Annotated in this window: 95 protein-coding genes; 90 read left to right on the top strand and 5 right to left on the bottom strand. The window is 53.6% G+C overall.

Annotation, left to right across the window (positions count from 1 at the left end):
- Nucleotides 1-243: 243 nt before the first annotated feature.
- Both AC27IT_RS15905 and AC27IT_RS15910 read right to left on the bottom strand, forming a co-directional pair.
- Nucleotides 244-888, bottom strand: coding sequence for a hypothetical protein (locus AC27IT_RS15905; RefSeq protein ID WP_238500701.1), 645 nt, complete (start codon nt 886-888; stop codon nt 244-246).
- Between the two features lie 95 nt (nt 889-983).
- Complete coding sequence (locus AC27IT_RS15910; RefSeq protein WP_005830290.1) at nt 984-2,222, bottom strand: MDR family MFS transporter; 1,239 nt, start codon at nt 2,220-2,222, stop codon at nt 984-986.
- 700 nt (nt 2,223-2,922) lie between these two features.
- Between AC27IT_RS15910 and AC27IT_RS15915 the strand changes: the two genes are divergently transcribed.
- From AC27IT_RS15915 to AC27IT_RS15990, 16 genes are all read left to right on the top strand, one after another.
- On the top strand, nt 2,923-4,035 hold the full coding sequence (locus AC27IT_RS15915) for an aminopeptidase (protein WP_005830287.1): 1,113 nt from the start codon (nt 2,923-2,925) through the stop codon (nt 4,033-4,035).
- 195 nt (nt 4,036-4,230) lie between these two features.
- Nucleotides 4,231-5,166, top strand: coding sequence for an RluA family pseudouridine synthase (locus tag AC27IT_RS15920; protein WP_005830285.1), 936 nt, complete (start codon nt 4,231-4,233; stop codon nt 5,164-5,166).
- A gap of 221 nt (nt 5,167-5,387) precedes the next feature.
- On the top strand, nt 5,388-6,011 hold the full coding sequence (locus tag AC27IT_RS15925; protein WP_007786144.1) for a YhbD family protein: 624 nt from the start codon (nt 5,388-5,390) through the stop codon (nt 6,009-6,011).
- 18 nt (nt 6,012-6,029) lie between these two features.
- Nucleotides 6,030-6,755 carry a polymer-forming cytoskeletal protein gene (locus AC27IT_RS15930; RefSeq protein WP_235694598.1) on the top strand — a complete coding sequence of 242 codons (726 nt, stop codon included), beginning with the start codon at nt 6,030-6,032 and terminating at the stop codon, nt 6,753-6,755.
- A 329-nt stretch (nt 6,756-7,084) separates the two neighbouring features.
- Entirely contained in the window at nt 7,085-7,711 is a 627-nt protein-coding gene (locus AC27IT_RS15935) for a TetR/AcrR family transcriptional regulator (RefSeq protein ID WP_005830281.1), read from the top strand.
- A gap of 42 nt (nt 7,712-7,753) precedes the next feature.
- Complete coding sequence (locus AC27IT_RS15940) at nt 7,754-8,986, top strand: efflux RND transporter periplasmic adaptor subunit (RefSeq protein WP_197187350.1); 1,233 nt, start codon at nt 7,754-7,756, stop codon at nt 8,984-8,986.
- Complete coding sequence (locus AC27IT_RS15945; protein ID WP_221843069.1) at nt 8,983-12,093, top strand: efflux RND transporter permease subunit; 3,111 nt, start codon at nt 8,983-8,985, stop codon at nt 12,091-12,093. Before AC27IT_RS15940 ends, AC27IT_RS15945 begins: the two co-directional genes overlap by 4 nt.
- A gap of 589 nt (nt 12,094-12,682) precedes the next feature.
- Nucleotides 12,683-13,978 carry an HD domain-containing protein gene (locus AC27IT_RS15950; protein ID WP_005830276.1) on the top strand — a complete coding sequence of 432 codons (1,296 nt, stop codon included), beginning with the start codon at nt 12,683-12,685 and terminating at the stop codon, nt 13,976-13,978.
- The gene (locus AC27IT_RS15955) at nt 13,971-14,495 is read left to right on the top strand and encodes a YwgA family protein (RefSeq protein WP_005830274.1); all 525 of its coding nucleotides are present in this window, start codon (nt 13,971-13,973) and stop codon (nt 14,493-14,495) included. Before AC27IT_RS15950 ends, AC27IT_RS15955 begins: the two co-directional genes overlap by 8 nt.
- Nucleotides 14,496-14,720: 225 nt before the next feature.
- Nucleotides 14,721-15,104, top strand: coding sequence for a thioredoxin family protein (locus tag AC27IT_RS15960; protein ID WP_122953089.1), 384 nt, complete (start codon nt 14,721-14,723; stop codon nt 15,102-15,104).
- A 40-nt stretch (nt 15,105-15,144) separates the two neighbouring features.
- On the top strand, nt 15,145-16,068 hold the full coding sequence (locus AC27IT_RS15965) for an S-layer homology domain-containing protein (RefSeq protein WP_327944234.1): 924 nt from the start codon (nt 15,145-15,147) through the stop codon (nt 16,066-16,068).
- On the top strand, nt 16,068-20,051 hold the full coding sequence (locus AC27IT_RS15970; protein ID WP_487091906.1) for an ABC transporter permease: 3,984 nt from the start codon (nt 16,068-16,070) through the stop codon (nt 20,049-20,051). The genes AC27IT_RS15965 and AC27IT_RS15970 overlap by 1 nt, the downstream gene beginning before the upstream one ends.
- A gap of 70 nt (nt 20,052-20,121) precedes the next feature.
- Nucleotides 20,122-22,947: a lipase/acyltransferase domain-containing protein gene (locus tag AC27IT_RS15975; RefSeq protein ID WP_283858390.1), complete on the top strand. Its 2,826-nt coding sequence runs from the start codon at nt 20,122-20,124 to the stop codon at nt 22,945-22,947.
- Between the two features lie 242 nt (nt 22,948-23,189).
- Nucleotides 23,190-23,522 carry a hypothetical protein gene (locus AC27IT_RS15980; protein WP_005830265.1) on the top strand — a complete coding sequence of 111 codons (333 nt, stop codon included), beginning with the start codon at nt 23,190-23,192 and terminating at the stop codon, nt 23,520-23,522.
- A gap of 92 nt (nt 23,523-23,614) precedes the next feature.
- Complete coding sequence (locus AC27IT_RS15985; RefSeq protein WP_005830262.1) at nt 23,615-24,112, top strand: YwhD family protein; 498 nt, start codon at nt 23,615-23,617, stop codon at nt 24,110-24,112.
- Between the two features lie 311 nt (nt 24,113-24,423).
- Nucleotides 24,424-24,681: a hypothetical protein gene (locus AC27IT_RS15990; protein ID WP_005830260.1), complete on the top strand. Its 258-nt coding sequence runs from the start codon at nt 24,424-24,426 to the stop codon at nt 24,679-24,681.
- A 52-nt stretch (nt 24,682-24,733) separates the two neighbouring features.
- On the opposite strand, the gene AC27IT_RS15995 is transcribed toward AC27IT_RS15990, so the two are convergent.
- The gene (locus AC27IT_RS15995; RefSeq protein WP_283858389.1) at nt 24,734-26,788 is read right to left on the bottom strand and encodes a transglycosylase domain-containing protein; all 2,055 of its coding nucleotides are present in this window, start codon (nt 26,786-26,788) and stop codon (nt 24,734-24,736) included.
- 324 nt (nt 26,789-27,112) lie between these two features.
- Between AC27IT_RS15995 and speE the strand changes: the two genes are divergently transcribed.
- The 18 genes from speE to pyrG all read left to right on the top strand — a co-directional run bounded on the left by speE (nt 27,113) and on the right by pyrG (nt 50,543).
- Nucleotides 27,113-27,946, top strand: a complete 834-nt coding sequence (gene speE / locus AC27IT_RS16000; RefSeq protein WP_005830256.1) for a polyamine aminopropyltransferase — start codon at nt 27,113-27,115, stop codon at nt 27,944-27,946.
- Nucleotides 27,947-27,965: 19 nt separating this feature from the next.
- On the top strand, nt 27,966-28,835 hold the full coding sequence (gene speB, locus AC27IT_RS16005; RefSeq protein ID WP_005830254.1) for an agmatinase: 870 nt from the start codon (nt 27,966-27,968) through the stop codon (nt 28,833-28,835).
- 201 nt (nt 28,836-29,036) lie between these two features.
- Nucleotides 29,037-30,278 (top strand): MFS transporter, encoded by a 1,242-nt coding sequence (locus tag AC27IT_RS16010; protein ID WP_005830252.1) that lies wholly within the window; start codon nt 29,037-29,039, stop codon nt 30,276-30,278.
- A gap of 61 nt (nt 30,279-30,339) precedes the next feature.
- Nucleotides 30,340-30,753, top strand: coding sequence for a YwiB family protein (locus AC27IT_RS16015; protein WP_005830251.1), 414 nt, complete (start codon nt 30,340-30,342; stop codon nt 30,751-30,753).
- A 76-nt stretch (nt 30,754-30,829) separates the two neighbouring features.
- Entirely contained in the window at nt 30,830-31,222 is a 393-nt protein-coding gene (locus AC27IT_RS16020; RefSeq protein WP_005830249.1) for a hypothetical protein, read from the top strand.
- Nucleotides 31,223-31,297: 75 nt separating this feature from the next.
- Nucleotides 31,298-32,728, top strand: coding sequence for a sigma-54 interaction domain-containing protein (locus AC27IT_RS16025; protein WP_007786118.1), 1,431 nt, complete (start codon nt 31,298-31,300; stop codon nt 32,726-32,728).
- A gap of 172 nt (nt 32,729-32,900) precedes the next feature.
- Nucleotides 32,901-34,259 (top strand): lysine 2,3-aminomutase, encoded by a 1,359-nt coding sequence (gene kamA, locus AC27IT_RS16030; RefSeq protein ID WP_005827844.1) that lies wholly within the window; start codon nt 32,901-32,903, stop codon nt 34,257-34,259.
- A gap of 401 nt (nt 34,260-34,660) precedes the next feature.
- Nucleotides 34,661-36,736: a (Fe-S)-binding protein gene (locus AC27IT_RS16035; protein ID WP_487091907.1), complete on the top strand. Its 2,076-nt coding sequence runs from the start codon at nt 34,661-34,663 to the stop codon at nt 36,734-36,736.
- A gap of 187 nt (nt 36,737-36,923) precedes the next feature.
- Complete coding sequence (locus tag AC27IT_RS16040; RefSeq protein WP_487091908.1) at nt 36,924-38,102, top strand: acetyl-CoA C-acetyltransferase; 1,179 nt, start codon at nt 36,924-36,926, stop codon at nt 38,100-38,102.
- A gap of 13 nt (nt 38,103-38,115) precedes the next feature.
- Complete coding sequence (locus AC27IT_RS16045) at nt 38,116-38,967, top strand: 3-hydroxybutyryl-CoA dehydrogenase (protein ID WP_122953087.1); 852 nt, start codon at nt 38,116-38,118, stop codon at nt 38,965-38,967.
- A 30-nt stretch (nt 38,968-38,997) separates the two neighbouring features.
- Nucleotides 38,998-40,140: an acyl-CoA dehydrogenase gene (locus AC27IT_RS16050; protein WP_007786110.1), complete on the top strand. Its 1,143-nt coding sequence runs from the start codon at nt 38,998-39,000 to the stop codon at nt 40,138-40,140.
- A 73-nt stretch (nt 40,141-40,213) separates the two neighbouring features.
- On the top strand, nt 40,214-41,356 hold the full coding sequence (locus tag AC27IT_RS16055; protein WP_005827839.1) for an acyl-CoA dehydrogenase: 1,143 nt from the start codon (nt 40,214-40,216) through the stop codon (nt 41,354-41,356).
- Nucleotides 41,357-41,563: 207 nt separating this feature from the next.
- Nucleotides 41,564-42,196, top strand: a complete 633-nt coding sequence (locus AC27IT_RS16060; protein WP_005827837.1) for a TetR/AcrR family transcriptional regulator — start codon at nt 41,564-41,566, stop codon at nt 42,194-42,196.
- Between the two features lie 35 nt (nt 42,197-42,231).
- On the top strand, nt 42,232-45,483 hold the full coding sequence (gene icmF / locus AC27IT_RS16065; RefSeq protein ID WP_005827834.1) for a fused isobutyryl-CoA mutase/GTPase IcmF: 3,252 nt from the start codon (nt 42,232-42,234) through the stop codon (nt 45,481-45,483).
- A 275-nt stretch (nt 45,484-45,758) separates the two neighbouring features.
- A complete protein-coding gene (gene ahpC / locus AC27IT_RS16070) occupies nt 45,759-46,322 on the top strand; it encodes an alkyl hydroperoxide reductase subunit C (RefSeq protein ID WP_005827833.1) in 564 nt (187 codons plus the stop codon).
- Nucleotides 46,323-46,334: 12 nt separating this feature from the next.
- Nucleotides 46,335-47,864: an alkyl hydroperoxide reductase subunit F gene (gene ahpF, locus AC27IT_RS16075; RefSeq protein WP_005827831.1), complete on the top strand. Its 1,530-nt coding sequence runs from the start codon at nt 46,335-46,337 to the stop codon at nt 47,862-47,864.
- A 314-nt stretch (nt 47,865-48,178) separates the two neighbouring features.
- Entirely contained in the window at nt 48,179-48,733 is a 555-nt protein-coding gene (gene rpoE / locus AC27IT_RS16080) for a DNA-directed RNA polymerase subunit delta (protein ID WP_005827829.1), read from the top strand.
- Between the two features lie 208 nt (nt 48,734-48,941).
- Entirely contained in the window at nt 48,942-50,543 is a 1,602-nt protein-coding gene (gene pyrG, locus AC27IT_RS16085; RefSeq protein ID WP_005827826.1) for a CTP synthase, read from the top strand.
- A gap of 66 nt (nt 50,544-50,609) precedes the next feature.
- On the opposite strand, the gene AC27IT_RS16090 is transcribed toward pyrG, so the two are convergent.
- Entirely contained in the window at nt 50,610-51,404 is a 795-nt protein-coding gene (locus AC27IT_RS16090) for a lipid II flippase Amj family protein (protein ID WP_005827824.1), read from the bottom strand.
- Nucleotides 51,405-51,571: 167 nt separating this feature from the next.
- Here AC27IT_RS16090 and AC27IT_RS16095 point away from each other — a divergent pair, with 167 nt between their 5' ends.
- The 15 genes from AC27IT_RS16095 to spoIIR all read left to right on the top strand — a co-directional run bounded on the left by AC27IT_RS16095 (nt 51,572) and on the right by spoIIR (nt 64,716).
- Nucleotides 51,572-51,946: a response regulator gene (locus AC27IT_RS16095; RefSeq protein ID WP_005827822.1), complete on the top strand. Its 375-nt coding sequence runs from the start codon at nt 51,572-51,574 to the stop codon at nt 51,944-51,946.
- Nucleotides 51,947-52,050: 104 nt separating this feature from the next.
- Nucleotides 52,051-52,905, top strand: a complete 855-nt coding sequence (gene fba / locus AC27IT_RS16100) for a class II fructose-1,6-bisphosphate aldolase (RefSeq protein ID WP_005827820.1) — start codon at nt 52,051-52,053, stop codon at nt 52,903-52,905.
- A 14-nt stretch (nt 52,906-52,919) separates the two neighbouring features.
- On the top strand, nt 52,920-53,564 hold the full coding sequence (fsa, locus tag AC27IT_RS16105) for a fructose-6-phosphate aldolase (RefSeq protein ID WP_005827818.1): 645 nt from the start codon (nt 52,920-52,922) through the stop codon (nt 53,562-53,564).
- A 79-nt stretch (nt 53,565-53,643) separates the two neighbouring features.
- A complete protein-coding gene (gene murA / locus AC27IT_RS16110) occupies nt 53,644-54,927 on the top strand; it encodes a UDP-N-acetylglucosamine 1-carboxyvinyltransferase (protein WP_005827816.1) in 1,284 nt (427 codons plus the stop codon).
- 28 nt (nt 54,928-54,955) lie between these two features.
- Nucleotides 54,956-55,918, top strand: a complete 963-nt coding sequence (gene glpX / locus AC27IT_RS16115) for a class II fructose-bisphosphatase (protein WP_005827814.1) — start codon at nt 54,956-54,958, stop codon at nt 55,916-55,918.
- A gap of 61 nt (nt 55,919-55,979) precedes the next feature.
- Entirely contained in the window at nt 55,980-57,260 is a 1,281-nt protein-coding gene (gene rho / locus AC27IT_RS16120) for a transcription termination factor Rho (RefSeq protein ID WP_005827812.1), read from the top strand.
- Nucleotides 57,261-57,329: 69 nt separating this feature from the next.
- Nucleotides 57,330-58,232 carry a peptidoglycan DD-metalloendopeptidase family protein gene (locus tag AC27IT_RS16125; protein WP_005827809.1) on the top strand — a complete coding sequence of 301 codons (903 nt, stop codon included), beginning with the start codon at nt 57,330-57,332 and terminating at the stop codon, nt 58,230-58,232.
- A 70-nt stretch (nt 58,233-58,302) separates the two neighbouring features.
- Nucleotides 58,303-59,568, top strand: coding sequence for a radical SAM family protein (locus tag AC27IT_RS16130; RefSeq protein WP_005827807.1), 1,266 nt, complete (start codon nt 58,303-58,305; stop codon nt 59,566-59,568).
- A gap of 104 nt (nt 59,569-59,672) precedes the next feature.
- A complete protein-coding gene (rpmE, locus tag AC27IT_RS16135; RefSeq protein WP_005827805.1) occupies nt 59,673-59,873 on the top strand; it encodes a 50S ribosomal protein L31 in 201 nt (66 codons plus the stop codon).
- Nucleotides 59,874-60,068: 195 nt separating this feature from the next.
- Nucleotides 60,069-60,410: an FAD-binding domain-containing protein gene (locus AC27IT_RS16140; RefSeq protein WP_242507491.1), complete on the top strand. Its 342-nt coding sequence runs from the start codon at nt 60,069-60,071 to the stop codon at nt 60,408-60,410.
- A 29-nt stretch (nt 60,411-60,439) separates the two neighbouring features.
- Nucleotides 60,440-61,015 carry a thymidine kinase gene (locus AC27IT_RS16145; RefSeq protein WP_005827801.1) on the top strand — a complete coding sequence of 192 codons (576 nt, stop codon included), beginning with the start codon at nt 60,440-60,442 and terminating at the stop codon, nt 61,013-61,015.
- Between the two features lie 100 nt (nt 61,016-61,115).
- Nucleotides 61,116-61,607: a sporulation protein gene (locus tag AC27IT_RS16150; protein ID WP_081414718.1), complete on the top strand. Its 492-nt coding sequence runs from the start codon at nt 61,116-61,118 to the stop codon at nt 61,605-61,607.
- Nucleotides 61,608-61,778: 171 nt separating this feature from the next.
- A complete protein-coding gene (gene prfA, locus AC27IT_RS16155; RefSeq protein WP_025843659.1) occupies nt 61,779-62,855 on the top strand; it encodes a peptide chain release factor 1 in 1,077 nt (358 codons plus the stop codon).
- Nucleotides 62,839-63,729, top strand: a complete 891-nt coding sequence (gene prmC, locus AC27IT_RS16160; protein ID WP_007786089.1) for a peptide chain release factor N(5)-glutamine methyltransferase — start codon at nt 62,839-62,841, stop codon at nt 63,727-63,729. The genes prfA and prmC overlap by 17 nt, the downstream gene beginning before the upstream one ends.
- A gap of 144 nt (nt 63,730-63,873) precedes the next feature.
- Nucleotides 63,874-64,716: a stage II sporulation protein R gene (gene spoIIR / locus AC27IT_RS16165; RefSeq protein ID WP_487091909.1), complete on the top strand. Its 843-nt coding sequence runs from the start codon at nt 63,874-63,876 to the stop codon at nt 64,714-64,716.
- Between the two features lie 76 nt (nt 64,717-64,792).
- Here spoIIR and AC27IT_RS16170 read toward each other — a convergent pair whose 3' ends face one another.
- Nucleotides 64,793-65,587, bottom strand: coding sequence for a DUF3298 and DUF4163 domain-containing protein (locus tag AC27IT_RS16170; RefSeq protein ID WP_487091910.1), 795 nt, complete (start codon nt 65,585-65,587; stop codon nt 64,793-64,795).
- A gap of 231 nt (nt 65,588-65,818) precedes the next feature.
- Between AC27IT_RS16170 and AC27IT_RS16175 the strand changes: the two genes are divergently transcribed.
- The 41 genes from AC27IT_RS16175 to murA (AC27IT_RS16375) all read left to right on the top strand — a co-directional run bounded on the left by AC27IT_RS16175 (nt 65,819) and on the right by murA (AC27IT_RS16375) (nt 105,221).
- Nucleotides 65,819-66,898 (top strand): L-threonylcarbamoyladenylate synthase, encoded by a 1,080-nt coding sequence (locus AC27IT_RS16175; protein WP_005827790.1) that lies wholly within the window; start codon nt 65,819-65,821, stop codon nt 66,896-66,898.
- Between the two features lie 55 nt (nt 66,899-66,953).
- Entirely contained in the window at nt 66,954-67,514 is a 561-nt protein-coding gene (locus AC27IT_RS16180; RefSeq protein ID WP_005827789.1) for a manganese efflux pump MntP, read from the top strand.
- A 33-nt stretch (nt 67,515-67,547) separates the two neighbouring features.
- Complete coding sequence (locus AC27IT_RS16185) at nt 67,548-68,006, top strand: low molecular weight protein arginine phosphatase (protein WP_005827788.1); 459 nt, start codon at nt 67,548-67,550, stop codon at nt 68,004-68,006.
- Between the two features lie 151 nt (nt 68,007-68,157).
- Nucleotides 68,158-68,613 (top strand): ribose 5-phosphate isomerase B, encoded by a 456-nt coding sequence (gene rpiB / locus AC27IT_RS16190; RefSeq protein ID WP_005827786.1) that lies wholly within the window; start codon nt 68,158-68,160, stop codon nt 68,611-68,613.
- A complete protein-coding gene (locus AC27IT_RS16195; RefSeq protein WP_007786072.1) occupies nt 68,614-69,183 on the top strand; it encodes a TIGR01440 family protein in 570 nt (189 codons plus the stop codon). It begins immediately after the preceding gene.
- Between the two features lie 43 nt (nt 69,184-69,226).
- Complete coding sequence (locus tag AC27IT_RS16200) at nt 69,227-70,477, top strand: serine hydroxymethyltransferase (protein WP_005827782.1); 1,251 nt, start codon at nt 69,227-69,229, stop codon at nt 70,475-70,477.
- A gap of 416 nt (nt 70,478-70,893) precedes the next feature.
- Entirely contained in the window at nt 70,894-71,523 is a 630-nt protein-coding gene (gene upp, locus AC27IT_RS16205; RefSeq protein ID WP_283858384.1) for a uracil phosphoribosyltransferase, read from the top strand.
- Between the two features lie 18 nt (nt 71,524-71,541).
- The gene (gene wecB, locus AC27IT_RS16210; protein ID WP_005827778.1) at nt 71,542-72,690 is read left to right on the top strand and encodes a non-hydrolyzing UDP-N-acetylglucosamine 2-epimerase; all 1,149 of its coding nucleotides are present in this window, start codon (nt 71,542-71,544) and stop codon (nt 72,688-72,690) included.
- Between the two features lie 219 nt (nt 72,691-72,909).
- A complete protein-coding gene (locus AC27IT_RS16215) occupies nt 72,910-76,074 on the top strand; it encodes a phosphodiester glycosidase family protein (protein ID WP_327944241.1) in 3,165 nt (1,054 codons plus the stop codon).
- 150 nt (nt 76,075-76,224) lie between these two features.
- Nucleotides 76,225-77,598 (top strand): adenosylmethionine--8-amino-7-oxononanoate transaminase, encoded by a 1,374-nt coding sequence (gene bioA, locus AC27IT_RS16220; RefSeq protein ID WP_327944242.1) that lies wholly within the window; start codon nt 76,225-76,227, stop codon nt 77,596-77,598.
- Complete coding sequence (bioD, locus tag AC27IT_RS16225) at nt 77,595-78,338, top strand: dethiobiotin synthase (protein WP_007786062.1); 744 nt, start codon at nt 77,595-77,597, stop codon at nt 78,336-78,338. Before bioA ends, bioD begins: the two co-directional genes overlap by 4 nt.
- The gene (gene bioB, locus AC27IT_RS16230) at nt 78,335-79,330 is read left to right on the top strand and encodes a biotin synthase BioB (RefSeq protein WP_005827772.1); all 996 of its coding nucleotides are present in this window, start codon (nt 78,335-78,337) and stop codon (nt 79,328-79,330) included. The genes bioD and bioB overlap by 4 nt, the downstream gene beginning before the upstream one ends.
- 17 nt (nt 79,331-79,347) lie before the next feature.
- Nucleotides 79,348-80,544 carry an 8-amino-7-oxononanoate synthase gene (bioF, locus tag AC27IT_RS16235; protein ID WP_005827770.1) on the top strand — a complete coding sequence of 399 codons (1,197 nt, stop codon included), beginning with the start codon at nt 79,348-79,350 and terminating at the stop codon, nt 80,542-80,544.
- Nucleotides 80,541-81,281, top strand: a complete 741-nt coding sequence (locus AC27IT_RS16240) for an alpha/beta fold hydrolase (protein ID WP_025843654.1) — start codon at nt 80,541-80,543, stop codon at nt 81,279-81,281. The genes bioF and AC27IT_RS16240 overlap by 4 nt, the downstream gene beginning before the upstream one ends.
- Nucleotides 81,247-82,071, top strand: coding sequence for a malonyl-ACP O-methyltransferase BioC (bioC, locus tag AC27IT_RS16245; RefSeq protein WP_005827765.1), 825 nt, complete (start codon nt 81,247-81,249; stop codon nt 82,069-82,071). The genes AC27IT_RS16240 and bioC overlap by 35 nt, the downstream gene beginning before the upstream one ends.
- 265 nt (nt 82,072-82,336) lie before the next feature.
- Nucleotides 82,337-83,527 (top strand): acetyl-CoA C-acetyltransferase, encoded by a 1,191-nt coding sequence (locus AC27IT_RS16250; RefSeq protein ID WP_005827763.1) that lies wholly within the window; start codon nt 82,337-82,339, stop codon nt 83,525-83,527.
- 137 nt (nt 83,528-83,664) lie between these two features.
- Nucleotides 83,665-83,874, top strand: a complete 210-nt coding sequence (locus AC27IT_RS16255) for an AtpZ/AtpI family protein (RefSeq protein WP_005827760.1) — start codon at nt 83,665-83,667, stop codon at nt 83,872-83,874.
- A gap of 11 nt (nt 83,875-83,885) precedes the next feature.
- The gene (locus AC27IT_RS16260) at nt 83,886-84,254 is read left to right on the top strand and encodes an ATP synthase subunit I (protein ID WP_007786055.1); all 369 of its coding nucleotides are present in this window, start codon (nt 83,886-83,888) and stop codon (nt 84,252-84,254) included.
- Nucleotides 84,255-84,321: 67 nt separating this feature from the next.
- Complete coding sequence (atpB, locus tag AC27IT_RS16265) at nt 84,322-85,137, top strand: F0F1 ATP synthase subunit A (RefSeq protein ID WP_007786053.1); 816 nt, start codon at nt 84,322-84,324, stop codon at nt 85,135-85,137.
- 57 nt (nt 85,138-85,194) lie between these two features.
- Nucleotides 85,195-85,416: a F0F1 ATP synthase subunit C gene (atpE, locus tag AC27IT_RS16270; RefSeq protein ID WP_005831752.1), complete on the top strand. Its 222-nt coding sequence runs from the start codon at nt 85,195-85,197 to the stop codon at nt 85,414-85,416.
- A gap of 187 nt (nt 85,417-85,603) precedes the next feature.
- A complete protein-coding gene (gene atpF / locus AC27IT_RS16275; protein WP_005831754.1) occupies nt 85,604-86,107 on the top strand; it encodes a F0F1 ATP synthase subunit B in 504 nt (167 codons plus the stop codon).
- Nucleotides 86,104-86,631 (top strand): F0F1 ATP synthase subunit delta, encoded by a 528-nt coding sequence (locus tag AC27IT_RS16280; protein WP_005831756.1) that lies wholly within the window; start codon nt 86,104-86,106, stop codon nt 86,629-86,631. Before atpF ends, AC27IT_RS16280 begins: the two co-directional genes overlap by 4 nt.
- A 41-nt stretch (nt 86,632-86,672) precedes the next feature.
- Nucleotides 86,673-88,184, top strand: coding sequence for a F0F1 ATP synthase subunit alpha (gene atpA / locus AC27IT_RS16285; RefSeq protein ID WP_005831758.1), 1,512 nt, complete (start codon nt 86,673-86,675; stop codon nt 88,182-88,184).
- Between the two features lie 74 nt (nt 88,185-88,258).
- Nucleotides 88,259-89,122 (top strand): ATP synthase F1 subunit gamma, encoded by an 864-nt coding sequence (atpG, locus tag AC27IT_RS16290; RefSeq protein ID WP_005831760.1) that lies wholly within the window; start codon nt 88,259-88,261, stop codon nt 89,120-89,122.
- Nucleotides 89,123-89,171: 49 nt separating this feature from the next.
- Nucleotides 89,172-90,581, top strand: coding sequence for a F0F1 ATP synthase subunit beta (atpD, locus tag AC27IT_RS16295; RefSeq protein WP_005831762.1), 1,410 nt, complete (start codon nt 89,172-89,174; stop codon nt 90,579-90,581).
- A 27-nt stretch (nt 90,582-90,608) separates the two neighbouring features.
- Nucleotides 90,609-91,007 (top strand): F0F1 ATP synthase subunit epsilon, encoded by a 399-nt coding sequence (locus AC27IT_RS16300; RefSeq protein ID WP_007786048.1) that lies wholly within the window; start codon nt 90,609-90,611, stop codon nt 91,005-91,007.
- A 216-nt stretch (nt 91,008-91,223) separates the two neighbouring features.
- Complete coding sequence (locus AC27IT_RS16305; RefSeq protein WP_005831767.1) at nt 91,224-91,964, top strand: DUF6042 family protein; 741 nt, start codon at nt 91,224-91,226, stop codon at nt 91,962-91,964.
- A 303-nt stretch (nt 91,965-92,267) separates the two neighbouring features.
- Nucleotides 92,268-92,639 (top strand): NADH-quinone oxidoreductase subunit A, encoded by a 372-nt coding sequence (locus tag AC27IT_RS16310; protein ID WP_005831769.1) that lies wholly within the window; start codon nt 92,268-92,270, stop codon nt 92,637-92,639.
- The gene (locus tag AC27IT_RS16315; RefSeq protein ID WP_005831771.1) at nt 92,630-93,148 is read left to right on the top strand and encodes a NuoB/complex I 20 kDa subunit family protein; all 519 of its coding nucleotides are present in this window, start codon (nt 92,630-92,632) and stop codon (nt 93,146-93,148) included. The genes AC27IT_RS16310 and AC27IT_RS16315 overlap by 10 nt, the downstream gene beginning before the upstream one ends.
- A complete protein-coding gene (locus AC27IT_RS16320) occupies nt 93,145-94,188 on the top strand; it encodes an NADH-quinone oxidoreductase subunit C (RefSeq protein WP_238500674.1) in 1,044 nt (347 codons plus the stop codon). The genes AC27IT_RS16315 and AC27IT_RS16320 overlap by 4 nt, the downstream gene beginning before the upstream one ends.
- Nucleotides 94,189-94,191: 3 nt before the next feature.
- Entirely contained in the window at nt 94,192-95,340 is a 1,149-nt protein-coding gene (locus AC27IT_RS16325) for an NADH-quinone oxidoreductase subunit D (RefSeq protein ID WP_005831775.1), read from the top strand.
- Nucleotides 95,337-96,347 carry an NADH-quinone oxidoreductase subunit NuoH gene (gene nuoH / locus AC27IT_RS16330; protein WP_174435197.1) on the top strand — a complete coding sequence of 337 codons (1,011 nt, stop codon included), beginning with the start codon at nt 95,337-95,339 and terminating at the stop codon, nt 96,345-96,347. The genes AC27IT_RS16325 and nuoH overlap by 4 nt, the downstream gene beginning before the upstream one ends.
- Before the next feature lie 110 nt (nt 96,348-96,457).
- The gene (nuoI, locus tag AC27IT_RS16335; protein WP_005831780.1) at nt 96,458-96,871 is read left to right on the top strand and encodes an NADH-quinone oxidoreductase subunit NuoI; all 414 of its coding nucleotides are present in this window, start codon (nt 96,458-96,460) and stop codon (nt 96,869-96,871) included.
- A 1-nt stretch (nt 96,872) separates the two neighbouring features.
- On the top strand, nt 96,873-97,382 hold the full coding sequence (locus tag AC27IT_RS16340) for an NADH-quinone oxidoreductase subunit J (RefSeq protein WP_007778448.1): 510 nt from the start codon (nt 96,873-96,875) through the stop codon (nt 97,380-97,382).
- On the top strand, nt 97,379-97,690 hold the full coding sequence (gene nuoK / locus AC27IT_RS16345; protein ID WP_487091911.1) for an NADH-quinone oxidoreductase subunit NuoK: 312 nt from the start codon (nt 97,379-97,381) through the stop codon (nt 97,688-97,690). Before AC27IT_RS16340 ends, nuoK begins: the two co-directional genes overlap by 4 nt.
- A gap of 26 nt (nt 97,691-97,716) precedes the next feature.
- On the top strand, nt 97,717-99,639 hold the full coding sequence (nuoL, locus tag AC27IT_RS16350; RefSeq protein ID WP_005831785.1) for an NADH-quinone oxidoreductase subunit L: 1,923 nt from the start codon (nt 97,717-97,719) through the stop codon (nt 99,637-99,639).
- Nucleotides 99,623-101,164 carry a complex I subunit 4 family protein gene (locus AC27IT_RS16355; RefSeq protein ID WP_487091912.1) on the top strand — a complete coding sequence of 514 codons (1,542 nt, stop codon included), beginning with the start codon at nt 99,623-99,625 and terminating at the stop codon, nt 101,162-101,164. Before nuoL ends, AC27IT_RS16355 begins: the two co-directional genes overlap by 17 nt.
- Nucleotides 101,165-101,167: 3 nt before the next feature.
- Nucleotides 101,168-102,694: an NADH-quinone oxidoreductase subunit NuoN gene (gene nuoN, locus AC27IT_RS16360; RefSeq protein WP_487091913.1), complete on the top strand. Its 1,527-nt coding sequence runs from the start codon at nt 101,168-101,170 to the stop codon at nt 102,692-102,694.
- 105 nt (nt 102,695-102,799) lie between these two features.
- Entirely contained in the window at nt 102,800-103,030 is a 231-nt protein-coding gene (locus AC27IT_RS16365; protein WP_005831793.1) for a DUF1146 family protein, read from the top strand.
- Nucleotides 103,031-103,130: 100 nt separating this feature from the next.
- The gene (locus AC27IT_RS16370; RefSeq protein WP_005831795.1) at nt 103,131-103,877 is read left to right on the top strand and encodes a YwmB family TATA-box binding protein; all 747 of its coding nucleotides are present in this window, start codon (nt 103,131-103,133) and stop codon (nt 103,875-103,877) included.
- Between the two features lie 18 nt (nt 103,878-103,895).
- Nucleotides 103,896-105,221, top strand: coding sequence for a UDP-N-acetylglucosamine 1-carboxyvinyltransferase (gene murA / locus AC27IT_RS16375; RefSeq protein WP_283858376.1), 1,326 nt, complete (start codon nt 103,896-103,898; stop codon nt 105,219-105,221).
- The last annotated feature ends 169 nt before the right edge of the window (nt 105,222-105,390 follow it).

Genomic DNA, 105,390 nt, shown 5'->3' on the forward strand with positions numbered 1-105,390 from the left:
GAATTCTACAATACAGAACGGTTCCAGAAAAAACTCGGCGACCTCTCCCCAGTCCAATACCGGGAATCGATCGCCGCTTAAGATAGCGTCTTTTTTTAGTGTCTACTTGACGGGGCTATGACCAGTGGGAGACAGGCTCTTTTTTGGTGCGTGGGCGGATTAGAGGTCAGGGCGGACTTCGCTCGTGTAGCATCGGACAGAGTCAGGCCCCTTCAAGCTTGCTTGCAGCAGCAGCGCTGTTCGCTACACGGGAGAAGACGGCATTTTTCCGAGCGTCTGCCCACGGATCGCTACCAGATCGCGCAAGATCGCCGCTCGCATCGAAACGAGCCGCGGACACGGGTGATAGTAGTCTTGGCCGTTGGAGCATTTTTTGCCGAAAACAGGGACACCGGACAAGGCAATTTGCTTTTTCCACAAGCTTTTCAGCGCAGAAAAGTGCCGCCATGACCTTCGTTGCAAGCACCCCCAGCCGAGCAAAAGCCACGGATGTTGTCGCAGCTCCTCCACAGAGGCGAGCTGCGCTTCCAGCGTCGTTTCTTTCTTTTCTACCAGTTGCTCAAAGCAGGCAATCGCGTCAGAAGAGGAAGGATTTTGCAAGGAAAACAGATTGTACACGTGCAAACGCCCTTTCAGGGGACGTTCCGGGTAAATCGCTTCCGTAAACCGAATCAACTGCTCCATCGTCGGATCGGGCTTGACCTGTCCCATGATCGCGTGACCAGCCGCCGGCCTTGTTTGAAAGAGAGCTGCCGACCCGGGGTTGAGCAGCAGGCAACTGCCCAGTGAGCGGGACTCTGAGACGTCTCCCCATTGGATGTAAGTCGACGTGCGGTATTGGTGCCCGCGCTGCTCCCGGAATGTGGCAAAAGCTTTCGGGTCATTCATGCTTGCTCCCTCCTCGCAAAGCGATTCTCTTAACCACTTTATGCGAAGCGGGAGCTTTTATTACGTACAGGCTGCCACTCGTCCCTGACCTGTGCCTAGTCTGCCTGTTTGGCCGGGATCATGCGGAACAAGACGATATACAGATAGGCGCTGAGCAAGGTAATCCCGAGAATCACGCTGAACACTCCCAGCGGAGAGAGCCATTGGGACAGCCCGATCGTCAGCGGGGCAATGAAGCGTCCGATGGAAAACTGCAGCGAAGAAGCCCCCATATACTGCCCGCGCGCGTCTTCTGGCGAGTATTTGCTGATGAAGCTTTGCGCGACCGGCGTGCGGATCAGCTCGCCCAAGGTCAGTACGCCCATACAGGCGAACAGCAGCCAAATATTTGTGGTAAAGGCCATGAAAAACATGCCGAATCCGTACAGGACAGACGAAATCACGAGGCTGTTGCGGTCGTTCCAGCTTTCAAACCAGCGCGTGACAGGCAGGGTGAACAGGACGACGAGCAGGCCGTTTAGTCCCATCAGCCAGCCGAATGCGCTCGTGCCCCCCACAGACAGCTTCCAGTCGCCCCAGGACAGTAGCGTCTGGTCAAAGACGTGCTCTTTGATGTACAAAGCCATGTACATATCGAGCTGCATGAAGGCGAAAGCGATCAGGATGCCCGCGACGATGTAGAGGGCGAAAGCCTTGTCGCGGAAAATAATCGCGTAGCTTTTGAATTGCTGGGTCAGGGAAAAACGTTCCTTGGCCTTTTCCTGGCGAATGTGATCGGGCAGCGTCTCTTTTATCAGGAAAAAGAGGGCGAGCGCAAACAAAAACTCGATGATTGTACAGACGAGCAACAGCTCTGAGCGGTAGTGGACGAAAAAGAACGAGCCGAGAACAGGGCCAGCCACGACCCCGATGTTCATCGCGGTGTAAAACGTGGCGAAGACGATCCGGCGGTCTTCCTCCGTCGTCAGGTCGGCGACCATGGCAGAGCTGGCAGGCCAGTAAAGCGCCCCGCCAATCCCGATCCCGATAAACGCGATATAGTCAATCCACGGCGATGGGGAGAAAGCAAACAGGGCAAACATCGCCGTCGACGTACAGAGCGAGAGCAGCATCGTAAATCGCCGCCCTACCCGGTCAGCCAAATAGCCCCCGAACAGATTGAACAGCATGCCGAGCAGCGGCGGCACCATCAGGAGCAGCCCGGCTACGTCCTTGCCAAACGTATCGCTGAAGTAAAGCGCCATAAACGGAAAGTACATCCAGAAAAAAGTATGGGTAATCAGTTCGCCAAAAAGACGCACCTTTAAGTTCAAATCCCACGAACGCCATTGCATGACACAAATTCCTCCATTTCTTTTTACGTTCAAATAATCAGCAGGTGCCGTGACCGCGCTTTTTTCCGAAAGAGGACAAGGCGGCTGCTCTTTTTGGGCCAAACATCTCGATGCACGGCTCTTCGCGGGTTTTTCCACAACAAAAAGCGCAAACGGCTGGAGAGACAATGCTCTTTTCCGCTTGCGCTTGATCGGACGATACAAGGGTGGCAGGAAAATCCGAAAAATCGGGGAGCAAAGAAGGCTTTGTGCCCACGAAAAAAGGGTACAAAAAGCCAACTGCTCACACCGCGTATCGGCACCCACCAGTCATATCGGGAAAAAGACGGAAGCGGTTCAGGCATCCTGCAGTATCAAACGATAGATAGGGTTGGTAAGAGGCGGGGCCTCTCAGCAAAAGGCCCTACCTAAGCAGTGATAACTACAGAAAACACCATGAACTCAGCACTCCCGTCTTTCAAAATATTTGAACAGGTAAACTCTTGTTGATTAGAATACTCTACGGAAATGATTTTAGGCAAGAGAAATTTTCGCTTTTTTTGGAATTGTACCAAGCGCTGTCAGCTTCCGCCCCGTTGCGCGCTCGCAGGTGGTATGATAGTCAGGACGAGGCGGACAGAGTCGGAGCCTGATTGAAAAAGCGCCGCCCATTCGGTAAAATATTTTTTATTAAGTTCATGATGAAAACGGGGGAGATTGAATGTTGGACACTCGAATTGTCAAGCTGGCAGAAAATCTGCTCAGTCATTCCGTGCGGTTGCAGGAAAAGGAAACGCTGTTGATTGAAGTGCGCGGGGAAGGCCACGCGCTGGCAAAAGAGCTGGTCAAGCAAGCGTACGCCAAGGGAGCCTATCCGTTTGTGCGGGTTCTGGACATGCAAATCCAGCGGGAGCTGATGATGGGAACAAGCGCAGAGCGGGCGACCCATCTGGCCAAGTGGGAAGAGCCGATGTTCAAGGATCTCGATACGTATATCGTTATCAACGGCCCGTCCAATGACAGCGAAATGTCAGATGTGCCGGTAGACCGTCGCCGCGCCCACCAGAGCGTGATGCAAGAGCTGAACGATTACCTCGTATCGAATGTGCGCTGGACGCTGCTCAACTACCCGACAACGGCGATGGCCCAGAGTGCCAACATGTCTACAGAGGCGTTCGAAGACTTTTACTTCGATGTCTGCTCCCTGGACTACAAAAAGATGCACGAGGCATTCCTCCCGTTGAAACAATTGATGGACCGCACAGACAAAGTGCGTCTGGTCGGGCCGGGAACCGACCTGCGCTTCTCGATCAAGGACATCCCGAACGTCATCTGCTCCGGACTGCGCAATATCCCGGACGGCGAAATCTTCACCGCACCTGTGCGCGATTCGGTGAACGGCAAGATTACGTTCAACACAGCGACCAGCTATATGGGCACCCGGTTTGAAAATGTCAGCCTGACGTTTGAAAACGGCAAAATCGTAGAAGCGACCGCCAACAACACCGAGAAGCTCAACCAAATTTTCGACACGGACGAAGGCGCGCGGTACATCGGCGAGTTTGCGATCGGCGTGCACCCGTACATTTTGCATCCGATGAACGACATCCTGTTCGACGAGAAGATTGCGGGCAGCTTCCACTTCACGCCAGGCCGCGCGTATGAAAACGCAGACAACGGCAACCGCAGCCAGATCCACTGGGACATGGTGAATATCCAGCGCCCTGAGTACGGCGGCGGCGAAATCTGGTTTGACGACGTCCTGATTCGCAAGGACGGCCTGTTTGTCCTGCCTGAGCTGCAAGGGCTGAACCCGGAAAACCTGAAAGGGTAACCACGAGAAAAACAAGCCATCATGCTACGAGCATGGTGGTTTTTTTGGCAACGATAGTTTCCGCCAAAGGCTTGGCGCAGCCGAGATTGCTGTGGCCTGCAGGCAGCTTGCGGGAGCGCGGGCAATTTGGGAGGCGGGCATGTCAGGCGTCCTTTTGCTACAATAGGGAAAAAGCATGGAACAGAGGGATCAGACGTGAGCCGCAAAGACTGGATGGAATACACCGTCAAGGAAGAAGACACCGGAATGAACGTGGAACAAATTGTCCGGCAAAAGCTGAGCGTATCCGGGCGCATGATGCAGCGGCTGACGAGAAGCAAAGGGATTTTGCTCAACCGCAAGCCGCCTTTTTTGCAGCGGCAGGTGAAGGCGGGAGATGTGATCGCTGTGCGCGTAGCCGATCGGCAGGAGCAGCTTCAACCGCCGCCGCAGCTTGCTGCCCAACCGTTGACCACGGACAGCAAGGTTGTTCCGGTGGACATTTTGTATGAGGACGATCATTTGCTGGTCGCAAACAAACCGGCAGGCTTGATGGTGCATCCCGTCAAGCAGGAGCATAATGAAACATTGTTGCACTCGTTGGCTGATCTGTTCGCCAAAAGGGGAGAGAGCGTCAGCATCCATCCCGTGCATCGACTCGATAAAGACACCTCCGGGGCCATCCTCGTGGCAAAGAGCAGCTACGGCCATCAGTTGGCTGACCGGGTCCTGCGCGAAGGAGGCCTGCACCGCGAATATTTGGCCGTAGTCAGCGGACGGCTGGCAGATGGCACGGGGACGATTGAAGCGCCCATCGGCAAAGACCCGCGCCATCCGACGAAAAGGCGGGTGACAGACGGCGGAGATCACGCTGTCACGCACTACGAGGTGAAACAGACTTCGGAAGGGATGTCTCTCGTCCGCGTCTGGCTGGAGACGGGGCGAACGCACCAAATACGCGTACACTTCGCCCATATCGGCCACCCGCTCGCAGGAGACACGCTGTACGGCGGAGCGAGAGGGCTGTTGCGCAGGCAGGCATTGCATGCCGCCAGCTTGCGCTTTGTGCATCCGCTGCTCGAAAAGGAGCTGGCGGTAGAAGCTCCGGTGCCAGCAGACATGAGGCGGTTGCTGCAGGCTGAATTTGCATAGGTGTGAGGAAAAGAAAAGGACTTTGCCAGAAGTCCTTTTTTTCGTATAGAGCCGATGTTTATCCGGCATGCGTGCAAGATGGCGAGACTGGGGACGAAGGGAGAAGCAAGACTCAAGGCCGCGTCAATGGCCTGGCTCAGCCAAATTTTCTAATGGGCAAAACGAAAGGGAGTTGAATAACGTAACAGTGTTATGTTACATTGTTTTTGGAGGTGCTTTACATGGACCCTAACCTGATCTCAAAAAAGGAGTTGCTGGAGCTGACGGGGATATCGTACGGCCAACTGTACCGCTGGAAGCGCAAAAACCTGATTCCAGAGGACTGGTTTATTCGGCGGGCGACTTTTACCGGACAGGAAACCTTTTTCCCGCGAGAACAGATCATGAACAGGATCGAAAAGATCGTTCACATGAAAGACGACTTGTCTCTCGATGAGCTGGCCGACATGTTTTCCCCCAATTTGGCTAGTACGCAACTGACCTCCGACGAGCTGCTTGCGCGAAACATTGTTTCTGTGCATTCCCTGGAGCTGTTTGCAAAGTACTACGGCAAGCCGGAGGTGTACTCGTTCGAGCAGATGCTGTACGTCTACGTCCTGGATCGGCTGTTGAAAACGGGGGAAATGAGCGTCGACGAGAGCGGCGGGCTGTTGCAGGTGCTGGTCGATCACTATCCGAGCTTTGAGGGCAAGGCTTGCGAACTGATTTTTGTGCGGAAAATGGGGATTTCCACGTTTGCGCTGGTGCAAGGCTCCGCTGATCTGCATTTTGACAGCGGGACGAAATGGGTGGTTCGGCTGAACTTGGCCGCATGCATAGAAGAGTTGAAAGCAAAAATCTTGTAGGCATAGGAGATGAAGGCGATGAGCGAAAACAAGCCAGACCTCGTCATTCACGGCTCGGTGAATGCTTCGGGAGGCACGTATAACAAAGTAGATGTGCAGGGCTTTGGCAAAATCAAAGGGGATGTGGAGTGCGAGACGCTGCATTGCGCGGGCCATCTCGGCATCGCCGGGAATGTGCGGGGAGCATCGGCAAAGGTGGAGGGAAATTCGTCCATCAGCGGCAACGCCGAGCTGGAAACGATCGAGGTGTACGGCCAGCTCGATGTGGATGGTGACTTGTCTTTTACCAAAATGAGAGTAGACGGCAACACGAAGGTGCGCGGCAGCCTGACAGGCGAAGAAGTGAAGGTGCGCGGCATGCTGAAGACGACAGGGGATTGCGAAGCAGAAGTGTTCTCTGCAAAAGGCGCGTTTACCGTTGGCGGCCTGCTGAATGCAGGGCGGATCGAAGTCTATCTGCACGCCGGCTGCGAGGCAAAGGAAATGGGCGGAGAGTACATCGAGGTCCGCAAAGGAGGCAGCAGCACTCTCAACAAGCTGTTGAAGCACATTTTTAACAACGCCTTCATCCTCTCGGTAGACACGATTGAAGGCGATGACATTTATTTGGAATATACACACGCCAAGGTCGTTCGCGGCAAAAACGTCGAGATTGGACCGGGCTGCGAGATTGAGCTGGTCGAGTCTTCGGAAGAGTTTCGTCTCGATCCCGACTCCCAGGTCAAGCAGCATGTAAAGCGGTGAGGCCGACAGGTTGAAACCTTCGGCTTGGCATTTGGATATCCGGCTGCCATATGCCGTGGTGTACATCTCTGGGAAAAGAGCAGTTGCAAAAAAAGCATGCGAAAACTCATTCTGGCAAAGCAACAAACGGCCTAGAGTAGCGGGTGGTTGCTATGCAGCCGGACAAAAAACAAGCTGAGGGAGAGCTTGTTTTTTTGTTAGGGGAGATGAAGTGAATTTTTTCGTTTGCGAACGCATGCAAGTATTTACATGCATGTATCGCCGGGATATAATGTGCGTGGAAATTTATGAAAATGAAAGCAATTGCTTGCATGGTTCGGAGGTGCATTATGGATCACCCACATATAGATCAGGCTTCTGGAGGGAGGGGAGAGGAGCAGGAGACGCGGGAGAAAATTTTGTCTGCGGCCCGCCAGTTGATGGCGCAAAAAGGCTACAAGGGAGCGACGACCCGCAAAATTTCCGAACTGGCCGGAGTTAATGAGGTGACGATTTTTCGCCATTTCAAAACGAAGGTGGCAATTCTCGAAGAGCTGCTCAAAGACGTTCTCGACGTGCGGGAGCAGTTGGAGCAAGGGCTGCAGGGCGAGTTCGCCAACGTCAAAGAGATGCTTATTACGTATGCGAGGACGTATTACCACTTGCTGGTGGAGCGCAAAGAAATTTTGATGATTTGCATTGTCGAGGCAGACAATTACCCGGAGGTCGTCAAGCTGTTCAGCAGTTTGCCGATGACCGCCGTAGACGTGCTGAGCGCAAAGCTCGCCGAATTTCAGGAGCAGGGACACCTGCCCAAATCTGATCCTTGCACAGCGGCTTTGATGTTCATTTCGACGTTCTTTTATGCGTTCATGGCCAAGTACCGCGTCAGCCTTGATGCCCCGATCATCAATGACGAGGAACAACTGTATGAGCATGCGTCAGAAATTTTGCTGGAAGGAATCAAACGGGCGTAAAAAAACAAAATCGTGTGATGGTACATAGGAGCGGGGGAAGTCATGAAGAGAAAATGGCTTGTGTCTGTAATGATGATGGGATTGTTGACAACAACGGCATGCAGTGAGCAGCAGCCTGCCGCAGCCCCGGAAAAGGAAGTCAAGCAGGTCGTCGTGGCCGCAGTCAAAAAGGAACAGGCGGAAACGGTGTCAGAGCTGTCTGGAACGCTGGAGCCGCTGGAAGAGGCTGTCGTCTCTTTTGAAGTGGGCGGCCAGCTCGTGGAGATGGCGAAAAACGAGGGCGACAAGGTCAAGGCGGGGGATGTGCTGGCTCGGCTCAACGCGCAGGACTATTCGCTGCAGGTCGCTTCCTCGGACGCAGCGGTTCAACAGAGCGCTGCCAATCTGAGCAAGGTCAACAACGGAGCGCGGGAGCAGGAGATCGCCCAGGCGCGGCTGCTGGTCGAAAAGGCAACGGTTGCTCTGCAAAAAATGCAGGATGATTTCAAACGGATTGAACAGCTTTATCAGCAAAAGGCGATTTCGCAAAGCGAGTTCGAGACGGCGCAGAACGGGCTGACGCTTGCGCAAAAAGATTTGCAAAATGCACAACAGGCGTACTCGCTGGTGACCCAGGGGGCGCGTGCAGAAGACAAGGAGCTGAGCCGGGCCACCTACAACCAGGCTGTGATCGCAAAACAAGTGGCGGCAAGCACCCTGGCAAAAACACAGCTCCGCTCTCCCATCAATGGCACCATCATCGCCAAGCTCACATCTGCGGGCAATCTGGTCGGATCCGGGACTCCTGTGTACAAGGTCGGCAATATCGACACGCTAAAAGTCGTGCTGCCAGTACCTGACCGCGAGATTTCCGTCTGGAAGGAAGGCGAGACGATTTCGCTCGATCTGTACGGCCAGAAGCGCGACGGCAAGGTCACCAAAATATACCCGGCGACCAACCAGAGCACAGGGACGATCGGTGTGGAAGTGCAGGTGGCCAACTCCGCGCACGACTGGTTTGCCGGGCAAGTCGTCAAGGCGACCAAGACGATCAAAGGGCAGGCCGGCGTCTATGTTCCGGTTGAGGCCGTTATCAGCCGAGGAAAAGACGACGCCCATGTGTTTCTCAATGCGGGCGGCAAGGCTGTAAAAACAAAGGTAGAGATCGGACAGATTTCCAATGACAAACTGGAAATCAAAAGCGGGCTGAAAGAGGGGGACCAACTGATCGTCAAAGGTGTCGACCGTTTGTTTGACGGCGACCCGATTGAGGCGGCAGGAGGGAACCAGCCGTGATTACGTACATCGTCAAGAAACGCAAGATCACACTGCTGTTTTTTGTCATGGTCGTGCTGGTCGGCTTCCTCAGCTTTTTCCAGCTTCCGAAGCAGGAGTCGCCTGACATCATCGTCAACCTGGCGACCGTGACGACCATTTACCCGGGAGCTTCGCCAGAGAAGGTCGAGCAGACGGTGACGAAGAAGCTGGAGGAAAAAATCAACGAGTTGCAAGGACTGAGCTATATTTCCTCCACCTCTTCGCTAGGCGTCTCCTCGATCATCGTGGAAGCGAAAAGCGACGTGGACCCGAAGCAAAAATGGGATGAGCTGCGCAAAAAGGTAAAAGACGCAGAGGCCGAGCTTCCGGCAGATGCAAAGCAGCCGATCATCAACGACGACCTGAACCGCACGTTTGTCCAGACGTTTGCGGTGACGGCAGATTCGCGGGAGCAACTGTACAGCATGCGCGACATGCTGAAGTCGTGGAAAGAGCAACTGCGCACGATTCCCAATGTGGCGGACGTCCAGGTAGAAGGCTTGCCGAAGCAGGAAGTTCACATCGAGGTGGATACGCAAAAGCTGAGCCAATACGGCATAACGTGGAGCCAGGTAATGATGGCGGTCAAACGGGAAAATGAAAAAATCCCGCTGGGCGATTTGACGACCGACAAACGCACTTATCAATTGAAGCTGGCGGAAAACGTGAATGTGGAAGAGCTGAACAACGTATTGATCTCCCGCACACAAGCGGGCTTTCCGATCTATTTGAAGGACATCGGGCAGGCGAAGCTGACGACGGAGACAGTCAAATCGGTCTCTTATTACAACGGCAAGCCTTCGATCTCGGTCAGCATCAATGCGGAGACAGGAAGCGACGTGCCATCGCTGCAAAAGCGCGTGGACGAAATGATGCTGACGCTGGACAAATCGCTGCCAGTCTGGGCGGAAAGACATTCGATCTACAGCCAAAACGAGCGCGTGGATGAGCTGTTCAGCGATCTTACCCGGGAAATGATTATTGCCGTCATCGCGGTTTTGCTCGTTTGCACGCTGGGCTTGAACCTGATTACTTCGTTTGTCGTGGCTTTGGCGATCCCGATTTCGCTTGCGGTGGGGCTCTTATTCTTGCCGTCGCTTGGCATCACGATGAACATGATTTCGATTGTCTCGCTCATTATCGTGCTGGGAATTTTGGTCGATGACGCCGTGGTAGTGAACGACAACATTGAGCGGCGCTTGTCCGTGCTGGGCGAAAAGCCGCTGGCGGCAGCAGTCAACGGCGCCAGGGAAGTGTCCATTTCGATTGTGACCGCGACATTGGCGACGATTGCCTCGTTTGCCCCGCTGATGTTTTTGAACGGAAACGCAGGCCAGTTCATTCGCCCCGTCCCGGCGATCATTTCGTTGACGATGCTGGCGTCCATGATTATGTCGCTGACGATCATTCCGATTTTCCGGCAATGGTATGAAGAGCGGCGCAAAGCAGGCGCGGAAGGGTACCGCAAGCCTGCGGGGCTGCTGGGCAAACAACTGACGCAGTTGACGAACTGGTACGCAGGCAAGCTGATGCCGAAAATTCTCAAGCGTCCGCTGTTGGCCGGGATGATTGGCGTTTTGATCGGGACGGCCGCATACGGCTTGATTCCGCTCACTCCCGTGCAGTTGTTCCCGAACGATGACCGCCCGCAGTTTCTCGTAGATATTCGCGTGCCAGTAGGGAGCAGTCTGGAGGAGACAGATCGGGTCGTGCGGGGCGTATCCGACTGGATCATGAAGCAGCATGGAATCGAATCGGTCGCCTCCTACGCCGGGGGCAGCGCTCCGAAAATGTTTGGCGGCGACACAGAGGCGGGAAGCGGCATCACCGTCGGGCAGCTCGTCGTGCGTTTTAATGAAAAGGAAACGAAGATCGAAAACATGCTGGAGCCTTGGACGGAAGAGTTCAAGAAAATGTACCCGGAAGCGACTGTTTTGCCTAAGCAGTTGGAGGCGGGACCGCCTGTCGGCAAGCCGGTTGTCATCCGCGTGTACGGGGAAGACATCGAGACGCTCCGCTCGCTTGCGGCGCAAATCAAAGACAAGGTGGCGGGGATTGCAGGCACCTACGACGTGCAGGATAATTTCGGCGTAGAGCGCTACACGCTTGAATTTGTCGTCAACAAAGAGCTGATGGAGCAAAAGCTGGTCAACTACACGGACCTGTCGACAACGCTCAGGCTGGTCAGCGAAGGGATCAGCGTCAGCGAGTTCGACACCGGCGACGAATTGATCGACATGAAGCTGTTCCTGCAAAAAGGCGAAGAAGACCCTGCTCTGTTGTTTCAGCGTCTGAGCATCGCCAACGCCCGTGGCGAGCTGATTCCGCTGTCGCAACTGGCGGAAGTAAAGCCGACTTTCAGCACGCAGGCGATTCCGCATCGCGATTTGTCGCGGAGCGTAACGGTATCGGCTGATGTCAAAAACCGCACGGCAACAGAAGTGATGACGGAAATTCAGCCGATGCTCGACAGCATGTCTTTGCCCGAAGGCTATCGCATTGACATCGGCGGGGAAACGTCAGAGCAGACGGATATTTTTATCGACATGGGCAAACTGTCCATTCTCGTCGTGTTCCTGATCTTGATTTTGATTGCGATGCAATTTTACTCGCTGTCCATCCCGGTGCTGGTCATGAGCACCGTCTACTTGGCGGTAGCGGGCAGTCTGATCGGATTGTTCGTGACCCAGACCCCGCTTGGCTTCATGACGATGATGGGAGTCATCTCGCTGTCGGGAATCGTCGTGCGCAACGGAATTGTGTTCATCGAGTTCATCGAAGAGGCGCGGCATGCAGGGGCAGAGCTGAAGCAGGCTGTCATTTCGGCAGGCGAGGCGCGCTTGCGGCCGATTTTGCTGACCTCGTTTACTGCGGTGGCGGGTCTCATGCCGCTCGCGATTTCCGGCGACGTCCTGTTCAAGCCGCTCGCCGTCACGATCATTTCCGGCCTGCTGTTCTCGACGCTGTTGACGTTGATAGTCGTGCCGTCCTTCTACACGGTGCTGACCCAGCGCAAGCTGAAAAAGCAGGCGAAAAAAGCGGCAAAGCGTCCGGACTTGTACGGGCCGGAGGCAGAGATGATGTAAGGAAAATACAGCAGCGGCAGTCTCTCGCGCAATTTGCGACAGGGACGCCGCTGTTTCGTTTTGTTTGCTGGCTGTGAAGGGGGAGGCGAGCACGAGCGGCAGCAGGACATTGCTTACCGATTGGGCATGTGCCATTTTCGCCCTGCGCCACCCGATGAACTACAGCAAGGGAAGCGAGACGACCAGCAAGAGCGGGCTGCCCACGAAAAAAACAGCTTCTGCCACAAAAGGTTGTGCCAGAGCGCGACAGGGACGTTTTTTTCCAGAAGCTGGACGCGATGAATTGTCCCTAGGAGACAATCAGCGGCAGCAGGAGCATTGCCATTAACAAGCTGTCCGGAAATGCAGGTGGACATAAAGTGGAGTGATTCTCTGTGACTAGGTATTATTTCGTGATTTTTCGAGGTTTTTTTCCTTTTTTCCTCCTATTTATACGACTATTGATCTATACTAAAGGTACATTTTTCAAATTTTTGCAAGAGTTTGCTTGCCGCAAGAAACACACCCAGACGTGTGTTATGATAGAATCAACGATACTGTACTCATAGAAAATAGAGAGAGAACGCAAAACAGGAAGGGAGTGTCCAGGATGCAACAGCCCCAGCTTCTACATGAAGAAAAGGTATTCAAAGACCCCGTTCACCGCTACGTCCACGTGCGGGACAAATTCATTTGGGACTTAATCAACTCGCCAGAATTTCAACGTCTGCGCCGGGTCAAGCAACTGGGCACCAGCTTTTTTACCTTTCACGGTGGAGAGCACAGCCGTTTTAACCATTCGCTTGGCGTGTACGAGCTGATGCGGAGAATTTTGGAGACATTTGAAGGCCGGATTCAATTGACGTATGAGGAAAAGTTGCTGTGTCTGTGCGCAGCCCTGCTCCACGATGTCGGGCATGGGCCGTTTTCCCATTCGTTTGAAAAGGTGTTCAAATACCATCACGAGGATTGGACGCGTGCGATCTTGCTGGGAGACACGCAGATCAACCGGATTTTGCGCCGTTTGGATGAAGAGTTCCCGAAGAAGCTGGCGGAAGTCATCAACAAAACATACGACAACAAGTTGATTGTCAGCTTGATCTCCAGTCAGTTGGACGCGGATCGGATGGATTACTTGCTGCGGGATGCCTACTACACAGGCGTCAACTACGGCAATTTCGAGATCGAGCGCATTTTGCGCGTCATGCGGCCGCAGGAGGACGGGATCGTCTTCAAGTTCAGCGGAATGCATGCGGTCGAGGACTACATCATGTCGCGCTACCAAATGTACTGGCAAGTTTATTTCCACCCGGTGACGCGCAGCGCGGAAGTCGTGCTTTGCAAAATTTTTCAGCGGGCCAAGTGGCTGTTTGCGAACGGCTACGCGTTTTCCCAGGAGCCGGTCATGCTGCTGCCGTTTTTGCAGGAAAAAGTGGAGCTGGCCGATTATTTGGCGTTGGACGAGTCGGTCATTTTGTTTTACATGCAGCTTTGGCGCAAGGAAGACGACCCGATTTTGAAAGATTTATGCGCCCGTTTTCTGGACAGGAATCTCTTCAAATACGTCGAATATAATCCAAGAGATTTCCGCTTGCTGGCAGAACTGAAAAAGCAGTTCCAACAGGCGGGCATCGACCCGATGTATTATTTGGAGGTAGACACGACCTCCGATCTTCCGTATGATTTTTACCGTGCCGGAGAAGAAGAGGAGCGGATTCCGATTATGCTCCAGATGCCTTCCGGCGAGCTGGTAGAACTGTCGCAGAAGTCTGAGATTGTACAGGCCATTAGCGGAAAGCGGCGATTTGACTACAAATTGTACTTTCCATTGGATAAAGTCATGGCTTTGCCGGGGGAGCTCTCCCGGAAGATTCGAGAACGTCTGGGAGTGATGGAGGATGCTTAATCGTCACGCCAAGATCATTCGTCTGATCGAAATTGTCGGCGAAGTGAGCGGGCGAAAAAAATTGCAGAAAATGGTGTACATAGGAAAACATCTGGAGATGGATTTCGATGAGCGCTACGAGTTTCACATGTATGGCCCGTATTCGGAGGAGCTGACGCTCAGGGTGGACGAGCTGTGCAACATGGGGCTTTTGGACGAGCAGGTGGAGAGCAAGGGCGCCATTCACATGTACCGCTATTCTCTGAACGAAACGGGACGCGACTTCCTCCGTTTTCACGAAGTCGACTTCGGGCTGGGAGAGCGGGCCATTTTGCGAATGAACGAGGAAAACTCCCGCTTTCTTGAACTGGTATCCACCATCCTGTACTTCAGCCATTTGCCCTACGAAGAAATGAAGGGCAAAATTTTTACTTTTAAGAGCAAGCAGCGCTACACCGAGGAGGAAATCCAGAAGGGTCAGGCGTTTATTGAGGAATTGCGCTCATTGGTGCAAGGAGACGGCACGAAACCGATGTAGCCGATTATGCATAGACCGACCAGCACGGCGTACGAACTTACTACAGTTGTGGTACGTCATTTTTTTGTCTTTTTTCAACAGAATCCGTTTTTTCTTGCAGTCGACCACATCGCGGGTCGGCTTTTTTTGTCTCAGGGCGGCGCTGCATAATACGAGCATCGTTCTTTGACAAAAGCATAGCGATCATTTTTGTGCTGATTCAGTAGTATCTAGGGAGGGAAGATGATGAAAGGAAGCAAGCAATTGTGGCGGTGGAGCCTGTTTTGCGGCGTTTTTGTGCTTGTCGCGCTGGCCTGGCTGGCCGTTGCCAGCGCGCGGGAGGCGAGGATCGTTTACGTTTTTAGCGAAAACTGCGGGTATTGCACGGCGTTTACACCCACCTTTGAGCAGGTGACAAAAGATTATCCGCAGCATCTGGTCGAGCGCCTGGATATCCACAACGAACAGGAGCTGAACGAGGCTATCCGTTTGGGAGCGCAGGCGACTCCGACCGTTTTCATCGTGGAGGGCGGGCGAGTGAAGGACAAGCTGGAAGGAGCTGTGCCGGAGGAGCTGCTGCAAAGCTTTTTGCAAAGAAACTTGACGCAGCCTCTTTCTAAAAATGGATAAAATTAGATAAAATACCAAGTAATAAGAGGGGGGATCAGCCGTGAAGCTGTCGGGAAAAGCATTGTGGACAAGCCTGTTGCTACTGGGGATAACGGTGGGTCAAAGCGGGGGAAGCGCAGGGGTGCTGGTACATAAAGTGGAAGCGGCGGGTGCCATTAAGCCCGCAGCCGCCTCCGACTACGCCAGTCATCCAGCCAAAGAAGCCATCGCGTTTGGCTTGCAAAAAGGGTACGTTTGGACGTATCCAGACGGGAAATTTCACCCGGAGCAAACGGTGACCCAGTCGCAATTCGTAGCCAGCCTGGTAGCGATCCGCCAAGTGAGCGAAAAGGCCCCCGTGCCAGAGCTTGCGGCGGGCCATTGGGCGAAAGACATCTACGAGCGAGCGCAGAAGGCGGGAATTTTGGCGAATGTAAAGATTGATCCGAACAAGCCGTTGACAAAGGAAGAGGCGGCCGCGTTGGTGTTTAATGCGTGGAGGCCGTTTCGGGGGGAGAAGAATCCGAATTTAACGAATACTGGGGCACTGATTACCTGGGGGTGGATGAAAGCTGCTCCTAGTGGGCAACCGAAGTTCCGTGAGGATTTACCTGTAACTCGTGGGGATGCGGCGGAAATTTTACGGTATCTTTGGACTGACAAGTGGCAACTGGAGCAAGGGGCAAAATATGCGGCAGAGTTTCATAAGAGCTTGAAAATTGTAAATGGAAAGATCATTGGTAAGGTACCAATTGGTGACAAAAACTTCAAGATCGTGGCAATGTTCGTAACAAAACCAAATGGATTAGAAGGCTTCGGAAATAATCAATCGTTTAGTGTTCCGTTGAACAATGTAGAAAGTATCGCATTTTATGTAATTAACGCTAATGATTCAACCGATGCAGGTACTTTCAGATACTCCAAGCTGCCCAGCCTGGAAAGAACCGATATAAGTCAGAGATTTCATACACCGCGAGGCGAATAATGATGCGACTATACTTTATGAAGCACAGAAAATTAATTTTTTCTGTGCTTATTTTATTCCTTCTATGTGGGGCAATTATCCCCCATCCAAATTATGCTGAAGCTGCTCCTAACCTTCATGGTATTGTGGTTGCAACCGTCGATTCTCAAAAGGAACTAGCTCCCAAAAATAAGTTTCATATTATTCGAATCGAAGAGATTGTGGGTCAATTAGGGGCTACTATTTCGCAAATTGAAGTGGACGGGAGAATTGATGAAACTGGGGTTCTGGGATTTGCTGATATAGATGCTAAAGCAGATAGAGGATGGTACTTTGTAGATAATACTGAGGCTGCCTATTGGATCAGTAGGTTTGGAGGAAACCCTAACTTTATTATGGGGGGAGCTGCCAACGTATATAGTAAGACCGTTACCAATACGACCGTTCCGAATAGCTACCAAGCCTACAATCTCGCAGAACTAGCATCCGCATCAGGCGGTGCCGGCTACACAAAAGGCGATAACTTGGTTCCAAATGGTTCAGGCGGGTACATTTCAGTCGGCCACTTCCGGACAACGCCGCAGCCGACAGGCGCGGTAACGACCGACAAAACAAAATACAACGTCAACGAAACAGTGACGATCAGTGCAAATGCCACGGACTATTCTTACTATGACCGCGGCATTTTTGTTTGGTCGTTAAGCGTAATCAATAAAACGACAGGCCGTGGCTATAAAAGCTTCCTGTCCAACAAAGATTTCCGCGATCCAAGCGGCACCGTTCCTACTGTAAGTGAAACGAGCAATCCGCCTGGATACACTTGGACCTACAGAAACACCGAGTATAAGCCGACGGAGCCAGGAGTGTACGAAGTATCTTTGACGATTACCGATTTGCACCAGCGGAGCCGTCAAGGTTCGAGTAGTATAAGCATTTCTACTCCATATATAGCTCAATTTACCGTTGGGGAAGTAACACCCGGCCCGGAAGAACCTGATCCAGAAGAGCCAGATCCAAATCCATCCTGCTCCATAGAAACAACGAAAACAAAAATGGATATTCAGGTAGTTGGCGACAAAGACATAAAAAATCATACGGCTGTTTCCAGCGGTGGATCGGATATCGTGGTAGAGAAAAATGCAGAGATCACTGTTTTTGCGAAGAAAAACGGCACATTCACGATGAATGGTTCACCAATGGCTACTGGTTCCGGAGGGAACAAAAAGGTCGGAACAGGCAGTATAGGCTCATCTGGACGAGTAAAGGTAGTTTACAGAAGCGACGACGGGACCGAGTGTTGGGAAAAATACTTTCGCGTAGAAGCCAAAGACGGCGAAGATAAATGCCCCATCATCACCCTAAACAATTCTGTTATTCGTAACGGGCATACGATTGAAATATTGCCGATAGACACTCTGTATTTCAAGGCCAATTATACAGATAAGAACGGTGAAACGGGGCCGGCAGAAATCATGTGGGACGTTACGAAACCAAATGGCAGCGTCGTCACTTTGCCCGGCCAGTACGACGATAAAGACAGGTGGCGTCCGTACAACGCTGAAAAACTAAATCTGCCATATCCTCCTGAAGTCGTGTTTGAAAAAGGAAAAACATACAAACTCAGGTTAAACTACTCCGCATCGCAATGGAATGGTAAACCTGAATGCGACTTCGAAATAACGATCGTTGTAAAAGATGCATCCTGCTCTATAGCTGATCTTCGAAAAGTCGTGTTTTTTGTCCATGGACAATACCCGAATCCTTTTTCACCCGAAGGAGACGCGCTGGATAGTTCTCCTAACAGTCCAAGCACACTCACTGAACCTGTCTATATGAGGTACTTCACTGATGCAGGAGATCACTACGAGACAAACATGGGCTTCTCCACGAAGCTGTCGGGAAAATGGTACTTGAAACGGGATGGACAAAAGATACCTTTGACCGATGGTGTAGTACCTGCCAATCAAAAGTTCGATCTCAGACTACCAAGCGATGTTGACGTTGGTGATACCATTCTCATCTCGTTTGAATCCGAGAATGGATGTGTCGGTGAATTGACGTTTACCATTGTATCGGACCGTAAATGCCCGGATATTCTTGTTTCTGTTGAAACCAAATTAAACTCCGAAAAATGGAGTAAGAATATAAAACGTGGAGAAACCATCGAGCTGGCAGCAAATGAACTCCAAGGGGAATACTGGTTCAGGATGTTTTTGAGCCAGGACAGCTCGTACATGGTAAAGTGGTTTGATCCGAACACAGGAATGTGGGAAAGAAAAAGGGATGGCAAATCTTTGTACAGTTCAGGTAGTCCAGGTGAAGACCACTGGATTCTCTTTCCAACAGGTAATGGAGGTCTACTTTTGGACGGACTCTACAAAGTAGAAATAAGTTCATATGAAGACGAGAATTGTCACGGCTTCTTTTTCGTGAAAATTGGTGAAGGCAGTCCAGGTCCAGATCCCGATGGAGAGAACCTTTTGATCGTCAAGAGCAGCTTCGACATTGATCCAGGCGATCCGCAAGCGCCAGGAACGGAAGCGACGATTACTTTCAGCGTGAAAAACGCTGGTAAGTTGACACACGATACAAAATTGGCGATCAGATGGGAAAGTTCAACAAAAGAAACAATTCTCGATGTAAATGACTTTAAAGCAGGCGAGGTTCGCAAAATCACTGTACCAACCAAGTATCCGCAAAAAACAGAGGATTTCATTGCGAATATCAATCCGTCCAAGAACAAACCGGATAACGAAACGATCTGGCCAGATAACCGCGCCCAATGGCCTGTGAAGATCGTCGGCGGAAATATCCCGCAGCCTCCCGGGGGAGGGGAGAATTACGATGGCGGCGAAATCGGGCTGGAGATATACGACAGCGAGAATCGCCAGTTACAAAAGCTGCCGGTACAAGCAGATGGCGTATGGGAACGCGAGCCAGCCAAAATTCGCGTAGTGATCGATCAGGCGAAAATCAACGAAGGCTTTCAAAAGACGCAGCAGCAGATCAATCAAAAAATTACGGAATACAAGCTGCAACTGGAGCAGGCGGTCAGCGGGGAGGACGTCAAAAACATTGCCGTTACGGCCAGCCCCGGCTGGATCACAGACGCCAAAAGCCTTGCTGTCTACACGCCCGCTCTGCTGGATTTACAAGTGACAGGTCCGGGAATCCCGCAGCAATGGCAGGTAGCCAGTACGTCCATGGGGGGAGACTTTTTGTACACGGGCACGCATGTCCCCACCCAAACGACGTGGAGACAAGTGCTGCAAAATCAGCCATACAAAGCGCAAATCAACGGCTTTGTCATTGCCATGGATTACAAAATTGATTTTACGCTGACCTACGATGTGTGTTCCACAAACGAGGAGGACGAGGAAACGTGCGAAGCGCAAACTGCCGTCCGCTCGATGACGGGTCGCTACACGATTACGGTAAAAGGGGGAGAGCGCAGCTTTGAGGTGTTTGAGCCGAATGCGACAAGCTTCATTCAGCATACGCCGGAATGGTCAGAATACCATGCGCGCGACCGTTATAAGGACAGTGCGCCCAACGATTTTTATGCGGGCGAGCGGATTTTGGCGCGCGTGGAACTGCAGGAGCGTCACCGCCATCCGGTCAGCGGCCAGTTTCCGCTGATTGTTTCGGCAAAAGCATGGATATCCGAGACGGGACGGAGGCAGACGCCATTGCAGTCTTTGCTTTCGTTGCAAGCATTTTCAAACCAGCGCTGGGACGGACAGTCCTTTTCAGCGTCCAAGCTGGGGACGCGCGAGGTGGGCGTAGATACACCGTTGATGGGAGACAAGCAGCACGGCTTTGCAAAGGGCGGCTCCTATGCGGTTTACTATCAGGTGCAGTTTCGGTTTGGCGTTGACAAAGGCTTTCCTTATTTGAACAAAACGGCCGGGCAAGGCCATGAGCAGGCGGATTACCGGGTGCCTTTCCGGATTATCGCCAATGCCTGGGAGCGGCAAGGAATCCGCAACCACACGACGCAGTAAATATATTTGCACCCCTTATCTGTCTTTTTTTACTGTTTTAGGTAGATGGAGGATGAGGGGGAGTGTTACGATGAAAACGGCCAAGCGCCTGTCTTATTTCCTTTTTTTGTTGGTGATGTGCTGGACGAATGCTGTCGGGACCGGATGGGCCAGAGAGCGTGAGCTTTTCGTCGAAGCGGCGTGGGCTTGGGTGGAAAAGGGCGAGGTGCGCATTCAGGCGCAATTGTCAACAAGTCCTGAGCGGATCGAGCTGGAAATTGCCCAGGATGGCGAAAACAAGAGCCGCACCTTTCGCAACGATTCACGTATATCCGCCGCTGTACAGCCTACAGGAGACAGCCCTTTACTGATAAGCCTGCGCGAGCCGGATGAGGACGAGCCATTGGTAAGCTGGCAGCTTGATCTGGCTGGTAGAGACATGACTTACGCGGAAAAGCTGACGGTGAAGAAGGCGTCCTGGGGCAGACGTGCAGAGGTGAATGCGGAGTTGCTAGCGTTAACCACGCTTTTCGAGCAGAGGCAAGGGCAAACGACAAGCCAGGCAGACGAGGTTGAAGCAGTCAGCCACAACGAGGATGAGTCCGGCATAGACGAGTCTGACTCCAACGATGCCGACCAGACGCTGGACGAGTTGGCGCAAGAGTTTTACGCCGACTTTGCAGCCAGCGGCAAGCCGGAAGAAATCGAGCTGCGCAGCAGAGAGGTTATTTTTGAACTGGAGCCTAACGATACGTTTGGAAAAGCCGACTGGCTGTTTGACGGAAAGGATGCCAGAGGGAAGATCGGGGCGGCAGGCGACGTGGATTATTGGAAGATCAAAGGGACGAAGCACGGGCGGATGAATGTTTCCTTGCGCGAGATTCCATACGGTCAAGACTATCAACTGTACGTATTTGATGCAGAGCAAAACGAGCTTGGCCGTTCCGAACGCCCAGAAGAGAGCGACGAGTCCGTCGAAGGCATCGGACTGGAAAAAGACCAATGGTATTACATCGCAGTAAAAGGGCAGCGGGAATCCCACCATAAAGATTTCTACTACCGTCTGCGGGCTGATTTTCTGGCTGACCAGTCGGATGCAAAAGCCGATGGGTACGAGCCTAACAACACGCTGCAGGAGGCGCATGAGCTGCCCGCCGATTTTTCCGCGTCGCTCACCGGGAATCTGCATGCGAACACAGACGTCGATTACTACCGCTATTCCTTTTCGCTGACATCGACTTTCATGGTCGATCTAAAAGACATTCCCGCGGGGATGGACATGGACCTGTATGTGCAGGATGAACAAGGCAAAGTACTGGCGAAATCAGAAAAACCGAGAAACGCCAACGAGCAAATCATCATGAACGTCAATCCCGGAAGCTACATCATCAAAGTAATGGCCAGCAAGCGATCCGGCTTCACGCCCAATTCCTACAAGCTTAACGTGGCTGCGAAGACGATTCCGGTCATCTTGATCCCGGGGATAGGTGGCTCCCGTCTGGTTGCAGAGGAAAACGGCAAAGCCTCAGAAATATGGCTTGGCCTTGGCGACAGTCTGCTTGGAATCAATGACCCTAAGCATCGGCGCCTGCTCTCCCTGGAGCCGACGAGGCCGAACAGTGTCGAGGTGCGGCCGAGGGAAACGGGCGTCACTATTTACCCGGAACGTGACGATGAAGGATTCAGCGCCATTGAGTATCTTTCCTATTCTCCGCTGGACCCTGTCCGCAATATGACGGAGCAGTATTACAGCATGGTAAAGGAACTGGAGAGGATGGGCTACAAAAAGCACCGCACCATTTTCGCCATGCCGTATGACTGGCGATACAGCAGTACGAAAAATGCGACCGAGCTGAAGAAAAAAATCGATCTCGCCCTGGAGCGGTCAGGGGCACGGCAGGTTCATTTGGTCGCGCACAGCATGGGCGGCTTGCTGACGAGAGAGACGCTGCTTGCAAACGTTTCGTATCAGCCAAAAATCAATCGCATCGTCTACATGGGTACGCCGTTTCTCGGTTCCCCGCGAGCTTATCAGGCGATCAAGTACGGGTACAATTTCTCGATTCCGTGGATGGATGAGGAGACAGGAAAAATCATTTCGGAATACGCTCCGGCTGTGTACGAACTGCTGCCGTCCAAAAAGTACTTTGAAACGGCTGGTTTCCTGAGAAAAAACCGTAACGATACTTACAGCTACACAGAATTTTTGCAGGACAAAAAAATTCGCCTGGATTACGCTCCACTGGTCAAGCAAGGCGGATCGCTCCATGAGAAATGGGACAAAAAGACGATCAATGTGCCGCAGTATTCCATTGTCGGCACAGGTCAAACGACTTTTTTAGGCTACTTCTTCGACGCGTACCACAACGAATGGGTGCCTTATTACGACCAGGGACTGGGAGACGGAACCGTCCCCTATATCAGCGCCAACTACGCCCAAAAAGACATAAAGAAAAGGTATTATGTGACAGGAGAGCATGCCAAGCTGCCGACCATTCCGGAAGTCATGAAGCAAGTGACCCAACTGCTGAAAGGAATCGAGGAAACACAGCCTGGGCTGCGCAATCAAGTCCCGGGGAAAAGCGCCAAGTATTTGTACTACATTATTTCCAAAGAGGACGGAACGTTTCCTGAGCTGACGTTCCACAAAAATGGCAGTATCATCACCCTTGCTGCCGACGAAAAGGAAGTGCGGGACGATCTCGCTATCGAGTACCACGGCAACATTGTCGTCATCCATGTGCTCGACCAAGAGGAGCTGGAGTTTGAAACGCCTCCACCGCAACAGGATGAAAACTCGCCGAAGTTTATCATCAAACGTTTTTCGTCAGAAGATTCGCGAGACGATGAGGAACACGGCAAGCGCTACCGCCTGGACGAGCATGGCCTGTCGCAAGAAAAGCACTCAGTAGACTAATCGCATTCCATAGAACGAAGCGGAGAACCACTCATACACAACAAACGAAGCTAATACAACGAACACAGAGAACCATTCGCAAGCAACAAATGGTGCCCAGTAAAATAACGCAAACAGCTACAATCCGCAACCGCAATAAGCAACAACATTGCGCCGGGAGCGGACGACAGGATCGTCCACCAGTATCAGGCGACAGCCAAAAAGTAAAGCCAAAAAGTAAAAGTTTAGAAAGGACCTGAAAAATGGACAACTTATTTGTCTGGCTATTTCTCGGCCCGTTTATGTATTCCATTGAATTGGGAGGACCGATCATCGGGCTGATTGTGACAGGCTACATGTGGGCGGTGTTTGGGTTTCGCGGCTGGCCGACGTTTGGCGCGGCGTTTCTCACCAGTTTTTTGTACTACATGATAGCCGTTCCTTCCAATACGATGCTGGGCTCGCTGCTGATTATCAAAGCCGCGATGGCGGTTCATTCTGCTCTGCTTCTTACCTTGATAATGTGGCTATTCGACAAGGTCATGAAGCGATACCGAAGAAAGCAGGCGGCGGGCAACGAACCGCTCGAAAAATGAACGGGAAATAACCGGGCACATGGGCAAATTGCGTCGCTGTTGGTTTCCGAGTAGAATAAAGAAAGGAGAATCTGTGTCTGGAGGGCGTGTAAATGGATATTTTTGATAACAAAAAAGGCGGCTTTACGATCATGAGCGGCAAAACCGATGTTCATGGCGGGTTTGGTCAAGGTGTACTCGACTTGAATGCGGTATCGTCGGTCATCATCGACGGCGACGAGGCGTACATCGACATGGGCGCTTTGCATGCGAAAAGCTCGGTTGAAAAAGGGATCAAATGGACGACGAACAAAGAAGAAGTGCCGAACGGAAAGCCTTATTGGCTCGTTTGGGTAACCGTTGACCGCAACGAAAATGGCCCGTACTATGCTGGTGCGACTGCGTGCTATATGGAAATTGATCGGGAAGCGCGCCGCGGATACAAAATTTTGGCGGATCATGTGAATCGGATGGACTACTCCATGAAGCGCCGTATCATGCTCGAAGAACTGGGCGAAAAGGAAAAAGCGGCGCTGAAAAAATTGTTGATCGACAACAATGCGGCCATGTTTGAAAATTCTTCAGAGGAATTAAAGCGAAGTTTGTCCTAATGCTGGAAATCGTGAACGGTCTGTGAACAAATTGTGAAATCAATTGTTACCAGAATTGAAGTCAGGTAAACTTATTTCTATATCTGTGTACATGTACACTGGGTCAACAAACAGGGAAAGAGCCGTCACTCTTTCCCTGTTTGTGTTCATGCTGCCGTTGTGATTCAAGCCAATGGCGCAAGCATGTTCCCCTCAGCAAATACACATTGGAGTAAATACACATCAGGCTTTTTTTACAGGTCATGCTTTGTGGCGAACGCGGAACACTAATGAGGCTCGAACCAAACTGTCTGACGGAAGGGGCGGTACGAATGAGTGAAAATCCGCGTGAGCAGGAGCAGTCCCATGACCATTTTGTGAAGCACGGCGGCGTCCATTTCCGCACGCATGTGTCACCTGTTGAAATCAACAACTTCGTCCGGAAGCTCCCGGCGGGCAAACGGGAAAGCTTGTTTGAAGTATTGGAGCAACTCGATCAGGCCGGGTTGATTACGGTCGTCAACGACCACGTCTTCGCAGATGGAGACGGCGTTGTAGGCGGCGGAGACAACAACCAGTCGTTTTCGTGAATGAAAAAAAGGACGCAACTCCTCGCGAGTGCGTCCTTTTCCTTTTGCCCCCTTATTGCTCAGGCTTCCACCAACTGCCCATCCGCTGCCAAAACGTCGACGAATCAGGTGGAGTGAGCGGTGTAGGCGCCTGGTGGTCGGCCGGAATGTGATCGGTGCAGTAATCGTGCGGTTCTGTTCCGCTGGCGAAATAAAACAACTGGGGGTTCGGGCAATGCTCGGTCGCCAATTTCCCGGATGCCGGATCAATGTAGACGGACACGACGCCTGCCGGCATGTCAAAAAGGGCGGGTGGTTGTCCTTTTAGCGCGCTTTCCATGAAGCTGGCCCAAATTTTTTTGGACATATAGCCTTCTTTTACATCGTCCACTTTTTGATTTTTGTCGTATCCTACCCAGACCGTCGCTACCAGTTGAGGCGTGAAGCCGCTCAGCCAGGCATCATAATCGGTAGAGCCTGTCTTTCCGGCCACGGGCCGATTCAACTCGTTTGCGACTCGATACCCGGTTCCGCCGCGCTCAAATACGCTTTGCATCATATTGACCAAGAGCGCTGAGGCGACTGGATCGGCTACACGGGTTTTTTCCGTCTTTTCTTCGAGCAAAATGTTGCCTTCGCTGTCCTCAATCGAGGTGATTGCGATTGGTTGAACAGCTTCTCCCTTGTTGACGATGGCCGCATAAGCCGCATTCAGCTCCAGCGGGGAGACGGGAGACGTTCCCAGCGCCAGAGAAGGTACGGCTTGCATCGGGCTGGTAATGCCCAAGCTTTTGGCTTGCTCGACGACTTTTTGCGGACTGAGAAAATCAATGGTTTTCACTGCGTAAATGTTGTCGGAAGTTTTGATGGCTTCGCGCATGTTAATCATCGCGTTTGCATACCGTCCGCCGAAATTGCTCGGAATGTACTGCTTGTTATTGTCGTAGGTGAACACGGTCGGCTCGCTTTTCATCATCGTCAGCGGCGTGTAGCCGTTTTGCAGGGCTGCCAGGTACATGATCGGCTTGAAGGAAGAGCCCGGCTGTCTTTTGCCGAGTACGCGATTGTACTGGCTCGTTTTGTAATCCCGTCCCCCGACCATTGCTTTGACATGACCGGTAGCAGGGTCCATGGCAACCAATGCGGCTTGCAGGTTCGGATTGTCCTTTGGCAGCGTCGAAGCGATGATTTCCTCCGCCTTTTTTTGCATGACCGGGTCGAGCGTCGTATGGATTTTCAAGCCGCCGTGGATGAATTTTTCCTCGTCAATGCCGTACTTGTTTTTCACCAGATTCGCGATGTAATCACGGAAATACGGGGCCTGCTCGGCGATATTTTCCGCGGTGCGCTGTTTCAGCTTGATCGGCTCCGCATAAGCTTGCTCGGCTTCTTTGGCCGTGAGCATCCCGTCGCGTTCCATCGCTTCGAGAATGAGCTTTTGCCGCGATTTTGCCCGCTCAAAATCAACGAAAGGAGAGTAGTAAGTAGGGCCTTTCGGAATGCCTGCCAGCATCGCGCTTTCGGCTACGGTCAAGTTTTTGGCGTCCTTGCCGAAATACGTTTGGGCGGCCGCCTGGACTCCATAGGCAGAGTGACCGTAATAAATTTGGTTCATGTACATTTCCAAAATTTCATCTTTGCTATAATTTAGCTCCAACTGAATAGCGAGCAGCGCTTCCTTGATCTTTCTTTCCCATGTCTTGTCCAACGTCAAATACAGATTGCGCGCCAACTGCTGGGTAATCGTGCTGGCTCCCTGGCGCATGTCCATGTTGATGACGTCGACGTAGGCGGCCATGGCCAGCCGTTTCCAGTCGAAGCCGTAATGCTCCCGAAACGAACGGTCTTCGATGGCGATTGTCGCGTTGATGAGCGCAGGCGATATTTCCTGGATCGGGACAGAAATGCGGTTTTCTCCCCGATGCATCGTGTCCAGCACTTCTCCATTAGAGGCGTAAATCGTTGTCGTCTGCTTCACGAATGTCTCGGGAAGCGGTTGGGAACGCAAGTACAAAATCAACAGCAAAATGGCAAAAGATAAGCATAATAGGCTGAGTATGGAAAATTTTACAAATTTCTTGACCCAGCGTAAATAACGGAGCAGGGAGGGCTCGCGCATGACTTCCATTTTGCCTCTCCTCCTTTCTATCGTTTGAATGAGCAAAACGGTGATGGTCGTTTTGCTGACTGACTGGCGGTCCCATCTCCTTTTTTTGAAAAAACAGCGAGACGTTTTTCGCCCAAAAGAGGACATACTAAAGGACGCATGATACTTCTAGTATGGGTAAGCCGTGTGCTGGATAAACTTGCCTGTCGCCTGAAAAACGGCAGGGAGAGCAGCTTTTTCGGCCGCACAGAAAAAAAACTTGCTTTTTGATTGGCAGCTACTATAATTTTCTTGTTATATTGTATTTTCATGCGGTTAATTGAAGGAGGTTACATAACCATGAATATGGAATTGTGGTACACCGAAAAACAAACGGAAAATCACGGGATAACAACGAAAATTACTGATACCCTATACAGTGAGAAATCCGAGTTTCAACAAATCGACGTCATTACTACGAAGCAGTTTGGTCGCATGTTAGTACTTGATGGCATGGTTATGACCACCGATGTCGATGAGTTTGTTTACCACGAGATGATTTCTCACATCGCTCTCAATACGCATCCAAACCCGAAAAAGGTTCTGGTTGTCGGTGGCGGCGACGGCGGTGCAATCCGTGAAATCGTGAAGCATGCGGCTGTGGAAAAAGCAGTTCTGGCCGAAATCGACGGTGGCGTAATTGAATCCTGCAAAAAATACTTCCCTGAAATTGCAAGCGCACTGACTGGTAATCCAAAGGTCGACGTGCAAGTAATTGACGGGATCAAGCATATCCATGACCACAAAGGCGAGTACGATGTGATTATGGTTGACTCGACAGAGCCAGTGGGACCAGCGGTAGGTCTGTTCGAAAAAGGCTTCTACCAAGGCATTCACGATGCGCTGAAACCGGACGGCATCATGGTGGCGCAAACAGAATCTCCATGGTTCAACCGCGATCTCATCAAACGCGTATTCAAAGACCTGAAATCCATCTTCCCGGTTACTCGTCTGTACACTTGCAGCATCCCTACTTATCCATCCGGTCTGTGGAGCTTCACCATCGCTTCCAAGCAGTACGATCCGTTGGAAGTAGATCCGGCGAAAATCAAAGACCTGGGTACCAAATACTACAATGCGGAAGTTCACCACGCTGCTTTCAAACTGCCAAACTTTGTGGCTGAGCTGACCCGCGACTAATCGGAGGAGGACAACCCTGATGCGTTTTGACGAAGCATACTCCGGCAATGTCTTCATCCGCAGCCACAGCAGCTATGAAGAAAGCCAAGCAGTGATTTACGGCATGCCGATGGACTGGACAGTCAGCTTCCGTCCGGGGTCCCGTTTCGGCCCTGCCCGTATCCGCGAAGTGTCGATCGGTCTGGAAGAGTACAGCCCGTACTTGGACAGGCTGCTCGAAGACATCAAATACTTTGACGCAGGCGACATTCCGCTTCCTTTTGGAAACGTCGAAGGCAGCCTGGATGCAATCCGCACGTTCGTGGCAAAAGTGCTGGAAGACGGCAAGTTCCCACTCGGACTGGGCGGCGAGCATCTCGTGTCTTGGCCGGTATTCCAGGCCGTTTATGAAAAGTACAAGGACATGGTAGTCTTCCACTTTGACGCGCATACTGACCTGCGCGACAACTATGAAGGATACCAGTATTCCCACTCCACACCAATCAAAAAGGTGTGCAACCTGATCGGCGGCAAAAATGTGTATTCTTTCGGCATCCGCAGCGGCATGAAGGAAGAGTTCGACTGGGCGAAGGAAAACATGCACCTGTACAAATACGATGTGCTGGAGCCAGTGAAGCAAGTGCTGCCGACGATCGGCAACCGTCCGATCTATCTGACCATCGACATTGATGTTCTGGACCCGGCGCACGCACCTGGCACGGGCACAACCGAAGCAGGCGGCATTACTTCCCGCGAGCTGTTGGACACCATCCACTACATGGCGAAAAACGGCGCCAATGTCATCGGCTGCGACCTGGTGGAAGTGGCTCCTGTGTACGATCACAGCGAGATGACGCAAATCGTGGCATCGAAAATCGTGCGCGAGCTGCTGCTCAGCTTTGTAAAATAACAATACGAACAACAGACAAGCCTCCGGTTTTCGCAAAAAGCCGGGGGCTTTTTTCATGCTGTCCCGCCTGGAGGTAACTGGAGGCAGTCCTATCATTCAGCCACTTAAACAACATTTTTATTTACAAAGTATATAAAAATAGATAAAATTGCCATACAGAGTAAAAAGCTGCCGAAGCTTTTTTCAAGGGAGTTGTTTCGTATGAGAGAGGTTTTTGCTCACGTCCAGTTTCGCAAGCTGTTTTTCTCCAATCTTTTTTCCGGCTTCGGTCAGGGCATGACGATGATCGGGATTGCCTGGTATTTGGTGGAGACGACAGGCTCTGCACAGCTTTTGGGTTCTACCATGTTCAGCTCTGCGGTCCTGATGTTTTTCATCGGGCCGTACATCGGGACGCTGATTGACCGTTTTTCCCGCAAAAAAATGCTGCTCGTGGAAAACCTGATCGGCTTCGGCGTGCTCGGGATATTGGCTGCCTGGGGATTTTTCGGAGAGTACTACGAGTGGATGCTGATTACGATTTACCTGGTGACGACCTTCATGTACCAGATTCACTATCCGGCACAGTCTGCGCTTGTCCAGGAAACGTTTGAGCCAAGGCACTACAGCGATATCAATAGCCTGCTGGAGATCGAGGGGCAGACGGCGTCTGTACTGGCAGGGGCTTTTTCCGGCATTTTGCTCGGCCACTATGGCTTGCACATTGTCATTTTGTTCAATGCGCTGACGTATCTGTTTGCCTTCTGTCTGCTCTCTACGATGAAATACACGTTCACGCTGGAGGGCGAGGCGAAGCTGAGCCAGGGCGTATCCTGGGTCAGCCAGTTCGGCCAAAGCTGGCGCTACATAAAGGAGAAAAAAGGCTTTCTCGTCTTCGGGATTTGTGCGCTGATGCCGTTTATCGCCGTCATGGCGAGCAATCTGCTGAAGCCTGTCTACGTCAGCCAAACGTTGAAGGCGGATGTCTCGGTGTATTCCTTCGGGGAGATGGCGTATGCGCTGGGAGCGGTCGCAGCCGGCATCCTGGTGTCGGTCGTTGTGCGCAAAATGGGACAGCTTGCGGCCATGGTCGGAAATACGCTGCTGTTTGCCGTAGTGATTGTGGCGATGGTGGCTTTGCCCTACGGCTGGGCTTTGATCGCTGCCTACACGTTTTACGGCTGGAGCAACGCCTCTGTCCGCCTCATCCGGCAGTCGCTCTACATGACCGTCGTGCCGAAGCAGTTTATGGGGCGAGTGATGAGCTTTTTCAACTCGCTTGGCATGATGATGCGCCTTGTGCTCATCGGCGTCTTTACCGTCATGATCGACTACACGGGAGCAGGTGCAGGCTACCTCGTTCTCGCGGGATTGCTCTTGCTGGCGGCGATCGGTGTCGCGGCGACGATGCGCTTCCTTTTGGCTGACGCAAAAGAACAGGCGGTTGCAACCCACGAGGGATGATCGTAAAATGAATGGATGATTTGCGGACAGAAAGTAGAAATCATGGAGTGTGGAAGTCGTCATGCAAGAAGTACAGATGAAGCTGTCAGCCAGACATCGCGTCAACGGCGAATGGGATGAATCGACGCATCAGTACGAAGGGAAGCTCGTGCAAAAAGCCAGCGCCTGGTATTTGACGTACAAAGAACAGTTGGAAGGCGTGGGGGAAGTCAGTACGACGCTCAAGCTGACGGACAGAGCCGTTACACTCGTGCGCCAGGGAGGCGTGTCGACCAGACAGCATTTTGAAAAAGGGGCCAGCACGCACGGTACCTACCAAAGCCCGTACGGCCCGTTTGCGATGGAGACGCACACGAGCAAGCTGCGCATCCGCTATGCGGAGGAAGCGCCGGTGCAGGTGGAAATTTTTTACCAGACCTGGATGAACGAGCAGTACGCGGGCGAGCACGAACTGAAAATCGAACTTGGAAAATAAGCCGCTCTTTGCAAGGGCGTTTTTTTGCACGTACAATAGAAGGACTCGCGGCAGGATATGGAAGGAGGGCACAGGCGTGTTCGTACTCGTAAATGGCCTCATTGCCGGGCTTGGTTTGGCTGCCTTTTTGGCGCTGGGGGACGGTTTGTTCGAAACCAGTACGTTTCCTGTGCTGATCGATGTCAGCTACGTCCCGGGCATGGAAAATTTGCCGTCGATTGCAGAGCTGTTGATTCACCTTTTCATCAGTGTCATCATCGCCTTTTTTCTCATGTATTTTTACCCGCGGGATAATCGCGGCAAAACCATCCGCTATTTGCTGTGCTGGATGCTTGCGTTCGCGGTCGCCTTTTTGCCTTTTAGCCTGCTGAGCAAGGTGCAAATGACGTGGACCGCGTTTTTTATATGGGTTTTGGGACATTTGCTGTACACGATGATGCTCTCGATTCAGGTCGCGCGAAATCGGTAGGCTGATGCGCATTTGCCGAATTTTCGGCATAGTGATGGTTTTTTGGCAGCAAGGTTGAAAGGAGTGGAGGCCAGCATGCCGTTGTCTGATACGGTGGAAATGTTGCAGGCGATACTGGGGGCAATTGATGAGGGGATTCACGTAGTCGATGCGGATGGAATCACGATTTTCTATAACCACGTCGCGGCCAGGCTTGACGGGCTTACGCCAGAGGAAGTGCTCGGAAAGCCGCTTCTGGAGGTGTTTCCGTCGCTTGATCGGCATTCGAGCACGCTGCTGCGCGTAATCGAGAGCGGGGACGCGATCTACAATCAGACACAGACGTATAAAAACTGGAAAGGGATGCGGGTCGAGACGGTCAACACGACGCTTCCGGTACGCGTCGGCAAAAGGCTGGTCGGCGCAGTCGAGGTCGCCAAAGATATCGGCAAGCTGAAAGAGCTGTCGGAGCGCCTCGTCGACTTGCAGGCGAAGATCAGCAAGCCGAAGCGCGCCAAGCGGGGAGCGGAGGAGCTTGCCTTTCACTTCGACGACATTTTGACGAAGAGCGAAAAGATGAAACGGCTGAAGGAACGGGCGAAAAAAGCGGCGCGAACGACTTCGCCCGTGCTGATTTACGGCGAGACGGGGACGGGGAAGGAGCTGTTTGTCCAGTCCATCCACCAGGCGTCTTCGCGCAGCGGCAAGCCGTTTATCGCGCAAAACTGTGCGGCGCTTCCCGCGTCTCTCCTGGAGAGCCTGTTGTTCGGCACGGTGAAGGGAAGCTTTACGGGAGCGGACGATCGCCCCGGGCTGTTTGAACTGGCAGACGGCGGCACGTTGTTTTTGGATGAGTTGAACAGCATGCCGCTCGATTTGCAGGCAAAGCTGCTGCGCGTGCTGCAGGATGGGCAGATTCGGCGAATCGGCGGAAGCCAGTCGACCAAAGTCGACGTCCGCGTCATTGCGGCCGTCAATGAAGCTCCGCAATCGCTTGTGGAGCGCGGCCTGATGCGAACCGACCTGTACTATCGGATCAATGTCGTTTCCTTTGAATTGCCGCCGTTGCGCGAGCGCAGAGAAGATGTGGAACTGCTGGTGGAGCACTTTTTGAGCAAATTCAACCGCGAGTTCGCCATGAATGTGCGCGGAGTCAGCCAGGAGGTGGCCCAACTGTTTGCGCGCTACGACTGGCCGGGTAACGTCCGGGAGCTGGAGCACGTCGTCGAGGCTGCGATGAACATGGTCGAGGGCGACATGTTGCTGCTGGAGCATCTGCCCGCTCATATGCTGGAGCGTGCGCTGCCGGAAACGCCTCTGCACACACTCTCGTCAGACCCGGTTTCCTTGCTCGCGGAAAAGGAAGGCTGTACACTGCCCGAGCTTCTGCGCGAGCTGGAGGAGCGGATCATCGGGGACGCACTGAAAAAGACTGATGGCAACGTACTGCGCGCGGCGAAGCTTTTGGGAATCCCCAGGCAAACGCTGCAATACAAGCTTTCGCAACGGATGATCCCGCCCTGTTGAATGCCGAAAATTCGGCAGCCCAAACAGACGGACTAGACGAGCGAAACGCTCACAAAACGCTCTATTTCTTATTTTCTAAATCTTTAGATTTGATTGGCACGACCCTTGCATCTTTACTTGGTCGAGTGAAACGCATGAGGGTTCACTACAGACGAGAGGAGATGTGAAGCAGATGACAGTAGCGACAAGACGTGACTGGCGTTCCATTGAGCTTTGGAAGGACGTGCCGGAAGAAAAGTGGAATGACTGGATGTGGCAGTTGACCCACACCATCAAGACCGTAGATGATTTGAAGCAGGTCATCAACCTGACGCCGGAAGAGGAAGAGGGCGTGCGCATTTCGACGCAAACCATTCCTTTGAATATTACGCCGTACTACGCTTCCCTGATGGACGTGGACGATCCGAAAGATCCGGTGCGCATGCAATCCGTACCGCTGTCTTCGGAAATGGTGCGCACGAAGTACGACATGGAAGACCCTCTGCACGAGGACACCGATTCTCCGGTTCCCGGCCTGACGCACCGCTATCCGGACCGCGTGCTTTTCCTTGTCACGAACCAATGCTCGATGTACTGCCGCTATTGCACGCGCCGCCGCTTCTCCGGCCAGATCGGGATGGGCGTGCCAAAGAAACAGCTCGACGCCTGTATTGAATACATCCGCAGCAGACCGGAAGTGCGTGACGTGCTTCTCTCTGGCGGAGACGGACTGTTAATCAACGACCGCGTGCTGGAATACATCATCAGCAGCCTGCGCGCGATCCCGCATGTGGAGATCATCCGCATCGGTACCCGTGCGCCTGTTGTATTCCCGCAGCGGATTACGGAAAACTTGTGCAACATCCTGAAAAAATACCATCCTGTATGGCTCAATACACACTTCAACCATCCTAAGGAAATTACGCCGGAAGCGAAGCAGGCTTGCGAAATGCTGGCAAACGCGGGCGTGCCTCTGGGCAACCAGGCCGTCATTCTCGCCGGAATCAACGACTGCCCCAACACGATGAAAAAGCTGGTGCAGGATCTGGTAAAAATTCGCGTCCGTCCGTACTACATCTATCAATGCGACCTGTCTGAAGGGATCGGCCACTTCCGCGCTCCCGTCAGCAAAGGAATCGAAATCATCGAGCACCTGCGCGGCCATACTTCCGGCTACGCCGTACCGACCTTCGTGGTGGATGCTCCGCACGGCGGCGGGAAAATTCCGGTCAGCCCGAACTACATTATTTCCCAGGCGTCCGACAAAGTGGTGCTGCGCAACTTCGAAGGCGTAATCACTTCGTATCCGGAGCCGAAGCAGTACCATGAGCACGACGAGGAAAACTGCGAATACTGCATCGCGGCAAAAGGCAAGGCAGTTGGTATCGCTGCGCTCATGCAGGATGAAGCAGACAACCTGGAGCCGGCCGACCTGCCGCGCAACAAGCGCATCAAGGCGACAAAAGTCAAGTCGCTGGCCGATGTGCGCATGGAGCAAAAGGCGAAAAAGGAACAAAGCGCAGTAGAAACAAAAGAAGCGTCCGGCAAATAAAGAGAGCAAAAAGGAACGTAAAGCGGCTGCCTGCTACGAACAGGCGGCCGCTTGTTTTTTGTACATCCGAAAAAAAGGGCAGCATAGCGAGAGCGAGACTTCCGAACTCCGAACTCCACACTCCGCATGAAGTGAGACAGCAATGCCGGTACGAAGGCTGCGCTAAACAGCCTGGCGCCGCCCACTTTTCTAATGAGAATATTTCCAACTTTATTTGGAGGATGGTTGATTTGCCACTTATGTGATAAGATCAGATTACAGCAATATGAGCGAACGTTCAGTCGGTTTTATTTCATTCTTTTAAAAAATCAAACTCACCGACTGAATAGTCATTCATTTTTCTTTTTGATTCTGATAAGATAGAAAGTAAAGACAACTCGTGAAAGTGGGGGAGTAGAAACATGCTGGCACTTATCAATCTGATCGCGTTTTTCCTGGTGCTCGCTTACGGGCTGTATCTGGCCGGACATGTTGTGTACAGCAGATATTTGTTCATCAAGCTGGGCAAAAAGCCAGATGTGAAAGATGACTTTGGCGCACGTATCAACCTGATGCTGGACAACGTCATTTTCCACAAGAAGCTGTTGAAGGACAAAAAGAGCGGGATCATGCACGTCGTGATGTTTTACGGCTTCATTATCCTCCAGTTCGGCGCGATTGAGCTGGTTATCAAGGGGCTGTCCAAAGGCTTCGAGCTTCCGTTTGGCAGCGCTCACAAATATTTTTCGCTCATGCAGGAGATTACTACGTTTCTCATCCTGGCCGCCGTCGGGTACGCCTTTTACCGCCGCTATATCGAGAAGCTGAAGCGGTTGAAGCGCGGCTTCAAGTCAGGGATCGTCCTGCTTCTGATCTCTTCCCTGATGGCGACCGTGCTGCTTTCCCTCGCCTTCGAGCAAATCTGGCTCGGCCATGAAGCATCCGGCTTTGCGCCGATTTCCTCCGTGATCTCGATGGCGTTTTCCGCGATTGGCGTAGGGACGACAGGTGGAGCGGTTCTGTTTTACGTATTCTGGTGGGCGCATCTGATTATTTTGCTGGGCTTCGCCGTCTACGTGCCGCAGTCCAAGCACGCGCACTTGCTGTTTGCTCCGGTAAACGTCTGGTTCAAAAAGCTCGACCCGCCCGGCAAGCTGTCCAGCATCAACTTCGAGGACGAGACGCAGGAAGTGTTCGGCGTAGGCAAGATCGAGGACTTTACGCAAACGCAGTTGATCGACCTGTACGCCTGTGTCGAGTGCGGACGCTGTACGAATATGTGTCCGGCATCCGGTACCGGAAAAATGCTTTCGCCGATGGACCTGATTACGAAAATGCGCGACCATTTGACGGAAAAAGGGGCGGCTGTCACCTCCCGCACGCCGTGGATGCCGAACTTCGCGTTTTCGCAAACGACGGCCAACCAGATCGCTTTGCAAGCGTCCGAAGTAGCGGCCACAGCCGAAGAGGCGACATCTGTCTACGAGAAAAACTTGATTGGCGATGTGATTACCGAGCAGGAGCTGTGGGCTTGTACGACCTGTCGCAACTGCGAGGATCAATGCCCGGTCATGAACGAGCACGTGGAAAAAATCATCGACATGCGCCGCTACCTGGTGATGACGGAAGGCAGCATGCCGGCCGAAGCGCAACGCGCCTTGAACAATATCGAGCGCCAGGGCAACCCGTGGGGAATCAACCGCAAAGACCGGATGAAGTGGATCGAAGGTCTGAACGGGCAATACGAAGTGCCGACGGTCAAACAGGTCGAGGACTTCGAGTATTTGTTCTGGGTAGGCTCGATGGGGTCGTTTGACTTGCGCAGCCAAAAAATTTCCCAGGCGTTCGTGAAGCTCATGCACGAAGCAGGCGTCAAGTTCGCCATCCTCGGCAACGAGGAAAAGAACTCGGGAGACACAGCGCGCCGCATCGGAAACGAGTTTTTGTTCCAGCAGTTGGCGCAGGAAAACATCGCGCTGTTCGAAGGCTACGAAGTCAAAAAAATCGTGACCTGCGACCCGCATGCGTACAATACGTTCAAAAACGAGTATCCGGAGTTCGGTCTGACTGCCGAAGTGTACCACCACTCCGAGCTGCTCGCCCAGTGGGTGAAGGAAGGCCGCCTGAAGCCGACCAAGGAAGTCAAGGAGCGCATTACGTATCACGACTCTTGCTATTTGGGGCGCTACAACGAGATTTACGACAAGCCGCGCGTCATTCTGGAAGCAATTCCTGGCGTGGAAGTAGTCGAGATGAAGCGCAGCGGCTGCGACAGCATGTGCTGCGGAGCGGGCGGCGGTCTGATGTGGATGGAAGAGCATGAGGGCACGCGGGTCAACGTGGCGCGCACAGAGCAAGCGTTGGAGGTCAATCCGACCGCAATCGCCAGCGCCTGCCCGTACTGCCTGACCATGATAAATGACGGCATCAAGACCAAGGAAAAGGAAGACGACGTCAAGACGCGCGATGTAGCGGAAATTTTGGCGGACGCGATCTAAAACAGAGAGGATCGGCACCGCGAAAACAGCCTGATACGAGGGAAAACTCAGGCTGTTCTTTTTTTCCTAATTCATTGACTAATCGAACAGAAGACGGCAAAATGAAGATAGCAGATAAAATGAACGAACGCTCGATCAATTTATTTTTCGTTAATAAGCTACGAAAAAGCCGAATGGAGGGCATGCGATGAAAACGGTGATTGTAGGGGCGGCACGTACCCCGTTTGGTAAGTTTGGCGGCTCTTTGAAAGCGTTGTCTGCGGTAGAACTCGGCGCTGTCGTCATCAAGGAGGCAGTGGAGCGCTCCGGCATTTCCGGCGACCAGGTCGACGAAGTCATCATGGGAATGGTCGTACAGGCAGGCGCGGGTCAGGTGCCTTCCCGCCAGGCCGCTCGCAAAGCCGGACTGCCCTGGAATGTGGCGAGCGAGACGATCAACAAAGTATGTGCCTCCGGGATGCGCGCCGTCACGATGGGCGACCAGATTATTCGCGCAGGGGACGGGGAAATCATCGTCGCAGGCGGGATGGAGAGCATGAGCAACGCGCCGTACGCTCTGCCGGATGCGCGCTATGGAATGCGGATGGGCGATGCCAGCGTGCGCGATCTGATGATGTACGATGGCCTCACATGTCCGTTTGACCAGGTGCCGATGGCGATTCACGGCAGCAACGTAGCCGAAGAGTACGGAATTACGCGGGAAGCGCAGGACGAGTGGGCGCTGCGCAGTCAGCAGCGGGCTGCCAAGGCAGTGGAATCCGGGCTTTTTGCCGAAGAGATTGTCGCCGTCTCTATTCCGCAGAAAAAAGGAGAGCCGGTGCTGGTCACAAAAGACGAGGGACCGCGCCCGGATACCACCAGGGAAGGACTCGCCAAGCTGCCTCCGGTCTACAAGAAGGACGGCACAATTACGGCAGGCAATGCGCCGGGAATCAACGACGGAGCGGCAGCGATGGTGCTGATGTCCGACGAAAAAGCGAAGCAACTGGGCATCAAGCCGCTGGCGACGATTCTCGGGCATGCGCAGGTGGGGGCCGAAGCGCCCTACATCGCGACAACACCGGGTCTTGCGATCAACAAGCTGCTTGAAAAAACAGGGGTGTCGCTCGGCGAGATTGATCTGTTCGAGGTGAACGAAGCGTTCGCGGCCGTGACGTTGACGAGCGGCAAAATCGTCGGCTGGGACGACGAAAAAGTGAATGTGAACGGGGGAGCGATCGCGCTCGGTCACCCGATTGGCGCGAGCGGAGCGCGGATTATTATGCACCTCGCTTACGAATTGAAGAGACGCGGTGGCGGATTGGGGATCGCGGCGATTTGCAGCGGTGCCGCACAGGGAGACGCTATCCTGATTAAAGTGGAATAGGGAGGCCTTTTACATGAACGTACAAACGATTATGGTCATCGGAGCAGGACAGATGGGCAGCGGGATTGCCCAGGTAGCGGCGCAGGCAGGCTTTCGCGTTTATTTGAACGACGTGCAGCAGCCGTTTGTGGAGCGCGGTCTGGCGACGATTGCGAAAAACCTGTCGCGCAACGTGGAAAAAGGCAAGCTGAGCGAGGACGACAAGCAGGCGATCTTGTCCCGTCTCGTCGTGTCGACGGACTTGGCGGACGCTGCGGAAGCGGATTTTGTCATCGAAGCTGTGACGGAAAACATGGCGGTGAAAACAGGAATTTTCTCCAAGCTGGACGAGGTATGTCCGCCGCATACGATCTTGGCGAGCAATACTTCGTCTCTGCCGATTACGGAGATTGCGGCTGTGACGAAGCGCCCGGAAAAAGTGATCGGCATGCACTTCATGAACCCGGTTCCCGTGATGAAGCTGGTCGAGATCATCCGTGGACTGCAAACCGCAGATGAGGTGTACCAACTGACAGAGGATTTGTCCAAGCAAATGGGCAAAGTGCCTGTAAGTGTCAATGATTTTCCGGGCTTTGTCTCCAACCGGGTGCTGATGCCGATGCTCAACGAAGCGATCTACTGTGTATATGAGGGTGTGGCGACGCCGGAAGCGATCGACGAAGTGATGAAGCTCGGCATGAACCATCCGATGGGCCCTCTCCAACTGGCGGACTTCATCGGTTTGGATACGTGCCTCTACATCATGGAGGTGCTGCACGAAGGCTTCGGCGATTCCAAATACCGTCCTTGCCCGTTGTTGCGCAAATATGTAAAAGCGGGCTGGCTAGGCAAAAAATCCGGTCGAGGATTCTACGTGTACAACTAACTGATGATTCGGCAGAAAGGTAGGACGGACATGGATTTCAGGTTGAATGAAGAACAGGAAATGATGCGCCGCATGGTGCGCGACTTTGCGCAGAAAGAAATTGCGCCGTTTGTTCCGATTATGGAAGAGAAGGATGAGTTTCCCCGCCAGGTCATCAAAAAGATGGGCGAAATGGGGCTGATGGGAATCCCGATCGCCGAAGAATGGGGCGGTGCCGGAGCGGATTTTGTCTCTTACATTTTGGCGATTCACGAAATTTCCAAAGTGAGCGCAACGGTAGGAGTGATCCTGTCCGTGCACACCTCTGTAGGGACCAATCCGATTTTGTACTTCGGAACGGATGAGCAGAAGCGCAAATACGTGACAAAGCTTGCCCGCGGCGAATACCTTGGCGCTTTTGCCTTGACCGAGCCGCATGCCGGATCGGATGCGAGCAGCATCAGGACGACCGCTGTGCGAAAAGGCGACGAATACATCCTGAACGGCAACAAGGTGTTTATCACGAACGGTGGCGAAGCGGATACGTACATCACGTTTGCCGTCACCGATTCCACGAAAGGCACCAAGGGCATCTCCGCCTTCATCGTGGAAAAAGATACGCCAGGTTTTACCGTCGGCAAAAAGGAAAAGAAGATGGGGCTGCACGGCTCCTACACGACCGAGCTTGTTTTCGACAACGCGCGTGTGCCTGCTGCAAACCTGCTGGGGCAGGAGGGAGAAGGCTTCTGTATCGCGATGGCCAATCTGAATACGGGACGCATCGGGATTGCCGCACAGGCGCTGGGCATCGCCGAGGCTGCGGTTCACTACGCGACAGAGTACGCCAAGGAGCGCAAGCAGTTCGGCCAGCCGATTGCCAAGCAACAAGCGATCGCCTTCAAGCTCGCGGACATGGCGACCAAGGCGGAGGCAGCCAGACTGCTCGTGTACCGCGCGGCGTCGCTGTGCAGCCAGGGAATCTCCTGCGGCATGGAAGCCTCGATGGCGAAGCGGTTTGCAACGGACACGGCGATGGAGTTGGCAACAGAAGCGGTCCAGGTGTTCGGCGGCTACGGCTACACCCGGGAATACCCGGTTGAGCGATTGTTCCGCGACGCCAAAGTAACGCAAATTTACGAAGGTACGAACGAAATTCAACGAATCGTCATCGCCAAGCATTTGCTTGCTGATTAATAGAGCCTGTTGTCCGGTCAGAGTTGTGTAGCCTGACAAGGACCGGCGCAAAGCACATGGGGGAGTGAAAAACATGAATTTCCAGCTTACCGAAGAACATGACATGATGCGCAAAATGATCCGCGACTTCGCAGAAAACCAGGTAGCTCCGACAGCAGCCGAGCGCGATGAGGAAGAGCGCTTCGACCGATCCATTTTCGAGCAAATGGCTGAGCTTGGCCTGACGGGCATCCCTTGGCCGGAAAAATACGGAGGCGCTGGCGCGGATTACTTGAGCTACGTCATTGCAGTAGAAGAGCTCTCCCGTGTGGATGCGTCAATCGGGGTAACCTTGTCCGCGCAGGTCTCGCTTGCTAGCTGGCCGATTTACAAGTTCGGAACGGAGGAGCAGAAACAAAAGTTTCTGCGCCCGTTGGCAGAGGGAAAGAAGATGGGGGCCTACTGTCTGACTGAGCCAGGCTCCGGCTCCGATTCGGCAGGAATGCGCACAACAGCGGTGCGCGACGGCGATCACTACATTTTGAACGGCAGCAAAATTTTCATCACCAATGCGGGCGAAGCGGAAATCTACATCGTTTTTGCCGTAACCCAGCCAGAGCTGAAGCACAAAGGAATCACCGCTTTTATCGTGGAAAAAGGCATGGACGGCTTTACGATGGGGAAAAAAGAGAAGAAGCTGGGCATCCGTTCCTCGCCGACGCTCGCTGTCAATTTCGAAGATGTGCGAGTGCCGGTAGAGAACAGGCTGGGCGAAGAAGGCCAAGGCTTCAAAATCGCGATGATGACCTTGGACGGCGGACGGAACGGAATCGCCGCTCAAGCGGTCGGAATTGCCCAGGGCGCCTTCGAGCACGCGCTGAACTACGCGAAGGAGCGCAACCAGTTCGGCAAGCCGATTGCCTCGTTGCAGGCGATCCAGTTCAAGCTGGCTGACATGGCGACCAAGATTGAAGCGGCGCGCCTGCTCACCTATCAGGCGGCGTGGCTGGAAGATCAGGGACTGCCTTACGGAAAAGCATCGGCCATGTCCAAAGTATTCGCGGGCGATATCGCGATGGAAGTTACGACCGAAGCGGTGCAAGTGTTTGGCGGCTACGGCTATACCCGCGAGTATCCGGTGGAGCGCTTCATGCGCGATGCGAAAATCACGCAAATTTACGAAGGCACGAATGAAATCCAGCGTGTCGTCATCAGCAACTACCTGCTGAAAGAGTAGCGAGGCGCCAACCGGCAGCCACGATCAATCCAACTAGCTGAAAGCAAAAAGATTTTTTGATAGGGCCTGCGGAAAAGAAAGGTTTGGCTTTGCGCTCTTCCTCGCGTATAATGGTGTGCGAAAAGATACGCAAGAAGAGCGTTTGCTCCTTTCTTTTCCTGAAAGTGTCTGACTAAACGCTCAGTCGGTTGGAAAGGTGGATTTGTTGTGTCCGAAAAGAGAAAAACCATACCGTCCTTGGTAAAGGACCCGAAACTGATTGAAAAACGGCGAGAGCAAATTATTGAGGCTGCCGTTCATCTCTTTATCAATAAAGGTTTTCACAAGACGACGACAAGGGAGATTGCCCGGGCTTCGGGGTTCAGTATCGGAACCTTGTACGAATATATCGAATCCAAGGAAGACGTACTCTATCTCGTTTGCGATGCGATTCATGCCGAGATGGAGACGCGCCTGCGCGAAGCGATCAATTTTAACGGCACAGGGCTGAAAATTTTAAAGCTCGCCATCCGCAGCTTCTTTCGTGTGATGGATCAGATGAGCGACCGCGTCCTGCTCATTTACCAGGAGTCGAAGTCGTTGCCAAAAGAAACGCTGCGCTACGTTCTCGGACGTGAGGAAGAAATTGCGCAAATTTTTGTCGAGATCCTGCAAAAAGGGATTGCCGACGGCTCGCTGCGCCTCGATGAGAAGCATGTCAAGCTGATGGCTGACAATATCATGGTGTTGGGCGAAATGTGGGTGTTCCGCCGCTGGGCTCTGCACAAGCACTATACGTTGGAGGAGTACACCGAGAAGCAGATTACGCTGCTGCTTCGGGAAATCAGTGTCTCCGACTGACGTCAATTAATTGAATCTCGGGGGAGAGTGGAACGATGGAAACCGAAGTGTATCGTCCGCAAAACAAGGTTCGCTTCGTGACCGCCGCCAGCTTGTACGACGGTCACGACGCCTCGATCAATATCATGCGCCGTATTTTGCAGTCTTCGGGAGTGGAAGTGATCCATCTGGGTCACAACCGCTCTGTCGATGATATCGTGACCGCCGCCATTCAGGAGGACGTGCAAGGCATTGCCATCAGCTCCTACCAGGGCGGCCATGTGGAATATTTCAAATACGTGATTGATCTTTTGCGCGAACGGGGAGCTGGGCATATCCGCGTCTTCGGAGGCGGAGGCGGTGTCATCGTTCCACGCGAGATCCGGGAGCTGGAAGAATACGGCGTCTGTAAAATTTACTCGCCGGATGACGGCAGACGCTTGGGCTTGCAAGGCATGATTAACGACATGATTCGAAACAGCGATTTTCCGACAGTCAAGCAGTTGGAAAACGAAGTCGCTGGCTTGCGCGAGCAAAACCACAAGGCGATTGCCCGCCTGATCTCTGTGGCGGAGTACGCCGTCGATCAGCCGGAGTGGAAGGAACCGCTCAAGGAGTGCGTGCGGGAAGCGCGAGACTCGATTCCGGTGCTCGGGATCACAGGCACAGGTGGGGCCGGAAAAAGCTCGCTGACAGATGAGCTTGTTCGCCGGTTTATGCGCACGTATCCGGAAAAGACTGTCGCGATTTTGTCTGTCGATCCGTCCAAGCAGAAATCGGGCGGAGCGCTTTTGGGCGACCGCATCCGTATGAATGCCAACAATACGCCGCGCGTCTACATGCGCAGTCTGGCGACGAGAAAGTCCGGCATGGAGCTGTCCGCCGCTTTGAAGGACGCGATCCAGGTTACCCGTGCGGCTCAGTTTGATCTCATCATCGTAGAGACGAGCGGGATCGGCCAGGGCGATGCACAAGTGACTGAGGTGTGCGACGTTTCCATGTACGTCATGACCAGTGAGTTTGGCGCGCCGTCCCAACTGGAAAAAATCGACATGCTTGATTTTGCCGACGTGATCGCGATCAACAAATTTGAGCGAAAAGGCTCGGAGGATGCCTTGCGCGAGGTGCGCAAGCAGTACCGCCGCAACCACCAGTTGTTCGATCTGCCTGACGAGAAGATTCCCGTCTACGGAACGATCGCCAGCCAGTTTAACGATCCGGGGACAAATGTGCTGTTTGCTGCCCTGATGCATCGGATCGTGGAAAAGACAGGCGTGGATTGGCCTGTGGAGAATCTGGATACGACTCCGGTAAAAATTCATAAAACTTCGTTGATTCCGACAGAAAGAATCAACTACTTGCAGGAAATCGCCAACACGGTCCGCCAATACCGAGCGTACACCGAGGAGCAGTCTGCCATCGCCCGCAAGCTGTATCAGTTGCACGGCGCAAAGGAGACGCTGCTCGCGGCGCAGGAAGAGGCAGCGACAGAGCTGGTTGCGGTGCTCGACAAGCAGATCAGGCTGTTTGAGGAGAAACTGCATCCCGAGTGCCGGCGGATTCTCGACAACTGGCCGAAGCTCAAGGAAGCGTACAGAAAGGACCAGTTTGTCACGAAAATCAGGGACAAGGAAATCATCACGAAACTGTTCACGGAATCGCTGTCGGGTACGCGCATTCCAAAAGTAGCGGTGCCGGACTACGAGGACTGGGGCGAGATTTTGAAATGGTCGCTGAAGGAAAATGTGCCGGGCGAGTTTCCTTACACGGCAGGCGTGTTCCCGTTCAAGCGGGAGGGCGAAGATCCGAAGCGGCAGTTTGCTGGCGAAGGCACGCCTGAGCGCACGAACCGGCGCTTCCATTTCCTTTCGCAAAACGACGAAGCGAAGCGGCTCAGTACGGCTTTTGACTCTGTGACCTTGTACGGCGAAGACCCGGATTACCGCCCGGATATTTACGGGAAAATCGGGACGAGCGGAGTGAGCGTCTGCACGCTGGACGACATGAAAAAGCTGTACGCAGGCTTCGACCTGTGCGCGCCGAGCACGTCTGTGTCGATGACGATTAACGGCCCGGCACCGATGATTTTGGCGATGTTTATGAACACGGCGATTGAGCAGCAGATCGAGAAGTTTGTCCAGCGGGAAGGCCGCCAGCCGACCGAGGAAGAAGCGGAGCAGATCAAGGCGTACACTTTGTCGACTGTTCGCGGAACCGTGCAGGCGGATATTTTGAAAGAAGACCAGGGGCAGAACACTTGTATTTTCTCGACAGAGTTTGCCCTGCGGATGATGGGCGACATTCAGCAGTATTTCATCGACCATAAAGTGCGCAACTACTACTCCGTGTCCATTTCCGGCTACCATATCGCGGAGGCGGGGGCTAACCCGATCACGCAGTTGGCGTTTACGTTGGCGAATGGCTTTACGTACGTGGAGTATTACTTGAGCAGAGGCATGCACATTGACGATTTTGCGCCGAATTTGTCGTTCTTTTTCTCCAATGGCCTCGATCCGGAATATACGGTCATCGGCCGGGTGGCGCGCCGCGTGTGGGCGACTGTGATGAAAAACCGCTACGGCGGCAACGAGCGCAGCCAAAAGCTGAAATACCACATCCAGACCTCTGGACGTTCCTTGCACGCGCAGGAAATGGATTTCAACGACATTCGGACGACGCTGCAAGCGTTGATCGCGATTTACGACAACTGCAACTCGCTGCATACCAACGCCTACGACGAGGCGATTACGACCCCGACAGAGAACTCTGTGCGCCGGGCCATGGCGATCCAGATGATTATCAACAAGGAGATGGGGCTCGCGAAAAACGAGAACCCGCTGCAAGGCGCATTCATCATCGACGAGCTGACCGATCTGGTGGAGGAAGCCGTCATGCAGGAGTTCGAGCGGATCAGCTCTCGCGGCGGCGTGCTGGGAGCGATGGAGACGCAGTACCAGCGCGGCAAAATCCAGGATGAGTCGATGTACTACGAAATGAAAAAGCACACTGGCGAGCTGCCGATCATCGGGGTCAACACCTTTATCAATCCGAACGCGTCTGAGGAAGATTACGAGATCGAGCTGGCGCGGGCGACAGAGGAAGAAAAGGAACAGCAGATCATCAACCTGCGCGCGTTCCAGGAGCGCAACCGCCACGTAGCGCCACAAGCGCTGCGCCGCTTGCAAGAGGTGGCGATGGCAGGCGAAAACATTTTTGCCGAGCTGATGGAGACAGTGAAGGTCGCTTCGCTCGGTCAGATCAGCGCCGCTTTGTACGAGGTCGGCGGCCAGTACCGGAGAAATATGTAACAGGCTAGAGCAAGGCAAAACGATACAAGGACCACTTCTTTTTGCAGAGGCAGTCCTTGTATCGTTTGTTTTTACGGGGGAGCCGCGGAAAAAGGGCCAATGTAAACGCGTATATTCTTCCGTTAAATATTCAAGACTAATGTAGGCACAAATTCTAAATTAAAGTTATTATAATAGAGGTTGACAAACGGAAAGTTTTGAATGATAATTGTTATCAAGTTAGAATTATTACATTTAATAATTCTTTAAAACAATCATGTAGGAGGATGTTCACTATGTCCCTTATCGGAAAAGAAGTACTGCCTTTCAAAGCTCAAGCTTACAAAGCAGGCAATTTTGTAGAAGTTACCGAAGCAAACTTTAAAGGTCAATGGAGCATTGTTTGCTTCTATCCAGCAGACTTCACTTTCGTTTGCCCGACTGAACTCGAAGACCTCCAAAACCAATACGAAACATTGAAATCCATGGGAGCTGAAGTTTACTCCGTTTCCACAGATACTCACTTCACTCACAAAGCATGGCACGATACTTCCGAGACAATCGGCAAAATTACTTACACCATGATTGGCGACCCAACTCACACGCTCTCCCGCAACTTCGATGTACTGATTGAAGAAGAGGGACTGGCTGATCGCGGTACTTTCATCATCGACCCAGATGGTGTTATCCAAGCAATCGAAATCAACGCAGGCGGCATCGGTCGCGATGCAAGCGCCATTGTAAGCAAACTGAAAGCAGCTCAATACGTTCGCAACAACCCAGGCGAAGTTTGCCCGGCGAAATGGCAAGAAGGTGCTGCTACCCTGAAACCAAGCCTTGATCTTGTTGGTAAGATCTAAGGAGTGGGATAAATGATACTGGACGCAGAAATTAAAGCGCAACTAGGGCAATACCTTCAGCTTATGGAAGGCGAAGTGCTGCTGAAGTACAGCGCTGGTTCCGATAGCGTATCTCGTGACATGATGCTTTTGCTGGAAGAACTGGCAACCATGTCACAGAAAATAAAGCTTGAAGAAACCTCCATGCAGCGTACACCTAGCTTTAGTGTCAATCGTATCGGTGAAGATACCGGATTAACTTTTGCGGGCGTACCATTGGGACATGAGTTCACTTCCTTGGTGTTAGCTTTGCTGCAAGTGAGCGGCAGACCTCCAAAGGTTGACCAGAAGCTCATCGATCAAGTGAAGAGTCTGAAAGGCGAATATCACTTTGAAACGTATGTCAGCTTGAGCTGCCACAATTGTCCTGATGTAGTTCAAGCACTGAACGCGATGAGTGTTCTCAATCCTGGTATTACACATACTATGATTGACGGTGCTGCGTTCAAAGAAGAAGTCGAAAGCAAAAACGTCATGGCAGTGCCGACGGTTTTCCTGAACGGGGAACCTTTTGGCAGCGGCCGGATGACGCTCGAAGAAATTCTCGCCAAGCTCGGATCTGCTCCAGATGCAGCCGAATTTGCGAACAAAGAGCCGTACGATGTGCTCGTTATCGGCGGCGGCCCGTCCGGAGCAAGTGCGGCCATCTACGCCGCACGCAAAGGCATTCGCACCGGCATTGTGGCTGAACGCTTCGGCGGCCAGATCATGGACACTTTAGGTATTGAAAACTTTATCAGTGTCAAATACACCGAAGGTCCGAAGCTCGCAGCGAGTCTGGAAGAGCACGTCAAAGAGTACAATGTCGATGTCATGAACTTGCAGCGTGCCAAACGTCTGGAGAAAAAAGACCTGATCGAGATCGAACTGGAAAACGGTGCTGTGCTCAAGAGCAAAACCGTTATCCTTTCGACGGGTGCGCGTTGGCGCAATGTGGGTGTGCCTGGCGAGGCCGAGTTCAAAAACAAAGGCGTGGCGTATTGCCCGCACTGCGACGGTCCGCTGTTCGCCGGTAAGCGCGTAGCCGTCATTGGCGGCGGCAATTCCGGCGTTGAAGCAGCGATCGATCTCGCGGGTATCGTCAAGCACGTCACGGTTCTTGAGTTTGCTGCAGAGCTGAAAGCCGACTCCGTCTTGCAAGATCGTCTGCACAGCTTGCCAAACGTAACGGTTATCACCAATGCGCAAACGACGGAAATCACCGGCACCGACAAGGTCAACGGCATTTCCTACAAGGATCGCGAGACGGAAACGGTTCATCACATTGAACTAGAAGGTGTGTTTGTCCAAATCGGTCTTGTGCCGAACACCGATTGGCTGGGAGACACAGTCGAACGCAATCGGATGGGCGAAATCGTTGTCGACAAACACGGCGCTACTTCCGTTCCGGGCGTATTTGCTGCAGGCGACTGCACGAATAGTCCATACAAGCAGATCATTATTTCGATGGGATCAGGTGCAACCGCAGCCTTGGGTGCATTTGATTATCTAATCCGAAACTAATGAACACGAGAGCCGCTTTGCTATCTGTACGGTAGCGGAGCGGCTTTCTTTTTTGTGCTGCTGTACAGAGCGGACTCGCATGGAAAACGGCCGAGAGGCAAGTGTCGAGAATAAATGGTCTTTTGCGTGTTTGAAAGCCTTGCATTTTCGTCTAAAATAAGGAATACTGTATGTTAGCCTTCGTATGTTGTACGATATACGAGTGAGGCGATCGACATCATTTATGAGTTGCCTAAGCAAAGCCTGCGTCCCCCAGCAAAGGGCGAGGTCGGTATTCAAGCCAATAGTTTTCTAATGGAAAGGACGTGCCCTGGGTGAGTCAATTGTTTGCTCATATTGATCCCGAGAAACTGAGCGAGATGGCGTTGGTTGATATTGCGTATGAAATTTTGCGTGAAACCAATCGCACTTACAACTTCCGCGAGCTGATGGATGAACTGGCTGCCGTTCGTAACATGACAAACGAACAACTCATGGCTATCATCGCGCAAGTATACACTGAGATTAATATTGACGGCCGTTTTGTGTGCCTTGGAGACAACGTGTGGGGACTGAAGCGCTGGTACCCAACTGACACGGTGGAAGAAACGCAAGAGGGCGGCGGAACGAAGAAGAAAAAAGTTATTCTCGACGACGACTTCGACGATTACGACACCGAAGACGAAATTGTCGAGGATTACGAAGACGACGACGTGGTCATTTTCGAGGACGAAGAAGAATTCGTGGATGATGATGCGGATATCGAAGACGAAGAGATTGATGCTGAAATCGACGAAGAAGAGCTCGAAGAAGAGGAAGACGAGCTGTTTGACGAGGAACTCGAAGAAGAGGAAGTTGACGAAGAGCTGGAAGATGACGAGGATAAGTGATAAGTCCTTGACTTCCGCCTGAGGGACAGATAAAATACTCCTTGGGCTTCACATGAAGAAGGATTAAATAAGGGAAACTATAAAACAAAAGTGCCCCTACCCCATTGCCAAAAGGGATAGGACTCGCTTTTGTTTTTCTTTTTTTGGGAGCCGTCTTCATACGTTTTTTACTACTACTAAAGGGTTAGGGAAAGAGGGGACGTTAACGATGACGAAGTATATTTTTGTGACAGGCGGGGTCGTATCCTCGTTGGGAAAAGGAATTACAGCGGCTTCTCTGGGCCGACTCCTGAAAAATAGGGGCTTGAAGGTAACCATCCAGAAATGTGATCCATACATCAACGTGGACCCAGGAACAATGAGTCCGTATCAGCACGGGGAAGTGTTCGTCACGGACGATGGAGCGGAAACCGACCTGGACCTGGGGCACTACGAGCGTTTTATCGACATCAACCTGAGCGCCAACTCTAACGTAACGACAGGAAAAATCTATTCGACTGTCATCGCCAAAGAACGTCGCGGCGACTATTTGGGCGGAACGGTTCAAGTAATCCCGCACATCACCAACGAGATCAAAGACCGCATTTTCCGCGCTGGCCGTGAAACCGGAGCAGACGTGGTTATCACCGAGATCGGCGGAACTGTAGGGGACATCGAGAGCTTGCCGTTCCTCGAAGCCATCCGTCAAATCAAGAGCGACATTGGCCGCGAAAACGTCATGTACATTCACGTGACACTGGTTCCTTACATCAAGGCAGCAGGCGAGATGAAAACAAAGCCGACCCAACACAGCGTGAAGGAACTGCGCAGCCTGGGCATTCAGCCAACTGTGATCGTGACTCGTACCGAACAGCCAATGACCCAGGAAATGAAGGACAAGCTGGCACTGTTCTGTGACATCGACAAAAACGCGGTTGTGGAGTGCGTGGATGCGGAAACTCTCTACGACGTGCCACTGCAACTGCAAGCGCAAGGTCTGGACGACTATGTTTGCCGCCACCTCGGCCTGACTTGCCAGGAAGCAGACATGACCGAGTGGAAGTCCTTGGTAAACAAAATCAAGAACCTGTCGAAAACGACCACGATCGCGATTGTCGGAAAATACGTGGAGCTGCACGATGCTTATTTGTCCGTAGCAGAAGCGCTGTACCATGGCGGTTATGCGAATGATTCCAAAGTGGAAATCAAATGGGTGCACGCAGAAGAAGTGACGCCGGAAAACGTAGCCGAACTGCTCGGCGATGTAAACGGCATACTGGTACCAGGCGGCTTCGGCGATCGCGGTATCGAAGGCAAAATTATCGCGACCCGCTACGCTCGCGAAAACAAAGTGCCGTTCCTGGGCATCTGCCTCGGTATGCAAATTGCCGTTATCGAATTTGCCCGTCACGTGGCAGGCATGGACGGCGCCAACAGCTCCGAGATCAACCCGGACACCGCTTATCCGGTCATCGACCTCTTGCCAGAGCAAAAAGAAATCGAAGACAAAGGCGGAACCATGCGCCTTGGCATCGGTCCTTCCAAAGTGGAAGCTGGCACGCTGACCGAAGCTGCTTACGGCAGCACACTCGTTTATGAGCGTCATCGTCATCGTTATGAAGTCAACAACGAATATCGCGAGCAGTTGGCTCAACTGGGCCTGCGCTTTGCGGGTACATCCCCGGACGGCCGTCTGGTGGAAATCGTGGAAGTGCCAGACCACCCTTGGTACGTGGCTACCCAGTTCCATCCGGAGTTCACTTCCCGTCCGAACCGTCCGCAGCCATTGTTCCGCGATTTCGTCAAAGCTTCCCTGAACCTGAATAAATAAATAGAGACAAAAAGACGCACCGGCGACTGAAACCGTCGGTGCGTCTTCTTTCGTTTGCCGCTTTTTTCAGTGAAAGAGCGGAGACAGCCAGGCAACCCAGTAGGCGGCCGGGACGAGCAGGAGCTGAGCCAGAAGCGTCCCGAAAAATCGGGAAATCATCAGCCACAAATACATGTCCCGGATCGATTCCTGCGTCGCTTTTCCCTGCATGGCTTTCTCGGTCAGGAGGGCCACCTGCGGGTCTACCAGAATCGTCATGAAAATCGTAGCGAAGCCGTTAATCATGCCGGACGACATCAGCACCGTTGCTTTGTAGTCGGGGGCCAGCAACGTCGCGTAGAGCACGGAGAGCACGCTGCTGGTGTAAATCGCCGTTCCCAGGCAGTTGAGCAGCAGCAGGCGCTTGGGAATGCCTTTGAAGCGAAAACGGGAGATGACTTGCCAGCTCGGGATTCGCACGTGGTGGCGGACGCGGCGGAGGCTGTCTACGGTGACGGCTGTGCGCAGCATTTGCGGAATCGAGCCGGCCAGCTCAAGGTGCGAGATCACTCGTCTGGAAATCTGGACGAACGTGGGAAACAGCGCGATGGCAGCCAGCGTCCCGACAGAGGAAGCCGCTATAATCATATGTAGCTGCCAACTCGGGTCGGTATGCAAAAGGGCCGCTTGATCCATCAGCCCTCCGGTAAACGGCCCTTGAATCAGGTTGGAGGTGCGGGAGAGAAGCAGCGTGATGCCGACGAGCGACATGGCGACTGCGATTCTTCCTGTCTTGACCCCTGCGAAGCGAATGGCGTAGGAAAGTGTCTCTGTCGTATGGATAATAAACGTCAACAGGCAGATCAACCAGAGCGCATCCATCTTGTTTTTTGGCTCCTTGCTTGGTGCGAAAATAGTATCCCTATTATACTCGAAATGGACATCGCGGGAAAATTTCAGCAGCAGATACGCAAAATGTGCAGGAGTTTCCTGTTTTTAGGCGAAAACCTAATTAATTAAGGAAATGGATTCGTCAGGGGGGAGTAACCGTGTTCGACAAACATGATAAAAAGGTGCTGGTTGTCGATGACCAGTATGGTATTCGCATTTTGTTGTATGAGGTACTGGGAAAAGAAGGGTACAAAACCTTCCAGGCCGCAAACGGGAAAATGGCCCTGGAGATCGTGGAAAAAGAGTCGCCAGATCTGGTCATTCTCGACATGAAGATTCCAGGCATGGACGGCATTGAGATTTTGAAGCACATCAAAAAGATCAATCAGGATATCAAGGTAATCATGATGACGGCTTACGGTGAGCTGGACATGATTAAGGAAGCGACCCAGTTGGGAGCGTTGACCCATTTTACCAAACCGTTTGATATTGACGAGCTGAGAATGGCCGTACAGCAGCAACTCGCCTGCTAGTCCTTTTGGTAACGGATGCGTGGGGACAAGCGTACCTGTTAACAAACGCCTGTCTGTGATATAATAAGCCTCGTGATTGAAGCTAGCAGAGGAGGATTTACCAAATGCCACTGGTACCTATGACCGCTTTTACCGAAGACGTCAAATTGCATAAATACGCCGTCGGACAATTTAACCTGAACAATCTGGAGTTTACTCAAGCGATTACCGAAGCTGCGATGGAAGAAAAATCGCCTGTGATTTTCGGTGTTTCCGAGGGAGCACTCAAATACATGGGACTGGACTACACGGTCGCCATTGCAAAAGTGGCGGCGGAACGCGCAGGAGTACCTGTTGCCCTGCACCTCGATCATGGCAGCAACTTTGATATCGTAATGAAGTGCATTCGCGCAGGATTCTCTTCTGTCATGTTCGATGGTTCCCATCACTCGTTTGAAGATAACCTTCGCTTGACCAAACAGGTTGTTGAGGCTGCTCACGCTGTTGGCGTTTCTGTAGAAGGTGAACTCGGTACCATCGGCGGGGTAGAGGACGACCTGTCTGTTGACGAGGAAGACGCTACGCTGGCAAACCCTGAGGAAGCGATCCGCTTCTGGGAAGAAACAAAAGTAGACTACCTGGCGATTGCAGTGGGCACAGCTCACGGCATGTACAAAGGCGTGCCAAAAATCCGCTACGACATCATCGAAAAAGTAGCGAACAACATTGGAGCGCCAATCGTTCTGCACGGCGGTTCCGGCGTACCGGACGAAGCGATTGTAGAATCGATCCGCCTGGGTGTCGGAAAAATTAACGTAAATACAGAAAGCCAAGTCGCATGCACCGAAACGGTTCGCAAAGTGCTAGCTGCGAAGCCTAACGAAATCGACCCGCGCAAATACCTGGGCCCTGCTCGCGACGCGATCAAGGAAGTTGTAAAAGGAAAAATGCGCCTGTTCGGTAGCAGCAACCGCGCGTAACTAGGAGGCTAATCATGCGTTTTTTGATTGATACAGCAAACGTTGATGAAATTCGCGAGATTCACGAATGGGGAGTCCTGGCCGGAGTAACCACGAATCCTTCGCTGGTTGCCAAGGAAGGCCGCGACTTCATCGAGACATTGAAGGAAATCATCGACATCGTAGACGGTCCGATCAGCGCCGAAGTTATCAGCACCGATGCAAAAGGCATGATCGAAGAGGGCGAGAAGCTCGCTTCCCTCTCGAAAAACATCGTCATCAAGCTGCCGATGACTGCCGAAGGTTTGAAGGCGACCAAGTATTTTGCCAAGCGCAAAATCAGAACAAACGTCACGCTGGTGTTCTCCGCAAACCAGGCGCTGCTCGCAGCTCGGGCAGGAGCGAGCTTCGTGTCTCCGTTCCTGGGACGTCTGGATGATATCGGACAAGACGGCATGCAGTTGATCGAAGACATTGCAGAGATTTTCTCTGTGCATGGCATTGATACCGAAATCATCGCGGCATCTGTTCGTCACCCTGTGCACGTGACAGAAGCTGCCCGCCGCGGTTCTCACTACGCGACCATCCCGGCGAAAGTGTTCAAGCAACTGATTGCCCATCCGCTGACTGACAGCGGCCTGGAGAAGTTCCTCGCTGATTGGGCAAGCATGCAAAAATAAGGACAAGGATCGAAAGTTCAAGCACCTTTTCCATTGGGGAAGGTGCTTCTTTCCCGATTACACCTGAGGAGAGCGATGCATGGATAAGCTGATTATCAATGGTGGAAAACCGCTCGCGGGGACGGTAACCATCAGCGGAGCCAAAAACAGCGCAGTCGCACTGATTCCAGCCGCGTTGCTGGCGGATGGACCTGTAGTTATTGAAAATCTGCCCCGTATTCAGGATGTAGATATTTACCACGGGCTTCTGAGGGAAATGGGAGCTGACGTGCTGTTTGAAGATGACTGGATGGAAATCGATGGGCGCCTGATGAAGCTGATGCTCATGCCCAATGGCAAGATCAAAAAGCTGCGCGCCTCTTACTATTTGTGGGGAGCCTTGCTCGCCAAATTCGGAGAGGCACAGGTCGGATTGCCTGGCGGCTGCGATCTGGGGCCACGACCTGTCGATTTGCACATCAAAGGCTTTGAGGCGATGGGCGCCGAGGTGGAGAACAAAAACGGCGTGATGACTATTCGGGCCAAGAACGGTCGTCTGCAAGGCGCGAGAATTTACCTCGATCTCGTCAGCGTCGGAGCGACGATTAACATCATGCTCGCTGCTTCCAAGGCAGACGGCGTGACCATTATTGAAAACGCTGCCCGCGAGCCGGAGATTGTCGATGTGGCGACACTGCTCAACAACATGGGGGCAAACATCAAAGGCGCAGGCACCGATGTCATCCGCATCCAGGGCGTGGAGCGTCTGCGCGGCTGCCGGCATACGATTATTCCGGACCGGATTGAAGCGGGGACGTACATGATTGCCGCAGCGGCGACGAACGGCAATGTACTGGTCGAAAACGTGATCCCCAAGCATCTGGAGTCGCTGACGGCGAAGCTGCGCGAAATTGGCGCGCAAGTGATGGAAATGGATGACTGCATTCAGGTGGTCGGACGGGATTCCTATCGTCCCATTGATGTGAAAACAAGTCCGTACCCTGGGTTTCCGACCGATTTGCAGCAGCCGATCACGACGCTGTTGACCCTTGCCAAAGGATCGAGCATCGTGACGGACAACATCTACAGCTCGCGTTTTCGCCATGTAGATGAGCTGCGGCGCATGGGAGCGACGCTCAAGGTAGAGGGACGTTCCGCTGTCATCGAAGGCGGAAGCAAGCTGAACGGAGCCAAGGTAGTAGCTTCTGACCTGCGGGCCGGAGCGGCGCTGTTTATCGCAGGGCTGGCTACGAGCGGCACGACAGAGCTGGAAGGTCTTGAACATATCGACCGCGGCTATGAAAACTTGGTGGGCAAGCTGCAAATGCTGGGTGCCGATGTGACGCGGGTAGGCTTGCAGCACACAGAAAGCCCGCAGCGTTAACCAATCATCAGGAGAGGAGTCTTCCAGAATGGAACGCAGTTTAACACTTGAACTGGTACGTGTAACCGAAGCGGCTGCTTTGGCTTCCGCCAGTTGGATGGGGCTTGGACGAAAAGACGAGGCCGACGACGCGGCGACGACCGCCATGCGCAAGGAATTTGAAAAAGTGCCAATGGACGGCGTAGTCGTAATCGGGGAAGGCGAAATGGATGAAGCGCCGATGCTCTATATCGGCGAGCGTCTCGGCCAAGGGGTAGCGCCAGCAGTAGACGTGGCTGTCGACCCGTTGGAAGGGACGAATATCCTGGCAAAGGGCACATGGGGCGCAATCTCTGTCATTGCGATTGCGGACCGCGGAAATTTGCTGCATGCTCCTGACATGTATATGGAAAAAATGGCAGTAGGGCCAAAAGCGGTTGGCAAGGTCGACATCAACGCGCCGATTCGCGACAACCTGAAAGCCGTTGCTGCGGCACAGGGCAAAGACATCAGCGACCTGGTGGCGATCGTGCTTGATCGTGACCGTCATTCTCGCATCATTCACGAAATTCGCGAGGCAGGTGCCCGCATTCGCCTCATTTCCGACGGGGACGTGGCGGCTGCGATCAACACGGCATTCCCGGACACGGGCGTAGACATTTTGTTCGGTTCCGGCGGAGCGCCAGAAGGTGTATTGGCTGCGGTGGCGTTGAAATGCCTCGGAGGCGAAATCCAGGGCAAGCTGTTGCCGCAAAGCGAAGAAGAAATTCAGCGTTGTGTCAAGATGGGTCTCAGCAACCCGCACCAGGTGCTGTTTATGGATGATTTGGTCAAGGGCGACGATGCCATTTTTGCGGCAACGGGCGTAACAGATGGGGAATTGCTGAAAGGGGTTCGCTTCCAGGGAACTCGCGCTACTACCCATTCTGTCGTCATGCGGGCAAAAACGGGTACGGTTCGCTTCATTGAAGGAAACCACCGCCTGGAACGCAAACCGTCACTAGGTTTGTAGGAAAACGAACAGCTTGGCTTTATATCATGCTTTCCAAGAGTAAATAAAGAGTGGTGGATGTATGTTACTTTCTGAACTCGAAGAGAAGAAACTGACCGATCTCTATAAGCTGGCCAAGGAGTACCATATCCCGTATTACTCCCAACTGAAGAAGAAGGAATTGATCTTCGCAATCCTTCGGGCACGAGCGGAGCGGGATGGCCTGATGTTTATGGAAGGGGTGCTGGAAATCTTGCCGGAGGGCTACGGCTTCCTCCGACCGATCAACTATCTCCCCAGCTCGGAAGACATCTACATCTCCCAGTCGCAGATTCGCCGTTTTGATCTGCGCATGGGGGATGTGGTGTCGGGCAAGGCTAGGCCGCCAAAAGAAAACGAGCGCTATTTTGGACTGTTGCAAGTAGAAGCAGTGAACGGAGAAGACCCGGAGACTGCTTCAGAGCGTCTTCATTTCCCCGCCTTAACACCGCTATATCCTCAAACCAAGCTAGTGCTGGAGACCGCGCCCGAGCGTGTTTCCACCCGCCTGATGGACCTTCTTGCCCCTGTTGGGCTGGGTCAGCGTGGATTGATTGTCGCTCCGCCAAAAGCGGGCAAAACCATGCTCCTGAAAGAAATCGCCAACAGTATTACGGAAAGCCGACCGGATATTCATCTGTTTGTGCTGCTCATCGACGAGCGTCCGGAAGAGGTTACGGATATGCAGCGTTCTGTCAAAGGCGAGGTGGTCGCCTCTACGTTTGACGAGTTGCCGGAGAATCACATCAAGGTGGCGGAGCTTGTATTGGAGCGGGCAAAGCGTCTGGTTGAGCACAAAAAGGATGTCGTCATCCTGCTCGATTCGATTACCCGTCTCGCTCGCGCCTACAACCTGGTGATCCCGCCGAGCGGCCGGACGTTGTCTGGCGGTATTGATCCGGCGGCGTTCCACCGTCCTAAGCGCTTTTTCGGTTCGGCGCGCAACATCGAAGAGGGCGGCAGCCTGACGATTCTCGCGACGGCTCTGGTCGAGACCGGATCGCGCATGGACGATGTGATCTACGAGGAGTTCAAGGGAACGGGCAACATGGAGCTTCATCTGGACCGCAAGCTGGCAGAGCGCCGTATCTTCCCGGCGATCGACATTCGCCGTTCGGGAACGCGCCGCGAAGAATTGCTGCTGTCCAAAGAAGAGCTGGATAAGCTGTGGATGATCCGCAAAAACATGAACGAAACGAACGAGTTTGTCGATTCGTTTATCAAAAAGCTGGCGGACACGAAAACAAACGAAGAATTTTTGCAGACCCTGGAAAGCAAGCAGCAAGGCCGGGGGAAAACGGCTGGCACGACGGTGAGTTCATGACTCGCCGTCATTTTTTTTGCCTGATTTGCATACCGTAAGGAGAGTTGGAAGAGAGGGAGGAGAGAGTCAGTGGAGTACGTGCAGGTTCCTGTGCCCATCGAGAGCCAGACGGAAGCGAAAAAGGCTGTCGTGGAGCAAGCGTTGTTTCAAGCGTTCAATCCGTACGCGAGTTTGACAAAGCAAGCGCCTGCTGCCAAAAGCAATACGATGGTGTACGCAGTGCGCCAGGGCGACACTCTTTCCGGAATTGCCGAACGCTACGGCCTTACGCTGAAAAAGCTGGTGGAGATGAACAAAATCAGCAATCCGCATCTGCTTTCTGTCGGGATGAAGCTGATTATTACCAAAGACGAAGTGACACATATGGTGAAGCGCGGAGAGACGCTCGATTACATAGCGAGAAGGTACGGAGTCAGCCGTGAGCTGCTGCTGGAACGCAACCCGCTTTTAAAATGGCTGTCGGACAACCTGTATGTGGGACAGGTTGTGTACATCCCTGTTGCCGGAGGGCCGCCGATGCAGGCAGAAGAGCTGCAGCAAAAGCGAAACACTACCCAGGCGGCAAGCAGGCAAGTGGTGGCGCGGATTCGCGGCCGAATGGATTGGCCTGTAGAGGGAGCGACGATTACAAGCGGCTTCGGAACACGCTGGGGCAAGGTGCATAAAGGCGTGGATTTGTGGAACGAGCAGGAGGCCAAAACGCCGATTTTGGCCGCGAAAGCAGGGAAGGTGGTCGAAGCGGGCGCCAACCGCTCCGGATACGGGCGGATGGTCGTACTGGACCACGGAGACGGCCTGCAAACCTTTTATGCCCATATGCGCACGATTTTGGTCACGCCCGGCCAGAGCGTAGAAGCGGGCGACGTCCTCGGATACATGGGCCAGACAGGCGATTCCACCGGGTATCACCTGCATTTTGAAGTCAGGCAGGACGATGTGCCGGTCAACCCGCTCCCGTACCTCGGCAGGTAACCCTTCACAATTTACATTGCTTTTTCAATGCGTTACAATGGGCAAAGCAAAGAAGCGAGGCGATTTTCCCATGTATTTAGTGTACGCAGATGAAAAGGGCAATGTTTACGACCACCCGGGCTTGTTCGCGGTGGCGCGCAACGGCGATATATTGACAGAAATTCTCGAGGAAGAGCTGATCCCGCTGCCGGAAGGGGCGACGCTGGTCAGCCTGCCGGATACAGTACCGATCGGAATGGACCCGGAGACGGGCGAAATGATTAAGCTGGACGGCTGTACGGCGGTCGGGGCGCTCGTTCCGCAAGGGATTACCCGACTTTTGCTCCCGGGTTATGTGAAAACAAACAGGGAGAGCAAGCTGCCGCTGTTCGGGTATTCGGCAGTCGTATGGAAAGACGACCGTTTTTGGGTAGCAGGCAGAGCGAGCGACGACATTTACAAATGGGACCCGCTGAACTTCCCGATGGATGAGTTGCGGCAGCGAGTGGAAAAGACGTTGGAGCTGTTCCCGAACAACCGGATTTTGCATCACCTGTCGCACTGTGCGCTGGAGTACGAGTGTCTGACGGCCTCCAACAACTTTTTCCACCGCTGGGAAGGCAGCCTGCCTGTTTCCTATACCTGTAATGCCGGTTGCTACGGCTGTATTTCCGAGCAACCAGACGACAGCGGCTTCCCGTCTCCGCAGACGCGGATGAATTTCAAGCCGACAGAGGACGAGCTGGTAGAGGTCATGCTGCACCATTTGCAGACGCCGGAGAGCATTATCAGCTTCGGCCAGGGCTGTGAAGGCGAGCCTTCGACCATGGCCGGGATCATCGTTCCGGCGATGCGCCGCGTGCGAGCGACGACCGACATGGGCTTTATCAACATCAATACAAACGCAGGCTTGACCGACCATATCAAAGGGATCGTCGACGCGGGGCTGGACTTGATGCGCGTCAGCATCATCAGCGCGATTGACGAGCATTACAACGCCTACTACCGCCCGCGCAACTACACGCTGGAAAACGTAGCGCGATCTGCGGAATACGCGGCCTCCAAGGGCGTGTACACCTCGATCAACTACTTGTGCTTCCCGGGTGTTTTTGACCGCGAAGAAGAAATGGAAGCGATGATTAACTTCATCCGCCGCACAGGCATCAAGCTGATTCAGATGCGCAACCTGAACATTGATCCGGAAAGCTATCTGGCGATGATTCCAAAAGCGCAGGGCGAAGTCTTCGGCATGAAGCAGGCGATTGAAATCTATCAGCAAGAGCTGCCGGATGTCGTGATCGGGTCGTTTACGCACATTCCGCCGGCAGAGCTGCGCCGCAGGAAAAACATGGCCTGAGCGGTCAACCTGTTGCATTTCGGCTGACAGCATGCTACTATCTTGTATGTGTTTATATAACTCTGTTTCGGCAAACGATTCAGGGCGGAAAGAGGTGTAGCGAGATGAAACAAGGTATTCATCCTAAGTACAATGTAGTAACCGTTACATGTGCATGCGGTAACGAATTTGAATCCGGTTCCGTGAAACAAGCGCTGAAAGTGGAGATCTGCTCCAACTGCCATCCTTTCTTCACTGGAAAACAAAAATTCGTGGATGCTGGCGGCCGTGTAGACCGTTTCAAACGCAAATACAATCTGTCCTAATCAGACGGGATTGGAGCAACCAGGTAGAGCGATCTGCCTGGTTTTGTCTTTTTCTGGAGCAAAAATCATCTCGGGCAGCAAGGGGGCAAACGATGACGGCCATCGGGGGAATCCGGCTGACGTGCTCTGCCAGCTCGCTCGCGAGACGGGCTATCCGATTGTCGATGCCGCGATGAAGCAGTTGAACGAAACGGGCTGGATGCACAATCGGTTGCGGATGATTGCGGCGGCTGGCAATGGAGCGCCTCTACCGGGACAGACCCGCAGCCGTACTTCCGCATTTTCAATCCGGTTTCGCAAGGGGAAAAATTCGATCCGGACGGAACCTTTGTCAAAAAATATCTTCCCGTTCTGCGGCAAGTCCCTCTACAATATATCCATAAGCCTTGGGAGATGCCTGAGCATGTGCAGGAAAAAGCGGGATGCAGGCTAGGAATTGACTATCCCGTTCCGCGCGTCGATCATGCGAGCAGACGGAAGCTGGCTATGTCTTTGTTTCAAGAGGCAAAAGACCGCTACGCCATGACGCGAAAATGAATCAGCTTTAGGCAAAGGGAGATAGAGACGTGGCACAATTATATTTTCGTTACGGGGCAATGAATGCCTCCAAATCTATTCAGTTGCTGACAGTCGCTCACAACTACGAGCAATCCGGCAAAAAAGTAGTGGTGTTCACGCCAGCCGTCGATGATCGGTATGGGGTGGGAAAAGTGGCTTCGCGGGTAGGCATCAGCAGAGAGGCAATTCCGATCAGCGAAGAGACGAATTTGTACGAAATAGTCGCAGCCGAGACGGTAAAGCCGCACTGCGTGCTGGTCGACGAGGCGCAGTTCATCAGCCGCCATCACGTGGATCAGCTCGTGGCGATTGTCGATCAGTTGGGCATTCCCGTCATCGTCTACGGCTTGCTGAAAAACTTCAAGAACGAGCTTTTCCCCGGCAGCGCCGCCTTGCTCTGTGAAGCGGACAAAGTCGAAGAGATCAAAACAGTGTGCGTGTACTGCAACAAAAAAGCGACGCATATTCTCAAATTCAAAAACGGACAACCTGTCTACACCGGAGAGACGATTGAAATTGCTGGCAACGACACGTACAGCAGCGTCTGTCGCAAGCATTACTACCATCCCCCGGCAAATCGCTGACGAAAATCAGCAGGAAAAAGCCACCCCTGGCTGCAGGTGTGCATGAGCCTGAAAGGCACTGCGCAGACTAAGCAAAACAGGAGGTGGCTTTTTCGTGCGAATGAAGCCTTTTGGAAAAAGCGCGCTGACAGTGCTGGGCATCCTCGTGCTTTCCTCTGCCTTGACTGTCGGGTGTGGCCGGAACGCGACTCAGGAGAAAGGGACCAATACACAGGCGATGGATGGGCAGTATCCGGCGGCGATCAGAGGCGAGCGCAGCGGGGATATTCTCCATCGTCCTGCTCCGCCTGCGGCCGATCGTGATTCGCTGATGGGGCGCAATCAAAATCCAAACGTCATCATCGGCCAATCCAATGTGCGCAATACGCAAATCGACATGAACAACATGGAGATGATGGCCAAGTCCGTAAAAGGCGTCGAGGACGCCCGCATCACACTGAATGGCGGCAATGCATATGTTACTCTTGACCTTGTGCATAACATTACGGCGAGTCAGGCGCGAGCGGTGGAGCAGGAGGTAATTGCGCTTCTCCAGCAAAAAATTCCGCGCTATGACTTCCACGTCACCTCCAATGAAGGCTTTCACCGTTGACAGGCGACGCAAGAACTGGTATGACAAGGCTCGGCATTGCCGGGCCTGTTTCGCATCGAAAAAAGAACAAATTTCCATTGAAATAATGCGCTTTGACTTATTTTCGCTTTCCTCCTATAATTTATCTGTTATAATCGTTTCTTAGTATTCTTTGCGATGGGGTGAAGTACAATGTTTGCACGCTTATCCGCAGTTGAAGAGCGTTTTGAAGAAGTAACGAATCTCCTATGTGACCCCGACGTCATCAGCGATACAAAACGCTTGCGTGAGCTGTCCAAGGAACAGGCTTCGTTGGAAGAAACAGTGACGACCTACCGTGAATATAAATCAGTTGTGAGTCAAATGGATGATGCCAAAGCCATGCTGGAAGAAAAGCTGGACGATGAAATGCGTGAAATGGTCAAGCTTGAAATCAGCGAATTGACTGGGCGCAAGGAGCAGTTGGAAGAACGCCTGAAAATTCTTCTGCTGCCAAAAGATCCAAACGACGAGAAAAACGTGATCGTGGAGGTGCGCGGTGCAGCAGGCGGCGATGAAGCGGCTCTGTTTGCGGCTGTTTTGTTCCGCATGTACACCCGTTTTGCCGAGCGTCACGGCTTTAAAATCGAAGTGCTGGAAGCAAGCCCGACAGACATCGGCGGCTACAAGGAAATCGTCTTCTCGCTGTCCGGCCGCGGCGCCTACAGCAAAATGAAGTTCGAGAGCGGTGCGCACCGCGTACAACGCATTCCGGCGACAGAATCCGGCGGACGCATCCACACGTCTACGGCTACCGTACTGGTACTGCCAGAGGCAGAAGATGTGGAAGTGGAAGTACACGAAAAAGACATTCGCATTGATACGTTCTGCTCCAGCGGCGCTGGCGGACAGAGCGTCAATACGACCAAGTCTGCCGTTCGCGTAACGCACATTCCGACAGGGATCATGGTGTCCTGTCAGGATGAGAAATCCCAGCACTCCAACAAAGACAAGGCGTTGCGCGTACTCCGCGCGCGTCTGTACGACTACTACATGCAACAACAAAACGCGGAAGCAGATGCTACGCGCAAAAGCCTGGTGGGTACCGGCGACCGCAGCGAGCGCATCCGCACGTACAACTATCCGCAAAGCCGCGTGACCGACCACCGCATCGGTCTGACCTTGCACCGTCTGGAATCGGTGCTGGAAGGCGAACTGGATGAAGTGATCGACAACCTGATTTTGCATGAACAGACGGAGCTTCTGAAAAGCCATGCACACTCAGCTTGATTGGTCTGATGTCACGACGATTCGAGAAGCCCAGGTACGGGCTTCTTCCTTTTTGCGGGAAAAAGGGGCAAAGGACCCGCTGTTCGAAGCGGAGCTGATGATTCGCCACTGCCTGGGCTGGGACCGCACGCGCTATTTGATCTCGATGGCAGAGCCGATCGCCGCCGAGACGCTGGCGAAGCTGGACGAGCTGTGCCAGCGTCGCAGCAGGCACGAGCCGCTGCAGTACATGTTTGGCGAGCAGGAGTTTTTCGGACGCGCCTTCACGGTGCGGCCCGGAGTCCTGATCCCTCGGCCGGAGACAGAAATACTCGTCGAGCAGGTGCTGGCTGCGGCAGCGGCTATTTGGCCGGAAAGCGAAGCGCTCGCCGTGGCGGATATCGGGACAGGCAGCGGGGCCATCTGCATCACGCTTGCTCTGGAGAAGCCGCACTGGCAGGTGACGACCGTCGATTTATCGCCGGATGCGACAGCGGTCGCGCGGGAAAACGCAGAGCGTCTGGGTGCCTCCGTGCGCTTTTTGCAAGGCGATCTGGTGCAGCCGTTGCTTGCAGCCGGGGAGAAGGTAGATATTCTCGTCTCCAATCCCCCGTATATTCCGAGCCGGGATGTGGACGAGCTGGACGAAGAGGTTCGCCTGCATGAACCGCGTCTGGCGCTGGACGGAGGCGACGACGGGCTGGATTGCTATCGCCGCTTGTGCGAGGCGCTGCCAGCTCTGCTCAAGGACAAAGCAGTCGTCGCTTTCGAGGTAGGCATCCATCAGGCGCAGGATGTGGCGACGTTGCTGCAGGCATCTGGCGTAATCGAGCAGGTGCAGATCGTGCCGGATTTGGCGGGAATCGAGCGGGTCGTTATCGGCGTAAGGCGGTAATGGCCCGGGCGTCTCGCCTTTTTTGCTAAAATTGTATGAATGTTTGTGCTTTGAGGTTTGGATTTTCGGCTCCTTGTCCATACTGAGGCTATAGAGAGAAGAGAAAAGGCTCGAAAGACTCAGTAGAGAGGGAGACGGTTTGATATGAAACGGATGCTGTTGATCGCGTTCAGTTTGTTTATGCTTATGATGTGCTGGGAGGGACAGCTTACTTCGGCCAATGTACTCGATAATGGGCCGATCCCTCAGGAATCAATTCGTCTGCGCATTATCGCCAACAGCGACTCTGTTCAGGACCAGTGGCTGAAGCGTGAAGTGCGCGATGCGCTGATCGCCCAGATGAACACGTGGGCGGAAGACATCAAGTCGTTTGAGGAAGCAGAGCAAATGGTCGAGTCCCAGTTGCCTGTTTTGCAAGAGGTTGTGGATAAAACGATCCGCGAACGCGGCTTTTCCTATAAAGCAGTCGTCGATTTCGGGCAAGTGCCTTTTCCGACAAAGCTGTACGGCTCTTATGTGTATCCGGCTGGCAACTACGAGGCGCTGCGGGTGCAAATCGGCGAGGCGAAAGGGCAAAACTGGTGGTGCGTACTGTTCCCCCCGCTCTGCTTTATCGACATGGCAAACGGAGATGCCGTACAGGCGGCAGAACCAACAGCGGAGACCGGGACAGAGCAGCTTCGGCCAGTGATGAATCCGGAGCCGACTTCCGCAGCTTCCGTATTGAAGCTCGACCAGGAAGTCGTAGAGCGCAAGGAATGGCAAGAATGGCGGCAAGAGCGTCTGGAAAGAGAAGACGCTGCGGACCGTAACGATCAGGCTGCGAGCGTTTCCCGGGCGGGACATGCAGTGGCCGTAGACGATGAAACAAAAGAGGAAGGAAACGAGCAGATCGAGGGGCAAGGGACGAGCGAGCCGGCAGCCCCTGCGCCGCAAGTAGAGGTGCGCTTCTACCTGTGGGAAAAGCTCGAAAGCTGGTTCTCCTGAGCCTTTAAAGTCTTTCCGTAAAAAAAACGACACCCCGCTGTCATGGCGCAGGTGTCGTTTTGGATTGAAAAACGGCTTACTTCTGAGTCAGGGCAGCGAGAATTTCCGGCTTCAGCAAGCTGTGGAAGCGATGGGCAGGGATGGTGAAGGCAGGCATTCCTGCTGCGTATGGGGCAATTTCGTACTGTCCGAAATGAATGACGAGATTGCCGTTTTCAAACGAGAAGCTCTGGTCGTCTGTAATGCTCTCAAAGCTGTACGGATTGTAGCCGTCCGCTGCTGTTTGTGCTTTGATCTGCTGGCTGATGAGCTGGTTGATAATGCTGCGGTAGTCGTAGCCGGACTGGAACAGGTCGGCGAGCTTGAGCGTTTTCGCTTTGGCCTGGTTGTCGATCGTGTAGTAGGTGACGTCGGTCATGCCGTGCGCTCCGCCAGTATAGATGTACGACTGGATGGAGAAAGACACGAGCTTGCCAGCCTGGTGTACTTCATAGGAAATATCGAGTGCGTGCGGCCGCGGCTCCCAGCAGTATTTTTTCGCTTCTGCCGCATCTTGCTTGCCTGCTTTTTGGCCTTCGGCAAGACCTGTCTGTGCTTGCTTGAGCAGGTCGGCGTTCAATTTGGCTTCAAAAGCTTTATCCTTCAACCCGCTAATGACCGGGATCGTCACCTTGCCCTCGAACTCTTTTGATTTGACGGTCAAAGTTTTCGGGGTGAACACCACTCCGGCTGCTTTCGGCTTTTGCGCTTGTACGGCAGGCACAGGCTTGGCTGTCGCGGCAGGAGAAGCTGCCAGGACGGGTGCAGTAGCGGCGGTCAGCAATACGGCTGTGCCGAGCAGGCTGGAAGTAAAGGATTTCAACAATGTCATATTCATTCACGATCCTTTCGATCTAAGGGAAAATGTTCCTCGCTTGTATGGACTTATTCTACTACATCGTTTTGACGGATGATGTTAAGAATTGGTAACAAAGACTTTTCCCAACACTTTTCCAAAAGTTATTCACAAGTTACCCACAGCCTGTTGAAAACTTCTGGATGCACATCTATACTAAAGGCACTTATTACAAAAGAAACGAGCTAGAGAAAGGATTTTTTTACGATGGAAATCAATTTAGTGACAAAGGTGTGGTCTGTGGATAACGATGTGGAAAACATCCCTAGTTGTACACAGATTGTGGATGCAGCCCGTTTGCTGCGCGCCGGGGAAGCGGTCGCTTTTCCAACAGAGACGGTGTACGGCCTGGGCGCGAATGCATTGTCTGATGCAGCAGTGGAGAAAATATTTGCAGCGAAAGGCAGACCGAGCGATAATCCGCTGATTGTGCATATCGGAGAACGGGAGCAGTTGTCCACAGTCGCAGGCACCGTCCCGGAAAAAGGCCAGAAGCTGATGGACGCATTTTGGCCGGGGCCGTTGACGATCATCCTGCCGAAAAACGATCAGGTCGCATCGCTGGTGACGGCAGGGCTGGATTCAGTCGGGGTGCGCATGCCGGACCATCCGATCGCTCTCGCACTTATCAAGGAAGCGGGCGTGCCGATCGCAGCTCCCAGTGCGAATCGCTCCGGCCGTCCGAGTCCGACCACGGCTGCACACGTGTTTGCCGATCTGGACGGACGGGTAGCGGGGATTGTGGATGGCGGAGCTACCGGAGTCGGTGTCGAGTCGACGGTAGTTGACGTGACGGTCGACCCGCCTGTCATCCTGCGGCCCGGAGGCATTACCCGCGAGCAGATGGAACGCGTGATTGGCCCAGTCGAGCTCGATCCTTCTTTTCAGGTGGGCGCGGTAGAGACGCCGCGTGCGCCAGGGATGAAATATACGCATTACGCCCCTGAGGGGGAAATGTGGCTGGTGACAGGCGACGAAGCACAGGTTCGCGCGAAAATGGCGGAGTTGCTCGCCGAAGCAAAACGGCATGGGCAAAAAACCGGGGTACTGGCGACAGAAGAGTCGGCTGCTTACTGGCAGGAACAGGCGGCGGTGGACGTCGTCTTGTCCGTAGGCTCCCGGCACGATCTGGAGAAAGTCGCCCAGCAGCTTTACGCAGTGTTGCGCGAGTTTGACCATCAGCGCGTTCAGTTCATTGTCGGGGAAACTTTTTCACGCGAAGGCTTGGGCATGGCCGTGATGAACCGTCTGGAGAAAGCGGCGGGCGGACGTATCCTGTCCGTCTAAAACAGTCTAAACTCCTCCTTGTCCGCATAAGGTGAAGAGACGGGGGGGAGGCGGCTTGGACCAGGTGTTGTTTCAGTGGGGGCAATTTTTGACGTTGCTCATTATTGCCTTTGCTTTGAGCATGGATGCCTTTTCGCTTGGGATCGGCGTAGGCATGGTTGGAATACGCTTGCGGGAAATTGTAAAAGTGAGCATTACTATTGGGCTTTTTCATATTATGATGCCTGTCGTCGGGATTGCTGTCGGCGCTTATTTGTCCGATTTGGTTGGGGATATCGCCGTTTTCATCGGCGGAGGAGTCCTGATGCTGATCGGCTTGCATATGCTGTGGAACGGACTGATTCACGGCGATCAAAAAAGCGTCTTGAAGACAAGAGGAATCGGGCTGCTGCTGTTTGCATTTAGCGTCAGTCTCGACGCGTTGACGGTCGGTTTTTCATTTGGTCTGATCGAAGTAAACAAAATTCTCGCGATCTCCCTGTTCGGCATCATGGGGGCGGCCATGTCCTATTTTGGGCTTTTGCTCGGCAGAAGCGTGGGAGGATGGTTGGGCGATTACAGCGAATTAGTAGGAGGACTTATTTTGTTTTGCTTCGGGTTGAAGTTTGTCATCTAGGAGACGGATGCTGACAGAAAGGAGGGGCGATCATTGAAACGAATCTTATTCGTCTGCACGGGAAATACTTGCCGCAGCCCGATGGCTGAGGCGATGTTTCGCGCCAAGACAGCCGGACAAGAATTTGAAGTACGCTCGGCCGGAGTGGCGGCCTACGCAGGCCAGCCTGCTTCTGCACACGCCCAGGCGGTGCTTGCGGAGCGGGGCATCTCGCATGCGCACGAGTCAAGCCAACTGGATGAGGCGCTGATCGAGTGGTCCGACCTCATTTTGACGATGACGAACAATCACAAGCACGCCATCCTGACTTTTTTTCCGGCGGCGGCAGACAAGGTGCATACGCTGCAGGAGTTTGCGGGAGTGGAAGGCTTGCGGGATATTGCCGATCCGTTTGGCGGAGCGCTGGAGGATTACCGCCGGTGCGCCGAGGAAATCGAGGAGTCGCTGGACAGGCTTTTGGAGCGGTTGATGGAAGTTCGTTTTCGTAAATAACGGGACATAGGAGGTGCTGGTTGGTAGCCAGGACCTTGTTTCTTGTGAGAGTACGAACATTTTTTAATCAATCAACCCAAATGTTCACTTTTTACTTACGGCTTTTTGATGTATAATGAGTGAGATCATGAAACAAGCGAGGGATGGCAGAATGAAAGTGGCGATTGCTGCAGATCACGGTGGATACAAGCTGAAAGAGGAAATCAAGACTCTGCTCGCCTCCATGAACATCCAGACGGAAGACTTCGGTTGCTCTTGCGAGGATTCGGTAGATTACCCTGATTACGCCTTGCCCGTAGCGGAAAAAGTGGCAGCAGGCGAGTTCGACCGGGGCATCCTGGTTTGCGGAACCGGCATCGGCATGTCGATCGCAGCCAACAAGGTTCCTGGCATTCGCTGTGCGCTGGTGCACGATACCTTTTCTGCACGTGCTACCCGCGAGCATAACAACACGAACGTTTTGGCTATGGGTGAGCGGGTGATTGGCCCTGGCCTGGCGTTGGATATCGTGAAAATTTGGCTGGAGACGGAGTTCCAGGGCGGCCGCCACGAGCGCCGTGTGGAAAAGATCACGCAAATCGAAGCGAAGCACGCGGGAGTGAAGTAAGTGGACCTATCCGCTATCGAACAAGAGGTTCGTCAGTTGGTGGAGGAAGTGGCCGGGCTGGCCGAGCTTCGGGCCGGACAAGTCATGGTGATCGGGTGCAGTACAAGTGAAGTGCTGGGCAAGCACATTGGAAAAGCTGGCAGCCGGGACGTGGCCGCCGCCATTTATCGCGGCATCCGCACTGTGCAGGAGCAGCGCGGCTTTGCTGTGGCCTTTCAATGTTGCGAACATTTGAACAGAGCGCTGGTGCTGGAGCGCGAAGTTATGGAACGCTACGGGCTGGAAGAGGTTTCGGTCGTTCCGGTGCCGACTGCTGGCGGCTCCATGGCTGCGCACGCTTTTACGCAGCTTGCCGATGCGGTTGTGGTGGAGCAGATTCGCGCCCATGCTGGCATTGATATCGGCGACACGTTGATTGGCATGCACCTGAAGCAAGTGGCCGTGCCTGTGCGCCCCTCGCAGCGGACTGTGGGAGAAGCGCACGTCACAGCCGCGCGGACTCGCCCCAAGCTGATCGGCGGCGCGCGAGCTGTCTATGAAGTTGTACCCCAAAATGAAAGCTGTACCTAAAAAGAATGTGGGACAAGCCCATTTTCAAGGAGGAGAATAAATCATGCTAGAATTTTTGCGTAAACAGGACCCGCAAGTATTGGAAGGCATTCAACTGGAGCTGGGAAGACAGCGTGACAAAATCGAGCTGATTGCATCCGAAAACTTCGTTAGCCGTGCGGTTATGGAAGCGATGGGAACGGTACTGACCAACAAATACGCAGAAGGCTATCCGGGCCGTCGCTACTACGGCGGTTGCGAATACGTCGACATCGTGGAAAACATTGCGCGCGATCGCGTAAAAGAAATCTTCGGTGCCGAGCATGCGAACGTACAGCCACACTCTGGCGCGCAAGCTAACATGGCGGTTTACTTCACCATTTTGCAGCCAGGCGACACTGTACTCGGGATGAACCTGTCCCACGGCGGCCACCTGACGCACGGAAGCCCTGTGAACTTCTCCGGTACGCTGTACAACTTCGTAGAGTATGGCGTAGATCAAGACTCCCACTTGATTAACTACGAGGATGTGCGCGCAAAAGCTCTGGAGCACAAGCCTAAGCTGATCGTAGCGGGAGCAAGTGCTTATCCGCGCACGATTGATTTTGCCAAATTCCGTGAAATCGCGGACGAAGTGGGCGCGTACTTCATGGTAGACATGGCGCACATCGCTGGTCTGGTTGCGGCTGGCCTGCATCCAAACCCGGTTCCGCACGCGCACTTCGTCACCTCCACTACGCACAAAACATTGCGCGGCCCTCGCGGCGGTCTGATCCTCTGCAAAGAAGAGTTTGCAAAAGCGATCGACAAATCTGTGTTCCCAGGCGTGCAAGGCGGTCCGTTGATGCACGTGATCGCGGCAAAAGCCGTTTCCTTTGGCGAAGCGCTGCAACCTGACTTCAAAGACTACGCAAAACGCATCGTGAACAACGCCCGCGTCTTTGCGGAAGCGCTGCAAGCAGAAGGCCTGACACTCGTCTCCGGCGGAACCGACAACCACCTCGTACTGGTTGACGTAAGCAAAATCGGCCTGACTGGTAAAGTAGCCGAGCACCTCCTGGACGAAGTGAGCATCACCACCAACAAAAACACCATCCCTTACGATACGCAAAGCCCATTCGTCACAAGCGGTATCCGCATGGGTACCCCAGCCGTCACCAGCCGCGGCTTTGACGAAGAAGCGATGAAAGAAGTAGCAGCCATCATCGCGCTGACCTTGAAAAACCCGGAAGACGCAGCCAAACACGACGAAGCCCGCCAACGCGTAGCCGCGCTGTGCCAACGCTTCCCGATGTACGAAGGCTTGACGATTTAATTTTCAAGAAAATTTCTTAAGCAGACAGACCCCGTGAGCAACCTCGCGCGGGTCTGTTTTTTGGCTTTCTTTCTGTCTTTTTCCTGACAAACAGCCACGCGGAGAAGACGGTTTCCAGGCGCCGCGACTTGCGAAGTCCGACCCAGCGGAGCGACGAAGCGCGGGAAAAAGGAACGTAACCCTAAATAAACTGCGAAGCGGCTACCACTTTTACGTTCCCCCGCGCTTCGTCGCGTAGCGGACAGTCAATCCCACAGCGGGACGTAGAATGAAGCCTAGCCTGGAAACCGTCTTCTCCCCACTACAGCCCCTCCCAGACAAAGAAAGAAAAAGTACGAAGATTAGACAAATTGACGGCGACTCTCTCCTTCGCTATGATGGAAAAGATGCATTGATAGGGAAACGGAGGAACGTACATGAGCCGTGTATATGTGTTTGACCATCCGCTGATTCAGCATAAAGTGACGTTTATTCGTGACAAGAATACAGGAACCAAAGAATTTCGCGAACTCGTAGACGAAGTAGCAACCTTGATGGGCTACGAAATCACCCGCGACATGCCGCTTGAGGAAACCACCATCGACACCCCGGTAGCCACCTGTAAGTCTAACGTGATTGCCGGCAAAAAAGTTGGACTCGTACCGATCCTCCGTGCAGGACTTGGCATGGTCGACGGACTGCTCAAGCTGATCCCGGCCGCAAAAGTCGGCCACGTGGGACTGTATCGTGACCCGGAAACCTTGCAGCCAGTAGAGTACTACGTCAAGCTGCCTTCCGATGTAGCCGAGCGCGAACTGATCGTGATTGACCCGATGCTTGCGACTGGCGGTTCTGCTGTCGCGGCGATTGCTGCGTTGAAAAAACGCGGAGCGAGAAATCTCAAGCTCATGTGCCTGATTGCTGCTCCGGAAGGCATCAAAATGGTGCAGGCCGAGCATCCGGACGTAGATATTTACGTAGCTGCCATTGACGAATATTTAAATGACCATGGATACATTGTGCCTGGCCTCGGCGATGCGGGCGACCGCTTGTACGGCACAAAGTAGGCGGAGAGGGTATTCCAGATGAAAACAGTAAAAGTAATGACGGTATTCGGGACGCGTCCGGAAGCGATCAAGATGGCCCCCCTTGTGCATGAGCTGAAAAAGTACAACGGGCAAATCGAATCGGTCGTCTGCGTGACCGCCCAACATCGCCAAATGCTCGACCAGGTGTTGGGGATTTTCGATATTTCGCCGGACATTGACTTGAACATTATGAAAGACCGCCAGACGCTCGTTGATGTGACCACGCGCGCCCTGCAAAGTCTCGATGCGGCGATCAAGGAAGTAAAGCCGGATATCGTTTTGGTGCATGGCGATACGACGACTACATTCGTTGCGAGCCTGGCCGCTTTTTACAACCAGGTAGCGATCGGCCATGTGGAAGCGGGCCTGCGCACATGGGACAAGTATTCGCCGTTCCCGGAAGAGATGAACCGCCAACTGACAGGCGTGATGGCCGACCTGCACTTCTCCCCGACAAACGGGTCTGCTGACAACCTCAGACGGGAAGCGAAGCCGGAGGAAAGCATTTACGTAACCGGAAACACCGCGATTGATGCGCTGAAAACGACAGTGCGCGAAGATTACACACACCCGGTGCTCGACCGTGTAGGCGACTACAAACTGGTGCTGATGACGGCCCACCGCCGCGAAAACCTGGGCGAGCCGATGCGCCGCATTTTCCGTGCGGTCAGAAGACTGGTGGACGAGCATCCCGAGATTGCCGTCGTGTACCCGGTCCATCTCAACCCGGCTGTGCAGGAAGTAGCGCAGGAAATTTTGGGCGATCACGAGCGCATTATACTGATCGAACCGCTTGATGCGCTCGATTTCCACAACTTCGCCCGCCGTGCTCACCTGATCCTGACCGATTCCGGCGGAGTCCAGGAAGAAGCGCCGTCCCTTGGCGTGCCTGTTCTGGTGCTCAGAGATACAACCGAGCGCCCAGAAGGGATCGAAGCCGGTACGCTCAAGCTGGCGGGTACAGACGAAGAACAAGTTTACGCGATGGCACACGAGCTGCTGACCAACCAGGCAGCCTACGATGCAATGGCGCACGCTGCGAATCCGTATGGGGACGGAGAGGCTTCCCGCCGTATCGTAGAAGCGATCCTGCATCATTTTGGATTGCGTTCCGAGCGTCCTGAGCCGTTCAAGCCGGGACAGTAATCATTTGCCCATACAGCCAAGAGTGACCCGTCCGGTATCGACTGCTATCATCCGGACGGGTTTTTCTGCTGTTTTGGCAGACTGACGATTTGGTTTGTTTTGCCAAAAGAGAATCTGCAAAATTGGCGAAACTATCCACTACTTCGGTGCGTCTAACGAATAGTTACCGACTTACATAGGGAACAGACAGAGTTTGGAAAATGGAGAGGAGTCACCAACATGAGAGCGCAAAGGATAGTGACGCTGCTCACGGCTACGACGATGGCCTGGGGAGCTTTTGTTCCGTTTGTGCCCCTTGCGACGAATGTCGCGCACGCCAGGGCGGAAACCAGTGCATTGAATATGGTGTGGCAAACCCCGATTGGCGAGGGGACCACTTTGCTCAAATATACGAAATCGTTTGCGAATCAGGTCGTGACCATCATGGTTACCAAGGTCGACCTGAACAACCCGTACGTAGAGGTCAAGCCCGTCTACGGGACCGCCGGCAAGCTGACGGAAAGACAGACCGTCACCCAGATGGCGCGCGAAACAGGGGCGGTTGCGGCGATCAACGCCGACTTTTTCAACATGTCCAAGCGGGGCGCGCCGTTTGGCATCGTAATAAAGGACGAGCAGTTGATTTCCTCGATGGGGCTGATCTCGTACTGGTATAGCCTGGGGCTGACCGGAGACAAGGTCGCGATCATCGACAAGTTCGGGTTTGGCGGAAAAGTCACCGCGCCGAACGGGGCTGTCTACTCGATTCAAGGCGTCAACAAAGAAGAGTACAATCCGAGCGACGGCCGCAAAAGCCACCAGAACCAACTGAACGTCTACACGCCTTCCTTTGGCAAAACCAGTCTCGGCGCAATTCCGGGCTACAAGGATGTCGTCGAGATTTTGTTCGTGGACAACGTCGCCAAGGAAGTGCGCGTCAACCAACCGGGAGTCTACATACCTTACAACGGATACGTCTTGTGGGGACACGGCGCGGCAGCGGCCTTCCTCAAACAAAATTTCCCGGTGGGCGCCAAAGCGACCATCGAGTACCAAACAACTCCGCAAACACTCGACCTGAAGCAAGCCGTCGGGGGCAACGTGCTGCTCGTGGATCAGGGCAAAGCTTTGACGTCGTTCCAGGCGGACAAGTCGATCACTTCTGTCAATGCACGCACGGCAGTGGGCGTGTCCCAGGATGGCAAGACGCTGTACATGGTCACCATTGATGCCAGCAAAGGCGTTTACCTGGACGAGCTGGCAAAAATCATGGCAGAGCTCGGCTCCTACCGTGCCGTGAATTTTGACGGTGGCGGCTCTACGACATTGGCTGCGCGCATGCTGGGCGAGACGCATGCCAACCTCGCCAACAAGCCGAGCGGCGGTGCCGAACGCCGCGTGCCGACCGGACTTGCTGTGTACAACACCGCTCCGCCAGGAGAATTGCGAGGATTCCAAATTGACGTGCCAGCGGACATCCTCATCGGCCAAACCGTGACGCTCAATGCCTCCAAAGGTTACGACACGCATTACCAGCCATACGCGATCAATCCGGCGAACGTCACGTGGGAAATCCCGCAAGCCGATGCAGGAACAGTAGAGGGACAACGCTTTACGCCAGCCCGCTCCGGCCAGATTACACTGACGGGTCGCCTGGGCAACGTGGCGCAAAACAAAGAGGTGCACGTCATTGCGGGCAGCGAAGTCCAACAAATCGTCGTCTCCCCGAATCCGGTCACGATCGCACCGGGACAAGCCGTGACGCTTGATGTGAAAATCAAGACGAAAAAAGGAGCGACGATTCAGGCGACGCCGCTCAGCGTCAAAGCGAGCGTAGACTCCGCAGTCGCTACCGTCAACGACAAGCTGCAGTTGATAGCAGGAAGCGAACCGGGAAATGGACACCTGACGATTACGTATGACGGTGTGTCGACAACCGTTCCGTTTGCGGTCGGTCAATTCGAACAGCCATGGCTGACGTTTGACAACCAGGTCGGCATGTACCACGCGGCCAACCCGAGCAGCATCAGCTCGGCAGGCTCGTTTGCGCTCGTTCAGGACCAGGTGTTCCGCACGAAAAAAGCGGCGAAGCTCGTCTACAACTTCTCCGGAGCGCCAGCGAACAACATGCGCATCTCTTACGGCGTGCTGGGCGCCCAGCCTGTCGCCATCCCGGGCAAGCCGCTCGGAATCGGCTTGTGGGTAAACGGGGACAACAGCAGACATTGGCTGCGCGCAGAAGTGCTCGATGCCAACGGCAAGACCGTCTACGTCGATCTGGCCAAAGAAATCGACTGGACAGGCTGGAAGCAGGTAAAAGGCTACTTCCCGAGCAATGCCGCCTATCCGTTGAAGCTGAAGAGCATCTACGTAGTCGACCAGCCGAATGACGGCATTACGCATGACAAAGGAACGCTGTACTTCGACGAGTTCTCGCTCCTTTTGCCGAACCAGACAGGCCAGCCGGGCAATGCGGTTGTCGTGCCTGAGCTGCCGGGCAGCCTGTCTCTGGGCGCGGAGCTTGACCTTGCCTACTCGTTTGAGAAAACCGCTCCGTTTTTGGACAGCGCTTTGGTGGAAATCGACTCGATCGTCAACCAGCAACTGCCCGGGTATGTCCCTGCGGACTACTCGTTCACGATCAAGCCGGGAGAGCGCAAGGCAGGCACGGACGATGCGATCTCGACTTCCCCGATCAAGCTGACGCTTGTGCCGAAGAAGTGGATTGCCGGAAAAGGAGTCGGACTGCTGTACGTCAACGAAGTCAATCAGACGCTCGACCCGCTCCTGGGCAGCATGAACGCGCAAGGGCAGTGGGTATATGAAGTGAACAGCTACGGCAAATACGTTCCGTACTACATGGACAATGCAGGACTGGGAAGCCCGGCGTTCACCGATATCGCCAACCACCCGGCCAAGAAGGAAATCATGTTTATGGCCGAGAACGGCTACGTCAAAGGATTGACGGAAACGACGTTCGGACCGGAAACTTCGCTTACCAGAGCGCAATTCGTCACCTTGTTGGCGCGCACGTTCAATTGGGAGCTGCCCGACTCGCCGAAGCTCAGCTTCAAGGACAAGGTGCCTGCCTATGCGCAGGGAGCGGTCCAGGTGGCCGTTGCCAAAGGCCTGGTAAAAGGCTACGAGGACAAAACGTTCCGTCCGGACCAACCTGTGACGAGGGCAGAAGCGGCTGTCATCCTGGACCGTCTCGTAAACAAAAAGGGAGCGGCCAAAACGGTTTCCGACAAAGGAACATGGCCGTCCTGGGCTGCCTCGTCCATCACCAACATGGTTGGGCTCGGCCTGATTGATCCGGTCAGCGGAAAATACCAGCCGAACAAGCCGACGACCCGCGCGGTATGTGTCGTGGCGCTCTATCGCATTTTGCAGCAAACCAAATAAAGCGCACAAAGCAAAGACTATGCTTCTCCAATCACGGGGGAGCGTGGTCTTTTTTTGTTTCCCGCTCCAAAGAAAAAATCGTTGTCAAAAATGGTAAACCGAATTAACATTTTAGTTAACAAATATATGTTAACCAAGGATGTGATTTAGTTGTTACATACTTATGACTATGACGAGCTGGCGCAAAAGAACAAGCAATTTTTGTGGCATCCATTTACGCAGATGAAAGACTACAACGCGCAGGAGCCTTTGATTATTGCCAGAGGCGAAGGGGTCAAGCTGATCGACGTCAATGGCAAGGCGTATTACGACGGCTTTTCTTCCGTATGGCTGAACGTTCACGGCCACAATGTCCCCGAGCTGAACCAGGCGATCATGGAGCAGCTATCGCAAATCGCGCACTCGACTCTGCTGGGAATGGCAAACGTGCCGTCCATCCTGCTGGCCGAGCAGCTTGTGCGAATCGCTCCGCCTGGACTCAGCAAAGTGTTTTACTCGGACAACGGCGCGACTGCGGTGGAAATCTCCCTGAAAATGGCGTTCCAGTATTGGCAAAACCGCGGGCAGACGGGCAAGCATTCGTTTATCACGATGAACAACGCCTACCATGGCGACACGATCGGAGCGACCAGCGTGGGCGCAATCCCGCTGTACCATCAGGTTTACAAGCCACTGTTGTTTTCTCCGCACGTCATCCCTTACCCGTATCCGTACCGGGATGGAGGCGAACAGGCGGCCATGGAAGCAACCTTGAGCCAGTTGGAGAGCTTGCTGCAGCAAAAAGCAGGCGAGATTGCCGCCATGATTGTCGAGCCTGTCGTCCAGGGAGCCAGCGGAATGATCGTCATGCCGGACGGCTGTTTGAAACGGATTGCCGAGCTTTTGCGCGCGCATGACGTGTTGCTGATTGCGGATGAGGTGGCGACAGGCTTTGGACGGACGGGAAAAATGTTCGCCTGTGAGCACGACGGCGTAGTGCCAGACATCATGGCCGTTGCCAAAGGGCTGACCGGAGGCTATTTGCCTGTAGCCGCCACGCTTGTTACCGAAAACATCTACGACGCTTTTTACGCGGACTACGAGGAACAGAAGACGTTTTTCCACGGCCACTCGTTTACCGGGAATCCGCTCGGCTGTGCCGTAGCGCTGGAAAACTTGCGGCTGATGGAGGAGCGAAGACTGGTCGAGCAGGTGGCAGAAAAAGCGGTCGGTCTAAAGCAGCTTTTGCAGCCGTTAAAGGCAGAGCCGCACGTCGGCGATATCCGGCAAAAAGGCTTGATGGCAGGAATCGAGCTGGTCCGGGACAAGCAAACGAAGGAGCCGTACCACTGGAACGAGCGCATCGGCGTCCGCGTCTGCCAGCGGGCGAGAGAAAAAGGGCTGCTGACCAGACCGCTGGGCAATGTGATCGTCTTCATCCCGCCGCTTGCCTCCAGAATGGGCGAGATTGCGGAAATGGTGCAAATTTTGGCCGAATCCATCCGCGAGGTCACGCTGGAACAAAAGGAGCAGGAAGTGCGATGACCAAGCCATTTGCAGGATTGTTCGTTGCCGGGACGGATACGGATGTGGGCAAAACTGTCGTCACCGCTGGAATCGCGGCGGCGCTGCGCGAGAGAGGCTGCGATCTCGGTGTGTGGAAGCCCGTTCAGTCCGGGGCGTTGGCGCATGAGCAGACGAGCGATGCTTTTCGCTTGCGGGCCTGGAGCGGTGTAGAGGACTTGTGCGAGGAAATTGCGCCTCTGGCTTTTTCCGCGCCGCTGACGCCCTGGCTGGCAGCACAAGCCGAGGGCAGGACGCTCGCGCTCGACGAAGTGGTTGCGGGCGGGCATTCCTTGATGGCGAAGCACGACTGGCTGCTGGTAGAGGGGGCCGGCGGGCTGGCAGTGCCTCTGACGCAAACGGAGATGATGATCGACCTCGCCGTCAGGCTGAACCTGCCGCTGTTGCTGGTCGCCCGCGCAGGGCTTGGCACGATTAACCACACGCTCTTGTCGGTCTGGTATGCGCGCTCCCGGGGGCTTGAGGTGGCCGGCGTGATTTTAAATGAAGCAGCCCCCGCAACGGCGACCGACCAGAGTATCGCCACGAATGCCGCGATGATCGAGCGTTACGGAAATGTGTCTGTCTGGGGAGTGCTGCCGTACATGGGCGGAGCGTTTACCCAACAGCAATTGGCTGAATCGGTGAGGGCGCATGTGAACGTGTCGCCTGTCGAGAGTGTGCTGAAAAAGCAAACTATTAAAGGGGAGATACAAGGATGAACAAGACGGTTGCCGTGAACTGGAACGAGTATGCAGAGAAGGCTGTGCAAAAGGAAGCGCTGACGCAGGAGGAGGCGTTGCGCGTCTTGCAAGCGCCAGACGATGAGCTGCTGCCGCTATTGCACGCCGCTTTTCAGGTCAGGAAGCACTTTTTCGGGAAAAAGGTCAAGCTGAACATGATCCTGAACGCCAAAAGCGGCCTGTGCCCGGAAGATTGCGGGTACTGCTCGCAGTCGATCGTCTCCACAGCTCCTGTAGCCAAGTACACCATGCTCGACAAAGACACGCTGCTGGCAGGAGCGCGGGAAGCGCTGAACCGGAAGGCAGGGACGTACTGTATCGTCGCTTCCGGCCGTGGTCCGACCGAAAAGGAGCTGGGCCAGGTGATCGAAGCAGTCAAAGAAATTCGCGAGACAATGCCGCTGAAAATATGCGCTTGTCTCGGCATCCTGAGCGACGAGCAGGCACAGCGGCTGAAGGAAGCGGGCGTGCATCGCTACAACCACAACCTGAACACAAGCCGCAACCATTACTCGGCGATCACGACGACCCATACATACGATCAGCGGGTGGAAACCGTCGATACGGTGAAAAAAGCCGGGATGTCACCGTGCTCTGGCGTCATCGTCGGCATGGGGGAGAGCGACGAGGAGATCGTCGAGATGGCATTTGCCTTGCGCAGTCTGGATGCGGATTCGATCCCGGTCAACTTTTTGAATGCGATTCCGGGGACTCCGCTGCAAAACCAGGGCCGCACGCCTGCGCAAAAGGCGCTGAAGGTGTTGGCGCTGTTCCGCTTCGTCTGCCCTGACAAGGAAATTCGCGTGGCAGGCGGACGCGAGGTGAATCTGCGCAGCTTGCAGCCGCTGTCGCTCTACGCGGCCAATTCGCTGTTTGTCGGCGACTATTTGACGACGCCGGGCCAGGAGATTTCCAGCGATCACAAAATGATCGAAGACCTTGGCTTCGAGATCGAGCTATGTGCGCTGTAGGTAAAGAGGTGTGGCACATGAAACGCAAGTACGAATGGCTGGAGGCGGAGTGGAGCCGGATGCGGGAGCAGTCGCTGGACAGAACGTGGCAGACGGTTGAACCGATAGCCGAAGCAGGCGGCGCATGGATTCGGGTTTGCGGGAAAAAGCTGCTGAATTTGTCCGCCAACAACTATCTGGGGCTTGCTCATGAAGAGCGAATCGTGGAAGCGGGCGAAAAGGCTGCGAGAAAATGGGGCGCAGGCGGCACTGCTTCCCGCCTCGTGCTCGGCAACTACCCGCTGTACGACGAACTGGAGCGGCGCCTGGCCGAGTGGAAGCAGCGCGAAGGAGCGCTCGTGTTTGCCAACGGCTATCAGGCGAATACGGGAGTGATCGCGGCACTGGCAGGCCGGGGCGATGTCGTTTTTAGCGATCGGCTGAACCACGCCAGCATCGTCGACGGCATCATCCTGAGCCGTGCCGAGCACGTCCGGTATCGGCACAACGATCTGGAGCATCTGGAGTTTTTGCTGCAAAAGCATCAGGGAGCGAGACGAAAATGGATCGTGACGGACAGCGTGTTTTCCATGGATGGCGACAAGGCTCCGCTGCTTGCTTTGGCCGAGCTGCGCGAGCGCTACGGCGCCCTGCTCATGGTCGACGAGGCGCATGCAGGGGGAGTGCGCGGGGAACAGGGCCAGGGCTTGTGCCACGAGCTGGGGATGGCCGATCAGGTAGATGTGCTCATGGGCACGTTCAGCAAAGCTTTTGGGGTGTACGGCGCCTACGTCTGTGCCGATCAGCCCGTGATTCGCCATCTGCGCTCGAAGGCCCGCTCGCTCATTTACTCCACCGCTCTGCCGCCTGCCGTCATCGGCTCGACGCTTGCAGCTTTGACGCAGATCGAAACGGACACGTGGAGAAGGCAAGCTCTCCGGCAAAACGCGAGTTGGTTCCGCCAGAAACTGCGCGCGAGCGGCTTTGCCGTAGCGGATGAGGACACGCAAATTATCCCGCTGGCGATAGGAGAAAACGAGCGGGCGCTGCAATTCAGCCAGAAGCTTCTGGAGCGCGGGATTGCCGCTGTCGCCATCCGTCCGCCCACCGTTCCGGACGGGACGGCGCGCATCCGCTTTACCGTGATGGCGACGCATACGCCGGATGAGCTAGCGTGGGCCGTCCAGGAGCTGGCTGCCATTCGTGATGAGCTGGACGGGAGGGAGGCGCTGTGACACCTGCGATACTTTGGCTGACGGGCTGGGGGATGCCGGATTCGTGCTGGGAGCAAGTCCGTCGACAGCTTCCTTGTGCGTTGCACCTGGCACCGGACTTTTCGCGCGTGTCCCGTCCGGAAGAGTTTTACGAGGCAGTAGAACAGACAGCTCGCTCTGTCGCCGGAAAAGAGCTGGTTGTCGTCGGATGGTCCATGGGCGGGCTGCTGGCGCTCAGGCTGGCTGCTTCGCGGCCCGTAGCAGGACTGGTTCTCGTCGGTGCGACAATGCGCTTTGTCCGCGAGTCGGCAGAGCGTGACCGTGGCTGGGGCGCAGCCGTGCTGCAACGGATGAAACGCCTTTTGCCAAAAGACCGCGAGCGGATCATGGCCCAGTTCGCGGAGCAGATGCTGACGGCAAAAGAACGCGGGCAAAACCGGGTGGATACGGGAACAGCCGGGGCGCAGTGGAGCCAGCAAGCGCTGCTCGCGGGTCTCGACTACCTGGCAAGCGAGGACTGTCGGCATAAAGCGGCGTCACTCTTCTGTCCTGCCGTCGTCATTCACGGAACAGACGACCTCATCTGTCCGCTGGCAGCGGGCGAGGAGCTGGCAGGCGCGCTGCCGGCTGCTGAGTTTGTGCGGCTGCAAGACTGCGGCCACGCGCCCCACATTTTTTACCCGGACGTGGTCGGGACAGCGGTAACGAGGATGGTGAAGCAGATTGCACAGAAACACGGTCAAGCATCGGTTCAGTAACAAGGCAGCCTCCTATGAGCAGTACGCCATCGTGCAAAAGGAGATGGCGAATCGACTGAGCGCAATGGTTCAGACGGCTATTCCCCGGGACGCGGTCGCCAGCATCCTCGAGGTCGGCTGCGGCACAGGGGGGCTGACCCGTCTGATTCGGAGCCAGTACCCCCATGCCGATTACGAGGCGATTGACCTCGCAGCAGGGATGATCGCGCAGGCACAGGCCAGTCTTGCCCGTCTCGGCCTGACAGGAAGCTTTTACCAGGCCGATGCTGAGGAATGGGTCTGGACGCAGCCGGCGGCGTGCAAAGACTTGATTGTATCAGGAGCCTGCTTCCAGTGGTTTTTTCGTCCCGAGCAGACCATCCGTGGCTTGTGCCGCTTGCTTGCGCCAAACGCTCCGCTCTATTTTTCCACCTTCGGGCCGGACACCTTTTGCGAACTGCACGATTCGTTTGCCCATGCCCACGCCAGTCTGGGCGAAAAAGGGGTACGGCACGGTCTGTCGTTTCTATCGGCGGAGCAGTGGCTGTCCATGCTGGAGGCGGCGGGAATGAGTTCCCTGCGGGCAACGACGCAAAAGGTGGTGCTGGCCTATCCGGGCGTTTCGGACTTTTTGCACGCGGTCAAGGCAGTAGGCGCCAATGCGAGCGAGGACAAGAGTGCAGGACTGGGCCGAAGGAGGCTGCTGCTGGCGATGATGGACTATTACGAGAGGACGTACGGCGGAGAGCATGGCGTGCGGGTTACCTACGATCTGCTCTACATCAGCGGGGTTCGCCAGCCGCGTCCGTAAGCGGGCCGCATCGGCACTGCCAAGGCAGTCCAATCGCCACCAAACGGGTAGCCGCCCAGATTGCCAAAGCGTGATCGTGCGTTTGAGTAGCACGATCACGAGCACGCCCGTACGCGTATAGAAAAAACGTCTTCCGCTTTTTGCAGCGTTTCCGGAGGCAAGACGCTTTTTCTGCCGTGAAAACGATTTCTTAGCAGGAATCCGTACAAAAATATGGAATTTTAAGAAGGTTGGCTATCCTGTTCATTCGAGGAGTGTATGGAAGATGGGTCAAAAGGAAATCGTTATCGCAAGCGCAGTGCGCACGGCTATCGGCAGCTTTCAGGGCACGCTTGCTGGAATCAGCGCGACAAAGCTGGGCGGAATCGTCCTCGAAGCAGCTTTGGAGCGCGCAGGTGTGTCCAAGGATGCAGTCGATGAAGTGATTATGGGGAACGTGCTGTCCGCAGGTCTGGGACAAAACCCTGCTCGTCAGGCTGCCATTCAAGCAGGCTTGGCGCACGAGGTGCCATCCTTGACGATTAACAAAGTATGCGGCTCAGGACTGAAAGCCGTTCATTTGGCTGTGCAGGCGATTTTGAGCGAAGACGCCGAGGTCGTGCTGGCAGGAGGCATGGAAAACATGAGTCAGGCCCCTTACTTGCTGGAGGGAGCGCGCTCCGGGTACCGCATGGGTGACCAGAAGGTGGTCGACACGATGATCCGCGATGGTCTTTGGTGCGCATTCAACGACTACCACATGGGAATCACGGCTGAAAATCTGTGCGCCAAATACGAGATCGGACGGGAAGAACAGGACGAGTTTGCGGCGTGGAGCCAGCAAAAAGCCCAGAAGGCTCTGGAAAGCGGCCGTTTTCAGGACGAGATCGTGCCCGTTCCGATTCCGCAGCGCAAAGGCGATCCGGTGCTGTTTTCCGTCGACGAGTTTCCGCGTGCCGGCGTGACAGCAGAGATGCTCGCCAAGCTGAAGCCAGCCTTTAAAAAGGACGGAACCGTGACAGCGGGCAACGCATCCGGCATTAATGACGGCGCGGCGGCCCTGTTGATTATGACCAGGGAAAAAGCGGAAGAACTGGGCGTCAAGCCGCTCGCGCGCATCGTGGCCAACGCCAGCGCAGGGGTCGATCCGAGCATCATGGGCTACGGGCCTGTTCCCGCGACCAAGCGCGTTTTGGAGAAGGCAGGACTGTCATTGTCCGACATGGATCTGATCGAAGCGAACGAAGCTTTTGCCGTCCAGTCGCTGTCTGTGGGCAAAGCGCTCGGCATCGACCGCGAAAAGCTGAACGTTAACGGGGGAGCGATCGCGCTAGGTCATCCAATTGGCGCAAGCGGGGCGAGAATTTTAGTGACACTTGTTCACGAATTGCAAAAGCGCGAAGGGGCAAAATATGGTTTAGCAACCTTGTGTATCGGCGGCGGACAAGGGGTTTCGACGATTGTTGAAAAAATGTAGATTTTCAATTGTGAACGCTTTGTGTACAGAACAAGACGAACGTTGACAAAGGGAATAATTCTTCGTTAATATGGATGAGGGCAAAGGGGCACTTGACACCAGCCCTCTCCTTATGTATGAAAGGAGAATGTTGTTCCGTGTCGAAAATTGATAATCCTTGGCGAGCCATCACGTTGGTCACTCTGATTGGTGTCGATATGGCCGTTTGCGTGGTTGCGGGAGTCTTTCTGGGAAAATACCTGGATGGCCTTTTCGCTACCAATCCGTTGTTTTTGATGGTTGGACTGCTCGCGGGATTAGGAATAGGCGTGTACAGCGTCTACCGCATCATTCGCGGTTACCTCTAGGGAGATGGGACATGCAAACGTTTTCTTCGGCAATGCGATACACGTTTCGCTATGCCTTTTTCTGTATGGCAATCGCCGCGATACTCTGGGCGCTGTTGCCATCCTATCGTTTCTTTTTGCAAAGCCTCCTGCTCGGGATGGCTGGCAGTCTAGTGAATGGCACGGTCCTCTTCAGCAAAACTTGGCGAATTGGCCAGATGGCTGTTGATCCAGGCGTGCGGCCCAAAGGGACAGGTATGCTGCAACGATTGGTCGTGGCAGGCTTTGCTGTCTTTTTAACTATGCGCTTCCCTCATTTGTTCGGACTGGCCGGAGTGTTGATCGGCTTGTTCCTCTTTCAGATTCTCAGCTTCCTTTTTGTGTATCGCTCCTTTAAATAGATAGTAGAATTCTTTTTACACATGCACGCTAAGCAATATACTCGCGCGGAAGAAAGGGGTGAAATACATGCATTATTCTCTGCGATTTGAATGGTTGGGCATGGTATTTGACATCTCCACTATTCTCATGATTTTGGTAACCTCTCTGGTGGTGCTTTTGCTCTGTATCGGGATGACTCGCAACCTGACCTCCGCTACTCCAAGCGGCGCGCAAAACGTGATGGAATGGATTGTAGACTTCGTAACCGGTATTACAAAAAGCTATATCTCACCGAAAAAGGCTGCGGGTTTTGTCTCGCTGGCGCTGACTTTGTTCCTCTACATCTTCCTGGGAAACCAACTGGGTCTCGTATTTAACGTAAATACAGCTCACCACAACAGTCCTGACCATCAAGTAAGCGAAAAGGTTAAAGACATGTTGACGGCTTCTACGAGCGAAGAGGCGAAGCAGCAAAAGTTGGCTAAGCTTGAGGAAGAGCTGAACTCAACCGATCCGCATTCACACGGTGTTGTCATCGGCTGGTGGAAATCGCCAACCGCAACTCCGAGCGTAACTTTCGCTCTCGCGTTCATCGTGTTGCTGTACGCTCACTACTTGGGCATCAAGAAGAGCTTCGGTGGATGGTTGAAACATACATTCCTGAATCCGATTCACATTCTGGAGGAGTTCATCATCAAGCCGCTGACGCTGCCTTTGCGTCTATTCGGTAACATCTTTGCGGGTGAGGTTTTGATCGCCTTCCTCTTGGGTGTAGGGATCTTCGGAAGCATTCCGCTGTTCCTGTGGCTGGGCTACTCCGTGTTTGTCGGCTCCGTACAGGCATTCATTTTCACTACGCTGGCGATGGTTTACCTGTCTCAGCAAGTGAATGAAGATCACTAATCAGCATTTCCCCGATTTTATATTCGCTTTTCACAACACTAAGGAGGTTTTTAAACAATGGAAGGTTTGGCTCTTGCAATTGGTATCGTATTTGGTCTCGCTGCTCTTGGCGCAGCAATCGGTAACTCCCTGGTAATCTCCCGTACAATTGAAGGTGTAGCTCGTCAACCAGAAGCACGTGGTAACCTCATGGGTCTCATGTTCCTGGGTCTCGGTCTGGTAGAGGCGGTTCCGATCATCGCTGTAGCGATCGGTTTCATTCTCTTCGGTCGTATGTAGTCAGCGAGCAATTGGTAACAATAGGCGGGCGCTTGATACCCGCCTCTATTTTTGAGCGAGTGGAGGCCTATGCTTTCATTCGACAAGAAGTTTGAAGCTTCGCCGCAAACGTGAAGCCAGTTTTTTGGCAAAGAGCGGTTCATACCGTGATGATACATCTTTCTTTTCGCAGGAAGGAGTGAAACGAATGCTCGACTTTGGAGCGGTGTCCCTGGAGTGGGGAACGCTTTTAACCCAAGCAATTGTGTTCTTGTTGTTGCTCTTGCTGGTTCGTAAACTTGCCATGGGCCCGATCGTTGGCATCATGGAAAAACGTCGTCAGCATATCGAAAATCAAATTTCATCGGCTGAGCGCAACCGTGCGGAGGCAGAGGCTCTCTTGGCAGAGCAACGCCGCGTACTGGACGAAGCTCGCGCTGAATCCAAAGCCATCATCGACCGCGCTACCAAGCAAGCGTCTGATGAAGCAAGCAAAATCGTGGCAGAAGCTCAAGCTGCATCCGAGCGTATGAAAGCGGACGCAAGCGCTGAGCTGGCACGTGAAGTAGAAAAAGCAAAACTCGAACTGCGCGAGCAAATGACAGGTCTTTCCGTTCTCTTGGCTTCCAAGATTATCGAAAAAGAACTGGACGAAGCAGCGCAAAAGTCTACTGTTGACAAATTCCTCGCTCAAGTAGGAGATCGCCTATGAGTAGCGCAGTAGGAAAACGTTATGCTCGCGCTCTCTTTGAAGTAGCGAGCGAGCGTGGCAAGATCGATCAGGTGGAAGCTGACCTTGGTGCGATCGTGCAGGCTGTGGAAGGCAACGAAGATCTGAAAAAGATCATACAGCACCCGCACATCGCGGCAGATGCAAAGGGCAAACTGGTTGAAGAGTTGTTCAAAAGCCATGTAGGGGAAGAGAGCTTCAACTTCCTGAACGTCCTGATTGACAACGGACGGGAAGTTCAACTGTCGGACATCTACAGCTCCTTTGTACAATTGGCAAACGAAGCGCGTGGCTATGCAGATGCTGTCGTCACAAGCGCAAAGCCGCTTTCTGAACAAGAACAGGCGGAGCTCGCTGACAAGTTCGGACAAACGGTAAATAAAAAGCTGCGGATGACAACGGTCGTAGACCCTTCGATTCTCGGCGGCATTATTATCAAAATCGGCGACCGTCTGTACGATGGCAGCCTGAAAACGAAGCTGGAAACCTTTGCGCAAAAAGCGTAAAGCTCGGTCTTTTAAGAAGTTGGATGAATGGGGTGAATTAAGTGAGTGCAATCAGACCAGAGGAAATTAGCTCCCTCATCAAAGAGCGGATCGCTAATTTTAAATCTGAAATCGAAGTTGTAGATGTAGGCACAGTCATCCAGGTAGGTGACGGTATTGCCCGCGTTCACGGTTTGGAAAAGGCCATGCAAGGGGAGCTCCTCGAGTTCCAAAATGGCGTAATGGGTATGGTACTCAACTTGGAAGAAGACAACGTGGGTGTCGTTATTATGGGACCTTTCCGCGACATTAAGGAAGGCGATACCGTAAAACGTACCGGCCGCGTTATGGAAGTTCCAGTAGGGGAAGCGCTGCTCGGCCGCGTAGTAAACCCGCTGGGTCAACCAATCGATGGTCAAGGCCCTATCGCAAACGACGGCTACCGCCCGATCGAGAGCCCAGCTCCTGGCGTAATGGCGCGTAAATCCGTACACGAGCCGCTGCAAACAGGTATCAAAGCGATTGACGCGATGATCCCGATTGGCCGCGGACAGCGTGAGTTGATTATTGGTGACCGCCAAACTGGTAAAACAGCAGTGGCGCTCGACACGATCATCAACCAAAAAGGCAAAGACATGATTTGTATCTACGTAGCGATCGGTCAAAAGCAATCGACCGTTGCGAACATCGTAGAAACCCTGCGTAAAGCAGGCGCTCTGGATTACACCATCGTCGTTTCCGCTACAGCTTCCGACCCAGCGCCAATGCTGTATCTGGCTCCTTATGCTGGTGTTACTATGGCTGAGTACTTCATGTACAAAGGCGGACACGTTCTGTGCGTATACGATGACCTGTCCAAACAGGCTGCTGCATACCGCGAAATGTCCCTGTTGCTCCGTCGTCCTCCAGGCCGCGAAGCGTATCCTGGTGACGTATTCTACTTGCACTCCCGCTTGCTGGAGCGCGCTGCGAAACTGTCTGATGACCTGGGCGCAGGTTCCATTACTGCTCTGCCGTTCATCGAAACCCAAGCGGGTGACATTTCCGCGTACATTCCAACCAACGTGATCTCCATCACGGACGGTCAGATCTTCCTGGAGACAGACTTGTTCAACGCAGGTCAACGTCCAGCGGTTAACACCGGTCTTTCCGTATCCCGTGTAGGTGGTTCCGCGCAAATCAAGGCGATGAAAAAGGTAGCAGGTCCGCTCAAGCTTGAGTTGGCTCAATACCGTGAGCTTGCAGCGTTTGCTCAGTTCGGTTCCGATCTGGACAAAGCTACCCAGGCTCGTCTGACCCGCGGTGAGCGCTTGATGGAAATCATGAAGCAAGGCCAGTTCGATCCAATGCCAGTTGAGAAGCAAGTTGCTTCCATCTACAGCGCGACTCGCGGCTACCTGGATGACATTCCAGTAGCAGATGTACGCCGCTTTGAGAAAGAGCTGCTGTCTTTCCTGGATTCCAACAAACCACATCTGTTGGAGCATATCCGCACTACGAAAGACCTCCCAGATGAAAAAGAACTGAACGCAGCGATCGAAGAGTTCAAAAAAGGCTTTTCGGTAACTCGCTAATCGTTAACCTGATAGACATCAGATGCATGCCGGGCCAATAGCCCGGGCATGCGTTCTCAAGGTGGTGAAAACGAGTGGCAAAAGGAATACGTGAGATTCGACGCAGTATTAAAAGTACCAAAAATACGCGCCAAATCACGAAAGCGATGAAAATGGTGGCGGCTGCGAAGCTCCGCCGCAACCAGGAGAAGGCTGAGGCAGCACGTCCTTACGCTGACAAGATCCAGGAAGTGATTGCGAGCATTGCGAGCGGAACATCTGGTTCCAAGCATCCGATGCTGCAAAAACGTCCGGTGAAAAAGACTGGTTACATTGTCATCACTTCGGACCGTGGACTTGCTGGCGGATACAACGCCAACATGCTTCGCAAAGTGGTTACCACCATCAGCGAAAAACACAAGTCCAAGGACGAGTACGGCATTTTTGTAATCGGACGCAAAGGGCGCGACTTCTTCAGCAAACGGAACTATCCGCTTTTGGAAGAAGTAACGGGTCTGCCAGCCAGCCCGGCCTTTGCTGATATCAAGAAAATTGCCGGTGCGGCCGTCCAGATGTTCGCGAACGAGCAAATCGACGAGCTGTACCTGTGCTACAACAAGTTCCAAAGTGCAATTTCGCAAATACCTACCGTAAAACAATTGCTGCCACTGGAAGCTCCCGAGAGCAACGATGTGCGCACAATCAATTACGAGTATGAGCCGTCCTCGGAAGAAGTTCTGGCTGATCTGTTGCCAAAATACGCGGAAACACTGGTGTACAGTGCGCTTCTGGAAGCGAAGGCTTCCGAAGAAGGTTCCCGTATGACTGCAATGGGCAACGCGACAGACAACGCAACAGATATGATTAACCGTTACACGTTGATCTACAACCGTGCCCGTCAGGCAGCGATTACGCAAGAGATTTCCGAGATCGTTGCAGGTGCAAACGCACAAGCGTAAGTGGCAGCGAATAGCTCCCAATTTAGCTTTACAGGAGGGAAGAAGTAAGATGGCGAATGGACGCGTGGTTCAGGTAATGGGTCCAGTTGTTGACGTCGAGTTCGACCGTGGACACCTGCCTGCCATTTACAATGCGATCAAGATTCAACATAAAGCACAAAGCGCTGGCGAGCGCGACATCGACTTGACAGTTGAGGTTGCGACTCACCTGGGTGACAACCTGGTTCGTACTGTTGCGATGTCTTCTACCGACGGTTTGGTTCGCGGTATGGAAGCCGTTGACACAGGTGCGCCTATCTCCGTTCCAGTGGGTGCGGTAACCCTTGGACGCGTATTCAACGTATTGGGAGAGCCGATTGACCTGCAAGACCTCGGCCAAGTAGATCGTCGCGACCCAATTCACCGCAAAGCTCCTGAGTTCGTAGACCAAGCAACTACTGTTGAAATCCTGGAAACAGGGATCAAAGTAATTGACCTCTTGGCTCCGTACATCAAGGGTGGTAAGATCGGTCTGTTTGGTGGTGCGGGTGTAGGTAAAACCGTTACCATTCAAGAGCTGATTAACAACATCGCGCAAGAGCACGGTGGTATTTCCGTATTCGCTGGTGTAGGGGAGCGTACCCGTGAAGGTAACGACCTGTACCACGAGATGAAAGACGCAGGCGTTCTGCCGAAAACCGCGATGGTATTCGGTCAGATGAACGAACCGCCTGGTGCGCGTCTGCGCGTAGCGTTGACTGGTCTGACAATGGCGGAGTACTTCCGTGATGAAGAAGGCCGCGACGTTCTTCTGTTTATCGACAACATCTTCCGCTTTACTCAAGCGGGTTCCGAGGTTTCCGCTCTCTTGGGCCGTATGCCATCTGCGGTAGGTTACCAGCCAACACTGGCTACCGAAATGGGTCAGTTGCAAGAGCGCATTACCTCCACCAAAAAAGGTTCTGTAACGTCCATTCAAGCGATCTACGTACCAGCGGATGACTATACTGACCCGGCTCCTGCGACTACGTTTGCTCACTTGGACGCGACTACTAACCTGGAGCGTTCCATCGCTGAGTTGGGTATCTTCCCTGCGGTTGACCCACTCGCATCCACTTCCCGTGCTCTGACTCCTGAAGTAGTTGGTCAAGAACACTACGATGTGGCTCGTGGCGTGCAAAAAATTCTGCAACGCTACAAAGAACTGCAAGATATCATCGCGATCCTTGGTATGGACGAGCTGAGCGACGAAGACAAGCAAGTCGTTGGCCGCGCACGCCGCATTCAACGCTTCCTGTCCCAGTCCTTCCACGTTGCCGAGCAATTTACTGGTAACCCAGGCCAATACGTACCATTGAAAGAAACCGTTCGCAGCTTCAAGGAAATCCTCGAAGGCAAGCACGACCATCTGCCAGAGGGCGCGTTCCTGTATGTAGGAACCATTGAAGAAGCGGTAGAAAAAGCGAAGAAAATGGCGTAAGACACCCTGGAAAGGGGAGACGAGTAAGTGAGTAAGATGACAGTTGAAGTCGTAACTCCTGAACGGGTTGTCTACAGCGGTCAGGCTGAAATGGTCATTGCTCGCGGCGTTCAAGGGGATCTCGGTATTTTGCCGAACCACATGCCGCTGGTAAGCCCGCTGAAAATAGCGCCGGTTCGGATCAAGACAGAAGGCGATAACGAAGTAAAGATGGCTGTAAGCGGCGGCTTCATGGAAGTGCGCGGCGATAAAGTAACCATCCTTGCTGAAACGGCTGAATTGCCGGGAGACATCGATGTTGAACGCGCGAAGGCAGCGAAAGCTCGTGCCGAAAAGCGTTTGGCTGAGAAATATGCCGAACTCGACGTCCAGCGCGCAGAGCGTGCGCTACAGCGTGCGATGGCACGTCTCGACGTAAAGAAGTAAGCGTAAGCTTGATATCCCCGCGCCCATGTGGCTGCGGGGATTTTTCGGTTGCACGGCATGTATGGTTATACATGCTTGCGGGGCATGATATTTCCAGTTGGTAATTGCCTATCGTTTCTGTGTATAATAGACCTAATGCCCTGCCGCCGGACGTGGTTTTGTTGCGACAGCATAAGGTGCGGCACTGGCTTTTGGAATTAAAGGAGAGTGTAACTGATGCAAACCATTCGCGATATTCGCCACAATCAGGATGGCGTAGTGATTCCTAGCGGCTTTACGGCCAACGGCTGGTCGAGCGTGCTGTCTCATGAAATGAATGTCCTGTTCCAGTCCCTGTGTTTTGTCGTCACAGAGTACGAAACAAAAGCGGAGATGGAAAAAGGACTCGATGAAATCGAAGCATTGAAAGGCACGTTTTCCGAGCCTGTGAAGGAAGCTTTTAAATCAGAAGCGGACTACGAGGGCTATGTCAACTTGCTGAACCGCTTCAAATCGTTCCTGAAACGCTCCGACTACGATTATCCGACATCCCGTGCGGAAGCGATCCAGCTTTTCGTCAAATGGGGTCTGGTCATAGACAACGAGGATGCGTGGGATATACCGATCCATCCGTTCCCAGATGCATCCCAACTGTTCAAGCTGAGCGAGGTGGAATCGCTGGCTTTGGCGCATGTGAAGCTGGAAGCGCTGGTGCACCCTATTTTCAGCCGCCTGGTCATGATGCTGCATGAACGCGAAGAAAACACGTTCAGCATCTCCAAGGCAGAAATGAAAGAAATGCTGAACACAAACGATCAAATGCTTGCTGAAGTATTGATTAAGCTGACTCCGTACATGGAAGAAGCGATTGAGAACATGCTGGAGCTGCCAGACGATGAGAAGCTGAACTTCACTATCGTATGGGAGCGCATTTACGAGGACTTCCTCGGTCAGCAGTTTTCAAGCAACGTTCAATAATCAACGGAATAAGAGAGCCAGACGGGCATATTCGTTTGGCTATTATATGATGCTGGAAAAACTTAGGGAGATTTCTCTGAGTTTTTCCCTTTATATGGCACTACAGGAAGGCTTTCGTTAGACACCTAATTGGCAATTTGATATAATGATAAAGGTATTTTTTTCTAGCAGTATCGGGCTGCGACAACGTTCATACCTTCATCTGCGATGCTGCGAGCAGTACCCCTTTGATGAAGTGATTACTTCTTCCGGAGGGCAGCGCAAGACAGATTCAAATCTTTCTTACGAGCGGAGGGAACGTGGGTGAATGAGATCTATACCAACAATTATGTTATTGTCGCGATCTTTTTGATTCTGGGTGTGTTGTTGCCCGTTGCTACGGTCAGTTTCGTTGGTCCACTACTGCGTCCAAAGAAACCGACACGGGAGAAGCAAACCACATATGAAAGCGGTAACATTCCTGTTGGTGACAGTTGGGTACGCTTCAACGTGAAGTATTACATTTTCGCCCTCATGTTTGTCATTTTTGATGTAGAAACGCTCTTTCTGTACCCGTGGGCCGTCGCTTACAAAGAGCTGGGGCTGTTCGCCCTGGTCGAGATGGTCATCTTTATATCCTTGCTGGTAGTAGGGTTGATTTACGCGTGGAGAAAGAAGGTGCTGGAATGGAACTAGATCTGACAAGCATTGCGCCTGAATTGCAAGAAGAACTCGATCGCAACGTCATGTTTACGACATTGGAAACGGTAAAAGGCTGGGTCCGCAGCAACTCGCTCTGGCCGCTGACTTTTGGTCTGGCCTGTTGCGCCATCGAAATGATGGGAACAGGTGGAGCGCGTTACGACCTGGACCGGTTCGGCGTGATCTTCCGGGCATCGCCAAGACAATCCGATGTCATGATCGTCGCTGGAACCGTCACGAAAAAAATGGCTCCGCTGCTGCGCCGTTTGTACGATCAGATGCCTGAGCCGAAATGGGTGATCGCCATGGGGTCCTGTGCGACGGCGGGAGGCCCTTACGTACGCTCGTACAGCGTGGTCAAAGGTGTCGATCAGATCGTTCCTGTCGACGTATATATTCCGGGCTGTCCGCCTAACCCAGCGGCCCTGATTTACGGAATCAACAAGCTCCAGGAAAAAATTCGCTACGAAGCGAAGACTGGGAAGCGGGTGACCAGTCAATGAGCGACGAAAAACGCAAGCCAACGCCGGAGGAAAAAGCGAAGGCCGCCGCTGAAGCCCGTGCCAAGGCTGAAGCTTTGCGAAAATTAAGAGAACAGGAAGGGCAGGCTCCACAGCCGGAACCGGAAGCCGAGGAAGCTCCCGCGCAAGCCCAAGCAGCAGAACCGAAAGCAGAGGCCGCAAAGCCCGTCTCGGAAATGACGCCAGAGGAAAAAGCCGCTGCGAAAAAAGCTGCCGCTGCTGAAGCTTTGGCGAAGGCAAAAGCTGCGAAAGAAGCCAAAGAGGCTGCCCAGCAAGGTGATGCTGCTCCGACAGCAGACGGTGCCGACGCGGATGCGAAAGCAAAAGCGGCTGCTGCCGCAAAAGCCAAGGCCGCAGCCGCGGCAGCAGCGAAGGCGAAGGCCGCCAGGGAAGCAGGCGGGCAAGCAGCAGAAGGCGGGGATGACGACGCCAAGGCAAAAGCAGCAGCCGCTGCAAAAGCCAAGGCCGCAGCCGCAGCAGCAGCAAAGGCGAAAGCTGCGCAGGGAGATGCTCCGGCTGCGGAGGAAGCGCCAAAAGCTCCTTCCAAAAATCAGCCGTATCTCGACAAGTACGTGCAGCGTATTACAGAAGTGTTTGGCAAGGAAGTACTGGAGGCCGCCTACATTAACGAGCTGGGCAAGGAAGTCCCGACGCTGGTGATCCCGGTAGAGCGCTGGCATGAAATCGCCCGGTTTCTGAAGGAAGACGAGCCGCTGGCATTCGATTACTTGTCTGATTTGCACGGTGTCGACTATGAGGACCGGATGGAGGTTTACTACCACTTCTACTCCTACAAAAACCGACAAAGTTTGGCTGTAAAAGTCAAAACAAACCGGGAACAGCCATCTGTCCCGTCTGTCATGGATATATGGCATGGCGCAAATTGGAACGAGAGAGAGACTTTTGACTTGTTGGGGATTCATTTCCCGGGACATAACGATTTGCGTCGAATTTTGCTGCCGGATGATTGGGTAGGCTATCCGCTGCGAAAAGACTATGTGCAATACGACGAGGAGGTTTAACAGATGAACCAAAACATCCTCACAACAAATGTCGATACCTCTTCTGAAACGGGCATTCGCACGGAAGAGATGCTCTTGAACGTCGGGCCACAGCATCCGAGTACACACGGCGTTTTCCGTCTGGTCGTCAAAATCGACGGGGAAACCATCAAGGAAGCGATTCCGGTGATGGGCTACCTCCACCGAGGCACAGAAAAGCTGGCGGAAAACCTGAACTACACGCAAATCATCCCTTACACAGACCGGATGGACTACGTGTCCGCCATGACCAACAACTACGTCCTTTGTCACGCAGTGGAAACTATGATGGGACTGGAAATACCAGAGCGTGCCCAGTTTTTGCGGCTGATTGCCATGGAGCTGAACCGGGTTGCCAGCCACCTGGTCTGGTGGGGAACATACCTGCTTGACATCGGCGCGATGGGCCCGTTTCTGTATGCGTTCCGCGATCGCGAAATGATTCTCGACCTGTTCAACGAGCTGTGCGGGGCGCGGATGACCTTCAACTACATGCGGATTGGCGGCGTCAAATGGGATGCGCCTCCAGGCTGGATCGACAAGGCGAAGGAATTCGTCCAATACATGAAGAAAGAACTAAACAACTACCATCAACTGGTGTCGGGAAATGAAATTTTTATCAGCAGGATCAAAGGCATCGGCACATTCGACACCAAGACGGCGCTCGACTACTCGTTGTCCGGAGTCATGCTCCGCGCCACCGGAGTCAAGTGGGACTTGCGCAAGGATGAGCCTTACTGCATCTACGACCGCTTCGATTTCGATATCCCGACCGCAACAGAAGGAGATTGCATGGCTCGCTACCAGGTGCGGATGGCGGAAATCGAACAGTCGCTGCGCATTTTGGAGCAGGCTCTGGAGCAATTCCCGAGCGAGGGCGAAGTGATCGGCAAAGTGCCGCGCGTCATCCGGCCGCCAGCAGGCGAGACTTATGTGCGCATCGAATCCCCGCGGGGAGAGATCGGCTGCTACATTGCCAGCCAGGGCAAGGATAAGCCATGGAGATTGAAATTCCGCCGTCCGTCCTTTACCAATCTGCAAATTCTGCCCAAACTGTTGCAGGGAGAAAGCCTTGCCAACATGATCGCGATCCTGGGCAGCATCGACATCGTGCTCGGGGAGGTTGACTGTTGATGAATGCGCTTCTGCAGCAAGCCCCCTCATGGGGAAACACGCTCTGGTTTATCGTGGCGGCGGTGCTCCTGCTGGCTGTCCTGCTTGGTTTCGTAACGTACGCCATTTACTTCGAGCGCAAAGTCATCGGCTGGATGCAACTGCGCATCGGACCCAATCGTGTAGGTCCGCTCGGGCTTTTGCAAACCGTCGCTGACGTGACCAAGCTTCTCCTGAAAGAAGATACGCGTCCGAAGCATGCGGACAAAGCGCTGTTTACACTGGCGCCCATTCTCGCCTATGCGCCTGCCTTCGCGGTTTTGGCCGTCATGCCGTTTACGGAAAGCATCCAGTTTGCCGACTTGGGAATCGGCCTTCTGTACTATATCGCCCTGTCGGGAATTACCGTGCTGGGCGTGATTACGGCTGGCTGGGCTTCGAACAACAAGTACTCGCTGATCGGGGGTCTCCGCTCTGCTGCGCAGATGATTAGCTATGAAGTGCCGCTAGTCATGTCCGTGGTGGGTGTCGTTCTGTTGACGGGCAGCATGAATCTCAGGGAAATTGTCGAGGCGCAGCGGGATGTCTGGAATATCGTTCCACAGTTTATCGGCTTCGCCGTCTTTATCGTGGCGGCCCAGGCCGAGCTGAACCGCACGCCGTTTGACTTGCCGGAGGCCGAGTCGGAGCTGGTGGCAGGGTACCACGTCGAATATTCCGGCTTCCGCTTTGCCATGTTCATGCTGGCGGAATACGTCTACATGTTCGGGATGGGTACGTTGATTACGATTTTGTTTTTGGGCGGCTGGCTGCCCATTGTTCCGGCTTTGGACTTTATCCCGGGCATCGTCTGGTTTGTCGTCAAGTTCTCGCTGTATATCTTCCTTCAGTTCTGGCTTCGGGCCACAATGCCGCGCTTGCGGGTCGATCAGTTGATGTCGTTTGCCTGGAAAGTTCTGCTGCCCGTGGCCTTGTTCAACATTTTGCTCACGGCCGTAGTCGTTTCCTACCAGAACGGCATGTTCTAATCTGCTCTACGCGGCAGCGAGGCAACTGCTAGGTGTCCCACGTTTATACGCGCAGGCTTCGCCATCGGCAAGGCGAAAGCCAAGTTCTCAATATCTGAGGGGTGACATACATGCTTGGACTGGCCAAAGGCCTGGGATATACATTTAAGAAGCTTACGGAGAAAAAAATAACCCATTTTTACCCGGATGTGCCCTTTCCCATGCCGCCACGTTTTCGCGGCGTCCAGCACTTTTCCCCGGAAAAATGTATCGTGTGCAACCAGTGCGCGCGCATTTGTCCGACAGAGTGCATCCAACTGACAGGGAAGCCCCATCCGGACCCGGAGAAAAAGGGGAAAATTATTGATACGTACGATATCAATTTCGAATTGTGCATCCTGTGCGACCTCTGTACAGAGGTGTGCCCGACCGAGGCGATTGTGATGACCAACAACTTCGAGTTGGCTGCCTACAGCAGAGACGAATTGTACAAAAACCTGAAATGGCTGGATGACAACAATACGAACGTCAGGGAGGAGAACTAGCATGACTGGCGAATTTGTGGCCTTTTTTATCCTGTCTCTCCTGACGATTGGCGGCGCAGTTTTCATGATTAGTTTTACGCGTGTCGTACACATGGTGATCTCGCTCGGGATTACGTTTATCAGCATCGCCGGACTGTTCGTTTTGCTCGGTGCGGAGTTCGTAGGGGTAGCACAGGTGCTGGTCTACTCTGGAGCTATTTCCATCCTGATGCTGTTCGGTATCATGCTGACTAAGCACGATGCCCAGGATGAAGGAACCGGACGGACGTGGAAAAATCGCTTTATCCTGCTCTTTGTCGTCGGCTTGTTCGGTCTGTTGTTCTGGGGTGTGCAAAACACGCCGTGGCCGGCACCGCCGCCGCCAACCGCATCGCCTGTGAGCAACGCCAAAGAAATCGGGCTTGAAGTATTCACCAAGTACGTCATTCCGTTCGAGCTGTTGTCCGTACTGCTGCTGGTCGCATTGGTCGGTGCGATCATCATGGCGAAAAAGGAGGGGGATAACGAATGACGGTAAGCATCACCTCCTATTTAATGGTCGGGCTGATTCTGTTTTGCGTCGGATTGTACGGAGCGCTTACAAAGCGCAACGCGGTTGTCGTGCTGCTCTCGATCGAGCTGATGCTGAATGCGGTCAATATCAACCTGATCGCCTTCTCCAAATACGGCTTGTATCCCGCTGTAGCCGGACAAATTTTCACGCTGTTCACCATGACGGTGGCGGCAGCCGAGGTCGCAGTGGGTCTGGCGATCCTGATCGCGCTCTACCGCAACAGAGAAACGGTCAACGTGGATGAAATGGACCAAATGAAACGATAGATGGAGACCTGATAAGGAGGACAAAGATGGATACTTTTTTGCACTACGCCTGGCTGATCCCTCTGTTTCCGCTTCTTGCTTTCATCGTGATCGTTTCATTTGGTCGCCAGTTGAAAGAAGGAGCGGCCATCGTCGGCATCGGGCTGACGGCTGTTTCTTTCGGGATCGCAGTGCTCGCCTTCTGGCAGAGATTCCGGGATGGGGGAGCAGACTACAACTACGTGGTAGAGTGGCTGCACGTCGGTGACATTGTCATCAACATGGGCTTCGAGGTAACGCCGCTCAATGCAATGATGCTGGTCATCGTGACCTTGGTCAGCCTGCTGGTTCAGATTTATTCCAAAGGCTACATGCACGGCGACGAGCGTTTTCCGGTGTTTTACCAGTACCTGGCGCTGTTCACGTTTTCCATGCTTGGTCTGGTGATTTCGCCGAACCTGCTGCAAGTGTACATTTTCTGGGAGCTGGTCGGTGTCTGCTCCTTCCTGCTCGTCGGCTACTACTACTTCAAGCCGGAAGCGAAGGCTGCGGCCAAAAAAGCGTTTATTGTCACGCGGATCGGCGACCTGGGACTGTTCATCGGGATCTGTCTGTTGTTCTGGTGGACAGGAAGCTTTGAGTACGGGGCGATTTTTGAGAGTGTGGCGCTCGGACGGCTGGAGCCGTGGATGATTACCGTTGCCGCGATTCTGATTTTTATCGGGGCGATGGGCAAATCAGGCCAGTTCCCGCTGCATACGTGGCTGCCTGACGCGATGGAAGGTCCTACGCCAGTGTCTGCCCTGATTCACGCGGCGACGATGGTTGCTGCCGGCGTGTATCTGGTGGCGGCTACTTATCCACTGTTTATCGCCTCAGAAACAGCGCTGACGGTGGTGGCTTATGTGGGCGGCATCACGGCGATTTTTGCCGCTTCCATCGGTTTGACACAGCGGGACATCAAGCGCGTGCTGGCGTATTCGACAGTCAGCCAGTTGGGCTACATGATGATGGCGCTCGGCGTCGCCGGAGCTGCCGGTTATGTGGCTGGATCGTTCCACCTGATGACACACGCCTTTTTCAAAGCGTTGCTCTTTCTCGGAGCGGGCAGCGTAATCCACGCTGTACATACGCAGGACGTTTTCGAGATGGGTGGTTTGTGGAAAAAAATGCCAGTTACGGCGTTGACCTTTTTGATCGGATGTCTGGCAATCGCGGGGATTTTTCCGTTCGCCGGATTCTGGTCGAAGGAAGCGATATTGGGCGCTGTGTATGGGGCGCATCGCTACGATCTTTTGGTCATTGCGCTCGTTGCAGCTTTCTTTACCGCATTCTATATGTTCCGATTGTTTTTCCTCACGTTCGCCGGAAAGGCCAGAGGCAAGCACGAAGCGCACGAGTCTCCAGGCGTCATGACTGGTCCGCTGCTAATTTTGGCGCTGCTTGCGGTTGTGGCTGGTTTTGTGAACACGCCATACGCTCCGCTGCTGTCTGACTGGCTCCTGTCTACGAGCACGGGAACGGCGATCACAGGCATTTTTGGAGAGGGAACAGAGCATGCGGCGTCCTGGCTGCAAATCGTGGCGCTGCTCATCTCGGTGCTCGGAGTCATTTTGGCCTACTTCATGTACGGCAAAAAGTCGATTTCCCCGGACAGCATTCCCGAAACGCTGCCGTGGCTCTATCGACTCTCTTACCGAAAATACTATGTGGATGAGTTGTATCACTATGTCGTTGTGCGGCCGCTCGGCTGGCTGGGCATTTTCCTGAACGGGTTTGACAAGTACGTGGTGGATGGCCTGGTTGGGCTGACAGCCAAGATTGCACAAGGGATCGGCTCCCTGCATGCGCGAGTGCAAAGCGGTCAGATCCAGTCTTACGGGGCGATGGTCCTGTTCGGTCTGCTGCTGTTGATTATCGCCATCAGTTTGACGGTCGAGGGAGGTGGACTCTTTGGATTCGGGCGCTAATATCCTTTTGTCGTCGCTGGTGTTTTCGCCGCTCCTGGCGATTCTTATCATCGCCTTCATCCCGAGCCGCCGATTCGGGGCAATCAAGCAGGTGGGGGTACTGGGAACCTTGCTGCCGCTGATTTTGGCCTTCTGGATGTTTGGAGCTTTCAATTACGATACGTCCAATCTTCAGTTTGTCGAGCGCCACGACTGGATTTCCATCCCGATCGGACTTGCGCAGACGGGGACGGTTTTTGCGTTTGAAATCAACTACGAGCTGGGCGTGGATGGCATCTCAATGCCGCTGATTTTGCTGACAGCGATTATCGGCACGATGGCAGCGGTCGCTTCCTGGCAGATCAAAAAGCGGCTGAAGGAATTTTTCATCCTGTTCCACCTGCTGCTGATCGGGATGCTGGGTGTGTTTGCCGCCGATAACCTGTTTTTGTTCTTCATCTTCTTCGAGCTGACGCTGGTGCCGATGTACTTCCTCGTCGGCATCTGGGGCTATGGCGAGCGGGAGCATGCGGCGAACAAGTTCCTTTTGTACAACGGAATCGGCTCTGGCATCATGCTCCTGGCTTTCATCATGATTTTCGTCGTGATGCGGACGCTGAATATCGATCAGATTTCCGCGATCCTGACGACACCGGAGCATCCGGTCACTGCCGCGCTGACGCCAGCGATCCGGTTCGGGCTGTTCCTGGCGCTATTTGTAGCCTTTGCCATCAAGCTGCCGGTATTCCCGTTCCATACGTGGATGTTGAAGGTGCACGTACAGGCTCCGCCTTCCATCGTCATGATCCACTCCGGCATTTTACTGAAGATGGGGGCTTATGGACTTTTGCGGATGGGCATCGGATTTTTCCCGGAGCAAGCCTATCAGTTCTCGACGTGGCTGGCGGTTTTGGGAATCATCAACGTTTTGTACGGAGCAGTTCTCGCTTTTGTGCAAAAAGATTTGAAGATGGTTCTGGCCTATTCCAGTATCAGCCACATGGGGATCGTACTGCTTGGCTTTGCGGCGATGAACTCGATCGGCTTTCAGGGAGCGATGTTCCAGGTCGTTTCCCACGGCTTTATTTCGGCGCTGTTGTTCTTCTTGATCGGCGTCATTTGGGACCGGACGCAGACTTCGATGATCGACGAGCTCGGCGGCTTGGCCAAATCCATGCCGTTTGTCAGCGGGATTTTCCTGGCTGGCGGGATGGCGTCGCTGGGACTGCCAGGCATGTCCGGGTTTATCAGTGAGTTTTTCGCTTTCCTCGGGCTGTTCGGCCGGATGCCAGTGTTGGCCGCGATCGGGGCTCTCGGAATCGTGCTCACATCCGTTTATTTGCTACGGGCGATCCTGCGGACGACATTTGGCCCTATGCCAAGCCGTTTTACGGGTCTTGCGGACGCACAGCCAATGGAAGTGATTCCGATGGTCGTGCTGCTCGGCTTCATTATTCTTATCGGGGTGTACCCGGCTATTTTGGGCAATCCGATGCAGCAGGCCCTGAAAACGATCGTACCGATCGTAACGGGAATAGGAGGGTAATCCATGGACGTAATAGATATTTTCTCATATGACTGGAGCTACCTTCTGCCCGAATTTATCATTCTCGGATTTGCGACGATTCTGTCGCTCCTGGACCTGTTTGCGGGCAAGCGCCTTGGCAGGCAGGTGATCGGCTGGCTGTCCCTGGTGGGGGTAGTGCTGGCGACAGTCTTTGTCTTCGTCAACGTCAATGTGCTCGACAAGCCCTACAGCTACATGGCGGACATGATCCGCATTGACGACTACGGCAACGCGTTCAAGCTGCTTTTCCTGGGCGGGACGGCATTTGCGATCCTGATCTCTCTCTCGTATTTGAAAAAGGGAGAGGTTACCCATACGGGAGAGTACTATTATTTGATGCTGACAGGTCTTTTGGGGGCCATGGTCATGGCGTCCTCTGCCGATCTGATTACGCTGTTCGTAGGTCTTGAGCTTTTGTCCCTGTCGTCCTATGTGCTCGTCGGCCTGCGGAAAAAGTCGCTGCAGTCGAACGAGTCGGCTTTCAAATACGTCGTCTCGGGCGGAATCGCCACAGCGGTTACCTTGTTCGGGATGTCGTACGTGTACGGACTGACGGGAACGACGCATATTTACGAAATCTCGTTCCGCTTGGCAGAGGCCGGAATGGCCGGCTATCAGTTCCTCGTGTACATGGCCTTTGCCTTTTTGGCGGTCGGTCTTGCCTTTAAAATATCCGCGGCTCCCAACCACATGTGGGCGCCGGATGTGTACCAGGGCGCTCCGACTCCAGTCACGGCGTTTTTGGCGGTCGTATCAAAAGCGGCAGGCTTCTCGCTGTTGTTCCGCGTCCTGCTGATCTCGTTCTTTAACGTCAACGACGGGGCAAACCGCTTCTTTTTCCAGGAAGGGAGCCTGTACCTCGGCCTGATGGCGGCAGCCTCGATGATTATCGGTAACACGATGGCGCTGCGGCAAACAAACGTCAAGCGCATGATGGCTTACTCGGGTATCGCGCAAGCGGGTTACTTGCTGGTGCCGTTCGTGCCACCGACGACGCTGTTTTTCGGCGAAGTGATTTTCTACCTGTTCGGCTATTTGCTCGTCAGCTTCGGGGCCTTCGCGGTCATCGTGGTTGTCACCCGCGAGCAAGGGACAGAGGAGATCAAAGGCTTCGCAGGCTTGTATCACCGCTCGCCGATTATGGCGATTGCGATGAGCATTTTCCTGCTGTCGCTGGCGGGCATTCCTGTCACCGCAGGATTCTTCGGGAAATTCTATCTGTTCATGGGCGCTCTGGCCCAGGAAAACTACTGGCTGGCAGCGATCATGATCGTCACAAGCGTCATTTCCTATTATTATTACTTCGGGATTATCAGACAGATGTACATGCGTCCGGGGACGAGCGAAGCGCCGCTCGCCGTGCCAAAAGGCATCTGGACTCTCGTTTTCGTCCTGGCTCTTTTGACGGTGTTTTTCGGGGCCTTCCCGGGTCTGGTTACCGATTACGTACAGATTCATTTCAATCCGTCGTTTGACTTTGGGAACATGCTTCCTCCCAACTTTCAGTGATACTCGTAACGGAACGCTACATCATGTACAATAGAAGGGATAGCTCGCTTTCGGGCTGTCCCTTTTTCTTTTTTTGGTTACTGATTTGCAAGAGGAGGAACAACCATGCCGCAAGAAGTGTACGGCGTATTGAGCATCGTCATGTCGATTGTATTCATTGCACTCGCCTGGTGGGCTCTGCAATCATTTCGCTTTGAAAAGATCGTCAAGCATCCGCAGGGGGCGCAAGCCAAGCTGCTGCAAATTCTTTTGTCGATCGTGATCGGCTACGAAGTATCGCGCTTTTTCCTGGATTATTTGGGCTGGTCCATGACTTTCGGCAACCTGTTTTCCTGATTGACCAAACTTCATTGCGTTTGCTGGTATATCTACCCAGTTTCATGTGCAAAATGAGAAGTACAAAGAGATAGCCATGAAACATGGGGAGAGGATTTAAATGGGGAAATGGTCTGGCCTGCTTGTACTTGCTCTATTGCTGGCAGTTTGTGTTGTGTACTGGATGCCTGCGCAGGCGTCGGAAGCAAAACCTGTTGCGAGCAAGCTAATGCAAACGCTCGAAGATTCAGGAGCAACGGGCGTATCCATCCAGGTACGCGCGCGTGTGGCAATGGGAGAAGTGCTGCGTCCGGAAGAAGTCAAAGAGTTGGCACGGACATGGGCAAAAAAGCTGGAGATCCCTCTTTCCCTTGACGGGGAATCGCAGAACAGCAACGTTCTTATGTATCGGACTACATACACGCAAAACGGCGTTTCGGTGCGCTACGAGGTGACAGGCGTTCCTAAAAATGGTTCGTTTGACACATATCTAGTGCTGCAATTATCCGGAAGCCGTGAATCCCTACTATATATTGAGCAGATACAAGAAACCTTCGCGAAAGCCCTGAAAAATGCCGACTTTATTCCGCAAATTAGCACTTGTATTCGCGGATTGTACAATGTTAAGATGAGTGTTGACCAACAGGGGGGTAAAATTATGTCGATTTTTGCTACCCTCCAGGCAACAGAATTGGAACGTTTACAAGATGAGACGGTTGTCAGTATTTCCGGACATACCCCTTTGTGGGAGCCATTCATCGCGTTAAACGGGCAAAAGATGAATCTGCAAGTGGCGACACACCGTGACAGTGGCAATGCTGGCACATGGGTCACTGTAGGTACGCCAATCATCACAGTGGAATATTAGCACGCGGAGGGGTACACATTGGATAAAATTATTGTCCGTGGTGGTAAGGCATTGGCCGGTAATGTGAAAGTATCTGGCGCCAAAAATGCCGTACTCCCTATTATTGCAGCATCTATCCTGGCAGAAGAAGGAACATGCGTGATCTCGGATGTACCTGCTCTCGATGACGTCAGGACGATATGCGACCTCTTGAAATCGATGGGAATCTCCCTTACATATGATCATGAAGTGCTGACAATCCATGCTTCCGAGCTCACCAGCGTGGAAGCATCCTATGAACTGGTCCGCAAAATGCGTGCATCCTTCCTGGTGATGGGGCCGCTTTTGGCAAGAAAAGGACAGGCTCGTGTCGCTCTTCCAGGTGGTTGTGCCATTGGTACCCGCCCGATCGACCAGCACCTAAAAGGGTTTGAGGCTATGGGAGCCAAAATCGAGATCGGACAAGGGTTTATTGAAGCGAAAGCAGACGGGCGATTGAAAGGGGCAAAAATCTACCTCGATATCGCAAGCGTCGGCGCAACGGAAAATATCATGATGGCGGCTGCTTTGGCCGAAGGCACGACCGTGATTGAAAACGCGGCAGAGGAGCCGGAGATTGTCGACCTGGCCAACTTCCTGAACAGAATGGGCGCAAAAATCCGCGGTGCGGGAACTGGCTCTATTCGCATTGAAGGCGTGGAAAAGCTGAAGGGCTGCACGCATTGCGTCATCCCTGACCGGATCGAGGCGGGAACGTTCATGGTAGCCGCAGCGATTACGGGTGGCGATGTCTTTGTGGAAGGCGCGATTTGCGATCACCTGAAATCCGTCACTGCCAAGCTGCGGGAAATGGGCGTAGAGGTAGACGAGCAGGAGAACGGCATTCGCGTTCGCCGGACTGGTCCGCTCAAGGCTGTCGATCTCAAGACGCTGCCGTATCCAGGCTTCCCGACTGACATGCAGTCGCAAATGATGGCGCTTTTGCTTGTTTCAGAAGGAACGAGCATCGTGACTGAAACCGTTTTTGAAAATCGTTTCATGCACGTGGAAGAGTTCCGCCGCATGAATGCCAATATCAAAATCGAAGGACGCAGTGCGATTGTGGAAGGCGGCTCCAAGCTGACCGGAAGCAAAGTAGCAGCGACTGATTTGCGCGCAGGTGCCGCATTGGTGCTGGCTGGCTTGGTGTCAGAGGGGGAGACAGAGGTTACGGCTCTCCATCATATCGACCGTGGGTACGTGAACTTTACGGAAAAACTGCTGGCGCTTGGGGCAGATGTAGAGCGCGTAGGCCCAGAGGAGAAAAAGCGCGAAGCGGTAGTATCGGATACGATCAAGGTAAGCTTCTCTCCTAATTTTGCGTAACCAATGTGTCAGCTATATGACAAAAACGAAGATTCTCTGCGAAAGTGGTATTATCCCCTCATGGTAGACAGTGAAAAAAGACCTCATGGTATGATGAGATCAACACTGTTGACCGGAGGGGATTTTCTTATGCCGCCACGTAAAGGGCAAAAACAGCAGCAATATGACG

It is taken from the genome of Brevibacillus sp. YAE8, assembly GCF_057543335.1.

What these genes read in the sequence shown, in the direction of transcription:
- AC27IT_RS15905 (WP_238500701.1), bottom strand. Translation starts at nt 888, where the DNA reads ATGAATGACCCGAAAGCTTTTGCCACATTCCGGGAGCAGCGCGGGCAC.
- AC27IT_RS15910 (WP_005830290.1), bottom strand. Translation starts at nt 2,222, where the DNA reads ATGCAATGGCGTTCGTGGGATTTGAACTTAAAGGTGCGTCTTTTTGGC.
- AC27IT_RS15915 (WP_005830287.1), top strand. Translation starts at nt 2,923, where the DNA reads ATGTTGGACACTCGAATTGTCAAGCTGGCAGAAAATCTGCTCAGTCAT.
- AC27IT_RS15925 (WP_007786144.1), top strand. Translation starts at nt 5,388, where the DNA reads ATGGACCCTAACCTGATCTCAAAAAAGGAGTTGCTGGAGCTGACGGGG.
- AC27IT_RS15930 (WP_235694598.1), top strand. Translation starts at nt 6,030, where the DNA reads ATGAGCGAAAACAAGCCAGACCTCGTCATTCACGGCTCGGTGAATGCT.
- AC27IT_RS15935 (WP_005830281.1), top strand. Translation starts at nt 7,085, where the DNA reads ATGGATCACCCACATATAGATCAGGCTTCTGGAGGGAGGGGAGAGGAG.
- AC27IT_RS15940 (WP_197187350.1), top strand. Translation starts at nt 7,754, where the DNA reads ATGAAGAGAAAATGGCTTGTGTCTGTAATGATGATGGGATTGTTGACA.
- AC27IT_RS15950 (WP_005830276.1), top strand. Translation starts at nt 12,683, where the DNA reads ATGCAACAGCCCCAGCTTCTACATGAAGAAAAGGTATTCAAAGACCCC.
- AC27IT_RS15955 (WP_005830274.1), top strand. Translation starts at nt 13,971, where the DNA reads ATGCTTAATCGTCACGCCAAGATCATTCGTCTGATCGAAATTGTCGGC.
- AC27IT_RS15960 (WP_122953089.1), top strand. Translation starts at nt 14,721, where the DNA reads ATGAAAGGAAGCAAGCAATTGTGGCGGTGGAGCCTGTTTTGCGGCGTT.
- AC27IT_RS15970 (WP_487091906.1), top strand. Translation starts at nt 16,068, where the DNA reads ATGATGCGACTATACTTTATGAAGCACAGAAAATTAATTTTTTCTGTG.
- AC27IT_RS15975 (WP_283858390.1), top strand. Translation starts at nt 20,122, where the DNA reads ATGAAAACGGCCAAGCGCCTGTCTTATTTCCTTTTTTTGTTGGTGATG.
- AC27IT_RS15980 (WP_005830265.1), top strand. Translation starts at nt 23,190, where the DNA reads ATGGACAACTTATTTGTCTGGCTATTTCTCGGCCCGTTTATGTATTCC.
- AC27IT_RS15985 (WP_005830262.1), top strand. Translation starts at nt 23,615, where the DNA reads ATGGATATTTTTGATAACAAAAAAGGCGGCTTTACGATCATGAGCGGC.
- AC27IT_RS15990 (WP_005830260.1), top strand. Translation starts at nt 24,424, where the DNA reads ATGAGTGAAAATCCGCGTGAGCAGGAGCAGTCCCATGACCATTTTGTG.
- AC27IT_RS15995 (WP_283858389.1), bottom strand. Translation starts at nt 26,788, where the DNA reads ATGGAAGTCATGCGCGAGCCCTCCCTGCTCCGTTATTTACGCTGGGTC.
- speE (WP_005830256.1), top strand. Translation starts at nt 27,113, where the DNA reads ATGGAATTGTGGTACACCGAAAAACAAACGGAAAATCACGGGATAACA.
- speB (WP_005830254.1), top strand. Translation starts at nt 27,966, where the DNA reads ATGCGTTTTGACGAAGCATACTCCGGCAATGTCTTCATCCGCAGCCAC.
- AC27IT_RS16010 (WP_005830252.1), top strand. Translation starts at nt 29,037, where the DNA reads ATGAGAGAGGTTTTTGCTCACGTCCAGTTTCGCAAGCTGTTTTTCTCC.
- AC27IT_RS16015 (WP_005830251.1), top strand. Translation starts at nt 30,340, where the DNA reads ATGCAAGAAGTACAGATGAAGCTGTCAGCCAGACATCGCGTCAACGGC.
- AC27IT_RS16025 (WP_007786118.1), top strand. Translation starts at nt 31,298, where the DNA reads ATGCCGTTGTCTGATACGGTGGAAATGTTGCAGGCGATACTGGGGGCA.
- kamA (WP_005827844.1), top strand. Translation starts at nt 32,901, where the DNA reads ATGACAGTAGCGACAAGACGTGACTGGCGTTCCATTGAGCTTTGGAAG.
- AC27IT_RS16035 (WP_487091907.1), top strand. Translation starts at nt 34,661, where the DNA reads ATGCTGGCACTTATCAATCTGATCGCGTTTTTCCTGGTGCTCGCTTAC.
- AC27IT_RS16040 (WP_487091908.1), top strand. Translation starts at nt 36,924, where the DNA reads ATGAAAACGGTGATTGTAGGGGCGGCACGTACCCCGTTTGGTAAGTTT.
- AC27IT_RS16045 (WP_122953087.1), top strand. Translation starts at nt 38,116, where the DNA reads ATGAACGTACAAACGATTATGGTCATCGGAGCAGGACAGATGGGCAGC.
- AC27IT_RS16050 (WP_007786110.1), top strand. Translation starts at nt 38,998, where the DNA reads ATGGATTTCAGGTTGAATGAAGAACAGGAAATGATGCGCCGCATGGTG.
- AC27IT_RS16055 (WP_005827839.1), top strand. Translation starts at nt 40,214, where the DNA reads ATGAATTTCCAGCTTACCGAAGAACATGACATGATGCGCAAAATGATC.
- icmF (WP_005827834.1), top strand. Translation starts at nt 42,232, where the DNA reads ATGGAAACCGAAGTGTATCGTCCGCAAAACAAGGTTCGCTTCGTGACC.
- ahpC (WP_005827833.1), top strand. Translation starts at nt 45,759, where the DNA reads ATGTCCCTTATCGGAAAAGAAGTACTGCCTTTCAAAGCTCAAGCTTAC.
- ahpF (WP_005827831.1), top strand. Translation starts at nt 46,335, where the DNA reads ATGATACTGGACGCAGAAATTAAAGCGCAACTAGGGCAATACCTTCAG.
- pyrG (WP_005827826.1), top strand. Translation starts at nt 48,942, where the DNA reads ATGACGAAGTATATTTTTGTGACAGGCGGGGTCGTATCCTCGTTGGGA.
- AC27IT_RS16090 (WP_005827824.1), bottom strand. Translation starts at nt 51,404, where the DNA reads ATGGATGCGCTCTGGTTGATCTGCCTGTTGACGTTTATTATCCATACG.
- fba (WP_005827820.1), top strand. Translation starts at nt 52,051, where the DNA reads ATGCCACTGGTACCTATGACCGCTTTTACCGAAGACGTCAAATTGCAT.
- fsa (WP_005827818.1), top strand. Translation starts at nt 52,920, where the DNA reads ATGCGTTTTTTGATTGATACAGCAAACGTTGATGAAATTCGCGAGATT.
- murA (WP_005827816.1), top strand. Translation starts at nt 53,644, where the DNA reads ATGGATAAGCTGATTATCAATGGTGGAAAACCGCTCGCGGGGACGGTA.
- glpX (WP_005827814.1), top strand. Translation starts at nt 54,956, where the DNA reads ATGGAACGCAGTTTAACACTTGAACTGGTACGTGTAACCGAAGCGGCT.
- rho (WP_005827812.1), top strand. Translation starts at nt 55,980, where the DNA reads ATGTTACTTTCTGAACTCGAAGAGAAGAAACTGACCGATCTCTATAAG.
- AC27IT_RS16130 (WP_005827807.1), top strand. Translation starts at nt 58,303, where the DNA reads ATGTATTTAGTGTACGCAGATGAAAAGGGCAATGTTTACGACCACCCG.
- rpmE (WP_005827805.1), top strand. Translation starts at nt 59,673, where the DNA reads ATGAAACAAGGTATTCATCCTAAGTACAATGTAGTAACCGTTACATGT.
- AC27IT_RS16150 (WP_081414718.1), top strand. Translation starts at nt 61,116, where the DNA reads ATGAAGCCTTTTGGAAAAAGCGCGCTGACAGTGCTGGGCATCCTCGTG.
- prfA (WP_025843659.1), top strand. Translation starts at nt 61,779, where the DNA reads ATGTTTGCACGCTTATCCGCAGTTGAAGAGCGTTTTGAAGAAGTAACG.
- prmC (WP_007786089.1), top strand. Translation starts at nt 62,839, where the DNA reads ATGCACACTCAGCTTGATTGGTCTGATGTCACGACGATTCGAGAAGCC.
- spoIIR (WP_487091909.1), top strand. Translation starts at nt 63,874, where the DNA reads ATGAAACGGATGCTGTTGATCGCGTTCAGTTTGTTTATGCTTATGATG.
- AC27IT_RS16170 (WP_487091910.1), bottom strand. Translation starts at nt 65,587, where the DNA reads ATGACATTGTTGAAATCCTTTACTTCCAGCCTGCTCGGCACAGCCGTA.
- AC27IT_RS16175 (WP_005827790.1), top strand. Translation starts at nt 65,819, where the DNA reads ATGGAAATCAATTTAGTGACAAAGGTGTGGTCTGTGGATAACGATGTG.
- rpiB (WP_005827786.1), top strand. Translation starts at nt 68,158, where the DNA reads ATGAAAGTGGCGATTGCTGCAGATCACGGTGGATACAAGCTGAAAGAG.
- AC27IT_RS16200 (WP_005827782.1), top strand. Translation starts at nt 69,227, where the DNA reads ATGCTAGAATTTTTGCGTAAACAGGACCCGCAAGTATTGGAAGGCATT.
- upp (WP_283858384.1), top strand. Translation starts at nt 70,894, where the DNA reads ATGAGCCGTGTATATGTGTTTGACCATCCGCTGATTCAGCATAAAGTG.
- wecB (WP_005827778.1), top strand. Translation starts at nt 71,542, where the DNA reads ATGAAAACAGTAAAAGTAATGACGGTATTCGGGACGCGTCCGGAAGCG.
- AC27IT_RS16215 (WP_327944241.1), top strand. Translation starts at nt 72,910, where the DNA reads ATGAGAGCGCAAAGGATAGTGACGCTGCTCACGGCTACGACGATGGCC.
- bioD (WP_007786062.1), top strand. Translation starts at nt 77,595, where the DNA reads ATGACCAAGCCATTTGCAGGATTGTTCGTTGCCGGGACGGATACGGAT.
- bioB (WP_005827772.1), top strand. Translation starts at nt 78,335, where the DNA reads ATGAACAAGACGGTTGCCGTGAACTGGAACGAGTATGCAGAGAAGGCT.
- bioF (WP_005827770.1), top strand. Translation starts at nt 79,348, where the DNA reads ATGAAACGCAAGTACGAATGGCTGGAGGCGGAGTGGAGCCGGATGCGG.
- AC27IT_RS16250 (WP_005827763.1), top strand. Translation starts at nt 82,337, where the DNA reads ATGGGTCAAAAGGAAATCGTTATCGCAAGCGCAGTGCGCACGGCTATC.
- AC27IT_RS16260 (WP_007786055.1), top strand. Translation starts at nt 83,886, where the DNA reads ATGCAAACGTTTTCTTCGGCAATGCGATACACGTTTCGCTATGCCTTT.
- atpB (WP_007786053.1), top strand. Translation starts at nt 84,322, where the DNA reads ATGCATTATTCTCTGCGATTTGAATGGTTGGGCATGGTATTTGACATC.
- atpE (WP_005831752.1), top strand. Translation starts at nt 85,195, where the DNA reads ATGGAAGGTTTGGCTCTTGCAATTGGTATCGTATTTGGTCTCGCTGCT.
- atpF (WP_005831754.1), top strand. Translation starts at nt 85,604, where the DNA reads ATGCTCGACTTTGGAGCGGTGTCCCTGGAGTGGGGAACGCTTTTAACC.
- AC27IT_RS16280 (WP_005831756.1), top strand. Translation starts at nt 86,104, where the DNA reads ATGAGTAGCGCAGTAGGAAAACGTTATGCTCGCGCTCTCTTTGAAGTA.
- atpD (WP_005831762.1), top strand. Translation starts at nt 89,172, where the DNA reads ATGGCGAATGGACGCGTGGTTCAGGTAATGGGTCCAGTTGTTGACGTC.
- AC27IT_RS16305 (WP_005831767.1), top strand. Translation starts at nt 91,224, where the DNA reads ATGCAAACCATTCGCGATATTCGCCACAATCAGGATGGCGTAGTGATT.
- AC27IT_RS16315 (WP_005831771.1), top strand. Translation starts at nt 92,630, where the DNA reads ATGGAACTAGATCTGACAAGCATTGCGCCTGAATTGCAAGAAGAACTC.
- AC27IT_RS16320 (WP_238500674.1), top strand. Translation starts at nt 93,145, where the DNA reads ATGAGCGACGAAAAACGCAAGCCAACGCCGGAGGAAAAAGCGAAGGCC.
- AC27IT_RS16325 (WP_005831775.1), top strand. Translation starts at nt 94,192, where the DNA reads ATGAACCAAAACATCCTCACAACAAATGTCGATACCTCTTCTGAAACG.
- nuoI (WP_005831780.1), top strand. Translation starts at nt 96,458, where the DNA reads ATGCTTGGACTGGCCAAAGGCCTGGGATATACATTTAAGAAGCTTACG.
- AC27IT_RS16340 (WP_007778448.1), top strand. Translation starts at nt 96,873, where the DNA reads ATGACTGGCGAATTTGTGGCCTTTTTTATCCTGTCTCTCCTGACGATT.
- nuoK (WP_487091911.1), top strand. Translation starts at nt 97,379, where the DNA reads ATGACGGTAAGCATCACCTCCTATTTAATGGTCGGGCTGATTCTGTTT.
- nuoL (WP_005831785.1), top strand. Translation starts at nt 97,717, where the DNA reads ATGGATACTTTTTTGCACTACGCCTGGCTGATCCCTCTGTTTCCGCTT.
- nuoN (WP_487091913.1), top strand. Translation starts at nt 101,168, where the DNA reads ATGGACGTAATAGATATTTTCTCATATGACTGGAGCTACCTTCTGCCC.
- AC27IT_RS16365 (WP_005831793.1), top strand. Translation starts at nt 102,800, where the DNA reads ATGCCGCAAGAAGTGTACGGCGTATTGAGCATCGTCATGTCGATTGTA.
- AC27IT_RS16370 (WP_005831795.1), top strand. Translation starts at nt 103,131, where the DNA reads ATGGGGAAATGGTCTGGCCTGCTTGTACTTGCTCTATTGCTGGCAGTT.